Origin of the sequence: Spirilliplanes yamanashiensis (assembly GCF_016863475.1) — a bacterium.
Taxonomy (GTDB): domain Bacteria; phylum Actinomycetota; class Actinomycetes; order Mycobacteriales; family Micromonosporaceae; genus Spirilliplanes; species Spirilliplanes yamanashiensis.
This window is the reverse complement of the sequence record NZ_BOOY01000025.1, coordinates 54015-167307: the sequence shown is the minus strand read 5'-3', so window position 1 is coordinate 167307 and position 113293 is coordinate 54015. Positions and strand designations below refer to the sequence as shown.

Here is a 113293-nt window from a genome sequence, read left to right as displayed (position 1 = left end):
CGCGGTGCGCAACTCGCGGGACCCGGAGGGGCCCGCGCTGGTCTACACCCGGGCCGAGATCGAGGCGTTCATCCTGGGCGCGCGCGACGGGGACTTCGACAACCTGCTCGCCTGACTCCACAGCGGACCGCCCCGGCCGGACGCGACCGGCCGGGGCGGCCTGCCGTCAGAAGTGTTCCTGCAGGATCTTGCCGAGGATCGCGGCGGTCTGGTTCGGCGGCTCGGCGTCGACGCAGACGCGTTCCATGGCGATGGCGTAGTGGTCGACGTCCTCGCGCTTGTCGAGGTAGATGGCGCTGGTCAGCTGCTCGACGTAGACGACGTCGGGCAGCTCGCGGTCCGGGAAGCGCAGGATGGCGAAGGGGCCGCCCGCGGCGGCGTGGCCGCCGGTCTGGAACGGCATGATCTGCAGCTGCACGTGCGGGCGCTTGCTGACCTCGATGAGGGCCTCGAGCTGGGCCCGCATGACCTCGGGGCCGCCGATGGGGCGGCGCAGCACGGCCTCGTCGAGCACGGCCCACACCTGCGGCGGGTTGGGCTTGTCGAGGATCTTCTGCTGGCGCTCGATGCGCAGGTCGGTGCGGCGCTCGATGTCGGCGGTGGACGCGCCGACGTGGCCGAGCGAGATGACGGCGCGGGCGTAGTCGCGGGTCTGGAGCAGGCCGGGCACGAACTGGATCTCGTAGGTGCGGATGAGCGACGCCGCGGCCTCCAGGCCCAGGTACGCCTGGAACCAGGAGGGCAGCACGTCGCCGAAGCGCTGCCACCAGCCGGGCGCGTTGGCCTGGCGGGCGAGCGACACCAGCTGTTCGCGCTCCTGCTCGTCGGTGACGCCGTACAGCGTGAGCAGGTCCTTGATGTCGCGCTCTTTGAAGCTGACCCGGCCGAGCTCCATGCGGCTGATCTTCGAGCCGGAGCCGCGGATCTCCCAGCCGGCGTCCTCGCGGGTGAAGCCGCGGGCCTCGCGCAGCCGGCGCAGCTGGGCGCCGAGCAGGATGCGCAGGACGGTGGGTCCGCTGCCGGGCCCGTCCTCCTGCTGCTGCGCCGCCGTCACGTCGTCCCCTCAGCCGTCCGTCGCGCCGACCGCCCGATGGGGACGGTCGTCCGTTGACCACTTCGCATCCTAGGCCCTGCACGATGAGTGCCAAAACCGTGCGTGGTGCTTGCCACCACGCGCTGTCCCTGCCCATTCTGCGCGATGGCGCCGACTTTCGCATGGGGCGGATGCACGTGCATCCGGCCTTGCGACCGCACGGCGACGCGAGCATGATGGCGGGAAGCACGTACCCGGTCGCTGACGCTAGGTGTCGGCGGGTCCCGTGATCGGCCCGGCGGCTACGCACAGCGATGTGGGCGCCCCGACGACCGCCGCCCGATGACCGAACCGCGATCGGGACTCCAGGAGGCACTGCGATGCCCGCACCGACCGTCCCACCCCCTCGGCGAGATCCGGCCGAGGTCGCCCCGGCGGACAGCTACCGGCCGGCCGACCCGGTGTGGGTCTACCGCGACGGCTGGCGCGCCGGCGTCATCGAGGCGGCGTCGGCGCGGGCGGTCACCGCCACCTACCGGCCGGGGCCGCACCGGGGCACGGGCGTCGACACGTTCACGCCCGACTGCGTCGTGCGCCGGGGCGAGGCCGACCCGGTGCTCGACCGCGAGCTGGCCGGCCTGGAACAGCCGAGGGAGCAGCCGTGAACGCCTCGATCGTCGTCGCCGTCGGCCTGGCGATCCTCAACCTGCTGATCGGCGTCGCGCTGGGGTGGTACCTGCGGCGCATCAACTCGTGGTGCCGCCAGTGCGGCGACCGGCTCACCTGCCAGGGGTGCGGCACGGACGCGTCGTGGGCGCTGCGCCCGGACCCGGAGCGGTCAGTCCGCTGACAGCACCTTCTCCAGCGCGGTCGCGACGACGGCCGCCTCGCGGGCGGTCATGCGCGCGGTGAAGTGCCGCTGGATGCCCGCGAGGTAGGTGGGGGCGGCGGCGCGCAGCCGCTTGCGGCCGGCCTCGGTGATGGCCGCGTACGCGGAGCGCCGGTCGTCCGGGTTGGCCTCGCGGGCGACGAGGCCGGCGGCGGCGAGCTGGTCGACGACGCGGCTGACCCGGGTGCGGCTGACGACGGCGGCGGCGCCCAGCTCCCCCATGCTGAGCCGGCGCCCGGGCGCCGCGTTGAGTTCGAGCAGCACGTCGTACCAGGTCAGCGGCAGGCCGTGGGCGGCCTGCAGCTCGCGGTCGAGCACGGGCACGAGGGCCGCGTGCACCCGCAGCAGTGCCGCCCAGGCGGCGACGTCGGGAGTGTCCTGCACCACGGCAGCGTACCCAACTCTTGTGCGTGCGCACGCATCGGCGTAGGAATGTGCGTGCGCACACACTTCTATCGCAGGGAGAACCGCCGTGAGCACGCTGCTGCACATCTCCGCCTCGCCCCGCGGCGAGCGGTCCGAGTCCCTCGCCGTCGCCGCCACCTACCTCGACGCGTTCCGGGCCGAGCACCCGGACGTCGCCGTCGAGAGCTGGGACCTCTGGGACGGCACGCTGCCCGCGTTCGGGCCCGACGCGGCCGCCGCCAAGATGGCCGTCTTCGCCGGCCAGGAACCCACCGGCGCCGCCGCCGCGGCGTGGGCCGCCGCCCGGGCCGCGTTCGCCCGGTTCGACGCCGCCGACCGGTACCTGTTCAGCGTGCCCATGTGGAACGCCGGCGTGCCGTACATCCTCAAGCAGTTCATCGACGTCGTCAGCCAACCCGGCCTGGTGTTCGGGTTCGACCCGGCCACCGGCTACACCGGGCTGCTGCGCGGCAAGCGGGCCGCCGTCATCTACACCAGCGCCGTGTACGGCGACGGGCGCGGCCCCGCCTTCGGCGCCGACTTCCAGCAGCCCTTCTTCGACGACTGGCTGCGCTGGGCCGGCATCACCGACGTCACGTCCGTGCAGCTGCGGCCCAACCTGGCGACCGCCGACGCCGCGGCCGCGCGCGAGCGGGCGCACGCCGCCGCCCGCGACGCCGCCAAGCTCTGACGCGCGGTGGCATGCTGGGACGTGACGCCGATCACGTCGCCAGGAGGCCACCGCCATGCTCAACCTCTCCGTGCTCCTCGAGGACAGCGCTCGCAGCCACCCCGACCGCGACGCCGTGGTGCTGGGCGACCGGCGGCTCACCTACGCCCAGGTCGACGCCGCCGCCGCCCAGGTCGCCGGCCTGCTGGTGCAGCGCGGCATCCGGCCCGGCGACAAGGTCGCGCTGACCTGCCCCAACCTGCCGTTCTTCCCGATCGCCTACTACGGCATCCTCAAGGCCGGCGCGGTGGTGGTGCCGCTGAACGTGCTGCTCAAGGGCCGCGAGGTGGCGTACCACCTGCGGGACTCCGACGCGAAGGCGTACCTCTGCTTCCAGGGCACGGCGGAGCTGCCGATGGGCGAGGCCGGCTGGGCCGGGTTCCAGGAGGCCGACGCCTGCGAGCACTTCTTCGTGATCACCGCCGACCCGGCCGCCGCGTCGCCGATCGAGGGCGCCGAGACGCTCGGCTCGGCGATGCACGGCCAGCCGCCCGCGTTCGCCTCCGTGCAGACCTCGGCCGACGACCCGGCCGTCATCCTCTACACCAGCGGGACCACCGGCCAGGCCAAGGGCGCCGAGCTGAGCCACGCCAACCTGGTGCTCAACGCGCTGACCTGCCTGCGGCTGTTCAACACCCAGATCGGCGCCGACCGGCACCTGCTCGTGCTGCCGCTGTTCCACTCGTTCGGCTCGACCGTCAACATGAACGCCGGGTTCGCCAGCGCCGCCACCCTCGTGCTGCTGCCCCGCTTCGAGCCGCAGGCGGCCGTCCGGCTGCTCCAGGAGGAGGAGATCACCTTCTTCGCGGGCGTCCCGACCATGTACTGGGGGCTGCTGCGGGCGCTCGGCGAGGGCGTCGACGTCGACCGGATCGCCGCCAACATGCGGCTCGCCGTCAGCGGCGGGTCCAGCCTCCCGGTCGAGATCATCCGCGAGGTGCAGGAGCGGCTGCACGTCCAGATCCTCGAGGGGTACGGGCTGTCGGAGACCTCGCCCGTGGCCACGTTCTCCGACCCGGCGCGCGACCTGCGCCCGGGCTCGATCGGCGTGCCGATCTGGGGCGTCGAGGTCAAGCTCATCGAACCCGGCTGGGAGACGGTTGAGGGCGCCGACGCCATCGGCGAGATCGCGATCCGCGGGCACTGCGTCATGCGCGGCTACTACAACCGCCCCGACGCCACGGCCGAGGTGATGCGCGACGGCTGGTTCCGCACCGGCGACCTGGCCCGGCGCGACAAGGACGGCTTCTACTACATCGTCGACCGCGCCAAGGACATGATCATCCGCGGCGGCTTCAACGTGTACCCGCGTGAGGTCGAGGAGGTGCTGATGACCCACGAGGCCGTGTCGCTGGCGGCCGTGGTCGGGGTGCCGCACGACAGCCTCGGCGAGGAGGTCAAGGCGTTCGTGATCCGCACAGAGGGCGCGACGATCACCGAGGACGAGCTGATCGGGTGGTGCCGGGAGCAGATGGCCGCCTACAAGTACCCGCGGGTGGTGCGGTTCGTCGAGTCGCTGCCGATGACGGCCACCGGCAAGCTGCTCAAGCGGGAGCTGAAGGCGGACTGACCGGCGGCTGGAAGCCCGCCCGGGTCAGCACGTCCAGCGCCGGGGCGCCGCGGGCCCACGCCACGAACGCGGCCGCGCCCGTGGGGTTGGGCGCGTCCGCCAGCGCGGCGATCGGGTAGTCGTTGGTCGCCGCCGCCGACGCCGCGAACTCGATCGCCTCGACGTCGGCGGCCGCGGCGCGGGCGTCGGTGCGGTAGACCAGCGCGGCGTCGACCTCCCCGAGGCGCACCTTGGACAGTGCCGCCTTGACGTCCTGCTCCAGGGTCACCGGGGTCAGCGGCACCCCGGTGAGGACCTGCTTCGCGGCGGCGCCGCACGGCACCTGCTCGGCGCACAGGGCCACCGTCACGCCCGGGCGGGCCAGGTCGGCCAGGGTGCGGACGCGCGCCGGGTTGCCCTTCGGCACGGCGATGACCAGCTGGTTGCGGACCAGGATGACGGGCTCGCCGACGGCGGCTCCCGCGTCCACGACGGTGCGCATGGTGGCCGGCGAGGCGGCGGCGAACACGTCGGCCGGGGCGCCGGCGACGATCTGGGCGGCGAGCTGCGAGCTGCCGGCGAACGAGAACCGGACGGTGGTGCCCGGGTGCGCCGCCTCGAACTGCCGCCCGATCTCGGTGAACGACTCGGTCAGCGAGGCCGCCGCCAGCACCGTGACGTCGCCGGCCGGCCCACCGTCGCCGGGCGCGGGGGCGCCGCCGGGCGCGCCGCAGCCCGCGAGGACGACCGGCAGGACGGCGGCGGCGAGGACCCGGAGACGCATGCCGCCAGCCTAGAGCCGCAGAAGCCAGGCGCACAGCCCGTCCGCCCTCGCACGGGCGAGGGCGCTGCGTCGTTCGGCATGAGCGGCCGCGATCCGGGGCAATGGAAGGTCTGTGACGAGCCAGGATCCATCCGCCGACCGCGTCGACCACCTCGCCGGGGTGGGACCCGTCGGCGCGGACGGCGACGCCCCCGCCGTACGCGAGGGCATCGGGCCGGTCACCCAGCACCCGGAGCACGTCGAGACGGTGCGGCCGCGGCCGGGCACCCGGACCTGGGTCGTGGGGCTGCTGACGGCGCTCGTGCTGGTAGCGCTGATCGTCTTCATCGCGCAGAACACGGCCCGCGCGGAGATCTCGTTCCTGGGCTTCAGCGGCAGCCTGCCGCTGGCGGCCGCGTTGCTGGCCGCCGCCCTGGCGGGCGGGCTGCTGACCGTGACGGTCTCCGCCACCCGCGCGACGGTGCGCCGCCGGGCGGCCCGCCGCGGCCGGTGACCGCGGCGAACCCCCGAACGATCAGAGGAAGCTGCTCCTGGCGGCCGGCGTGAGCACCTGCTCGCGCCAACCGGTACCGTTGCCCCGCCACGCGCCGGCGAGGATGCTCGCCGAGCCGAGACTGGGACATTCCTGGATCTTGAAGCGACCGGCCTCGCCGCCGATCTGGGCCTTGACGTCCCAGCGCTGTCCGTCGGTGAGGATGTAGACGTCGCGGCGACCGCGCGGCGACGTGATGCCGTTCCACCAATGACGCTCGATCTTCACTCACTCAGAGTAAGTGAAGTCGGGGCCGAAAAACCACCTCCCGGGGGACACAACAACCGTTCGGCTTGACCTTCAAGCCGGTCGATCCCCCAGGGTTCCGGGCATGGAGAGCGAGATGCGCAGCATCGGGGAGATGGCCCGGGCGACCGGGCTGACGGCCTCCGCGCTGCGGTTCTACGACAGCGCGGGGGTGCTCGTGCCGGCCCGGGTCGACCCGGTCACCGGCTACCGGCATTACGCCGATGAGCAGCTCAAACCCGCCCGTGTGCTGGCGTCGCTGCGGCGGGTCGGGATGCCCCTGGCGGAGGTCGTGCGGGTGCTCGGCGCCCTGGGCGACCCGGCCGCCGCGGAGGCCGTGCTGGCCGCGCACCTGGGCCGCCTGGAGGCCGGTCTGGCCGACGCGCGCACCGAGCTCTCCCGTGTCAGCGCCCTGCTGCGACCGGAGGAACCGCTCATGCCCACCATCACTTGCAGTAACCGTGATCTCACTGTCGCGATCGATGCCGTCCGGTTCGCGGTCGGCCGCGACCCTGCCCTGCCCGCCCTCGCGGGGGTGCTCGTCGAGGTCGAGGACGGGCTCGTCCGGCTCGTCGCCACCGACCGGTTCCGCCTCGCCACGGCCACCGCCACGGGCGTCGCGGACGGCGCCGGGTCCGCCCTGGCGCCGGCCACGTTCCTCGACGAGGCCCGCGCGCTGGCCGCCGGCGACGGCTCCGCCCGGCTGACGGTCGGACCGGAGATCGTGCTGGAGACCGCCGCCGGGCGGGCCGCCGCCCCCGCCCTCGACCTGCCGTTCCCCGACTACCGGCGGCTCACCGGCGGCGGCTCGGGGCGGCGGGTCGCCGTCGACCCGGCGGCCGTGCGGGCCACCCTGGCGGCCGCGCCGACCGTGGCGCGCACCTGGGAGGGCGTCGACTACGAGGCCACCGTGCTGACCGTCGACGACGCGGGCCGGCTGGCCGCCGCCGCGCCGGACGCGTGGACCGAGGACGGCGCGGCCGTGGCCGTCAACCGCGAGTTCCTGCTCCAGGCGCTCGACGCCGGCGGCCCCGGCCAGCTGGAGCTGGAACTCGACGGGCCGATCCGGCCGCTCGCCGTCCGCTCGGCCGGCGGGTTCTCGATCCTGATGCCCGTGCGCCTGTAGCCGGGATGGGCCGGCGCCGCCCGCAGTACCCTGATCACGCCATGCGGATCCTGGTCACCGGCGGCGCCGGCTTCATCGGCTCGGCGCTCGTCCGGGTGCTGCTGCGCGACGACGACGCCCACGTCACCGTGCTGGACGCGCTCACCTACGCCGGCGACCGGGCCAACCTGCCGGACGACCCGCGGCTGGCGTTCGTGCACGGCGACATCACCGACGGCCGCACGGTGGACCGGCTCGTCGCCGGGGCCGACGCCGTGGTCAACGCCGCCGCCGAGACGCACGTCGACCGGTCCATCGCGCACGCCGCCCCGTTCGTCACCACCAATGTGCTCGGCACCCAGGTGCTGCTCGACGCGGCGCTGCGGCACGGCACCGCGCGGTTCCTGCAGGTCTCGACCGACGAGGTGTACGGCAGCATCGAGCGCGGCTCGTGGGACGAGTCCGCCCCCGTGGCGCCCCGGTCGCCGTACTCCGCCAGCAAGGCCGCGGGCGACCTGCTGGCGCTGGCCTACCACCGCACCCACGGGCTGCCCGTGGTCGTCACCCGCGGCGCGAACACGTTCGGGCCGCGGCAGCACCCCGAGAAGCTCATCCCCCGGTTCGTCACGCGGCTGCTCGCGGGCCGCACGGTGCCGGTGTACGGCGACGGCGGCCAGGTGCGCGAGTGGGTGCACGCCGACGACCACGCCCGGGCGATCGCCCTGGTGCTGGCGGGCGGGCGCCCCGGCGAGGTCTACCACGTCGGCGCGGGCGTCGAGCTGACCAACCTGGAGCTGACCCACCGGCTGCTGGAGCTGTGCGGCGCCGGGCCGGACCGCATCGAGCACGTCGCCGACCGCAAGGGCCACGACCGGCGGTACTCGCTGGACACCACGAGGATCCGCACCGAGCTGGGCTTCCGCCCGGCGGTCGACTTCGCCGCCGGGCTGGCCGCCACCGTCGAGCACTACCGCCGGAAGGGCCCCGTCACGCAGTAGGTGATGCCGCCCGACGACGAGCCGGACGTGCCCCGCTGCGACGAGAAGTAGAGCCGGTCGCCCGCCGGCGTGAACGCCGGGCCGGTCAGCTCGCTGGCCGACTGGCCGGTGACGCGCAGGAACGCGTACACCTTGTCGTCCGGGGTGATCACGCAGATCTCCATGGTGCCGCCGTCCTCGGCGACGAACAGCTCGCCGCCCGGCCCGCCGGTGATGTTGTCGACGCCGGTCAGCGGCGCCGGGCCCGGGTTGACCAGGTTGTCGTCGTAGGCCAGCTCGAACCGCTGGTTGACCACGTCGAGCTGCCACACCCGGTTGTCGCCCTTGGTGGTGAACCAGACGGTGCCGTTGGCGTAGTGGCAGCCCTCGCCGCCGTTGAACACCTTCGCGCCGGCCACCTGGCGGCGGGTCGGGGTGGGCGAGCCGTCCGGGTCGGGCACGGCCTGCCAGGTGAACGAGCCGCTGGTGCCGGAGCCCGCCACGAGCACCTGCAGCGCCCCGGCCGACAGGTCGCCCCAGCGGTACGGCAGGAACCGGTAGAACCGCCCGTCGGGCTGGTCCTCGGTCAGGTAGATGACGCGGCGGCCGTCGTCGGCGGCCGCGGCCTCGTGCTTGAACCGGCCCATCGCCGGGCGCACCTGGGCGGCGGCGCCGGTCAGCGGGTACGTCTCCCACACCCGCCCGAGGTCGATCTCCTCGCAGGACAGCCAGGTGTTCCACGGGGTGCGGCCGCCCGCGCAGTTGGTCGAGGTGCCGCCCAGGATGCGCCCGGCCGCGCGCACCGTGCCGTCGGCGTTGAAGTCGATCTTCGACGCGCCGCCGCCGCTCGCGGCCGGCACCTCGGAGTTCGACACGTACGTCCAGCCGGTGCCGTTGGCGAACACCGCGCCGCCGTCGGGCGCCTGGTGCCAGACGTAGCTCGTGCCGGGCACCGCGCGGCCCGACCGGGCGATCACCCGGCTGGTGAACCCGGCGGGCAGCTGGATGCCGTTCGCGTCGGCGGCGCGCAGCGCGCCGTAGGGGCCGGGAGCGTTCTGCGCCGGGGCGCCGTACGCGGCCGACCAGGTGGTGAAGGGGAGCGCCATCGCGCCCGCGCCCATGACGGTGGTCCGGAGCATCGTCCGCCTGTCCATGTCGGACATTCAACCCGGCGCGGGTGACGCGGGACCCAATTACAGGAAAAGACAGAACGGATGGCCGGCCGGGTCCAGGTAGACCCGGACGTCGTCCTGCGGCTGGAACGGCGCGAGCGTGGCACCGGCCGCGACCGCGTGCGCCCCGGCCTCGGCCAGGTCGTCGACCTTGATGTCGAGGTGCATCTGCATGGGGGTGTCGCCGGGTCCGGCGGGCCAGGCCGGGGGCACGTACGCGGCCTCGGTCTGGAACGACAGCGCCGGCCCGCCGCCCGGGTTGACCAGCGTGACCCAGTCGGGCTCGTCCTGCACGCGGCGCCAGCCGAGCAGCCGCTCGTAGAAGGCGGCGAGCTTGTCGGCGCTCGGTGCGTCCAGGACGGTGGCCTTGAGTTCCAGTCGCACGGTGGGCTCCTCCCTAGCTGTGGTGCCCGGTGTAGTACCCACCGTGGCGCTCGGCGAGCGCGGCCAGTTCCTCCTCGCGGTCCCGGAACGCCGGGTCGGGCGGCAGCTCGGTGAACGTGACGGCGACCAGCCAGGTGTCGGCGGGCCCGGCGGGCGCCGGCGCGCCGTCCGGCCCGACGGTGAACGCGTCGCGGCCCGGCCGGGCCCGCCCGTCGCGCCCGCCCAGGGTCGTGGCCTCGGCGAGGAACGCGCGGGCCGCCCCCTCGCCGGGCAGGACGGCGTCGTGCACCACCGCCCGGGGGCCGGGGTCGGGGTAGGCGTCGCCGAGGCCCATCGCCCAGTGCATGCGCCGGGCCAGGTCGGCGAGCAGGGCGTTCACCTCGCCCTTCGAGGCGCCCGGCGGCAGCAGCTGGTCGGTGGCGAGCCGCCGGGCGAGGAAGGCGTGCATCCGGTCGGGCAGCTGGTCGCGCTGGAGCGCGCCCGAGACGCACTGGAGCACCGCGAACAGGGCGGACAGGTCCGGTTCGGGCAGGGCGCGGCGGCGGCGATCCACGAGATCACCGTAACCGCACGACAACGCCCGAAAAGGGGCACTTCGTGGATCCCGCCCGCCCGGCCGACTTCGGGGCGACCCGCGACCGCCCGCGGGCCCGGGCGTCGTACGGTGACCGCCGGAGAACGAGGAGGCGGCATGGCGCGTCGGGGTCTGCTGGTGTCGGTGGTGTCGCGGCTGCTGCCGCGGGAGCGTCCGGAGCCGCCCGCCGGGCCGCCGCGCCCGCAGCCGGCCGCGGTGGTCGACTGCGCCGTGTACGCCGACGGGCGGCGGCTGCCCGGCCGCCCGCACTGGGCCGACGCGATCCGGCAGGCCCGCCGCCGCCGGGGCGCGTTCGTGTGGCTCGGGCTGCACGAGCCCGACGCGGCCCTGATGCGCGCCGTCGGCGCCGCGTACGGGCTGCACGAGCTGACCGTGGGCCAGGCGGTCGCCGCCGGGCACCGGCCCGCCGCCGAGCGGCACGGCGAGGCCACCCTGCTGGTGCTGCGCACCGCCGCGTACGTGGCGCAGGGCGAGCTGACCGCCACCAGCGAGGTGGTGGACACCGGCGACGTCATGGTCCTGCTCGGCGACGACTTCGCGATCACCGTCCGGCACGGGGCCCCGGGCGCCCTGTCCGAGGTGCGTGCCGGCCTGGAGGCGCAGCCCGCGGTGCTGGCCGCCGGCCCCTGGTCGGTGGCGTACGCCGTCCTGGACCGGATGGTCGGCTCCTACCTGGAGGTCGCCGAGCACCTCCAGGGCGACCTGGAGGACGTCGAGGAGGCCGTGTTCGGCGACCAGCGCGGCGCCGAGATCGCGCACATGTACCAGTTCAAGCGGGAGCTGGTGGAGTTCAAGCGGGCGGTGCTGCCGCTGCACCCGCACATGCAGTCGCTGCTGGACGACCACGGCGCGGACATCCCGCCCGCGCTGCACCGCTACGTCGGCCACGTCGCCGGGCGGCTGGGCAAGGCGGTGGACCGGCTGACCGGCCTCGACGAGCTGCTCAACTCGATCCTGCAGGCCCGGCTGGCGCAGGTGTCGATCGACCAGAACAACGACATGCGCAAGATCGCCTCGTGGGCCGCCATCGCCGCCGCGCAGACCGCCATCGCGGGGGTGTACGGCATGAACTTCGCCGACATGCCGGAGCTGACCTGGCGGTACGGCTACTACGGGGTGCTGCTGCTGATGGCGTTGGTGGCGGTGGCCCTGCACCGCTCGTTCCGCCGGTCCGGCTGGCTCTGACGGGGTCGTCCGCCGCACGCCGGGCACATGCCGCACGGCCTGCTCGGCATGGTGGTCCTGCCGCAGGTCGGCATCGTTTTCCTCGTCGTCGCGTTCTTCGCCCGCATCCCGGGCGGCGTGAGTTCGCCGCCATCACGTTCGGGCCGATCGTGCTCCAGGTCGCGCCGGTCTTCGTGGCGTTCGGCGCCTCGATCGTCGGCGCCCTGCACGGGCTCAACGCGCTGGCCCTGCCGGCCGCCGCCGTGCCGGCCGCGAGCCGGGTCGCCCGGATGGACCGCGCCGCCGCCGCCGGCCCGGCCGAGGCCCCGCGCCGGTGGGCTCGTCGCCGACAACCCCCGCATCCGGGCCGACCACTGCCGCAACCTGCCGCACGCGGCCGAGGGGCTGCTCGCGCACCTCGCGTACGCCGGGGTCGGCTCGTCGTTCCAGGTGGGCGGGCGGCACGGCAACCGGCCCGAATGACGGGCCCGGCCGCCGCGTCTACTACCATCCGTAGTCGTCGGCCGGGGAGGTGAGCGTGCGGGAGACACCGGCGTTGAGCGTCGCCGGGGTCGTGGTGCGCTACGGCGAGACCACCGCCCTCGACGGCGTCGACCTGCGGCTGGAACGCGGCACCGTGCTGTCCCTGCTCGGCCCGAACGGCGCCGGCAAGACCAGCCTGCTGCAGGTGTGCGAGGGCTACCGGCGGCCCGACGGCGGCACCGTCGAGGTGCTGGGCGCCGACCCGCACACCGCCCGCGGCTGGCTGATGCCCCGCGTCGGCATCATGCTCCAGGGCGGCGGGCTGCACCCGTCCGCGCGCGCCGGTGAGCTGCTGAAACTGTTCGCGTCGTACGCGGCCAACCCGCTCGACCTCGACATGCTGGTCGAGCGCCTGGAGCTGGGCCGGTTCCTCGGCACCCGGTACCGGCGGCTGTCCGGCGGCGAGCAGCAGCGGCTGGCGCTCGCGCTGGCCGTCGTGGGCCGGCCCGAGCTGGTGTTCCTCGACGAGCCCACGGCCGGCATGGACGCCCAGGCCCGCCGCGCCACCTGGGACATCATCCGGGCGCTGCGCCACGACGGCGTGTCCGTGCTGCTCACCACCCACCTGCTCGACGAGGCCGAGAAGCTCGCCGACGACGTGGTCATCATCCGCCGCGGCGAGGTCATCGCCACCGGCACGCCGCAGCAGCTCACCGCGGCCGCCGGCATCGAGAGCCTGCACGTGGACGCCGACCCGGGCCTGGCCGTGGCCACCGCCGCGCTGCCCGGCGACGCGGCGATCACCGAGGAGATCCCCGGCCGGTACACGGTCACCGGGCGGGTCGACGCCGCCGTCGCCGCCGCGGTGCTGGGCTGGTTCGCGGCGCAGGGCGCCCACGTCACCGCCGTGCAGAGCCGGCGGCGCACCCTGGAGGACGTGTTCCTCGAGGTCACCCTGGAGGGCGCCCGATGAGCTCCGGCACGTTCACCCCGGCCCCCGGGCGCGCGCCCACGGCCACGCTGCTGGCGAAGCACACCCGCTTCGAGATCATGCTGACCGCCCGCCGCGGCGAGGCGCTGGTGCTGAGCATGGCGGTGCCGGTGGTGGCGATGCTGGCGGCCGGGCTCACCGACGTCATCCGCATCCCCGGCGACGACCGGCTCGGCTGGGTGGTGCCCGGGGCGCTCGCGCTCACCGTCATGTCGACGGCGCTCACCGGCCAGGCCATCACCGTCGGCTACGAGCGCTTCTACGGCGTCCTGAAGCGGCTGGGCGCGTCCCCGCTGAGCCGCAGCGGCCTGCTCGTCAGCAAGACCGCGGCCATCTTCGCGCTGGTGCTCGTGCAGGCCCTGGTGGTGGCGGCGGTGGGCGTGGCGGTCGGCTGGCGCCCGCACCTCGGCGGGCTCGCCGGGGCGGTCGGCGTCACCCTGCTGGCGACGATCGCGTACAGCGGCATCGCCCTGGTGCTGGCCAGCGTGCTGCGGCCGGAGACCACGACGGCGGCCGCCACCCTGCTGTACGCGGTGATGCTGGCCGGCGGCGGCGCGATCTTCCCGATCCCCGGGCTGAGCGGCGCGGGCCTGCTGGTGCCGGTGGCCGCGCACGCCGAGGGGCTGCGCGCCGCCCTGCTCGACAACGCGGCGGTCCCGGCGGGCTGCTGGTACGCGCTGGGCCTGTGGTCGGTGGTCAGCGTGTACCTGGCGGCGCGGACGTTCCGCTGGGAGTAGGGCCGAGCCGCTCGCCGGCCGCCGCGACGATCGCGTTGAGGGCGGCGACGTGGGCCGTGAACGCCGCGCGCCCGGCCGGGGTCAGCGCCAGCCAGGTGCGCGGCCGGCGTCCCGCGTAGCCCTTGCGGACTTGCACGTAGCCGACCGCCTCCAGGGCGGCGGCCTGCTTGGACAGGTGCGAGTCGGTGAGCCCGACGGCGTCGCGGACGGCGCCGAACTCGGCCTCCTCGGCGCCGGCCAGGAACGCCACGATCGACAGCCGGGTGGTGGTGGCGAGGTGCGGGTCGGGCTGGGGGGCGGGCCCGGTCACCGGCGGGGCCACCGGTTGGCGACGAGGGCGAACAGGACGAGGTAGGCCGACGCGACCACCGACGGGATGAGGTTCGGCATCGACGTGTGCTCCTCCGCCAGATCGAAGGCGTAGAGGGTCACGACGACGCCGAGCGCGAGGCCGACCACCAGCCGCACCCACCAGCCCGCGCCGAGGGCGGCGAGCCGCGGCCTGATCGGCCGGAAGTGGTTCGCGACGAACATGCCGACGGGGTACAGCACGCAGACGACGAGGTACGCCGCCCGGCTGACCGGGGTGGTGGGCAGCTCGCGCAGCAGGCCGGTGGCCAGCAGCCAGCCCACGGTCACGGCGAGCGGCCAGAACGGCAGCGGGCGCACGGCGCCGGTGAGCTGGCGGCGGCGCAGCGCGACGTCGTCGAGCGCGGCCCGGGCCTGCTCGGGCGTGTACTCCACACTTCTGCTTTCCATGTGGAAAGCATATGCCGACTGTCAAGAGCAACGCGGCCGTGCCATAGTTGCCGCCGTGCGCAGGTGGTGGGTGTGGCTCGTCGTGGCCGCCCTCCTCGGCGGGATGGCCGCCGCGATGGTCACCACCGCCGTCCGGCAGACCCCCACCATCGACGAGCCCGTGTACGTGGCGACCGCCGTCGTCTACACCGAGCAGCACAGCCTGCGCTACAACCCCGAACACCCGCCGCTCGGCAAGCTGATCGTCGCGGCCGGGCTGGCGTTCACCGGCGCGCACCTCGACCCGGACTTCCGCGGCAACCAGACGGCGCTCGGGCGCCGCCTGCTCTACGAGTCCGGCCACGACCCGCACCGGCTCATGCTCGCCGCCCGGCTGCCGGTCATCGCGCTGACGCTGCTGTTCGGCCTGGTGGTGTTCCTGTTCGCCCGCGACCTGACGAACCCGGTCGGCGGGCTGCTGGCGTGCGCGCTGTACGCGTTCTCCCCCGACGTCGTCGCCCACGGCTCCCTCGCCACCCTCGACGTGCCCGCCGCCGGCTTCCTGCTCACCTCGGTGTGGCTGCTGTGGCGGGCCACCGAGCGCCCCGCCCTGCACCTGGCCCTCGCCGGGGCGGCGCTCGGCGCGGCCTGCGCCACGAAGGCGAGCATGCTCGTCGCCGTGCCGGTGCTGCTGGCCCTCGCGGCGTGGCGCGGCGGGCGGCGCCGCTGGTGGCTGGCCGGGGTGTTCGCCGCGGCCGCCGTCGCCGTCGTGTGGGCGAGCTACCTGGCCGTCGACCCGCAGCTGCGCTGGACCCCGCCGCCGAACCTGCCGGCGGTGCCCGGCCTGCGCGGCCTCGCCCTCGACCTGCTGCCGTTCCCCCGGGCGTACGCCGACGGCATGCGCATCCAGCTCGGCTTCGAGGACCGCACCTACGGCGGCTTCCTGTTCGGCCGCGAGTACCGCGGCTCGCTCTGGTACTACCTGCCCGCGGCCGTGCTGGTGAAGACCCCGCTCGGCGCGCTGGCCCTGTGGGCGGCGGGCGCGGTCACCCTGCTCGCCGTGCGCCGGCTGCGCCCGGCGGCGCCGTTCGTGCTGGCCCCCGCCGCGGTCCTCAGCGTCGCCGCCGTCTTCGGCGCCCGCGACTACGGCACCCGCTACGTCATCGTCCTGCCGATGTTCCTCGCCGTCGCCGCGGCCGCCGTGGTGCTGCTGCGGTGGCGGTGGGCGCCCGCCGCGGCGGCCGCGCTCGCCGGGTTCGTGGCGGTCAGCTCGGCGCTCACCTTCCCGCACTACCTGCCGTACGCCAACGAGGCCTTCGGCGGCCCGGCCCGCACCTCCCGGCACCTGCACGACTCCAACGTCGACTGGGGCCAGGACCTCGGGCTGCTCGCCGCCCACCTGCGCGAGCACTACCCGGGCGAACCGGTGTGGCTCGTCTACAAGGGCGCCGGCTCCCCCGCCTGGTACGGCCTGCCGACCGACGACCCGACCCGGGTCCCGCCCGGCCGGGTCCGCGGCCTGCTCGTCGTCTCGGACAGCCGGGTGGCCCGGCCGGGCGCGAAGCTGGCGGCGCTGCTGCGCGACGCCGACGAGATCGACGACGTCGGCCACTCGATCACGATCTTCCGCCGCTGACGCCCGTCCGGGCCGCGTTGAACCGGCGGCATGGCCCGGGCGGACGATCGCTTGATCGGCGCGCCCCGGCACCCGATGGTCCCTTTCTCGGCCCGGCGCGGCGCCCGGGCCAGCGACGATGCCGGCGGCACCGCGACCGGCGCCGTCGGGCGCCTACCGGGCGCCCGGCGCGCGCCATACGCTCCGCCCGTGACGAACCGCCCGATCCACGATCAGCGCGCGCCCGTGTACCGCGGCACCATCCCGGTGCAGTACCCCGGACCCCGGCCCACCCGGCACGGCGGGCCGCCCACCGAAGAGGACACCCGGTCGAGGAAGGCGCTGTTCTGGACGGTGGTCGGCTCCGTGGCCGGGGCGGCCAGCCTGGCGGTGGCGATCTTCGTCTACGTCGTCCCGCCGGCCGGGGGCGGCGGGGGTGGCGGGGGTGGCGGGGGTGGCGGGGTCGTCGGCGGCAGCGCGGACCCCGGCACCGGCGGTGCGGCCCGGCAGCAGTACATCGCCGCCGCCGACCGGATCTGCCAGGGCGCCGCGGCCGAGATCGCGAAGCTGGAGGGCGAGACCGACCCGCTGGAGAAGACGCGCAAGCAGCTCCGGGTGGTCGAGTCCATGATGTTCCAGTGGGAGGCGCTGCCCCCGCCCGCCGCCGACGCGCGCGAGGTCGGCTCGATCCAGGAGAACGCCCGCCGGTCCATCTCGCTGCAGCGCGACGCGTTCGACGCGCTGCGGCGCGGGGACACCGCGAACGCCGACCGGATCCTGGAGCGCAGCCAGGGCCTGATCGACGTCCAGCTGTCCCGCGCCCGGGACTACGGCTTCCGGATCTGCTGATCAGCGGTACGTGCGCTCGCCCGCCCGGATCGGCGCCGTGACGCGGTTCTCCGGCGGGGCCAGCGGGCAGAGCCAGCGGTCGTCGTACGCGCAGGACGGGTTGTAGGCGTAGTTGACGTCGAGCCGCACCGTCGAGCCGCGCAGTTCCACCCCGCGGCCGTGGGTGCCCTTCACCGTGTCGGTCAGGTAGCGGCCGCCGCCGTAGGTCTCGGCGCCGCTGGTGCCGTCGCGCAGCGGCAGGAACAGCCCGCCGCCGTACGCGGCGTACCACCACAGGCTCAGCTCGCCCCACGGGGTGTCGAGCACGCCGACGCGGTCGTAGCGGACCACGCCGTCCGGGCCGGCGGTGTCGATCTCCAGCCGGCCCGGCTCGTCGCGCAGCGGCGCCTCGCACACGCCGTCGTCGGTGGGCGGGAAGTAGCGCAGGCCCGTGAAGCCGGCGCCCACCGGCGACTGCGGGTGCGTCGCGAACAGCTCGTCGCGGCGGCGGCGGAACTCGGGCAGGTCCGCGTCGGACAGGTACAGCCGGGCCACGGCGGCCCGCCAGTCGGCGAGCTCGAAGGCGGTCACGCCCCCGACGTTAGCCGCAGATAGTCCAGGTTGAAGCCGCCCGTCTCGCACCACACCGTCAGTTCCTGGTCGCCGGCCGGCAGCTCGACGGTCGTGGTGACGGTCCGCCAGGCGCCCCAGCCGCCGGTGTCGGGCACGTCGGCGGTGGCCAGCACTGTGTCGCCGGAGCGCAGGCTGATCGCGCCGGGCGCGGGCGCGCCGGTGCCGTTGGCGACGCGCAGCTCGACGGCGTACGTGCCGGCCTCGGCGACGTCGATCCGGTAGCGCAGCCAGTTGCCGGGGGCGGTCCAGCCGACGTTCTTCCCGCCGCTGGCGGCCGGGTTGGTCTCGACGAAGTTGACGCCCTCGGTCCAGCCGTTCTGCGCCGTGTACGACTCGGCCTCGACCCGCACGCCGACCGGTGCGCCGCGCGGCGCCACGGTGAGCTGGACGGCGACCTCGTCGTGGGCGGCGCCGTCGGCGACCCGGAAGCGCAGGGTGCTGGTGCCGGCGACCGTCGGCCGGATGGTGACGAGCCCGGTGCCGCCGTCGACGGTCACGCCCGGCGGCAGGTCGACCGCGTAGTAGCCGAGCCGGTCGCGGTCGCGGTCGGTGGCGGTCAGCCGCAGGGTGGCCGTGCCGAACTGGTCGGCCGTGACGGCGGCCGGGGCGCGCAGCACAGGGGCGTGGTTGCGGTGCCCGGACGGTGCGTCCGCCCGCCAGCGGAAGGTGGCGTACGCCCCGGCGGGGACGGTGGCGACGAACGAGCGCCCGGCGAGGGCGACGCGCACCCGCCGCGGGGCGTCGTTCGTGTTGCCGACGACGGCCACCCAGTCGCGGCCCTTGCGGAACACCGCGTTGCCGATGCCGGCCGCGGTGGCGCTGGACGCGACCCGCACGTGCCCCGGGTCGAGGTACCGGGCGAACTGGCCCAGCGCGTACAGCTCGTCGCGGACGGTGAAGTCGCGGGCGGTGGTGTCCACGGTGACCAGCCGGTTCGGCCACTTGCTGGTGCGGCCGACCTCGGCCCAGTCGACGTCGTTGTCGCGGGAGTTCGTCCAGTGCAGCGTGCCGCCGTCCTGGTCGGTGGTCTGCGCCCACATGACGTACGAGCTGACGTCGAGGCGCAGGTAGTCGAGCACCGTGGCGGGCGAGCGGTCGCTGGTCTCGGTCATGTGGACCGGCTTGCCGAACTCCTCGTACGCCTCGCGCATGACCGCCGGGTCGCCCCAGTACGGGTGGAATGCGATGCCGTCGCTCGCCGCCCGCACCCGCGGGTCGCCGAAGATCCGGTGGTAGTTCTTCGTCTCGGTGCTGTTCGGGTCGCGCCAGTCCCAGAAGTTGAAGTCGTGCACGTACAGGCCGGTGCGCAGGCCGGCGCGGCGGAACTCGCGCTTCATGGCGAGCGCGAGCCGCTGCTGCTGCTCGATCGAGATGTCCATGGCCGGGTAGACGACGTCCATGCCGGGCTCGTTGAGCAGCGTCAGCGCGTCGACGTGGATGCCGAGCCGGGCGTACGCCTGGACGAACTTGACGTAGTAGCGGGCGAACACGTCGATGCAGTCGTCGCGCAGCTTGCCGACCTGGTAGTACGCGGTCGTGCTGCCGGGCAGCAGCGCCACCTCGCCGGTGAACCGGTTGTTGGTCTTCATCCAGGCGGGCGCGCTCCACGCGGACGCGAAGAACGTGGCCCGCGGGTTGTACTTCTGGATCAGCTTGATCGTGTCGACGATGTGGGTGTCGATGTCGCGCTGGATCGAGAAGTGCTGCAGTCCGAAGTCCTCGGTCACGCCGGGCGGCAGGTCGTCGTAGGACCAGAACGGCAGGTGCTCGATGAGGTCGGGGCTGCCGATGGTGAGCCGGAACCGGTCGAACCCGGCCCCGTGCCGCGGGTCGACCAGCAGGCGGACGGCCTCCTCCCGCTTGGCGGGCGTGAGCTTCCACAGGTTGGACACGCTGGTCTCGTCGAGGGAGAAGCCGATGCCGCTGTAGCGCTGGCGGGTCTCGCTGGGGTCGACGACGACGGTGGCGTCGGCGTCGCCGCGCGCCGACACGGGCAGCGGCTGCCAGGCCCGGCCGGCGCCCGCCGAGTACGTGGCGGCGACCGCCGGTCCGCCCGCCTCGGCCGGTGAGCCCGCCGCCAGCATCGTGGCCGTCATCGTGGCGGCGGTGAGCGCCGCGGTCATCGTTCGCCTCATCGGAGCACCGTTCCACAGCGGTTAATTCACGGTCCAGATCATCGCGGTTCCGGAACTGCGCATACTGGGTCCCATGAGGGTGGTCGTCTTCGGCGCGACGGGCATGGTCGGTCAGGGTGTGCTGCGCGAGTCGCTGCTCGCGGCCGACGTGGAACGGGTGACGGTGGTCGGGCGCACCGCGACGGGAGTGCGGCACCCGAAGCTGCACGAGATCCGGCACACCGACTTCACCGATTTCACGCCGATCGCCGGCGAGCTGGCCGGTCACGACGCGGTGTTCTGGTGCCTCGGCGTCAGCTCGGTCGGCATGAGCGAGGCCGACTACACCCGGGTGACCTACGACTACACGGTCGCGGCGGCGCGGGTGTTCGACCCCGGGACCACGACGTTCGTGTACGTCAGCGGGGCGGGCACGAACGAGCACGGGCGGCAGATGTGGGCCCGGGTCAAGGGCCGCACCGAGCGGTACGTGCTGGACCGGTTCCCGCGCGGCTACGCGCTGCGCCCCGGCTTCGTCCAGCCGGTGCACGGCGTCCGCTCGAAGACGCGGCTGTACCAGTCGCACCTGACGATGACGGCGCCGCTGCACCCGCTGATCCGCCGCCTGGCGCCGAACGCGACGACGAGCACCGCCGACGTCGGCCGGACGATGGTGCGGCTGGCCCGGGTGGGCTCGCCGGACCGGGTGCTCGGCAACCGGCAGCTAGTGGGCTGAGGTGTCGGCCTCGTAGAGCCGGCGCAGTTCCTCGGGCGGCAGCGGCAGGTCCTGGAGGCTGAGCTTCACGGCGGTGCGCCGGCCGTGGTCGGCGGGGTCGAACCGGACCAGCCGGCCGGCGCCGGGCACGTACTCGACGTGGACGGTGTCGCCCGCCCCGACCTCGGCGACGACGGCGCCGTCGGCCTCCAGCGCCATCCGGGCGCCCTGCACGGTGAACTCGAGCGGTTCGCGCGGCGTGACGACGAGCGCCCGGTCGGGCCCGGCGATGGGCGCGACGGGCGTGACGCACATGACCTCGGCCTGCGGCGACACCAGCGGCCCGCCGGCGGCGTAGTTGTAGGCGGTGGAGCCCATCGCGGTGGCCACCACGAGGGCGTCGCACCGGTACGCGGCGAACGTCTGCCCCTGCACGCCGAGCCTCAGGGTGCCGAAGCCCTGCCCGGGCAGCCGCACCAGCGCGACGTCGTTGAAGGCCAGGTTCTCGGCGGTGGGCTCGCCGCCGTCCTTCACCACCCGCAGCGCGGGCCGGCTGTCGACGCTGAAGTCGCCGCGGGCGAGCCGGTCGAGGGCGGCGGTGAGCCGGCCGGGCCCGATCTCGGCGAGGAAGCCGACGGTGCCGCGGTTGACGCCGAGCACGGGGACGTCGCGGCGGGCGACGAGCCGCAGGGCGCCGAGGATGGTGCCGTCGCCGCCGATGGCCACGACGCCGTTCACCTCGGGCAGCTCGGCGGGGCCGACGGTGGTGACCTCGGGCGGCAGGCCGGGCCGGGCGAGCGCGACGACCTCGACGCCGAGGCCGGCCGCCCAGGTCAGGACCTGCCGGACCTCGGGCGTGGTGTCCCTGGTCGGGTGCAGGACGAGGCCGAGCCGATATGTGCCGGTGCCCATGGGATCACACCATAGGGCCGATTCGGCCGGGCGGCCGCGCACGCGCCGCGAGCGGGAAGTTATACGTATTAGAGCCTTGACCCCCTCCGGCGGCCCCGACGACACTCGCCCTCACCGCCGCCGTATGGGAGTCCGTCGATGTCACCTCGCGTCACCCGCCGCGCCCTGATCGCCGCCGCCGGCGCCGCCGCCCTGGCGCCCGCGACGACGTTCGCCGCCCCCGCGCGGGCCGCGGTGCCCGGCACGCCCCTGGCCCCGATCGCCGCGCTGCCGCCGGGCGCCCCCGCCCGCCACCTCTTCAGCCAGGCCGAGCAGCGGTTCGCCCGCTACCTGGCCACCCTGCCCGGCATCGTCAACGACATCGACACCGGCACGAACCCCGACACGTACGGCCACCTCGCCGGCGGCTGGTCGCGCACCCCGGCCGGGCCGACGAACGCCCGCGTGCAGGAGCACGTGTTCACGATGAGCTGGTACCTCGCCAACCCGCGGGCCTGGAACCCGTACCACCGCGACCCGGCGCTGCTGGCCCGCCTCGACGCGGCGCTGTTCCACTACCTGCGGCTGCAGCACGCCGACGGCTCGTTCCCCGAGTACAGCGGCACCGAGCACGGCCTGGCCCCCACCGGCTTCGGCATCGGCTACCTGGCGAGGACGCTGGAGAACCTGCGCCGCGCCGACGTCTTGCCGGAGACCCGCGGGCGCGTCGGGACCGCGCTGCGCAGGGCCGTCGGCTGGCTGCTCGACCGCGACAACCCGATCTGGGACGTCCCGGTCGAGTGGTCCAACCAGGTCTGCGCCGGGCTGGCCGGCACCGCGATCACGCTGCAACTGCTGCCCGATTCCGCGATGCGGGCGGCGTTCACCGAGCGGATGGCCTACTTCGCGCGGTACGCGCAGAGCCCCGCCGGCTTCTTCTACGACCCGACCGGCTCCGACATCAACTACAACTTCGAGGTCATGCTGCCCGAGCTGGCCGAGCTGTACCTGCGCAGCGGCAACGCCGACGCCGTGCGGATGGCCCGGCTGTTCGCCGAGTGGTTCGGCCACCAGATGCTGCGCGAGCCCGACGGCTCCGGCTGGCTCACCTACTACGCCGTCAGCGCGCGCACCGCCTCGGCCGCCTACGACGAGACGATCGGCGACGAGGACCGGCAGACGCTCGGCTCGGCGTTCATCCCGGTGGTGCCGGACCTGGCCGCGTTCTACACCAGCCGCGAGGACAAGGCCGCCGCCCGCGCCGCCTGGGCCGCCGAGCCCGGCCCCGCGCCGGCGCTGCCCAAGGGCGACACGTCGCCGCGGATCGTCGCGCACGCCACCTACCCCGAGCGGCTGCCGTCGCGGGCCGCGAAGCAGGCGGCCGTCGCCCGGCTGCCGTACCTGCGCAGCACCGACTTCGCCGAGGTGCGCGACGACGAGCTGACCGGCCAGCAGTACCTGTACGTGCGCCGCCCCGGCTACTACCTGGGCGCGTTCTTCGGCCCCCGGCCGACCACCACCGTCAAGGCCGGGCCCGGCTTCCTGTGGCACCCGGCGGCGGGCACGCTCGTCCACGCGCAGCAGACCACCACCGGCGCCTGGGGCACCGCGACCGGCGGCGTCCCCGACGCGGCGAGCACCCTGACCGCCGAGTACCTGCACGGCACGGCGCGCTGGACGGGCGCGCGGATCACGCCCGGCGGCACGCCGGTGGTGGTCCGCTACCGCACGACGACGGGCGTCGCGACGACGCTGACCCTGGACCGCACCGGCCTCACCCGGGCGGTGCGGGCGCCGGGCGCGGCCACCGAGCAGGTGCCCCTGGTGCTGCTGCCGACCGACACGGTGACGTTCGCCGACGGCACCCCGGTCGGCTACGACACGAACGCCGGCGCGACCGCCACCGGCCTGGTGCTGCGCCGCGGCGCCACCACGCTGACCGTCTCGTGGGGCACCCCGCTCGCCGCCACCGTCGGCACCTCGTCGCGCACGTACCTGCGCGACGGCCGGCGGCGCGTCCACGTGCTGCGGGTGCCGCACGGCGGGTCGCTCGACGTGCGCTACGCGGTCAGCTGAGCGGCGGCGGGTCGTACGCCCGCGCCGTGGCCTCGGCGCGGGTCGAGACCTGCAACTTCTCGAAGATGTTGTGCACGTGGTTCTTCACGGTGGCGACCGTGATGCTCAGCAGGCCGGCGATCTCCCGGTTGGACAGTCCGTCGGTCACGAACGTGAGGATCTCCAGCTCCCGCGGGGTCAGCCGGGCGCCCAGCACGGTCAGCCGGCGCTCCGCGGCGAGCGTGCCGACGCGCCGGATCAGCGCGCCCGCGATGCGCGGCGGGCAGTGCAGCTCGTCGCGGGCGACGCTCTCGATCGTGGCGACGAGGTCGGCCATCGTGCCGTTGCGGGTCAGGTAGCCGGAGGCGCCCGCCTCCGCGCAGGCCACGATCTCGCCCTCGGTCTCGCTGACGCCGAGCACCACCACGCGCAGCCCGCCGTCCGCCGACGGCGACGCGGTCAGGCCCGTCGCCCCCTCCAGGTTGGGCGCGTCGACGAGCATCACCGCCGGCCGGTACTCCGTCAGGTCGGCGCCGAGGCGGGAGCAGCGCGGGGCGGTGCCGCAGACGCGCATGCCCGGCGCGCCGCCGAGCGCGGTGACCAGCGCCTCCCGGTACACCGCCACCTCGGCGACGACAAAAAGATTGATCATTCGCTCGCCGCCCGGTCGCTCCGCGCCTTCTGACGCTACGCGATCCGTTCTGTCCCGGCATGTCGCCCTTCCGACCACGAAGGTGGCCGTCCGCCGTTGCGCCGCCGCAGCACGCGGACACAGCCCTCCGTCGATCGGCGGACCGAGACGATCGCGCCCCGGGTCCACGGATACCTGGCCCCCGGCGCTCCATTCACCTGCGGGGTTCGCCGGCCGCAGGATCGAGGGACACCACCCGGCCAGCCGAAGGGGAACCGTCATGGCCACCGCAACCCAGGCACCGCGCCGCGCGCCGCGACCCAGCACGACCGCGACCCGCACCACGCGCTCCACCGCGACCACCGCGCCGGCGGCCCCGGCCGCGTCCGAGATGGACGACGACCTCGTCCCGCGCTTCCTGAACTTCCTGCTGCCCGCCGTCACGGCGGCGGCCGGCCACCTCGTGCCCAAGATCGCGCCGCAGGTCGGCGGCGCCATCGGCGGCCTGTTCGGCGGCAACGGCGCGCAGATCGGCTCCGGCGTCGGCGGCGCGATCGGCAACGTCGTGGGCGGCCTGTTCGGCGGCCGCGCCGTCGCCGCCGCGCCGCTCGACGTGATGCTCGCCAACGAGCAGCTCAGCCGCGCCCTCGACGAGCAGCAGACCATGCAGGTCGTCACCACGATCACCCAGCAGTGCGCGCCGGCCGTCCTGGCGGCCGTGCAGCAGACGATGGCCGACCGCAGCGCCCGCGGCGAGACCGGCGACGTCGACGACGAGACGATGGAGCGCGGCTGGGGCTTCCTGACCTCGGTGATCGCCGACGAGGTGATCAAGCTGGCGCCGGCCGCCATCCAGGCCGCCACCAAGGCGCTCGGCAGCGTCGTCGGCAGCCGCGACGTCGACGAGTTCACCCCGCTCGTGGTCGACACCGAGATGACCCAGCGGTTCGTGCTGCCGACGCTGCAGTCGCTCGTGACCGGCGTGCAGCAGGTGCTGCCGCAGCTGTTCACGCTCGTCAGCGGCAGCCGGGCGACGCCGCGCGACACCGGCATCTCCTGGCAGGACCTGCAGGCCACCAAGCGGCTGTGGGACAACGACAACATCGCCGCGCAGGACCTGCAGCCCCTCGACAACCCCGACGAGATCGAGATCGTGCTGGAGCTCGCCCCGCACAAGACGTGGTGGAAGGGCATCCAGCTGCAGGACGACAACGGCGGGTTCATCGCCGAGATCGGCGTGCAGGACCGCACCAAGACGGCGTCCGTCCGGGTCCGCGCCGACCAGCTGCTCTCCCCCGGCGGGTACCTGGTCTTCATGAAGGCCAAGGCGTTCGGCGTGCACACCGGCATGTACCGGCTCGCCACCGGCGGGCTCGACCAGCTGCGCGGCCACCGGGCGCACTTCTTCTGGTACGCGGACTGATGGGCACGCTGTCCTGGGGCTCGACCGGGGACGAGGTGGTCAAGCTCCAGCAGATGCTCGCCGACCTCGGCCACTACGCCGGCCCGCTCGACGGGCGGTTCGGCCCCCTCACCCGGGCCGCGGTGCAGGCGTTCCAGCGCGCCGCGGGCCTGCCCGCCGACGGCATCGTCGGGCCCCGCACCTGGGCCGCGCTGGCGGACGTGCCGCAGGAGCCGGGCGGTGGCGGGCCGGTCGGCGGCGGGGAACCGGCGCAGCCGGTCCCGGCGGGCGACGACCGCGCCGTGTCGCTGCACATCGGCGTCAACCGCGTCGACCCGGCCCGCTACGGCGGCTGGGACGGCGCCCTGAGCGGCTGCGAGAACGACGCCCGCACAATGACGGCGATCGCCACGGCGGAGGGCTTCACCACCCGGCAGCTGTTCACCCGGCAGGCGACGGTCGCCAACGTCCTCGCCGCGATCGCCGACGCGGCGGCGCGGCTCACCGCCGGCGGCACGTTCCTGCTCACCTACGCCGGCCACGGCGGCCAGGTGCAGGACGCCGGCACGGACGAGGACGACCGGCAGGACGAGACGTGGGTGCTGTTCGACCGGCAGCTGCTGGACGACGAGATCAACCTCGCGCTGGCGGACTTCCGGCCGGGCGTGCACGTGGTGACCGTGTCGGACAGCTGCCACAGCGGCACGGTCACCCGCTCCCTGCGCGACCCCGTCCAGCGGGCCGTCGCCGACCTCAAGCGAGCGTTCTACACCGGCCTGGCGGTCGCCCGGCCGGGCCCGGGGGAACCGGCCGTGACGGCGTTCCCGCGCCCGGCCGCCGCGGCCCGGCAGCTCGCCGTGCGGGCGGCGGTCCGCTCGGGCCCGCTGCGCTTCCCCGGTCAGCGGCCGACCGGCGACGGCGGCCGCAACGGCGGGGTGGCGACGCTCGACCGCCCGGCCGGCGTGACGGACGACGTGGTCACCCGGGAGATCCCGCTGCTGACCAACCTGGAGGTCAACGAGCTCCAGGCCGGCGAGCTGGCGGCCGCCCGGGCCCGTTCGCGCGGGGCGCGCGCCCTGGTGCGGGCCAATTGCCTGCACCTGTCCGGCTGCGAGGACAGCCAGCTGTCGCAGGAGACCGGCGGCCGTGGCGTCTTCACGACCGCGCTGGAGCGCACCTGGGCCGGCGGCGCGTTCGCCGGCACCTACCCGGCGTTCCACCGGGCGATCGTGGCGCAGCTGGGCCCGACCCAGACGCCGTGCATCGACACGTTCGGCGGCGACCCCGCCGCGCTGGCCGCACGCACGCCGTTCGACACCTGACCCACCACCGGACGCGGGCCCGCCACCGTCGTGGCGGGCCCGCCCGCGCGCGCCCCGCGCCCGGCTTCGCGCATCCCGCACGCGCCCGTCGTGCCCGCGGCGACCGCGCCGGGGCTGCGGTGTGATGGGTCTTCGCCCCCGATCCGTCCGAGGGAGCCGCCACGTGAAGGCAGCCGTCATCGCCGAGCCCGGCACGATCGAGATCCGGACCGTGCCGGACCCGGCGCCCGGCCCGGCCGAGGTGGTGGTGCGGCCGGCCGCGGTCGGGATCTGCGGCACCGACCTGCACATCAACCGGGGCGAGTTCGCGCCGGCGTTCCCGATCGTCCCGGGGCACGAGTTCGCCGGGGAGATCGTCGCGGTGGGCGCCGCCGTCGACGGCCTGCGCGTCGGCGACCGGGTGGCGGTCGACCCGTCGCTGTACTGCGGCTACTGCTACTACTGCAAACGCAACCGCGGCAACCAGTGCGACAACTGGGGCGCGATCGGCGTCACGGTGAGCGGCGGGGCGGCGCAGTACGTGGCCGCGCCGATGGCGAACTGCTTCAAGCTGCCGCCGCACCTGTCCAGCTCGGACGCCGCGCTGATCGAGCCGCTGTCGTGCGCGGTGCGCGGCTTCGACGTGCTGCCGCGCGCCATGGCCGACAGTTACCTGATCTACGGCTCGGGCACGATGGGCCTCATGATGCTGGAGCTGGCCAAGCGGGCGGGCGCCGCCACGGTGTCGGTGGTGGACCTCAACCCGCAGCGGCTGGAGACGGCCCGCCTGCTCGGCTGCACGGCCGCGGTGACCAGCGCCGACGAGCTGGACGCCCCGCGCGGCTGGGACGTGGTCATCGACTGCACCGGCGCCGAGGCGGCGATCCGGGACGCGTTCAGGCGGGTCGGCAAGGGCGGCACTTTCCTGCAGTTCGGCGTGGCGGACTACGACGCCCGGCTGGAGATCGAGCCGTACGAGATCTACCGCCGGGAGATCACCGTGACGGGGTCGATGGCGGTGCTGAACAGCTTCGACCGGGCGGGCGAGCTGATGGCCGCCGGGGTGCTGCGTCCCGACGTGTTCATCAGCCACCGCTTCCCGCTCGACTCGTACGCCGAGGCCCTCGGGCAGTTCGAGGCCGGCGTCGGCCGCAAGATCCTGGTCGAGCCCGGGGGCTGAGGGGCGCCGGGGTGCGGCGCGTCGCGGGCTAGTTGCCCGCGCTCTCGTAGCGCGTCAGGCCGCGGCGGAACACCCAGGCCGCCAGCACCACGCAGTACACCCCGACCAGCGGCGTGAGCAGCCCCAGCCACCCGGTGCCGCCCTCGCCGGTGAGCCAGCTGACCGGGAAGAAGCTGACGAACGCGAACGGCAGCACCACGCCCAGCAGCCCCTTCAGCACCACCGGGTAGATGGCCAGCGGGTAGCGGGCCAGGTCGCCGACCTGGTGCACGGCGAACGCGAACATCGACGTGGGCCCCTCCAGCCAGAAGGTGGTCGCGTTGCAGGCCAGCATGATGCCGACCCGGGCGGCCATGGCGCCGAGGAACAGCAGCACCGCCACCACCGCGGTGGCCGGCGACCAGTCGATGTCGGTGTTGACCAGGCCCGCCACGATCAGCGCGCCGCCGGTGAGCAGGTTGCCGAGGCCGTTGAGGCCGACCTGGCTGCTGAGCGCCTGCAGGGCCACCGGGTACGGCCGCACCAGCAGGTAGTCGAGTTCGCCGTTGTGCTTGAGGTCGGCCAGCCACCACATGCCCTCGAAGAACAGGTTGATGACGCCCTCGGAGAACCCGACCATGCCGAACAGCAGCGCGACGGTCCAGAACGTCCAGCCGTTGATGTCGGGCACCCGCAGGAACACCGCCGCGATGAACACGAAGCCCGCGACCTGGGTCATGGCGGCGCCGAGCGCCATCAGCCAGAAGTCGGCCTCGTACTCCAGCGACGCGCGCAGGTGGGTGCCGAGCAGGCGCAGGTAGAGCCGGATGGTGCGCAGCATCGTCGTCACCCCCCGTGCACCGTGAGCTGCTTGACCGCGCCGCGGAAGGCGAGCCGGGCGCCGAGCCACAGCACGACGATCCAGAACGCCTGCACCGCCACGAGCCGGGCCGCCTCGGCCGCGTCGACCCGGCCGATGAAGATCAGGCCCGGGGTGGACGCGACGCCCGCGAACGGCAGCCACGCCGCGGTCGTGGCCAGCCACGACGGCAGCAGCGCCAGCGGGATCATCATGCCGGACAGCACGGCGACGACGGCCTGCTGCGTCCAGCGGATGCCGTTGTAGTGGTGGGTCCAGAAGCAGCCCAGCCCGGCCACGTACGAGAACAGGAACTTCAGCGGCACGACCAGCAGCATGCTGAGCGCGAACAGCGCGAGCAGCTCCGGCGGCGGCAGCGCGATCGGGCCGGTGAACACCAGCACGCCGGCCCACAGCACCACGGCCACCCCGACCTCGGCGGCGATGCCGCCGACGATCTCGGCGAACCGCGCGAACTGGTAGTCGACCGGCTTGACCAGGTCGAGCGACACCGTGCCCTCGACGATCCGGTACGCCATCCGCCAGTCGGTGAAGCTGGACACGATCATGCCGCAGGTGAAGCCGATCAGCAGGTACGGCCGCATCTCCGCCCAGCCGAAGCCGCCGATCTCCCGCTCGTCGAGCAGCACCCGCCACACCGCGAACAGCGCGATGAGCTGGAAGAACATGCCGAACATGCCCATCAGGAACGTGATCCGGTAGCGCAGCGCCGAGCGCAGCATCGCCCGGGTCAGCGCGAGGTACGGCCTCACCGGGCCATCAGCTCCCCGGAGTAGACCCGCCGCACCACGTCCTCGATGCTCGGCTCGTCGACGTGGAAGTCGACCAGCTCGGCGTGCCCGGCGAGCGCGGCGACCACCTGCCCGGCGGTCATCGCGAACCGGTTGAACCGCACCGAGAACCGCCGCGGCGAGTCGCCCGCCGTGACCGTGGCGCCGGCCAGCGACGCCTGCACGGCGGCGAGCGGCACGTCGGCCGCGGTCTCGACGTGCAGGATGCGCTCGCGGGCGAACTCGTCCTTCAGCGCCGTCAGCGCCCCGTCGAAGATGATCCGCCCGCCGTCGATGATGACCAGCCGCCGGCACACGTCCTCGATGTCGCGCAGGTCGTGGCTGGTCAGCATGATCGTGGTGCCCTCGTCGCGCAGGCTGCGCAGGAACCCGCGGACCCGGTCCTTCACGGCGATGTCGAGGCCGATGGTGGGCTCGTCGAGGTAGACCACCTCGGGGCCGTGGATGAGGGCGGCGGCCAGGTCGGCGCGCATGCGCTGACCCAGCGACAGCCGCCGGCCCAGCGACGGCAGGATCTCGCCCAGCTCCAGCACCTCGTCGAAGCGCTTCAGCCGGCGGGTGTAGGTGGCGCGGTCGATGCCGTACATGTCGCGCAGCACGTCCAGCGAGTCGGCCACCGGCAGGTCCCACCAGAGCTGGGTGCGCTGCCCGAACAGGACGCCGATGCGGTGCGCGTTGGCGATCCGGTCGCGGTGCGGCTCGACGCCGCCGACGCGCACCTCGCCCGCGGTGGGCACGAGGATGCCGCTGAGCAGCTTGACGGTGGTGGACTTACCGGCGCCGTTGGGGCCGACGTACGCCACCGCCTCACCCGCGTCGATCGCCAGGTCGACGTGGTCGACGGCCACCTTCTCGGTGAACCGCCGCACGACCAGCTGGCGCAGCGCGCCCTTGAGGCCGGGTGCCTTGTCCGGCCGGCGGAACACCTTCGTCAGCCCGCGCGCCTCGACCAGCGCCATGCCGCCTCCCCCGTGGTTCGTCGACGTCCGGGGCAGACCCTCTCACGGGGGTGCGACGAATGGCGCGCGGTTTACCGCCGGTGGAGACGCGGGGTCTCGGGCACCACGAGCGGGGTGCCGGTCTGCGGGTCGGCGATGATCTGGCACGGCACCCCGAACACGTCGCGGACCAGCTCGGCGGTGATGATGTCGGCCGGGCGGCCCTCCGCGACGATCGCGCCCGCCTTCATCGCGATGAGGTGGGTGGCGTACCGGCAGGCCTGGTTGAGGTCGTGCAGCACGGCCACGAGGGTGCGCCCGCGGTTGACGTTCAGGTCCGTGCACAGGTCGAGCACCTCGATCTGGTGCTGAATGTCCAGATAGGTGGTCGGCTCGTCGAGCAGCAGCAGGTCGGTCTGCTGGGCGAGCGCCATCGCGATCCACACCCGCTGACGCTGGCCGCCGGACAGCTCGTCGACGGCCCGGTCGGCGAAGCCGTCGACGTGGGTGGCCGCCATGGCCGCGTTCACCTGCCGCTCGTCCTCGGCGGACCACTGCCGCAGCAGCGTCTGGTGCGGGTAGCGGCCGCGCGACACCAGGTCGGCGACGGTGATGCCGTCGGGCGCCGTGGCCGTCTGCGGCAGCAGGCCGAGCCGCCGGGCCACCTCCTTGGTCCGGTACGAGCTGATGGCGGCCCCGTCGAGCTGCACCGCGCCGCGGGCGGGCGACAGCAGCCCGGCCAGCGCGCGCAGCAGGGTGGACTTGCCGCACGCGTTCGGGCCGACGATGACCGTGAACGAGCCGTCGGGGATGCTGACGTCGAGCCCCTCGGCGACGACGCGCCGCTCGTACGCCAGGGTGAGCTCCGTGCCGGACAAACGGCTCATGCCGTCCTCCCCTTTCTCCATTCGCGGCTGAGCAGCCAGGCGAGGTACCCGCCGCCCACGGCCCCCGTCACGACGCCCACGGGCAGCTGCGCGGGGGCGAACAGCCACTGGGCGGCGAAGTCGCCCGCGAGCACCAGCACGGCGCCGGTCAGCGCGGACGGCAGCAGCTGCAGCGGCGCCGACCCGGTGAGCCGGCGCGCGATCTGCGGCGCGGCGAGCGAGATGAACGCGACCGGTCCGGCCGCGGCGGTGGCGACGGCGACGGCCGCCACGGCGAGCAGCACGAGCCGGAGCCGCACGGCGCCGACCCGCACGCCGACGCCGCGGGCCACCTCGTCGCCGAGTTCGAGCAGCTGCAGGCGGCGGCCGTACGACAGCAGGACCGGCCCCACGACGACCAGGACGGCCACGACCAGCAGGACCTGGTCCCAGCCGCGGCCGTTGAGGGTGCCGGTGAGCCAGGCGGCCGCGGCGACGGCGGCGTCGAGGCGGGCCCGGCTGATCAGGAAGTTGTTGACGGCCAGCAGCATGGCGCTCACGCCGATGCCGATGAGGATGATCCGGGTCATGCCGCCGCCGCGCAGCGACGCCAGCCCGTAGACGACGCCGGCCGCGGCGAGGCCGCCGGCGATCGCGCCGGCGGCGATGCCGGTCGGGCCGGCGCCGAACAGCAGGATGGCGGCCAGCGCGCCGCTGGACGCGCCGGTGGTGAAGCCGATGATGTCGGGGCTGCCGAGCGGGTTGCGCGACAGGCTCTGGAAGACGGCGCCGCCCAGCGCGAACGCCGCGCCGACGAGCGCGCCGAGCACCAGCCGGGGCAGCCGCAGCTCGGTGAGCACGAACCGTTCCCGCAGGGTGCCGCCCCCGCCGGCCGCCTCGATCGCGCCCGCGACGGTGAGCCGCGCCCCGACGGAGGTGATGGTGAGCAGCGCGATGGCGGCGAGCGCGACCAGCAGGCCGGCGCAGACGGCGACGGTGCGGGTGTCGACCTTGACGGCCACGCCCCGGGCGCGCACGACGACGGTCCTCACAGGTGACCGATCCGGCGGCGCAGCACGATGGCCAGAAAGACGGGGGCGCCGATCAGCGCGGTGACCAGCCCGGCCTCCAGCTCGCCCGGGCGCACGACGAGCCGGCCGACGACGTCGGCGACGAGCAGCACGACGGGCGCCAGCACCGCGCAGTACGGCAGCAGCCAGCGCTGGTCCGGGCCGACGAAGGCGCGGGCGGCGTGCGGCACGGCCAGGCCGAGGAACGCGACGGGCCCGATGGCGGCGGTGGCCGCCCCGCACAGCACGGTGATGGCGACGGCGGTCAGCAGCCGGGTCCGGCCCACGTGGGCGCCGAGGGCCTGGGCGCTGTCGGCGCCGAGCGCCAGCGCGTTGAGCGGGCGGCCCAGCGCCAGCGCGAGCAGCGCGCCGGCCGCGACGAACCAGCCCGCGGAGGCGGCGACGTCGAGGTCGCCGCCGGCCAGGCTGCCGACGACCCACAACCGGTACCGGTCGAACGTGCTGACGTCGAGCAGCGCCACCGCGTTGGTGACCGACAGCAGCGCGGCGCCGACGGCCGCACCGGCCAGGGCGAGGCGCTGCGGCGACGCGCCGGAGCGCCCCCGGGTGCCGAGGAAGTACACGACGGTGAAGGCGGCGGCCGCCCCGCCGAACGCGAACCAGATGTAGCCCGTCACCGAGCCGACGCCGAGGAACCGGATGGCCAGCACGACCGCGGCGGCCGCCCCGGCGTTGATGCCGAGGATGCCGGGGTCGGCGAGCGGGTTGCGGGTCAGGGCCTGCATGACGCCGCCGGCCAGGCCCAGGGCGAGGCCCGCGACGAGGCCGAGCACGGTGCGCGGGACCCGCAGGTCCCGGACGATCTGGAAGTCCTCCGCCTGCCCCGGCCCGGGCAGGGCGCCCGGCCGCAGCGCGTCGAGGATGGTGCCCGCCGGGATGCTCTTCGTCCCCAGGGCGAGGCTGAGCATCGCGGCCGCCGCGAGAGCGACGACCGCGATGATCAGACCGATGGTTCTTCTAGAGGTCACGCAAGGGCTTTCTGCACCAGCGGCACGAAGCGCTCGATGGTGTAGGGGGTGCTGAGCACGCTGTTGGTGCTGAACGCGTTCGCCAGGTCGGCGTCGTCGATGACGAGCAGCCGGCCGGCCTTCGCCGACGGGATGCTGTTGAGGACGGTGTCCTTGCTGAGCGCCTCGGCCTGGCCGATGCCGAAGACGACGGTCAGGTCGGCGTCGAGCAGCGACACCTGCTCCTTGGAGACGTTGGCGTAGAACGTCTCCGGCTTGAGCGCCTCGATCTCCGGCTTGTTGGTGAAGCCGAGCGCCTCCATGAACTGGACCCGGCCGTCGCCGCGCACGTAGGCGCCGTACTGGCCGTTGAACGCGGCCGCGACGGCGACCGTCTTGCCGGCGAAGCCGGGGTTGGCGGTCTTGGCGGCGGCGAGCGCGGCGTCGGTGTCGGCGACCAGCTTCTCGCCCTCCGCCCGGCGCCCGAGCGCCTCGGCGACAAGCAGGGTCTGGTCCTTCAGGCTGGTGCCGTACGGCGGCTGCCCGGCCGGGCCGGAGATGGTCGGCACCAGCTTCGACAGCAGGTCGTAGGTGGCCTTGACGTTGTCGCTCTTGGTGAACGTGACCAGGTCCGGGTTGAGGTTGGCGACCGCGTCGACGTTGATCTCCGGGCCCTTGAGCACCGTCGGCTTCGCGCCGCCGAGCCGGTCCTGCGCCCACGGGCCGACGCCGACCGGCCACGCCTGGAACCAGTCGAGGATGCCGACCGGCACGACGCCGAGGGCGAGCAGCACGTCGGCGTCGGCCCAGCCGAGCGACACCACGCGCTGCGGGGCGGCGGGCACCTCGGTGGACCCGAACTGGTGCTGCACGGTGACCGGGAACCCCCCGCCGGGCGCGGCGCCGCTGCTGCCGGTCGAGGGGGTGGCGGCGTCGTCGCTGCCGCACGCGGCGAGCGCCGCGGTCGCGGCGGCACCGAGTCCGCCGAACAGCAGGGTACGGCGGGACAGGTGGGCGTCGCGCACGTCAGGCTCCTTCAAAGTTAGGTTGTGCTTACCTAACATCGCCCGCCCCGCGGTGGTCAAGCGGTGTGATGCCTCTGATACATCGGTGACCTGCGATGACGCGCCGTCAGGCGGCCTGCGCGTCCGCCCGGCCCCGCCGCCAGTAACCCATGAACGTCACCGCCGCGCGGTCGAAACCGCGCTCCGCCACCAGATGGCGGCGCAGCGCCGTGACGACGCCGGCCTCGCCCGCCAGCCACGTGTACGCCGGGGCGTCCGGGCCCGCGGCGGCCCGCTGCACCGCCGGGACCAGCTCGCAGCCCGGGGCCCGCCCGTGGCGCGGCAGCCACCGCACGACGACCCCCGACGGCGCGCCGATCTCCAGCACGTCCTCCGGGTACGGCACCTCCAGCAGCGCCAGCCCCCGTGCGTCGGACGGCAGCCGCTCCAGGATCGCCCCGATCGCCGGGGCCGCCGTCTCGTCGCCCGCCAGCAGCAGCGGCCCGCCGTCCGCGGGCGGCCGGAACCCGATGCCGCCGTGGTCGCCGTCGTACCCGGCCACCGGCCCCAGCACCGCGACCCGGTCGCCCGGCCGCGCCCGGCGCGCCCAGCGGCAGGCCGGACCGCCCTGGTCGACGCCGTCGTGCAGGACGATGTCGACGTCCAGCTCGCGCTCCTGCGGCCGTACCGCGCGCACCGTGTAGGTGCGGATCGGGCTGCGGTGGTCCTCGGGCAGCTCGCGCCACCGCCGGTACCAGTCCGTGCCGCTGGGCAGGTGCGCCTCGGCCACCGGCGACTCGGGGAACGCCAGCTTGATGCGCTGGTCGAAGCCGTTGTCGGCGAAGTCGTGCAGCTCGTCGCCGGTGAACGTGACCCGGAGGAACGACGGCCCGAGCCGGCGCGCCGCGACGACCTCCACGACGAAGAAGCGCCAGGGCGCGAGCACGGTGTCGGTCACCCCTCCAAGTTAGGTTAGCCTTCCTACCCCTGCAAAGCGGGCCTGGGGGAATTCGCCTGACACGGGCCCCGCGGATGGGCTTCACTCGGCTCATGCCGCACCCGACCTCGGAGGACGACCAGACCCTCCAGCTGCACCGCGCCGTCGCCGCCCGCCTCGTCGCCGACCCGTCCGGCGTCCTCGCCTCGGCCGCCGACAACCTGGCCGCGCTGCGCACCGGCGCCGACCCGGCCGCGTCCGCCCGCCTCGACCGCTGGGCGGCCGCGCTGTCCGCCGGGCCCGAGGCCGTCCTCGACGCGCTGATCTCCCGCGACCCGTCGGCCGCCGACCTGCGCCGCACGTCGCCGTTCGCGGCGGTGCTGCCGGACGCCGAGCGCCGCGCCGCCCTCGCCACCCTCGCGAGCACCTCCGCCTGACGCGCCTGAGGCGCTTGAAACGGCGCGTCAGCGGCGGACCGGCACCGGCGCCGTCGCCGGGGCCGCGTCCGGCAGGTCGATGCTGGTGCGCAGGTTGATCGGGCGGAACAGCACGCACGCCAGGACACCGACGACCGCGATCGCCGCCGAGATCAGGAAGATGTGCCCGGTGGCGTCGCCGTAGGCGGCCCGCACGATCTCCTGGACGCCGGCCGGCAGGGCCGCCAGGTCGAGGCTGCCCGCCGCGTCGCCGGAGGCCGACGCCGGGACGCCCGCCGCGGCCAGGCCGGTGGTGATGCCGTCCGCGACGTGCCGGGCGAGCACCGCGCCGAGCACGGAGACGCCGATCGTGCCGCCGAGGCTGCGGAAGAACGCGACCGAGGAGCTGGCCGCGCCGATGTCGCGCAGCGAGACGGTGTTCTGCACGGCGAGCACGAGGTTCTGCATGGTCATGCCGACGCCGGCGCCGACCAGCAGCATCGCCGCGCCGATGAACCACAGCGACGTCAGGTGGTCGATGGTGCCCAGCAGCGCGAACCCGGCGACCAGCACGACCGAGCCCGCCACCAGGTACGGCTTGACCCGGCCGGTCCGGGTGATGAGCCGCCCGGAGACGATGGACGAGCCGAGCACGCCGGCCATCATCGGGATGGTGAGCAGGCCGGCCTCGGTGGGGCTGTAGCCGCGGCCGATCTGGAAGTACTGGCCGAGGAAGACGGCGCCGCCGAACATGGCCATGCCGACCGCCAGGCTGCCGAGGATGGCCAGCGCGGTGGTGCGCTGCCGGACGATCGCCAGGGGCACGACGGGCTCGGCGGCCCGGGACTCCACCCACCCGGCGAGGGCGAGCAGCAGCAGCGAGCCGCCGACCATCGCGCCGCTCTGCCAGGAGACCCAGGCGAACGCGTCGTCGACGAACGAGATCCAGACGAGCAGCACGCTGACGCCGGCGGCGATGAGCGAGGCGCCCAGGTAGTCGATTTTCACGTCGTCGCGGCGGGCGGCGGGCAGGCGCAGGGTGGCCTGCAGCAGGACCAGCGCGACGGCGGCCACGGGGACGCCGACGAAGAAGCACCAGCGCCAGCCCAGCCACGACGTGTCGACGATGAGGCCGCCGAGCAGCGGGCCGCCGACGGTGGCGACGGCCATGACGCCGCCGAGGTAGCCGTTGTAGCGGCCGCGCTCGCGGGGCGGGATCATCGCGGCGATGGCGACCTGGACCAGGGCCTGGAGGCCGCCGACGCCGATGCCCTGGAAGGCACGGGCGGCGATGAGCTGCCCGGCGGTCTGGGCGAAGCCGGAGATCACCGAGCCCACCAGGAACACGACGATCGCGACCTGGATCAGGTTCTTCTTGTCGTAGAGGTCGGCCAGCTTGCCCCAGACGGGCGTGGTGGCGGTGGCCGTGAGCAGGGTCGCGGTGACGACCCACGTGTACTGGGTCTGCGAGCCGTCGAGCGCGCCGATGATCTGCGGCAGCGCGGTGGACACGACGGTGCCGCTGAGCATGGCGACGAAGAGCACGAGCAGCAGCCCGCTGAGCGCCTCCAGCGTCTGCCGGTGCGTCATGGGCCCGGCGCCGGTGCCGGCGGCGGGTGCGGTCGTGGATGCGCTCATCGCGCGGCCTCCAGCGCCATGGACGAGGGCCCCGGGCTGCGCGAACGCAAGAAGGCGGCCACCCGCCAGGCGCTGCACGAGGCGGCGCTGCGGCTGGCCGCCGAGCACGGGTTCGAGCGGGTGACGGTCGAGGCCATCGCCGACGCCGCCGACGTGTCCCGGCGCACGTTCTCGAACTACTTCTCCAGCAAGGAGGAGGCGTTCTTCCACGGCGACTCCGCCCGGCTGCGGCGCATGCTCGAACTGCTGCGCGAGCGCCCGGCCGGGGAGGACCCGTGGACGGCGCTCGGCGCGGCCGCCGAGCAGCTCACCGCGGAGGTGCGGGGCGAGCCGGACCCCGGGTGGCTGGCGCTGCGCCGGCGGGTGCGCGCCCACCCGGTGCTGCTCGCCCACCAGGTCGCCGCGTACACCGTGGTCGAGCGCGAGCTGGCCGCCGAGATCGCGCGGCGGGGGCCCGGCAGCACGGCGCTGCGCGCCCGGGTCCTCGCGGCGACGTTCCTGACCACGCTGCGCGTGGCGACCCAGCACTGGATCGAGCACCCCGAGGGGACGCTGCTCGCCGTGCTGCGGGAGGCGCTCACGGCAGCGGCCCCCGCGCCGGAGCACGGGGGCCGCTGAGCGGTCGGGCCGGGATCAGCCGCGGCGCCACTTCTGGTTCGCGCCGCCGACGCACGTCCACAGGTGCAGGGGCGCGCCGTTGTTGCCGTTCCACGCCGCGATGTCGACGCACTTGTTGGCCTGCGGGTTCACCAGGTCACCCGCCGCGCTGAGCACGAACTGCTGCGCCGGGTTGCCGGAGCACGTGGCGATCTGGATCGCGGTGCCGTCGGCGGTGCCGCCCCAGGCCACGTCCATGCACTTGTTGTTCTGGGTGCGCAGGGTGCCGTTGACGAACTCCCAGCGCTGGTTCGTGCCGTCGTGGCAGTCGTACACCTCGAGGCGCTGGCCGTCGTTGAACTGCCAGCCCGGAACGTCGATGCACTTGTTGTTCCAGTTGCTGACCAGCCGGCTCGTGCTGCCGCTGCCGCCGCCCGACGTGGTGAGCGACAGGCCGTACGCGCCGAGGATCTCGTTGACCGGCTGGTAGTACATGGTGCCGCCGGTCGAGCAGTTGCCGGAGCCGCCGGACGTGACGCCCTGCGCCTGGTTGCCGGAGATCCACGCGCCGCCCGAGTCGCCGCCCTCGGCGCAGGCGTTGCTGCGGGTCAGGCCGTACACGACGCCCTGCGGGTAGCTGACGGCGACGTCGCGGGCCTGGATGACGCCGCAGCGCCAGCCGGTGGTGCGGCCGGACCGGCAGACGGACGAGCCGATCGCCGCGTCCTGCGAACCGGCCACGGTGACGTTGCCGCCGGCGTAGTTGTTCACCCAGGGCTGCGGCGTCCAGTTGCCGTTGGTGCGCACCCAGCCGTAGTCGTTGCCGGGGAACGACGAGCCGGCGAACGTGCCCTGGGCGACGTTGTTGTACCCGAGCGTCGGGCTGCCGGTGCCGCCGCAGTGACCGGCGGTGACGAAGCCGCCGGCGACGGAGAACCCGACGGAGCACAGCGTGTTGCCGTTGATGACGTACTGGTCGCCGCCGCGCAGGTCGTACATGGGCCGCGGCGCCTCCTCGGCGCCCGCCTCGACCGTGACGACCGCGGCGTCGGCGCCGCTGCCCTTGACGAAGGCCGCGCCGGCCGAGGCGGTGGCGGCGGACACGACGACGGCGTTGCTCGCCGGGTCGACGTACCAGCTGTGCACGGCCCTGCCGGCCGTCGCGGCCCGCTTGTCCAGTCTGGCCTTCGCCGCGGCGAGCTGCCGCTCGGAGCGCGCGACGACCTTCGGCACGGCGCCCGCGGCGCGCACGGCCGCGGCGTCCGCGGCGCGCGTGACGCCGACGGTGAGCCGGTCGCCGGACACCCAGGCGCCGGCGAACCGGTCGCCGAGCCGGGCCCGCAGGTTCTTCTCGACGACGGGCGCGCCGGCCTCGCTGCGCAGGCGGCCGGCGATCTGGGCGTCGGTGAGCTGGAGGTCGCGCTTCATGGCGGCGACCATGCCGGGCGCGAGGTCGAGCGCCGCGGCGGCGCGGGCGGGAGTGGGTTCTTCGGCGGCGAAGCTGCTCGTGACGGGGACGGCGAGCAGAGCGCCGGTGGTGGCCGTGACGGCTGCGGCCACCCAGAAACTGCGGACCATGGGCGTCCTTCCGGATCCACTGGTGGGGGGTGTGGAGGGAAAGGAGAGCGCTCTCCGCATCGGAGTCTTTCGATATTACGTAACAAAGTCAACTGTTAACTTGTTTAAGTGCCGGAGCGGGGCCGCCGGGCCGCCTAGGGTCGGATCGTGGCCGTCCTGCACGAGACGTACCTGCCGTTCCCCGCCGAGATCCTGCGCCGGCACTTCGCGCCGGTCCGGGCCCCGGGCGATCACCTGGCGTACTACCGCGCGTCCGTGGCGAACGCGGCGGCGCACGACGACCGCGTCGCCACCGGCCACCTCGTCACCGACGCCGAGGTGCGCCGCGGGCGGCAGCTGGAGAAGGACGAGCGGTTCTGGGTCGCCGCGGCGCTGCTCGGGCTCTACTACGGCGACGACGACGGCGCCGGTCGCTCCGAGCGCTTCGCCGAGCTGCTGGCCCGCGCGGGCGTCGCCCCGCCGCCCGGCGCGGAGTCGTGGGCCGGCCTGCTCGCGGGCGAGCTGCACCTGTACCTGGAGGTCGCGCTGCCCTCGCCGCCGTCGTACCGGCGCTGGCTGGCCGACCACCTCGACGAGCGCACCCCCATCCCGTACCTGCGCACGGCCGCCGCCCGCCGGGCCATCGCGCTGGAGGGCGCCACCCGGGCCGACGCGATGCTCGTCGCCCCCGCCACCGGGGCCGCCGTGCTGTTCGAGGCGAAGGTGCTGTCGGACGTGTCCACGACCGTCACGTACGACGTGCTGCGCAACCAGCTGGCCCGCTGCATCGACGTGCTGCTCGACCCCAACCCCGGGATGCCGGCGCCGCTCGGCGCCCGCGACCCGGACCGCAGCTGCGTGGTCCTGCTGACGCCCGAGCTGTACACCGCCACCGGCGGGCGGCTCTACAACTGGCTGCTGCCCGCCTACCGCGACCCGCGCGACCACCTGCTCCAGCAGCACCTGCCGCACCGCACCCCCGAGGAGCTGCGCGGCGCGGCCGCCCGGCTCGGCTGGGCCACCTGGGAGGACTGCGACCGGATCGCGCCCGGCGCCTGCCCGTGGCTGAGTTCGGCGGGCCGGGCCTGAGCCCGGCCCGCCGGACGGGCGTCAGTTGCGGACGATGGTGAAGGTCGACGTGGTGTTGCGGATGTCGACCGCGTTGTTCGACAGCGTCAGGTTGTTGAAGACGGCGCTGCCGACGGCCGGGCCCTGACCCGGCTCGGGCAGCTCGTTGACCCAGATGCCGAAGCCGGACTTGGCGTCCCAGGCGTCGCCGCTCTTGCGGGCCCCCGAGATGGACACGTTGGTGAAGACCGTGTCCGTGACCGGGTTCTGCGGCCGGCCCGCCCCGTCGTAGTTGGTCTGGAACATGATGCCGCTGTACGTCGGGTCGACGATGTCGACGTTGCTGACGCGGATGCCCTGGAACACCTTCGACGCGCTGAACACCCAGATGGCAGGGAACGTCTGGTTGCCCCAGAAGTGGCCGCCGGCCCGGACGATCGAGATGTTGTCGAAGGTGGTCGGCGGGTTGGCGCCGAAGCCGTTCATCGGGTAGCCGAAGTCGAGCGAGCTGATCGTGATGCCCGAGTACACCAGCGTGTCCGCGATGTAGATGTTGCGGAACACGTTGTTCAGGCCGCCGTACACGGCCACGCCCGCGGCCCGCCACGTCAGGATCGACGTGAGGTTCTCGTACACGTTGTCACGCACGTCGCCGCCGCCCGCGTCGATCGCCGAGAACAGGGCGAACGAGTCGTCGCCGGACGCCCGCGACTCCACGTTGGACACCCGGTTGCCGGTGCTGCCGTTGGTCATGTTGATGGCGTCGGCGAACAGGTTCCGCGCCCGGGAGTTGCGGATGACCATGTTGTCGGTGTTGGTGCCCCAGTACAGGCAGACCTGGTGCTCGGCCCACACGTTCTCGATCGTCATGTTCGCGACGTTCTGCAGGTCGAAGACCTTGCCGGGGCCGTCGATGCGGGTCGTGTAGTTGCCGAAGTAGGCGAAGCCCGAGAACACGGTGCCGTTGGCGGTGGCGTCGGCGCGGAAGCCGACGTCGGTGTTCTCCTGGCTCTGCGGCGCCTGGAAGCGCGTGTACCAGGGGCCGGCGCCGACGATGCGCAGCGAACGCCCGTACACCTGGAACTTGGTGTTCGTCTCGTAGGTGCCGGCGGGCAGGTAGACGCCGAGCTTGCCGGTGTCCTGCCGGGCGGTGTCCAGGGCGTTCTGCACGGCCTGGTGGGTGAAGCCGTCCGGGACGACGTAGCGGGCGGCGTCGGGGTTGCCGATCGGCGCCACCTGCTCCAGCGAGGCGAAGTCGACGGCGATCGGGCCGGGGTTGCCGGCGTCCTTCTGCAGGCGGATGGTGCTGCCCGCGGGCACGGACGAGTTGAGCATGATGTTCGCCTCGTCGTAGATGTGCCGCGGCGCGCCCGAGCCCGGCGAGTTGGTCGGCGACGACTCCGCGCCGTACAGCCAGGCGAACTTCGACGTCAGCGGGATCGACTTGTGGAAGGCGCCGTTGACGTAGATCGACAGCGAGCTGGTGGTGCCGTCGGGGATGGAGAAGCGGGTCACCAGGGTGTTGGTGGCGGCCCGGGTGGTCCACTGCACGTACGCGCCGGTGCTGTTCAGGGTGACGGCGCGGCGGCCGGACGCCTCGCCGGCCAGGTCGCCGACGGTGCGGTTGGGGCCGACGACGCCCGCGCCGCCGCCGGTCGCGCCGTCCTCGGCCTCGTACATGTCGAACGGCATGTCGGCGCCGCGGCCCGCGAAGAACGGGATCTCGGCGGTGTTGTCGCCGCGCCGCGACGCGAGCTCGTTGGCGGCGGCCGCGACGGTGACCCGCACGGTGTACCGGCCGTTGGCGACGGCCCAGGTGCCGACCGACGCCTGCGCGGACGCGCCGGCGGCGATGCCCGGCACGGTGCCGGTGAGGGTGCGCACGACGCCGCCGGTGCCGTTGAGGACGGTGACGGTGACGGCGTGCGGGCCGCCGGTGGAGGCGACGGTGCCCTGGTTGCGGACGGTCACGGTGAAGGTGGCGGTCTGGCCGGCGGACGGCGTGCCCGGCGACCAGCTGACGGTGGGCACCAGGTCGGCGGTGTCCGACGGGCGGACCACCAGCGGGGCGGCCGCGGTGAACGCGTTGTTCGTCTCGTTCTGCTCGGCGACGGCGTTCGCCTCGTCCACGCGGGCGATCAGCTGGTACGACCCGGCCGCGCGGGTGCCCGCGCCCGCGGACACGGTGGCGGAGGCGCCCGCCGCGAGCGCGCCCACGGCGGCGGTGCCGACGCGGGTCGTGCCCAGGTAGAAGGTCACGCTGCTGGCGGGCGCGGACTGGGTGCCCGCGTTGCGCACGGTGGCGGAGAGCGTGATCGGGTCCGTCTCCACCGGCGCGGACGGCGCGGCGGTGGCGGCGGTGACGGTCAGGTCGGGGCCGGGCGCGGCCGCGCCGAGCACCTCCAGCTCGGCCACCTGGCCGCCGGGCGCGCCGGTGTTGCCGGTGAAGCGCAGCTGGACGTCCGCGGCGGTGGCGCCGACCGGCACGGTGACGGTGTTGCCCGAAGACGGACTGAACGAGTAGGACGCCGACGCCTTGATCGTCGTCCACGCGGTGGCGCCCTGGGCGCGGCCGGCGATCTCGAACGTCTGCACCCGCGCGCCCCACGCCGGGTCGGGGTTCAGCCGGACGCGCACGCCGGTCAGCGCCGCGTTCGCGCCGAGCTGCACCGTGAGCGTGCTCGGGTTCGGGCCCTCCCAGTAGGTGGCCACGTTGCCGTCGACGGCGTTGGCGGCGACGAACGTGTGGGTCACGCCCGAGGCGGTGATCGGCTTGTTCAGCGCCAGGTTGCCGCCGGACGGGTCGGGGCCGGGACCGGGGTCGCCGCCGGTGCCGTAGACCTCGAACTCGCTGATCTGGGCGGCGGGCCAGCCGGTGTTGGCGGTGACGGTGACGCGGACGTACCGGACGGTGGCGGCCGCGAACGCGATGGTGACCGACGGCGCGAACTGCCGCCCGGCGGAGGCGGCCAGGGTGCTGAACTGCGCGCCGTCGGCCGACCCGGTGACGGTCAGCGTCTGGGTGCGCGCGCCCCACGAGGCGGGCAGCCTGAGGGTCACCTCGTTGACCGGCGCCGCCGCGCCGAGGTCGACCTGCACCCACTGCGGGAACGCGTTGTTGGCGCTCTCCCAGTAGGTGTTCTGGTTGCCGTCGGTGACGTTCCCGGCGACGTAGACGTCGTTGTGGCTGGAGGCGGCCGCGGGTCTGCCCGCGGCGAGGTTGGGCCCGGCCGCGGCGGCGGGCGGCGCCGGCGCGAGGGCCACGAGGACGGCGGCGGCGACGGTCGCCGCGAGCCATCGGGAGCGGATTCTGGACACGTGACACACCTTCCAATGGGGTTGGGAGGGCGGCGGGAGGGCGCCGTCGGTGGGCGGCGCCCTCCCACCCGGTGAGCGCGGGCCCCCAACCGCACGCAGGGGGCCCGCACCCGGTCAGGTGGTCCGCAGCCAGACGGCGGTGTCCGGTGGCAGGACGCCGTCGTCGAGCGGGCCACTGGCGAGCAGGCAGGTGTCGTGGTCCGGCAGTGGGACCGGCGCGCCGGACATGTTGACCACCACGGCGACGTCGCCGCGGGCGTACGCGAGGGCGCCGGGCGGCGAGGGCAGCCAGCGCATGGGCCCGGACAGGGCGCGGCGGGCGGCGATGGCCCGCCGGTACAGCTCCAGCATCGAGTGCGGGTCGCCGGTCTGGGCGGCGACCGTGAGGTCCTTCCAGCCCTCCGGCTGCGGCAGCCACGGTTCGGCCGCGCCGTCGGGGCTGAACCCGAACGGCGGGCGCTCCGACGACCACGGGATCGGCACCCGGCAGCCGTCGCGGCCGTGGCCGGAGCGCTGCCACATCGGGTCCTGGCGGGCCTCGACGGGCAGGTTCTCCACCTCCCACAGCCCCAGCTCCTCGCCCTGGTACACGTACGCGGCGCCGGGCAGCGACAGCGACAGCAGCGCGGCGGCGCGCGCCCGGCGGGTGCCCAGCTCCAGGTCGGTGGGGGTGCCCTCGCGCTTGGTGGCGAAGCTGAACGCGGTGTCCTGCCGGCCGTACCGGGTGACGTGCCGGGTGACGTCGTGGTTGGACAGCACCCAGGTGGCGGGGGCGCCGACGCCGGCGTGCGCGTCGAGGGTGCGGTCGATGCAGGCGCGCATGGCGCCGGCGTCCCAGGCGCAGCCGAGGAAGTCGAAGTTGAACGCCGCGTGCAGCTCGTCCGGGCGCAGGTACGCGGCGAACCGGTCGACCTCGGGCAGCCACACCTCGCCGATCAGGGCGCGGTCGGCGTACTCGTCGGCGATGCGCCGCCACGACCGGTACACGTCGTGCACGGCGTCGAGGTCGTGGAACGGGTGCTTCGCGGACGGGTCGACCTCGGGCAGGTCGGGGTCCTTCATCAGCAGGGCGGCGGAGTCGATGCGGATGCCGTCGACGCCCCGGTCGAGCCAGAACCGCAGGACGCTCTCGAACTCGGCGCGCACCCGCGGGTGGTCCCAGTTGAAGTCGGGCTGCTCGGGGGTGAACAGGTGCAGGTACCAGGCGCCGTCGGGGGTCCGGGTCCAGGTGGTGCCGCCGAACTCGCCGCGCCAGGCGGTGGGCATCTCGTCACCGTCGCGGAACCAGAACAGCTCCCGTTCGGGCGCGGCCGGGTCGGCGAGGGCCTTCTGGAACCAGGGGTGCTCGATGGAGCAGTGGTTCGGCACCACGTCCACGATCACCCGGATGCCGGCCCGGTGCGCCTCCGCGATCAGCGCCTCCACCTCGCCGAGCGTGCCGAACACCGGGTCGATGTCGCGGTAGTCGGAGACGTCGTAGCCCGCGTCGGCCATCGGCGACGGGTACCACGGGCTGAACCAGATGGCGTCGACACCGAGGGCCGACAGGTGGTCCAGGCGGGCCCGGATGCCGGCGATGTCGCCGACGCCGTCGCCGTTCCCGTCGGCGTAGCTGCGCGGGTAGACCTGGTAGATCACCGCGTCGCGCCACCACGTGTTCGTCACGTTGCACCTCTTCATTCCCGTGTGAGGGCGTGTTCGTCCCGGCGGCCGGGGTCGGCCACCCGTCGTGCGGTCGGTTGGTGCGGTTCAGCCCTTCATGGATCCGGCCGAGAGGCCGCTGATGATGCTGCGCTGGAAGATCAGGAAGATGACGACCATCGGCACCGACGCGATGACGAGGCCGGCGAGGAACTCGGTCTGCGGCACCTGGCTGGTGTTGGCCAGGCGGCTCAGCGCGACGGACAGGGTCTGCTTCTCCGGGTCCTGCAGCACCAGCAGCGGCCACAGGAAGTCCTTCCACATCGCGATGATCGCGAAGATGGACACCACGCCGAGGACGGGCCGCGACAGCGGCAGCACGATCGACCACAGGATGCGCAGCCGGCCGGCGCCGTCGATCGCGGCCGAGTCGAGCAGGTCGTTCGGGATCTGGTCGAAGAAGCGCTTGAGCACGTAGACGTTGAAGGCGTTCGCGGCGGCGGGCAGCCACAGCGCCCACGGTGTGTCGATGAGGTTCCAGCCGAAGATCGGCACGTCCGCCACCGTCAGGTACGCGGGCACCAGCAGCGCCGCCGCCGGCAGCATCAGGCTCGCCAGCATCATGCCGAGCACCACCTTGCCGAGCGCCGGCCGCAGCTTGCTGAGCGCGTACGCCGCCGCCACGTCGACGACGAGCTGGATCAGCCAGCCGCCCAGGGCGTAGAAGACGGTGTTGGCGAAGAACCGGGCGATGTTCATCTGCTCCCACGCCGTCGCGAAGTTCTGCGGCTGCGGGTCCTGCGGCACCACCGTCGGCGTCGCCTGCGCCAGCTCCGCGGGCGTCTTCAGCGCGCCGGCCACCATCCAGTACAGCGGCAGCACGAACGCGACCACGAACACCGCGGTCACCACGGCGAGCAGCGCCCAGTAGACGACCCGGTTGCGGCCGCGGCGCAGCTCCGTCTCCGAGACCAGGGTGCGGGTGGCGGCGCCGCCGTCGCCGCGGCGCCGGCGCGTCGGGACGGGCGTGGGGGCGATGGCGGTCACTGGGCCTCCCGGGTCAGGCGGAGGTAGATCGCGGAGAAGACGCCCAGGACCACGAACAGCAGCACGCTCATCGCGGCGGCCAGGCCGAAGTCCTGGTTGACGGTGAACGCGTACCGGTAGATCAGCACCATCACCGTGATCGTGTCGGGGTTGCTGGTGCCGGTGAGCTGGAACGGCTCGATGAACACCTGCATCGTGGCGATGACCTGCAGCAGCAGCAGGACCAGCATGATGAACCGCAGCTGCGGCAGCGTGACGTGGCGCAGCCGCTGCCAGACGCTCGCGCCGTCCAGCTCCGCCGCCTCGTACAGCTCACCCGGGATGCCCTGCAGCGCGGCCAGGTACATCAGCGTGGCGCCGCCCAGGTTGGCCCACGTCGACACCAGGACCAGCGAGATCATCGCGCTGCCGCTGCCCTGCGTCCACTGCGACTCGGGCAGGCCCACGCCGCGCAGCACCGCGTTGAACAGGCCGTTGCCCGGGTCGTAGAAGTACTTCCACAGCAGCACCACCACGATCGGCGGCAGCATCACCGGCAGGTAGACGGCGATGCGGAAGAACGCCTTGAAGTGCCGCAGCTCGTTGAGCAGGATCGCCAGCACCAGCGGGGCCGCATACCCGAGCACCAGCGCCAGCCCGGTGAACACGACCGTGTTCTTCCAGGCCGTCCAGAACAGCGGGTCGTCGAACAGCACCTCGAAGTTCTCCGCCCCCACCCAGTACGGGTCGGTGACGAAGTTGACCTGCTGGAAGCTGAGGATGACGCCGCGCACCAGCGGGTACCACGAGAACAGGGCGAAGCAGAGGATGCCGCCGGCGAGGAACGCGTACGCCAGCAGGTTGTCCTGGATCCTGCGCCGCAGCCGACCCTGGGTGCCGGGCCCGTCGCCGGGCTCCGTCGTCCGCGTGGTCCTGGGCTTGTCCGCCGTCAGCAAGGCCATCGACTCACTCCCGGTGTGGAGGGTGGGTGGGGGCCCGCCCGCGGGCCCCCACCCGGTTCCGATCTAGCGAACGCCCGCGAGGATGCTGTTGACCTGCGTCTCCGCGTCGGCCAGCAGCTTGGCGGGGTCGGCGTTGCGGTCGGTCAGCACCTTCTGCATCGCCACGTCGAGCACCGCGTAGATCGCCTGCGCGTTCGGCGGCTCCAGCTTCACCGGGATCGTGCCCATCGCCGCGATGAACGGCGCGTAGTTCTCCTGCGGCACGTTCGCGTACTGCTTGTCGGACGCGGCCTGCTTGGCGGCGGCCTCACCGGTCCAGATGGCCGGCTCGGGCAGGCCCACCGGCTGCTTGCTCTCCGAGGCCCACTTGTTCTCCTCGGCGATCCGGTCCGGCGAGGCGAACCAGAACGTCAGCCACTTCAGGCCCGCCCGGATCTTCGCCGGGTCCGCCTTGGCGTTGAACATGTAGCCCTCGCCGCCGCCGAGGGTGCCCTTGCCCTCCGGGATCGGCCCCAGGCCGTACGACGTGTAGTCGCCCTTGAACTCGTTGACGATCGTCGGGATGTTGTCGGCCGTCGCCACGTACATGCCGAGCTTGCCGGAGCCCATCATGTTGAGCAGGTCGGCCCACTCCAGCAGCTGACGGCTGCCCATGCTGTCGTCCGTCCAGCGCATGTCCTTGAGGTTCTGCAGGACCTGCCGGCCGAGGTCGTTGTTGAACGCGGCCTTCCACGTGCCGTTCTCGTTGACGGCCATGTCGCCGCCCAGCGAGTACAGCTCGGCCGTGAAGTGCCAGCCGCCCGTGTTCGACTTCGAGTAGTCGCCGTAGCCGACGTAGTCCTTGCCGAGCCCCGCGATCGCCTTCGCCGCCGAGCGCACCTCGGCCCACGTCTTCGGCGGGCTGTTCGGGTCCAGCCCCGCCTTCGTGAACAGCTCGCGGTTGTAGAGCAGGCCGAGCGAGTAGTTCTTGTACGGCAGCCCGTACGTGCCGCCCTTGTCGTCCTGGAAGACGCGCAGCACCTCCGGCTTGATCTGGCCGGTGACCGGGAACTCCTTCAGGTACTTCGAGATGTCGGCGACCTGCCGCTTCGCGATCAGCGCGGCCGGGTCGGTGAAGTAGACGTAGAAGACGTCCTCGAGCTGCCCGCCGGCCAGCTTCGCCTGGAACGTCTGCGGGTCCATCTTGCCCTCGCGGGGGTCGATGTCGATGTTCGGGTTCGCGGCCTCGAACGCGGCCACGTTCGCCAGGAACCGCTCGTGGTTCACCTTCTCCGTCGCCGGCGGCAGGCCGTTGACGACGAGGGTCACCTTCTCGTTGCCGGTGGCCGGCGGGGCGTCGTCGTCACCGCCGCACGCGGCGGCCGAGAGGATCAGGCCGGCGGCCAGGACGAGGCCGACGGCGCTGCGCAGTCGGGTTCTGCTCATGGGGGAACGCCCTTTCTCGAAGGGGGTGCGCGCGGTGGGGCCGGGACGAGACTGTGACGTGGCTCTCGTCTCATGTTTCGTGGCGATGACGATACAAAGACGCACGGGGTTCAGCAAGAAGTCGACCGCAGAAAGAAAAAACAAGACTGCTCGGCGAGCCGTCGGCCCGGGGCATCGACGCCCGTGGTTGCCGTCGGACCCCGGGCACGCGAAAGGGCGGGCCGATCGGCCCGCCCTCGTCGTTGTCGCTGGTCAGCGCTTCGGCGCCGGCCCCGTCGACCCTCTGACCACCAGCTCCGGCTCGAACAGCAGCTCGTCGCCCAGCACCTCGGCCCCCTCGATCTGCCGCACCAGCAGATCGACCGCCGCCTGCCCCATCGTCTCGATCGGCTGCCGCACCGTCGTCAGTGGCGGGTCGGTGCACGTCATCAGCGCCGAGTCGTCGAACCCGATCACCGACACGTCCCCCGGCACGTCCAGCCCCAGCCGCCGCGCCGCCCGGATCGACCCCAGCGCCATCACGTCACTCGCGCAGATCATGCCCGTCACCCCGGCCTGGATCAGCCGGGCCGCGGCCACCCGCGCACCCTCCATCGAGAAGTTCGTGCGCTGCACCTCCGGCGAGCCGTCGGCACTGATCAGCGCCGCGAGCTTGCGCTCCGACGGCACGTGCCCCTCCGGCCCCAGCACGATGCCGATGCGCTCGTGCCCGAGCGCCCGCAGGTGCCCGTACGCCTGCTCCACCGCCACCGCGTCGTCCGTGGACACGTGCGGGAACCCCAGCTCGTCGACCCCGCCGTTCACCATCACCACGGGCAGCCGCCGGTTGGCCAGCTGCCGGTAGTGATCGTGCTCGGCGTCCGCCTGCGCGTACGACCCGCCGGCGAACACCACCCCACTGACCTGGTGGTCCAGCAGCATCTCGACGTAGTCCCGCTCGGGCACGCCGCCGATGGTGCGCGCGCACAGCGCCGGCGTGAACCCGCGCTGGGCCAGACTGGCCGTGACCACCTCGGCGAGCGCCGGGAAGATCGGGTTCTGCAACTCCGGCAGCACCAGCCCGACCAGCCGCCCGCGCTCGCCACGCAGCTTGGTGGGCCGCTCGTAACCGAGCACGTCGAGCGCCGTGAGCACCGCGGCGCGGGTGGTCTCGCTGACCCCGTTGCGGCCGTTGAGCACCCGGCTGACGGTGGCCTCGCTGACCCCGGCCTTCTTCGCCACCTCGGCGAGACGTTTCGTCACGGCGGTAATCATACGGCGAAATCTTGCAAGAAGGTAACAGGGTTTTGTCGGACTACGGCAGATCTTGCGACGTGGCCCGCTTGGGGAGGCCGGTGAGGTACGCGGCGACGACCGCGCCGGCGTCGATCCTCGCCTCGGGGTGGGCGCCACTGCCCGCCAGGCGGTCGTAGATCAGGCCGTCGACGAGGGCCACCAGCTCGGGGGCTCGGGTGGGGTCGGCGCCGCAGGCGGTCAGGAGGGTCGCGGCGGCGTGCAGCATCTTGGTGCGGACCGGGGCCTGGGCGGTGACCAGGGGGTGCAGGTCGGGGTCGGTGGTCAGGTCCACGGCCAAGGCGTAGCGGGCGAGGTTGTCGTCGCGGCGGGCGGCGATGGTGTCGATGACGGCGGTGATGGCGGCGGCGGCCTGGGCGGGGGTGAGGGTGACTGCGCCGGCTGGTCCGGTGCCGGCTGATCCGGTGCCGGCTGACCCCGGGTCGGCTGTCGCCGCCCCTCCCGCTGTCGCCGCCCCTCCCGCTGTCGCCGCCCCTCCCGCTGTCGCCGCCTTGCCGGCTGTCGCCACCCCACCAGCTGTCGCCACCCCACCAGCTGTCGCCACCCCACCGGCTGTCGCCGCCTTGGCGGAGGCCCGCGCGGAGGCGAGGCCGTCGGGGTCGGTCGGCGCTGTTCCAGAGGCGGCCTCGGCGCGGGCGTCGGGCCTCGCCGGGCCGGGGGCGGCCGCGTCGAGGTCCTGGCCGGTGCGGTGGGCGAGCCGGTTGACCGCCGCTTCGAGCAGCTGGCGCCGGGTGCGCACGTAGTACGACGTCGACCCGGGCGGCAGCGCCAGCTCCCGGTCGACCGCCCGATGCGTCAGGGCGCGCAGACCCTCCCTCGCGATGATCGCGATGGCCGCCTCGCCGATGGCCGTGCGCCGCTCCCCGATGCCCTCTTCCATCCGGCCACTCTACAGGAGTAAAGTCCTCTACATCCGTAGAGGGAGGTCGTCGTGAGAGTCGGAATCATCGGCGCGGGCATCGGCGGACTCGTCGCCGCCGTCGGGCTGCAGCGGGCGGGTCACGAGGTCGCGGTGTTCGAGCGCGCGCCGGAGCCCCGCCGGGAGGGCTCGGGCCTGTCGCTGTTCGGCAACGCGTTCACCGCGCTGGACGCGGTCGGCCTCGGCGACGCGATGCGCGCCGTCACCGCCCCGGCCGGCCTGCTGCGCGCCGGCCAGCGCCGCCCGGACGGCCGGTGGCTCGCCACCACCCCCGCGGCCTCGCTGGCCGCGTTGCGCATCGCGCACCGGTCCGACGTCCACCGGGTGCTGCTGTCCGCGCTCGACCCCGACACCGTCCGATATGGATCAGACGTCCTGGGCGTGCCCGCGTCCGGCGACACCGTGACCCTGACGACCGGCGCGGAGAGCTTCGACGTGGTCGTCGCGGCGGACGGCATCCGCAGCCGCGTCCGCTCGACCTGGCCGGGCGACCCGGGCGTGCGGTACTCCGGCTACAGCACGTGGCGCGGCGTCACCGCGACCCCGGTCGACCTGGGCGGCGCGGCGGGCGAGACGTGGGGCGACGGCCTGCGCTTCGGCATGGCACCGCTCGGCGACGGCCGCGTGTACTGGTTCGGGGTGGCGTCCATGCCGCCCGGCGTCGCGCTGGACGACGAGTGGGCGGCGGTGAACCGGCACTTCGCCGGCTGGCACTCCCCCATCGCCGAGATGCTGGCCGCGACCGACCCGGCGACCGTCGCCCGCCTCGACATCCACGACCTCGCCGGCCCGCTGCCCACGTTCCGCCGCGGCCGGTGCGTCCTGCTCGGCGACGCCGCGCACGCCATGACCCCGGACCTCGGCCAGGGCGCCGGCCAGGCCATGGAGGACGCCGCCACCCTCGCCGCCCTGCTCGCCCCACTGTCCGATTCGGACCATGGCGGGATCGACGCCGCCCTCGACCGGTACGACGCCCTGCGCCGCCCCCGCACCCAGTCCATCGCCCGCCGGGCCCGCTCGGTCGGGGCGGTGGCGCAGGCGCGCGGACGCACGCGGGTGTTCCTGCGCGACACGGCCGTCCGGCTGATCCCCGCGTCGCTCACCGCCCGGCAGCTCACCGCCCTGCAGAGCTGGCAACCACCCAGCCCCGCCCGGTCCCGCACCGAAGGAGCCCTCCGATGAGGTCCACCGCCACACCGGCCGCGGCCGGACGGCTGCCCCTGCTGTACCCGCTGCGCACCCTCGACGAGAGCCGCGTCGCCGTGCACGAGCTGCCGCACCACCGGCTGCGCCTCACCATCGACCACGAACCCCTGACCGGCCTGACGCCCGACATGCTGCTGTGGTGGTTCCGCAACATCGGCGGCACCATGCCGTACGCCGGGCGCGACGTCCCCCGCTACCGCGTGTGGCACCCGCGCGACCACATCGCCTGGGCGCTGGCCCGGCCCGCACCGGGCGGCGGCGCGGGCGAGGGCGCCCGGTTCCACATCGTCGAGAACTTCGGCGGCGACCCGGCCATGCACGTCGACACCGTCGACCGCGTCGAGAAGCTCGACCGCACCGGCATCCGCCTCGTGCTGCGCATCGCCGGCGTGCCGCTCTTCCAGCTCGAACACACCTGGTCGGCCGGCCGCGGCCGGGTGCACTACGTCAGCGTCCTCGACCTCGGCGGCCGGTCGGCGCTGTCCGCGCCCGTCAACCGGTACCTGCGGGCGCGGGTGTTCACCCCCGGCATGGAACGCGCCTGGCTGCGGCACAACGTCGAGGAGGTGGGCCTGCTCGAACACTTCCTGCCCGACCTGTACGCCGCCCACCACCCCGGCGCCGTCACCGCAGCGCCCTGACCGCCGGCGCCTTCCCGTCGTTCGTCTGCGGCATCACCAGCAGCGTGCCGTCGCGCTCCTCGAAGTCGCCGAACAGCGGGAAGTCGACGAACCCGAGGGACGCGTCGCGCACCACCGTCCGCTGCCCCGTGGCGGCGTCCAGCCGCACCAGCCACGACGGCCCGTCGAAGCCACCGCGTTCCAGCCCGAGCAGCCCCTGCTCGTCGGCGCGGATCAGCGAGATCGCCCCCCGGTGCCCCGACGACAACCAGCGCCGCTTGCCCGTCGCCACGTCGAACGCCGCGACCTGCCCCTCGCCGCCGCCCGCCCGTGACTCGTCCGTCGCCGCGTACACCGTCGACGCGTCCGCGAACATCGCGTACCGCTCGATGCCGTGCCGGATCGCGTTGCCCGTCGGCAGCGTCGACAGCGACACCTGGCCGTCCTTCGCCGGGATCTCCGCGGTCACCGCCCCCTTGTCCGAGTACGCCCGGACCAGCTGGTCGCTGATCGACGACACCAGCACGACCGCCGGCGTCGCCGACACCACGTGCCGCACCATCTCGCGCCCCTGCAGGTCCTTCTGCCACATCGGCCGCCCGGACGCCAGCTGCAGCGACACCACCCGGTACGGCGAGCACCCCACCCCGGCCACGACCGCCGTCGCCGACACCGCGAGGCTCGCGACCTGGCAGTACTGGTGGGTGCGCCGCTCCCACAGCTTCGTGCCGTCCTGGGCCCGGAACGCCAGCAGGTCCGTCGCCGCGTTCACCACCACCGTCCCGCCGCCGACCGCCACGAGCAGCCCGCGCCGCATGGTGCCGGGCACGTCCCGCTTCGCGATCGGCAGTTGCTGCTGGAACGACAGCTTCCCCGTGCCCAGGTCCACGCCGGCCACCCGGTCGCACAGCGTGTCGGTGCCGTACGAGATCGCCCCGAACGAACCGTCAGCCTCCGGGCTCGCCGAACACGTCGACATGCCCTCCGGCAGCGGCACCCCCCACGCCTGCGACCCGTCGCTCAGCCGGTACGCGAGGACGCCGTCCGCCTCCACCCGCACCAGCAGGTCCGCGGTCACCCAGCTCGCGAACAGACGCTGGCTGTCCTCGTCGCGCGCGTTGCGCTCCCCCGGGTACGGCAGTGTCCACGCCGTGGTCATGGCCCCCGACGAGCCGGCCTCGTTCCCGGCGTCGCCGATCAGCCGCGCCACCGTCACGGCCGTCCCGAAGCCGGCCATCGCCAGCACCAGCACGACCACGGCGACGATCACCGCGATCCGCTTGCCGTTGCCCGACGGCCGCGGCGGCGGCGGGTAGCCCGGCTGGCCCGGATATCCCTGCGCGGGGTGGCCTGGCGGGGGCGGCCAGGGGCTGTTGTGCGGCTGGCCCGGGACGGCCGAGCCCGGCGGCCCCCAGGCCCCCGGCTGGCTCTGAGTCTGCGGACCCGGCGGGCCCCAGGCGCCGGGCTGGCCCAGGGCCGGGGCGCCTGGCTGGCCCAAGGCCGACGCACCCGGTGGCGCCCAGCCTCCTGGGTGCTGTGGGCCCGAGCCGACGCTGCCCGGCAGCCAAGGCCCCGGCTGCGGCGGGATCGCGGGACCCGACGCGGGCCAGTTCCCTGGCTCACCGTGACCGGTCGTCGCGGGGCCCGGTGGCGCCGGGGTCCCCGGCTCAGCTTGGCCGGCCGTCGCAGGGCCCGGCACCGACCAGCTCCCCGGCTCAGCTTGGCCGGTCGCCGCGGGGCCCGGCGACGCCCAGGTCCCCGGCTGCGACGAGCCCGGAGGGTCTTCGATGGGCGGGGCCGACCGCTGTCCTGTGTGGTCGGTGGCTGACGCGCCGTACCCCTGCCCCGGCGGCACCGATGGGCCCCACGGCCCGGAGGCGGGCGGAACGGACGGCCTCGGAGTCGCCCCTTGGCCCGACGCTCCCTGGCCCGGCACTCCCTGACCCGGCGTCGATCGAGCCGGCGGCACCACCGGGCCGGGCGACGGCTGAGCGGCCACTGTCCCATCTGGACGTGCGGTCGGCGGGCCGGATTCCGGCCGCTGCCATTGGGCGTCGTCCGGGGTGGGCTGGGGCGGGTGCATGGGGTGTGTCCTCAGGTCAGTTCGGATTTGGCGTAGGCGAGGGCGGCGCGCCGTAACGCGTCGGCGTCCGCGCCCAGCGTCGTGCGGGCGGCGTCGGCGACCGAGGCGCCGCCGTAGTAGGCGGCCACGAAGGCGAACATCTTCAGTTCGCCGTACCGGGCGACGATGTGCCGGATGGCCTGGTGCGCTATGTAGTAGTGCAGGTTCGTGACGCGCGCGTCGCCGCCGAAGGCGAGTGCGTTCGGCATGCGGGCCGGGAACTCCCCCGCGCGCAGGGCTGACCGTGCCCCGCCGTCGCGGTTGGCGGGGCCGCCGTGGTCGCGGTTGGCGACGTACTCGGCGATGCCCTCGGTGATCCACGGCTCCTGGCCCCAGATGGCGGCGTCGTCGTTGTCGTGCCGGTTTATGCCCTCGAGCATCGCGTGCGTGAACTCGTGCCGGAGGATCTCGCCGGCGCCCGCGTCGTCGGCGAAGAAGCCGCTGCTGGTGTCCATGACGACCCGCGCCCCGCCGGACACCTCGCCGCCCTTGCCGTCGTACGCGACCATCGGCATCGAGTGCCCCGCCTCGGTGACCTTGTCGGTGGCGATCTGGTACAGCGAGCCGAGTTCCTTCTTGTTCGGCACCAGCGACGCCACGAACCGTTGCAGCACCGGGCCGTCCTGGCCGCCGCGACGCCACGCGCCGAGCACGTCGGTGGCCGCCTTCTCGGCGACGTTCGCGTACCGGCGGGCCTTGGCCTCCATCGCGCGGTCGGTGAGCAGGAGGACGTGCGGGGTGCGGGTGACCCGCATGTCGTCGTACTTGTCCCAGGGCGCCGGGTAGTAGTAGGTCTTCGAGTCGGCGAGGGAGCCGCCGGGCGCGCCGGACACGTCCGTGATGACGGCCGGGGCGGCGGCGTCCTTCTTGGTGATGGTCCACCGGTACCACTCGGCCACCGGCCGGTTGTCGAAGTCCTTGATCTGATGCACGAACGCCACGTCGAGGTGGACCGTCACGCCGCGCCCGAACCGGTCGATGGACCGGCCGGCCTGGTCGACGAACCCGAACCGCTGCTCCGTGAACGTCACCTTCTGCAGGTTGTGGAACAGCCGCGTCTGCCCGTCGATCAGTGCGCGGTTGCCCTGGTCGAGCGGGGCGAGGAATCCTTTGAGGTCGCGCCGTTGCAGCGCGGCCTGACGTGTGGTGGTGATGCGCTCCAGGTCGGCGCGGCTGATCTGCACCGCGCCGGGGGCGGCGGACACGGGGGCCGCGGACGGCGACGCGACCGGCTCGGACCGCGCGCCGAGCACGACCCCGAGGACGGCGCCGACCAGCACGACGAGGACGAGTGCCCCGGCGCCGAGCCCGATCCACAGGCCGCGCGACGACCGCTGCGGGCGCGGGCCGGACGGGAGGTAGGGATGCGGCCCGGCCGCGCCGGGGAAGGCGTACGGGCTGCCCGGGGGCGGCGGTGGCCACGCCGGCCCGGCGGGAGGGGTCGGGCCGGGACGGCCTTGTGCCGGCTGGGTCCGGCGCGGGTCCGCTGGGGCTGCCGCGCCGGGCGCCGGCGCCTGGGGGCGGGCGGCCCCCGGGTGCGGCGACCAGGGATCGTGCGGCTGCGCCATTACCGGCCTTTCTGCAGGTGGAGGCCCGCGAACCGGTCCCCGGCCGCGGTGCGACGGCCATCCAATCACGGCTTCGACGCCCGCAACGTCCCCTGTGGATAAGGACGGACAAACCGGTTATCCACAGGGCTCCCACAGCCGTTACGCGCGGCGGTAACGTCGCCGCCGGATCGACTCGACGGGGAGGGACGGGACGGATGCGCAGCAGTGACGCCGCGCTGTTCGAGCCGAGCGCGCACATGACGGAGATGCTCCGGCTGGCCGAGACGATCCGGTCGGAGGTGCGCTTCACGCTGGGCTCAGCCACCCGCACGGCGCCGGCGGTGCGGCGCTCGACCGTGGTGGGGCCGTGGCCGATCCGGGCGCTGCGGGCGGCGGGGCGCTCGTGGCCACTCGACGGCGACGACGTTCACCCTTGCGGTGCCGGGCGGCACGGCCGTTCTCGCACCCGGGCTGCGCGGGCTGGGCACTCCCGTGAAGGGCGCCGTGGCCGTCACGGTGACGGCGCTGTGGTGGGTGCACGTCCCGGCCGGGGGCAGGGGTTCGACGGTCACGATCCTGGGCTCCGGTCACCAGAAGACCGCGGTGAGCTGACGATGGCTCCGGCGCAGAAGGTGACGGGCCGGCCCGTATCGGACCAGCCCGTCATCCCTCGGCAAGCGCGCCGCCCCCCGGTGGCGCGCCCGTCCGGCGCGGTGTCAGATCATGCCGGCTCGCAGGGCGTACGCGACCGCGTGCGATCGGTTACGCAGCTTGAGCCGGTGGGTCACGCCGTAGATGACGTTCTTGACGGTGCGCTCCGAGTAGCAGAGCTTGCCGGCGATCTCGGCCGTGTCCAGGCCCTCGGCCATGAGGCGCAGGACGTCGATCTCGCGCGGGTTCAGCCCGGCCGAGTTGAGGCCGTGCGGGGTGAGGACCTCACGCTGGAGGCGCTCGACGTGCTTGAGCAGCTCGCCGACCAGGTGCGGGGGCATGACGCCGCCGCCGGAAGCCGCCGCGTGCACGCTGTGGGCCAGCCGCTCGGCCGTGGCGCTCGCGCGGGGCAGCACGGCCACCACCCGGCACTCGACGGCCGTCAGCAGCTCCGCCTCGGTGATCTCGCGGACGACGAGGACGACGGGGCGGCCGGCCTCGCTGGCGGCGCGACGCAGGCCGCCGACGACCTCCGACGTGAGCCGATCGGCCGCGATGACCGTGACCTGGGCGTCGGCGCGGTTCTCCGCGTCCAACAGCGTCACGTCGGGACGCGAGTCCAGCGCGCGGCTCAGGCCCGCCAGACTCAGCGGGTCCGTCGCGTGCAGGGCTACCCGTACCTTCTCCACCAGCCACCTCCGAGGACGAGCCATTCGCCGTACTCGCAAGAGTCTTTAAATTGCGACTTCACGAAGTCTCCATGCCGTGAAGACGGGGCAACGGGAGGCGGCCTGACCTGCTATGCAGGGCGGCGGGTGGCGCGGCGCAGAGCCTCGACGTACTTGGGCAGTTCGCGGATCGCCTCGTCCGTGCGGCCGGGCGCGAGCTGCTCGGCGAAGACGGCGTCGATGACGGGCTGCGGCATGCCGTACGCGTCGGCCAGGCCGCTGCGCCAGGCGTCGAGCAGGCGGACCCGGGCGGCGAGGGCCTCGAGGGTGCGTTCCAGACCCGCGATGATCTCCTCCGCCTCGTCGGCGTCCAGCACGAGACGCCCCTGGTCGGCAAGGGCGAGGAAGAGGTCCCCGGCGTACATGCGCGCACCTCGCTCCCCGGTCCCGGCGGCCGTCAGAGCTGAGTCAACCCGGCCCGTGGTGCGCCACCAAGGGCGCGCCCGCAGGGGTGCCCCCACGCGCGCGTGGGCTGCCCCCGTATCCCGGTTCGCGTGAGGCTTAAATGATTCTTTGGTGCGCCTAAGCGCAGTCTTACGGTCCGTTAGTGTGCGGTGATGATCGGGACGGGCGGTTGACGGACCGACCTAAAGTTCCGACTGCGCGGCGTACCGTGCAGGTCACGCCATGACATGGAGAGGCAGCGGTCGATGCGAGCAGAGGACGCGGAACCCGTGCGCGTCAGCCTGCTCGGGCGGGTCCGTGCGTGGCGGGGCGACACCGAGCTGGAACTCGGCTCGGCGCACCGGCGGGCGCTGTTCGCCGTGCTGGCGATGCGTGCCGGCTGGACCGTTCCCCGCGAGGAGATCGTCAACGCCGTGTGGGGTGAGGCGGCGCCCGCGAGCGCCGCCGGCAACGTCTACACATACGTGTCGGACCTGCGCCAAGCCCTCGAACCGGGACACCGGCGCGGCCGCGACCGCATCCTGGCGTCGGGTGGCGGCGGCTACCGGCTCCAGATCGACCCCGCCGACGTGGACGCCCTTCGCTTCGAGGTCCTGCGCGACACGGCCCGCCGCCACCGGGCCGCCGGTGATGCCCGCGCGGAGCGGGCCGCGCTCGCGGAAGCCCTGCGCCTGTGGGACCAAACCCCCGAACGGCGCGCGAACGGCCAGGGGGACATCGGCCCGGCACCGGAGAGAAGCCCGGCGGCGCAAGACAATACGGACCCCACCGCCAACGCAACCCTGGACGACGGCGCGCGCCGGGAGGGCAACGCGGGCCGAGACGGCAACGCGAACCCGGACGGCAACGCCAGCCGAGACGGCGACGCGAGCCGGGACAGCAGCGCGAGCCGGGACAGCAGCGCGAGCCGAGACAGCAGCGCGAGCCGAGACAGCAGCGCGAGGGTGGACAGCAGCGCGAGGGTGGGAAACGGCGCAAGCCACAGCGGCCCGGCCGCCGTCGCCTTCGACGGGATCCCCGGCCCGTTCGCCGAGACGCAGCGGCTGCGGCTCGGCGAGCTGCACCTCGCCACCCTCGAACGGCACGCCGCCCTCGCCCTGGCCGACGGCGAGCCCGAGACCGTCATCGCCGACCTGAGCGGGCCGGCCGCCGAGCATCCCGTCCGGGAGCAGATGGCGGCGCTGCTCATGACGGCGTTCGAGCGCACGGGGCGGCGGGCCGAGGCGCTCGCGCTGTACCGGCGGGTGCACGACACGCTCGTGGAGCAGACCGGGACGGAGCCGGGGGCGGCGCTGCGGGAGACGTACGAGCGGATCGCCGGGGCTCAGTCGCGGCCGCCCGTACCCCAGCAGCGGCGCAAGCGGGGCGACGAGCCGGCGCTGGTCGGGCGTGAAGCGGAACTGGCGGTGCTGCGCCGCGCCGTCGCGGACCTCGCCGGGGGGCGTGGTGGGCTGGTCTGGCTGGAGGGCGAGGCCGGGATCGGCAAGACGGCGCTGCTGGAGCAGGCGTTGCGGGACGCGGCCGGGTCCGGGTGCCAGGTGGGGCGCGGGCTGGGCGACGAGCTGGCGCAGCGGGTGCCGTTGAGCGTGCTGGCCGAGTGCCTGGAGACCGAGCAGGGGGCGGACCCGGAGTTGCGGGCCGCGGTGGAGACGTTCCGGGCCGGTGACGACGTCGGGGCGGTGCTGGAGCGGGCGGCGGCGCTGGTGCGGCGGTTGTGTGCCGCCGGGCCGCTGGTGCTGGCCGTCGACGACATGCAGTGGGCGGACGACGCCAGCGTGCTGGGGTGGCATCACCTGCACCGGCTCGTCGGGTCGTTGCCGTTGCTGCTGGTCGTGGCGACGCGGCCGGCGCCGACGCGGCCGCGGGTGGGCCTATTGCGGACCGTGCTGGGTGAGGCCGGGGCGACGGTCCTGGCGGTGGGGCCGTTGGACGTGCAGCGGTCCGCGGAGCTGGTGCGCTCGGTGGCGGGGGCGCGGTGCGGGCCGGAGCTGCCGGTGCTCGCCGCGGAGCTGGCCGCCGGGAACCCGCGGCACGTGCGGGCCGTCGTGGCGGCCGCCGCACGCGGTGAGATGTTGCCGATCGGGGACCAGGCCGCGCCGGGGGTGGCGGCCGAGCTGACCGCCGCCGCCACCGCGCACCTCGAGCCGCTCACCGAGGAGGCGCGGGAGGTGATGCGGGCGGCGGCGTTCCTGGGCGACGGGACGACCGCGGCGGAGCTGTCCGCGGTGACCGGGCGGACGCCCGCCGCCCTGGTGTACGCGCTGACCGAGGTCCTCGCGGCCGGGCTGCTGCTGGACTCGCCCGACGACACGTTGAGTTTCCGGCACCCGCTGGTGCGCCGGGTGCTGCACGACGGCACGCCCACGGCGATCCGGGAGATGCTGCACCGGCGGTACGCGGAGCAGCTGGCCGGATCGGCGCCCGTGGAGCGGGTCGGCGCGCAGCTGCTGGCGGGACCGTCCGAACTGGACGGGTGGTCGACGCGGTGGCTGGCCGAGCACCTCGACGAGCTGCACGAGCGGGCGCCGGAGCTGGCCGTGGCGCTGCTGCGGCGCGCCACCCGCGACGACGCCACCGGCGCGGAGCTGCGCCTGGACCTGGCCGCCCGGCTGGCCCGGCTGCTGCTGCGCACCGGCGGCGACCCGCAGGCGGAGGCGGGATGGGTGGCCGCCCGCGCCGACTCGGCCGACCTGCGGGCCGAGATGCGCTGGATCGTGGCCGTGGCCGAGCACCGCCGCGGCGACGACGAGGCGGCCGCCGGGGTGCTGGGCCGCGCGATGCGGGAGCCGGGGGTGCCGGCGCGCTGGCAGGTCCGGTACGCGCACCTGCTGGGCCGCATCGCGGCGGGCCGCCAGCCGGTCCGCGCGAACGCCGCCGTGACCCGCCGCGTCTCCCCGGTGTCGCCGGCATGACCGGACCGGCGCCGCGAACGGACCCGGCATGACCGGCCAGACCCCGCGGGTGAACCAGGAGACCACCGGCCACGCCGCGCAGGCAGGCCGGGCAGCGCCCGGCCACTCCCCCGGGCCGGGAGCCACCGGCCCGGGCGTGCAGGTGGAGAAGGCGGCCCGCAGGGCACGGAAGCCGGCCGGGACGACCGCGGCCGGCGGCGGCACCCAGGAGCGCGAGGAGACCACGGTGACCGGCGGCAGCACCCAGCAGGAGCGCGAGAACTCCCCCGCCACCGGCGGGACCCGGCGGAGCAGGGAGCAGAAGCCCGCCGGCGAGCTGCGCGTCACCGTGCTGGGCACGTTGCGGGCGCGGCTGGACGACGCCGAGATCGACCTGGGTCCGGCCCGGCAGCGGGCGCTGTTCGCGGTGCTCGCGGCGAACGCGGGGCGCACGGTCGGGCGCGACGAGCTGATCGCCGCCGTGTGGGGGCCGGCGGCGCCGGCGACCGCGACGGGGTCGGTGTACACGTACATCTCGGGGTTGCGGCGGGCGTTGGAGCCGCAGCGGTCGCTGTGGTCGGCGGCGGGGCTGCTGACGTCCGGGCCGGCCGGGTACGCGTTGCAGGTCGGTGAGGACGCGCTCGACGCGGCGGTGTTCGCGCGGTTGCGGGCGGAGGCGCAGCAGCGGGTCGCCGCCGGTGATCCGGCCGGGGCGCTGACGGCGCTGGACGCGGCGCTGGCGCTGTGGCACGGGGAGGCGTACGCGGGGGTGGCCGCGCCGGCGATCGAGGTGGAGCGGCAGCGGCTGGCGGGGCTGCACCTGGCCACGGTGGAGCAGCGGGCCCGGCTGTTGCTGGCCCACGGCGGGCACGACGACCTGGTGGCGGAGCTGACGGAGCTGGTGCGCGAGCACCCGTTGCACGAGCCGCTGCGCGAGTTGCTGATGCTGGCGCTGGACCGGGCGGGACGCACGGCGGAGGCGCTGGCCGCGTACCGGGAGGCGCGCCGGACGCTGGTCGCGGAGCTGGGGGTGGAGCCGGGGCAGGCGCTGCAGGATCTGCACCAGCGGCTGCTGGCCGCCCCGGCGGAGCCGGTGGGGACGGCGGCGATCCGGGTGCCGGACGTGCTGCCCACGCATGTGGCGCAGGCGTTGCAGGAGGGCCTGACGACCCGGCCGTACGTGGGGCGGGCCCGGGAGGCGGGGCTGCTGCGCGGGCTGGTCGGCGATCTGCACGACGGCCGGGGCCGCAGCGTGTGGATCGAGGGTGAGCCCGGCATCGGCAAGTCGGAGCTGCTGACGGTGGCGTTCGCCGACGCGGGGGCGCGCGGCTGCCGGATCGCGTGGGGCGCCGCGGACCGGCTGGGCCGGCGGATCCCGTTGCGGGCGATCGCGGAGGCGCTGGGCGCGGAGCCGGAGGGGCCGGAGCAGCTGATCGGCCTGGTCCGCGACGCGTGCGCGCAGCAGCCGCTGGTGCTGATCGCGGACGACCTGCAGTGGGCGGACGAGGCGTCGGTGCTGCTGTGGGGGCGGCTCGCCGCGGCCACCCGGCAGCTGCCGCTGCTGCTGGTCGCGGCGGCCCGGCCGGAGCCGGGGCGGCGCGAGCTGGCGCAGCTGCGGCGTGGGGTGCAGGCGCGCGGCGGGCTGGTGCTGATGCTGGAGCCGCTGAGCGAGCCGGACGTGGAGCACCTGTTCGGCGAGCTGGTGGGGGCCCGGCCGGGGGTGAGCCTGCGGGCGCTGGCGCCGCGCACGGCGGGCAACCCGCTGTACGCGCGGGAGCTGGCGGGGGCGCTGCTGCGGCGGTCGGCGGTCCGCTACGAGGACGGCACCGCCGAGGTGGACCTGGCGGTGGCGGACGTGGAGCCGCCCGCGTCGCTGCTGGCGGCGGTCCGGGGCACGCTGAGCCTGCTGACGCCGGGCACCCGGGACGTGCTGCGGTCGGCGGCCATGCTGGGGGTGCAGTTCTCCCCCGGTGACGTCGCCGCGGTGGCGGGGCGCCCGGCGCACGAGCTGGTGCCGGCGTTCGAGGAGGCGGTGGCGGGCAACGTGCTGGTGGACGCGGAGCGGCAGCTCGCGTTCCGGCACCCGTACCTGTGCCAGGCCGTGTACGACGGCATCCCGCCGGAGGAGCGGGCGGCGCTGCGGCGGGACGTCGCGGCGGCGCTGGCGGGGGCGGGCGCGCCGGTGACCCGGGTGGCGGAGCAGCTGACCGCGGAGGGCGGCGGGGTCGACGCGTGGGTGGTCGGCTGGCTGGAGGCGCACCACGCGGAGCTGGCGCACCGGGCGCCGCTGGTGGCGGCGGACCTGCTGCGCCAGGCGGTGGACACGGGCACGCTGACCCGGCAGCAGCGGGAGCCGCTGCTGGTGGCGCTGGTGAAGCTGCTGTTCCGGCTGGACCAGTCGCCGCAGGCGGAGGCGCGGGAGGCGGCGGAGCTGGCGCGCGACCCGTACGACCGGGCCGAGATGCGGCAGCTGCTGGCCGCGATGCGGTACCGGGCGGGCGCGGCGGAGGAGGCGATCGCGCTGCTACGCGGGTCGCTGGCCGACCCGACGGTGCCGGAGATCTGGCGGGTGCGGCACCGCGCGCTGCTGGCGAACTTCCGCCGCGGCGACCTGTCCGACCTGGACGCCGCGGACCGCCGCGCGGTGGCGACGCACGCGGCCGCCGTGGCCGAGGGCGACCGGTACGCGATCGCGCACGCGCTGCAGACCCGGTGGCTGATCGGTTACCTGCGGCGGCGGCACGGCGAGGCCCTGGCGTTCCTGGACGAGGCGCTGGCCGTGGTCGCCGACCTGGAGTCGCTGCCGCTGGAGACGGTCGGCCTGCACCTGGACCTGCTCGACAACCGGGTGTTCACGCTGCAGAACCTGGACCGGCTGGACGAGGCGCAGCGCACGCTGGACTCGGTGGCCGCCATCGCGGCCCGGCACCGCCCGCCCGCGGGGTTGCAGGTGGCCGCGGCGGTGCACCACTACTGGACGGCGCGGTGGGACGCGGCGCTGGCGGAGCTGGGCACGGTCACCGGGGACGCGCCGGGCATCACGTTCCACGGGATGCGCGAACCGGGCGCGGCGGACCTGCTGCGCCACGGCGTCGCCGCGCTGATCGCGGCCCGCCGCGACGACCAGGCGTCCGCGGCGGTGCACCTGGACGCGGCCGAGGCGCACCCGGCGAGCAGCGCCGAGCGGGAGAGCGTCGACTTCCTGCTGGTGGCGCGGGCCCTGGTGGCGGAGCAGGACGGCCGCACCGGCGACGCGCTGAACCTGCTGACGCCGGTGCTGCGCCCCGAGTTCGCGGAGATGCTGCGCCACCAGTGGCTGCCGGACCTGGCCCGGCTCGCCCTCGACCTGGGCGAGACGGACATCGCCCGGCAGGCGGCGGACATCTGCGCGTCGGAGGCGGCACGGGAGGCCACCCCCGCCCGCGCGTGGGCGGCCGACCAGCGCTGCCGGGCGCTGCTCACCGGCGACCCGGGTCCGGCGCTGGCCGCCGCGGCGCACTACCGGGCGGTGGGCCGGCGGCTGGAGTGCGCGGCCGCCGAGGAGGACGCGGCGGTGCTGCTGGCCACGGCCGGGCGGCACGAGGAGGCGGCGGGGGCGTTCGCGGCGGCGGTGAACACGTACCGGCGGCTGGGGGCGCGCTGGGACCTGCGGCGCATCCAGGCCCGGTTCATGCCCGTCGGCGACGCGGCCCCGATCGGCTGACCAGCACGATCACGCCGGTGCCGGCCGCGACCAGCACGGCCGCGAGCAGCAGGTACGCGGACAGGCCCGCCCCGGTGATCGGCAGGCTGCCGCCCCCGCCGCCGGGGCGCGGCGTGCCGTAGGCCAGCTCGCTGAAGGTCACCCCGGCCGCGTTGCCGACGCCGACCGTGACGGCGTACCGGCGGCCGCCGGTCAGGTCGCGGACGGTGCACGAGTTCGCCGCGGTGGGGGCGGCGCTGGCGAACGGGTCGCACGAGGCGGTCAGCCCGTCGGGGGCGATGGCGACGGCGAGCTGGGTGGCGAGGGACGCCGCGCCCGTCTCGGACGGCCGCTCCCAGCCGACGTCGAGGGCGCCGGCGGCGGGGCGGGCGGTGACGCCGGTGGCCGGGCCGGGCAGCAGCCGGGTCAGCACCGGCACGTCCGAGTCGGCGGTGCCGCCGGTGCCGAGCCGGCCGTCGGCGCCGGAACCCCAGCAGTAGGCGCCGCTGGTCGCGTCGACGGCGCAGGCGTGGTCGTCGCCGACGGCGACGCCGGACAGCAGCGGTCCGGTCCAGCCGAACACGGCCTCGACGAACGGGGAGCCGCGCAGCTCGCCGAGGGCGCCGACGGTGGGCACGTCCCGGTCGGTGCGGTCGCCGGTGCCGAGCTGCCCGGAGCTGTTGTCGCCCCAGCACGTCACCGGCGCAGACGTCGTGCAGGTGCTGTCGCCGCCGGCGTCGACGCCGATGCCGAGGTCGCCGATGCGCTGCGGGGCGGTGGCCGGCCCGGCGGGGCCGTTGCCGAGCTGGCCGCTGCCGTCCGCGCCCCAGCACCACACGTCGGGGGTGTCGGTGTGGGCGCAGGCGTGCGCCCGGCCGATCGTGACCCGCTGGAAGACGCCCGTCCCGGCCGGGAGGGTGACCGGCACCGGGGCGGGCACGGTCGCGGGGGTGCCGCCGCCGTCGCCGAGCTGGCCGTCGGCGTCGGAGCCCCAGCACCACACCCGCCGCGCCGCCTCGGCGACGGCGCAGGTGCTGCGGTCGCCCGCGGCGACGTCGGTGACGCCGGTCAGGCCGGGGACCCGGCGCGGGGTGGTCTGGACGCCGCCCGCCACGCCGGTGCCGACCTGACCCCAGGTGTTGTCGCCCCAGCACCACACGGTGCCGTTGACCCGGGCGGCGCAGGTGTGGTCGCCGCCGGCGGCGATCTTCCCCAGGGCCGGGCGGGTGCGTACGCAGGACAAACGCCGCACCCGCCCGGGTGGGTACCGCCGGTGGTCAGGAAACCGTGAACGTGCGGCTGGTGCCGGTCAGCGGGGCGACCCGGCCCAGCAGGCTCTTGGCGTCGCCGTGGTGCACGATCCGGTACGTGCCGGGGGCCGCGTCCGCCGGCACCGCCCACTCGATGGTCGCGGTGGAGGCGGCGAGCCCGTTGCGTGCCCACCGGTACTTCGTGGACCAGTCGTCGTCGGTGGCGACCGTCCGCCAGGCGCCGGCGACCTGCCGCTGCACCTCCAGGAACGTGCCCTCGTTGCGGAAGTTGTTGCCGGGGTGGCCGGTGGCGAAGGCGACGGTGACGGTCTGGCCGCGCCGGTAGGAGGCCGCGGGCTGGGTCAGGACCTGCCCGAACGCCTTGCCGACGGGCGGGGCGTCGAACACGATGCCGGGGCGCACGCTGATCTGGCGGTCGCCGAGCCACGGCGGCTGCACCGCGCTGGGGGTGGCCGCCCCGGTGCGCAGGGCGGCGGCGAGGGCGGCCAGCTCCTGGGCGTACGCCGCCTGGGTGTACCGGCCGAAGTGGGTGGCGGCGCCCTCGTAGTGCTGGGCGTCGTACTCCTCGGCGGTGGTGACGTAGCCGGCGTACGCGTTGGCGTACCCGGCGAGGATCTGGTGCCGGGTGATGCCGCCGAGCGCGGCGGCGACGGCGTCCTGGGTCTTCTGGCCGGCGACGATGGTGAACTCGCCGGGGGCGACGGTGACGGCGAGCTGGCCGATGCGCACCACCTGCAGCGGCATGACCTGCGGCGTCCACGGCGGGTTCTGCAGGCCGGTGGCGAGGAAGACCTGCTTGGGCGCGTGGCAGGCGCGCACGGCGGGGGTGGCCGGGTTGACGACGATCCCGGCGGCGAGCAGCAGCGGGTTGGTGGTGAGGTCGCCCTCGTCGACGATGTCGGGGCCGGGGCCGTCCTCGGCGCCGGCGGTGAAGTTCTGCCCGAGCGCGCCGGGGCAGGTGCTCTTGACGGACCCGTCGGGCAGCCGCACCTGGACGCCGGAGAAGTCGACGTAGCGCTGCCGCACGTCGAGCGGGCCGGTGAGCTCCTCGGTCGCGGCGTCGAACAGCCGCTGCGCGGCGGTGGCCTGCAGGTCGCCGATGATGCGGGTGTTCTCGAACTGGTCGTCGGTGGGCCCGGCGGCGCCGCCGTCGCGCAGGTTGGGCGACATGTCGCCGGCGGCGGTCTGGGCGAACGCGGCGACGAACGCGCCGCGGGTGCTCCACGTGACGCCGTGGGAGTGCTCGGTGTGCTGGGCGGCGTAGCCCTTGTTGTCGCCGCTGATGAGCCGGTTGTCAGGGCGCATCGACGTGCCGTGGGTCGGGAACCAGCTCATCATGCCGACGGGCGTGCCGGCCTGCTCGAAGCGGAGCACGGTCATCCGGTTGTCGACGGCGCCGGGGAAGCGGGCCCGGTCGGCGGCGCTGTTGCGCTGGAACGCGGGCAGCGAGCGGTTCACATTCGCGCCGGCGAGCGTGCCGGCCGCGATCTTCACGGCGCCGGGGGCGAGGTCGGCGTCGGCGGCGCGCACGGACCGGACGATCCCGGCGACGATGGCCTCGAAGGTGCGCTTCTCGAAGCCGAGCGTCGTGAGGTTGTACAGGGTGGAGTGGGTGTACCCGGCGGGTGCCGAGTGGGTGTGGGTGGCGGTCAGCACGAGGTTCGTGGCGGTGTAGCCGGTGCCGGCGAGGCGGCGGACGACCTCGGTGTGCACGCTCTGGCTGACGAAGTCGAGGTCGGTGCTGACCAGGGCGACCTTGGCGGGTCCGGCGGCGATGGCGAACGCCCGGGACCACTGCCGGGTGTGGATGCCGGCGGTGGTCTGGGCGGGGTCGGCGTACCCGAGCATGCCCAGCTCGGCGGCCTCGCCGGTGATGTCGGCGATGCCGACGCCCACCCGGTACGGCGACGGGGCGGCCGCGGCGGGGGACGCCACCGCCGCCGGGACGGCGGCCAGCGCGGCCGCCAGGAGTAGGGAGGAGAGCGGGCGGAAGCGGACGGACATCCTCACGGCGACCCCCTGGGCGCACCAGATTATGAACATCGTTGATCGCTGATGTTACGGCGGTCACATCAGCCGGGCCAGGGGAACGCGAGAATTCATCATGTCGGGGATGGACGGCAGCCCCCGGCGGTGACCGCCGGGGGCTGCGCGGGAGGGACGTCACGCGGCGGCGAGCGCCGGCTCGCCCTCGGCGGCCGTCACGTCGGCCGCCGTGCGGCGCAGCAGCCGCAGCCCCGCCACCACCAGCGGGGCGCAGCACAGGGCGCCGACGACCGAGCCGGCCACGCCGCCCGCCGCGCCGCCCACGACGCCGCCCACCACCGGGCCGAGCACCATCGGCAGCAGCACCACCGGCGCCGCCCACCAGCCGAGCACGCCGTTGCGCGCCAGGCCCGCCATGACCAGCACCGGCGCGCCGACGCCGAGGACGATGGCGGACAGCAGCCAGACACTCATCGAGGCGGAGGAGTTGACCTTCTCGAAGATCGCCACCGACTGCTCCAGCGTGACGACGGTCGGCATGGCCGCGTTCATCCAGTCGGCGAACAGCATGCCGGACATCTGCACCGCGCCGATCATCGTCGCGACGACGCCCACCTGGGTGAGCGTCCGGCCGCGGCGGCCGCGCAGCAGGGTCAGCAGCGCCGGCACGGCCAGCGCCAGGACCACCCAGTAGTAGTGGAAGAGGTTCGCCGACAGGATCGTGCGGTCCCAGTCCGCGGCGAGCGAGGTGATGTAGGCGGCGTTCGAGTCGTCGGCCTGCGGGGGCGTCGTGACCATCGCGCCGAACATCAGCGCCGGGGTGGCGAGCAGGGCGGCGCCGGCGAGCCGGCGGACGAGGGTGTTGTTGCTGGTCAGGTCGTTGTTCGTCATGCCGAGAAAGCTATGGCCGGCACCCCGGGCGGCGGATCGGCGCGCAAGCCCGACCCGGGTGCGATCCGCGGGCGGCCCGCCGGGCGGTGGGGTCGTCCCCGGGGAGGACGCCGCGTCCTCCCCGGATCTGATCCGCGCCGGCCCCCGCGCTGGCTACGGTCGCGGGGAACAGAAGGAGGCGCCCGTGCGCGCACCGCGGACCCGCAGGCAGTGGCTCGTCGCCGGCTGCGCGGCGGGACTCGTCTGGGCCGTGGTCGCGGTCGCCGAGATGAACGGCAGCAAGGTGCCGGACGGGCCCGGGCCGCACGAGATCGGCGTCGCCCTGCTGCTGTTCGCCTGCTTCCCGCTGGCGGCGGTGTACCCGGTCGCCGCGATGGTGCTGTCCGTGCTCACCGTCCCGTACATCGCGGCGGTGGGGCTGCCCGGCGTCGGCGGCTCGCAGCTTATCGCGGAGCTGATCCTCGTCGCGTACGCCGGGTACCGCGGCCCGGCCCGGCGGGTGGCGATCGCCTGCGTCGCGGCCGCCGTCGTGCCCGCCGCCGCGCTCATGGCGACCGGCGAGACGTCGTGGGAGTTCGTCTTCTTCGGGGTGCTCGTCGCGTTCGGCTGGGCCCTCGGCACGCTGCTGCGCCGCGAGGAGCGCCGGTCGGGGCAGCTCGCCGCGCTGGCCGCCGAGCTGGCCGCGGAGCGCGAGGCCCGGGCCCGCGCCGCCGTCGACGAGGAGCGGGCCCGGATCTCCCGCGAGCTGCACGACGCCGTCGCGCACACCGTCAGCGTCATGACCATGCAGGCCGGGGTGCTGCGGCGCCGGCTGTCCGACCGGCCCGTCGAACGCGACGCGCTCGCCCAGGTCGAGGAGCTGGGCCGGCAGAGCGTCGACGAGATCCGCCGGGTGGTGGGCCTGCTGCGTCCCGACGCCGCCGACGGGCTGGGCCCGGCGCCGTCGCTGCGGCGCGTCGGCGAGCTGGTCGACAACGTGCGGTCCGCCGGGCTGGACGTGACGCTGACCGTCGACGGCGAGCCGGCCGCGCTGCCGCCGGGGCTGGACATGTCGGCGTACCGGGTCACCCAGGAGGCGCTGACGAACGTGCTGAAGCACGCCGCCGCGCGCACCGCGACGGTGGCCGTCACGTACGCGCCGAAGGAGGTGGCGGTGCGGGTGACCGACGACGGCCGCGGCGCCGCCCCGGGCGGCCGGCCGGGCCACGGCCTGGTCGGCATGCGCGAGCGGGTCGGCCTGTTCGGCGGCACCCTGCGCACGGGCGCGCCCGCCGGCGGCGGCTTCGAGGTGTACGCGACGTTCCCGCTGCAGGAGGCGCGATGATCCGGGTGGTGCTCGCCGACGACGAGGCGATCATGCGGGCCGGGCTGCGGATGCTGCTGTCCGACGAGCCCGACATGGAGGTCGTCGGGGAGGCGTCAGACGGCCGCGAGGCCGTGCGCCTCGCCGCGGAGCTGACGCCGGACGTGGTGCTGATGGACGCCCGCATGCCCGGCCTCGACGGCATCGGCGCGGCCCGCGAGATCGCCGCCGCCACCCCGGGGGTCCGGGTCCTGGTGCTCACCACCTTCGACGAGGAGGTGCTGGTCGACGGGGCGCTGCGCGCGGGCGTCGCCGGCTTCCTGCTCAAGGTGTCGCCGCCGGAGCAACTGCTGGAGGCGCTGCGCGAGGTGGCCGCCGGGCGCGGCATGCTCGACCCGGCGGTGGTGGGCCGGGTCATCGGCCGGTACGCGGGCGCCCCGCAGGCCGTCCCCCGCGACCCCGCCCTCGACCGGCTCACCGCCCGCGAGGCGGAGGTGCTGGCCCTGGTCGGCCGGGGACTGTCCAATGCGGAGATCGCCGCCCGGCTGTTCCTCGGCGAGACCACCGTCAAGACGCACCTCGGGCGGGCGCTGGACAAGCTCGGCCTGCGGGACCGGGCGCGGGCCATCGCGTACGCGTACGCCAGCGGCCTGATCGCCCCCGGCGACGACGGCTAGCGGTCCGCCGGCCGCAGCCGGCGGGCCTCGTCCTCGACCGCCGCCAGGAACGCGGCGAGCGCGGGCGCGGGCGGCGCGGCGCGCAGCACCACGACGAGCCGCCGGCCGAGCGGGGCCTCGGCGACGGCGCGGATCGCCAGGGCCGGGTCGGCCGCGGGCAGCGCCAGCGCGGGCAGCAGCGCCACCGCCCCGGTGGCGCGCACCAGGTCGAGCTGCACGTCGGAGTCGTTGGAGCGGTGCCGCACGTCGGGCTCGTAGCCGCCGATGGACCGGCAGCTGCCGACGACCATGTCGTGGTGGCCGGTGCCGACGGCGGACGCGGCCCAGACCTCGTGGCGCAGGTCCGCCAGGGCGACCGGCCCGGGCGTGCGGGCCAGCGGGTGCGCGGCCGGCAGGACCAGGTGCAGCGGCTCGGCGTGCAGCGGCCGGAACCGCAGCCCGGCCGGGCGGGGGCGCGGATGGTCGCCCCACTCGTCGCTGATGACCAGGTCCATCGCGCCGAGGCGCAGGCCCGGCAGCGCCTCCTCGAGTTCCAGCTCGGTGACCTCGGCGCGCACCACCGGGTGCTCGGCCCGCAGGCGCGCCACGGCCGGGACGAGCAGGCGGCGGGTCGCCGACTGCAGGCCGCCGGCGCGCACCGTGCCGCGCACCTCGCCGGCCAGCGCGGCCAGGTCGGCCGACGCCGCCTCGGCCGCGGCCAGCAGCACGTCGGCGTGCTCGGCGAGCAGCCGCCCGGCGTCGGTGAGCCGCACCCCGCGGCCCGCCTTCTCCAGCAGCCGGGCGCCGGCCTCGCGCTCCAGGGCGCTGAGTTGCTGGGACACCGCGGACGGGCTGTAGCCCAGGGCGGTGGCGACTGCGCCCAGCGTGCCGCGCTCGGCCAGCTCGCGCAGCAGCCGCAGGCGGCGCAGATCCCAGACGACCATGCAGGAATGCTAACCGGTCAGCTCCACGAATCGTCACTGGATCTGACGGGTCGCGGCCGCGATGCTGGGTCCATGGGAATCCTGCTGTGCCTGCTGTCCGCCGCCTGCTTCGGCGCCATGGCGATCTTCGGCAAGTACGCGTACGCGGCGGGCGTCGACACCTCGACGCTGCTGCTGGTGCGCTTCGCCGTCGCCGCCGCGCTGCTGGCCGCGGTGCTGCGGGTGCGCCGCGCCCCCGCGCCCGGGCCGCTCACCGCCCGGCTCGTGCTGACCGCGCTCGGCCTCGGCGCGATCGGGTACGCCCTGCAGGCCACCCTGTACTTCTCGGCGCTGGAGCTGATGGACGCGTCCATGCTGGCGCTCGTCTTCTACACGTACCCGCTGATGGTGACCCTCGCGGCCGTCCTCATCGGGCGCGAGCGGCTGACCCGCGGGCGCGCCCTGGCGCTCGCGGCGGCGAGCTGCGGCACCCTGCTGGTGCTGCTCGGCACCGGCGGGGTGGCTTTCCATCCGCTCGGGGCGGCGCTGGCGGTCGGCGGCGCGGTCACCTACACCGTGTACATCCTGGTGGCCGACACCGTCGTGCACCGCATGCCGCCGGTGCTGCTGTCCGCGCTGGTGATGGGCGGGGCGGCGGTGACGCTGGCCGGGCGGGCCGCCCTGACCGGCGGCGCCGACCTGTCGTTCGGGCCGGCCGGCTGGTTCTGGCTGGCGTGCATCGCGGTCGTCTCCACGGTGGTGGCGATGCTGGCGTTCTTCGCCGGGCTGCGCCGCACCGGCCCGTCCACGGCGGCGATCCTGTCGACGTTCGAGCCGGTCGTCACCGCGGCGCTGGCCACCCTGCTGCTCGGCGAGATCCTCACCCCGCTGCAGGTCGCGGGCGGCGCGCTCGTGCTCGGCTCGATCGCGGTGATGCAGCTGCGGCCGGTGCAAGCGCCGTGCAAGACGAACGCAGGCGCCGCGGCGCACCGTGAGGTCATCACCCCAGCGACGACAAGGATGCGTTCCGATGACCACCCAGCACTACGGTGACCTCGTCGACACCCGCGAGATGCCGGCCGTCCACACCTTCTTCCGGCGCGAGTTCCGGCTCGCCGGCGGCCTGGTCCGCGCGGTGCGCGACGGCGACACCGCCCGCGCCCAGGAGATCGCCGACCACCTCGAGTACCTCACCCGCATGCTGCACCACCACCACACCGCCGAGGACGAGCTGGCCTGGCCGCTGCTGCTGGCGCGCGTGCCCGGCGAGCTGGCGCCGCTGGTGCGGCTGATGGAGTCCCAGCACGAGCGGGTGGACACCCTGCTGGCCGAGGTGGACGAGCTGCGCCCGCGCTGGGCCGCGACGGCGGGTGCCGCGGACCGCGACCGGCTCGCCGACCTGCTCGACGCCACCTACGTCAACCTCGCCGAGCACCTCGACGCCGAGGAGGAGCGGCTGCTGCCCATCGTGGCCCGCACGCTGACCCAGGCCGAGTGGTCCGCCCTCGGCGAGCACGCCCGCCGGCACAACCGGAAGTCGGAGGAGCTGCGCACGCTCGGCATGATCCAGCACGACGCCGACCCGGCGGGCGTGACCCGCATGCTGTCGAGCGCCCCCGCCCCGGTGCGGTGGGTGCTGCAGCGGCTGGCCAGGCGCGCGTTCCGGCAGTACGCGGTCCGCATCCACGGCACCGCGAACCCGTGAGTCAGCCCAGCCGGTCGAGGGCCGCGTCGGTGCGCGCCAGCCACACCGGCAGGCCCAGCTCGGCGTGGGTGCGGCGGGCCGCGGACAGGTGCGCGCGGGCGGCGGCCGGGTCGCCGTCCGCCGCGGCCAGCTCGCCGAGCGTCAGGTCGACGGCGCCGGCCACGCCGACCGGCAGCGTCCCGGCGAACCGGCCCGAGTACGGCGCCAGCTGCGCCCGCAGGTCCGCCACGGCCGCGGCGTCGCCCAGCCCCATCCAGGTGTACGACCGGAACACGACGAACGTGGACCACAGGTAGTTCCACGGCAGCGGCGGCTGGTCCGGCCACGGGCCGAGCACCCGGCGGGCCTCGTCCGCGCGCCCCGCCTCGACGAGCGCGAGCCCGAGCAGCTCGCGGAACAGCGGGAAGTGCCGCGCGGCGCCCTCCAGCGTCGCCACCAGCTCGCCGAGCCGCCCCTGCACCCAGCGCAGCAGCGACAGCTGGACCAGGGCGATGCCCATCCCCGCCATGGCGAGCGTCGCCTGGAACGCCTCCAGGTCGGCGATGTCGGCCTCCGCACCGGCGAGGTCGCCGGTCAGCTGCCGCCACGTCGCCCGGCACCAGCCCGCCACCATGAGGTCGCCGGGCAGCTGGTGACGCCGGGCGTGCTCCTCGGCCCGGACCAGGTCGGCGTCGGCCTCGGCGAGCCGCCCCAGCTCGGTGCGGTCGGACGCCCGGGTGGTGAGCGCCCCGGCCAGGCCGGACACGTCACCGAGGTCCACCGCCAGGGTGAGCAGCTCGTCGAGGATCGGCGTCCGGTGGTGCAGCAGGTCGGGCCGGATCAGGGCCTGCACGGCGAGGCGCAGCACCTGGAAGCGGACCGTGTCCCGCGCCCCCGACCGGCGGACCGCCTGCACCGCCTCGTCGGCGAGCGCGGTGGTGCGCCCGGCCGAGCCCGGCCGGTACAGCAGCTCCACCGCCAGCGACACCCGCACGAGCGCGCGCAGGTCCGCCCGGTCCTCGGGCAGCCGCGCCAGCACGTCCTCCCACAGCGCGACGGCCGCGTCGTCCCAGTCGCCGGCGTTGCGCCAGCCCCAGGTGCCGGTGGTGATCGTCAGCATCGCCCGGGCCGCCCCGACCGCGTCGCCGCGATCGAGCGCCGCCCGCGCCGCGCGGGCCACCGGCTGCCAGGCCTCGATCGGGCGGCCCAGCCGGATCAGCGCCGCCGCCTGCCCGAGCAGCACCGGCTCGCGCTCGGCGGCGGTGACGTGCGGGTCCAGGTCCTGCAGCTCCGCCGCCTCGGCGAGCAGCCGGTACGCCTCGTCGTGGGCGGACCCGGCGGCCGCGGCCAGCCCCGCGCGCCGGGCGAACACCCACGCCGACCGCGCGTGCAGGGGCCCGGCCAGCCGGTAGTGCTCGGCGAGCTCCGCGACGTGCGCGCCGACCTCGCCCGCGTACCGCTGCTCCAGCGCCACCGCGACCTCGGCGTGCGCCCGGGCCCGGGTCGGCGCGGGCAGCCCGTGGTAGATCGCGTCGCGGACCAGCGCGTGGCTGAACCGGAACCGGCCCGGCTCCAGCTCGTCGACCAGCCCGAGCATCAGCGCCGACTCCACCGCCTCGGCGACCTGCTCGCGCTCCGCCCCGGCGGCGTGCGCCACGACCAGCAGGTCGAACGAGCGCCCGGCGACGGCGGCCGTGCCGAGCACCAGGGCCGAGGACTCCGGCAGCCGGGCGAGGCGCTCCCGGACGACGTCGCGGACGCCGTCGGGCACCACCCGCCACGCGCCCGCGTCCAGGGACGTCAGGCCGCCGTCGCGGACCAGCAGCCGGACCAGCTCGGTGACGTAGAACGGGTTGCCGTCGGTGCGGGCGGCCAGCTCCGCCGCCACCTCCGGCGGCACCCGCAGGTCGGCGTACGCCTCGACCCACGCGGTGATGGCGGCGGCGTCCAGCCCGGCCAGGTCGACGCGCACCGGCCCGGTGCGGGCAAGGGCGGCGAGCGCGTCCACGACCGCCGGCCCGATCTCGGCGGGCGCCGAGCGCAGCGCGACCACCAGCACCACCGGCAGCGCCGGCAGCTGGGCGGCGACCCGGCGCAACAGGCGCAGGCTCTCGGTGTCGGCCCAGTGCACGTCGTCGAGGACGAGCATCGTGGGCGGGCCGTCGCGCAGCGCGTCGGCCAGCGCCGCGGCCTGGCGGAAGCTGGCGGCCGAGGCGTCGACCACGTCGGCGGACGGCGGGTCGAGCAGGCCGGGCCGCCCGAGCACCTGCCGGGTCGCCTCCGACCAGCCCCACAGCGCCGGGCAGGCCTCCGCCTCCCAGCCGCCGCGTCCACACCGGAAGCCGAGCGCCCCGGCCCGGGCGGCGAGCGCCTCGGTGAGCCGGGTCTTGCCGATGCCGGCCTCGCCGGTGACGAGCACGATCCCGCCCCGGCCGCCGGCCGCGTCGCGCAGCACGTGGTCGGCGGCGGCGAGGGCGTCGTCCCGGCCGAACAGCCGCGGCCCGGGCGCGCCCGCGGCGGGCGAGGGGGTGGGCGCGGGAGCAGGCGCGGCGGCGGGCTCGGCGGCGGGGACGGGCGGCGGCGCCGAACCGCCGCGCACCGGGGCCGCGTCCAGGGCCGGGGCCGCCGCGTCCAGAGCCGGGTCCTGGCGCAGGATCAGCTCCTCCAGCCGGCGCAGCTCCGGGCCCGGGTCGACGCCCAGCTCCTCGGCGAGGTGCTCGCGGGCCCGGCGCAGCGCGGCGAGGGCGTCGCCCTGCCGCGCCGACCGGTACAGCGCCCGGCCCAGCAGCGCCCACATGCCCTCGCGCAACGGGTGCAGCCGCACCAGCTGCTCCAGCTCCGGCACCGCCTCGGCGTGCCGGCCCTGCCCGATCCGGGCCTCCCAGAGCTGCTCGGTGGCCGCCATCCGCAGCTCCTCGAGCCGGGTCGCCTCCGCCGCCAGGGCCGGGCCGCCGACCCCCGCGTACGCCGCGCCCTTCCACAGCCCGAGCGCCTCGGTGAGCAGCGGTTCGGCGTTGCCGTTGCCGCGGGCCCGGCGCACCAGGTCGGTGAACCGCCGGGCGTCGACCTCGGCCGCCGTCACGTCCAGGGAGTAGCCGCCGGCGTGCGTACGCAACCGCTCCGCCGAGCGCCCGGGGTCGAGCGCCCGGCGGAGCCGCGCGACGTACGACTGCAGTGAGGTCTCGACCCGGGCCGGCGGGGCGTCCCCCCAGATCTGGTTGATCAGGTACTCCACCGACACGGCCCGGCCGTCGGCGGCCACCAGCAGGGCCAGCAGGGTGCGGGGCTTGAGCCCGCCCAGGTCGGCCGCCTGGTCACCGACGGCCACCTCGAGGTCGCCGAGCACCTGCACACGCATGGCGCGATCGTAGGGGCAGCCCGGCGCCGGGCACCTCGGTCAGACGGGCACCGGCTCGCGCGGCGTGGCCACCGCGGCGGGGCGCGGCGCACCGGCCAGCCCGGTGGCGAGCGCCCACACCGCGAAGAGGATCGACGCACCGGCGAAGGCGGGCGTCAGCTCGGTGTCGGGCAGCGCCATGGTCAGCGGCACGGACACGGCGTGCAGCAGCCCGCCGACGACGCCGGGCAGCCCGGCGAACCGGCGCGGCCCGCTCCAGTCGGCCAGCTGCCGGGCGGCCAGGTAGGCGACGGCGAGCCCGGTGACCGGGTACAGCAGCAGGCTCAGCCCGAGGTGAGTGAACGCGACCGGCGCGGCCCCGCCGTGGTGCAGCGCGTGGCTGTCGACGACGGCGGCGAGGTGGAACGCGGTCTCGACCACGTACACGGTCACGGCGACGGCCGCGAAGCCGAGCGCCCGCTGCACCCCCGGCCACGCCTGGCGCCGGTGCGCGATGACGAGCCCGGCGGCGAGCAGCACGGTGCTGATCATGATGAGGACGTGCGCCGGCACCCAGTCGGGGTGCGCGGTCATGATGGCGAGTTCCTCGCGCAGCGGGTGCTCGGCGTCGGACGCGGGGTGCATCGGGCCGCCGGCCAGCATGACGACGCCGGAGGCCACCAGGGCGAGCCGCCAGCCGTGGTTGCGCAGCAGGTTCACGGGAGGTTCCTTTCGTTCGAAGAGGTGCCTCACCGTGGCGCCCGGCGCCTGCATCCGGCTTGCGTTTGACCGGCAGGCCGCATGCACGCGGGCAGGGGCCGCGCGGCTGCCCGCGCGGCCCCTGCCCGGGGTGCGATGTGTGGTGGTGCGTCAGGCGGCCGCGGTGACCTCGACGCGGCGCGGCCGGTGCTCCTCGGCGACCGGGATGGTCAGCGTGAGCACGCCCTTGTCGTAGCGCGCCTCCAGCCGGTCGGTGTCGAGCGACTCGGACAGGACGAGGCGGCGGCCGACGGTGCCGGTGGGCCGCTCGCTGACCAGGCGCCGCACGTCGTCGCCGGCGGTCGGGGTCCGCTCGGCCCGGACGGTGAGCACGCGGCGGTCGACGGTGACGTCGATGCCGGCCGGGTCGACGCCGGGCAGGTCGATGTCGATGTGGAAGGCGTCGCCGTCCCGGTAGGCGTCCAGGCGGGCGCCCGAGGTGCGGGCGGACGACTCGAGGACGCGGGCGGTGAGGCGGTCGAAGTCGGAGCGGATCATGGGTGGTTCCCTCCCGGTGAGAGGCCTTGGTTGAGTGTTGGTGACTCAACCTCCTCAACGGCACCGGGGGCCGCGGCAATCCGGCCGGGGCTGTGAGCCCGGCTACAGGTCGCCGGGCAGGGTGAAGCGGAAGGTCGCGCCGCCGCCCGGCGTCTCGTCCACCCAGATCCGGCCGCCGTGGCGGTGCACGATGCGCTCGCAGGTGGCCAGCCCGATGCCGTGGCCCGAGCGATCGCCGGGGAGCCGGGTGAACATGCCGAAGACCTCCGTCCGCCGGTCGGCCGGGATGCCCGGGCCGTCGTCGGCGACGGCGATCTCCCAGCCGCCGTCGACCGGGTGCGCGGAGCAGACGACGTGCGGCCCGCGGCCCGGCGCCGCGAACTTCACCGCGTTCGCGACGAGGTTCTGCAGCACCTGCCGGATCGCCACCGGGTCGCAGACCACCGTGGGCAGGTCGCCGTCGACGGTCACCCGGGCGCCGGCCGCCGCCACCGCCCGGTGCAGGTCGACGGCGACCTGGTCGACGAGCCCGCCCAGGTCGGTGGGCTCGGCGCGCAGGCGGTCGCCGCCCGCCTTGGCGTGGCCGAGCAGCGAGTCGATGAGCTGGCACATCCGGTCGGACGCCGCCAGCATCGTCGTCAGCCAGCGGCGGCCGGCGTCGTCCAGCCGGTCGGCGTACGTGTCCTCGAACTGCTCCAGGTAGCCGCGCACGACGGTCAGCGGCGCCTTGAGGTCGTGGCTGGCGACCGCGGCCAGGCCCTGCAGCTCCGCGTTCGAGCGGCGCAGCTCGGCGACCGTCGCGTCGAGCTGGGCGGTGCGTTCGGTCAGCTCGGCGTTGACCAGGTGCAGCACGCGCTGGGCGGCGCGGGCGGCGGTCACGTCGGTCATGGCGACCACCGCGCCGGCCGGGCGGCCGTCCGGGCCGGTCAGGACGCGGCCGGTGCACAGCACCTCGACGGGGGGCCGGCCGTGCGGCGCGATGACCATCTCGGCGTCCACCACGGCGCCCTCGGTCAGCGCGCGGATCACCGGGATGCGGTCGGCCGCGAGCCGGGTGATGCCGTCGGCCTCGAACAGGTCGTAGTAGCGCGCCAGCTCGGCCGGGCCGACGGCGGCGACCGCGTCGACGCCGTGCCAGCCGCGGGTGGCCCGGTTGAACAGGGTCGGGTGGCCGCCGGCGTCGACCGCGACGATGCCGACGTCGACGCTGTCCAGCACGGCGTCCAGGAAGGCGGTGCGGGCCTCCTCGCGCGCGGCGAGCTGCTCCTGCACCCGGGCCTGCCGGCGGCGCTCGAACAGGCCGACCACCACCTCGGCCAGGTCGGCCAGGCGCGCGCGCTGCACCGCGTCGAGGTCGCCGGGCTCGGTGTCGAAGACGCAGACGGTGCCGAGGGTGTACCCATCGGCGGTGACCAGCGGCACCGCCGCGTAGAAGCGGACGTCCGCGCGCAGCCCGGTCACCCACGGGTTCGCGGCGAAGCGCGGGTCCGCGCGGGCGTCCGGCACCACGACCAGGCCGCCGATGGTGAGGCTGACCGCGCACATCGACTCGTCGCGGTCCGAGTCGCCGCCGGCGAAGCCGACGGTGGTGATCTGGCACTGGCGGCGGTCATCGATCAGGTTGACGACGGCGGTGGGCACCCGCGCCACGTGCGCGGCGACGCGCAGCACCGCCTCCAGCTCGGGGCCGGCGGGGGCGTCGAGCAGGCCGTAGGAGTTCAGCGCGGCGAGCCGGCCGGGGTCGTCGAGGTCGACCGGAACAGCTCCCACACCGGCCCCTTCGGCACCGGTCGCGGGTTACTGAGCCGGGGTCACCGGGCGTGCCGCCGCAGCTGCACCACCACGATGTCGCCGGCCGCGACGACGGCCAGCACGACGAGCACCCACGCCATGCCGTCGAGGTCGGCCCGCCACGACAGCACCGCCAGCACCGCGCAGGCGACCAGGCCGAACACGGCCAGCCACAGGCGCAGCGTCAGCGCGGAGTACGGCCGGTCGAAGTCGCCGCGCCGGCCGCGCGGCTGCCGCCCCAGGTTCATGGCCCTCGATTACCCGGCCCGCGCCCGGGTAACGCCTGATCATGACATTGAAGGCACTGGTGCTGTGCTGCACGCTCAAGCCGTCCCCCGCCGAGTCGAGCGCCGAGCTGCTCGGCCGGGAGGTCCTGACCGCCCTGGCCGACCACGACGTCACCGGCGAGGTGATCCGGGTCGTCGACCACGACGTGAAGTTCGGCGTGACGACCGACGAGGGCGGTGGCGACGAGTGGCCGGCCATCCGGGCCAAGCTGCTCGACGCCCAGATCCTGGTCGTCGCCAGCCCGATCTGGCTGGGCCAGCCGTCGAGCGTCTGCAAAATGGTGCTGGAACGGCTCGACGCCGAGCTGTCGGAGACCGACGACCAGGGCCGCCTGCTGACGTTCGGCAAGGTCGCGGCCGTGGCCGTCGTCGGCAACGAGGACGGCGCGCACCAGGTCACCGCCTCGGTGCTGCAGGCGCTCAACGACGTCGGGTTCACCGCCGCCGCCAACGCCAGCACCTACTGGGTCGGCGAGGCGATGAAGGGCCAGGACTACAAGGACGCCGGGCCCAAGCCGGACACCACGGGCGCGGCCACGAAGACCCTGGCCGCGAACGCGGCGCACCTCGCGCACCTGCTCGCGGGCAGCCCGTACCCCGCCAGCTGACCCGCACCTCAGCGCGACCACAGGCGGACCTCAGGGCTCTTTGGCAGCCTCCCGCCGGTGAAGCATCGGCAGCGCACCCCCGGACGGCACCGGCCGGTCGAGACCGGCCGGCACCGGGCCGACGAACCGTTGTTCGGCCGCGGCCGGCACCGGGCCCCGTTCGACGCCGCCGAGCGCGGCCGGCAGGTGGCCGCCACGGCGGCGCTGCTGGCCGGCGTCGGCATCGCCGGCGGCAGCGCCGCCGGCGCCGGACAGGACGCCCCGCCGACGGCCGACACGGTCATCGCGCTGGAGGCGCGCGCCGCCGAACCGCCCGCCTCGCGCTCCGCCGCCCGCGCCCCCGCCGCGCCCACGGTGCCGCTGGCCGCGCCCGGCACCCCGGTGGCGCAGCCGGCGAAGAAGAAGGCGAAGCCCGCCCCGAAGAAGGCGGCGGCGCCGGCCTGGGTGGACCCGATGCCGTCCGGGCGCACCACGTCCTGCTTCGGCCAGCGCTGGGGCCGCCTGCACGCGGGCGTCGACCTGGCCGCGCCGGCCGGCACCCCGGTCCGGGCCGCGGGCGCCGGCCGGGTCGTGCAGGCCGGCAACTGGGCCGGCGGGTACGGCATCAGCGTCCTGGTCGAGCACCCCAACGGCTTCCTCACCCACTATGCCCACCTGCGCGAGCGGCACGTCTCGGTCGGCGACAGGGTGAGCGCCGGCGAGCAGCTCGGCGAGGAGGGCTCGACCGGCAACTCCACCGGCCCGCACCTGCACTTCGAGGTGCACCGGGGCGCGTGGCGCAACCCCGTCGAGCCGACCCGCTGGCTGGCCGACCGGGGCGTGTCGATCCCCGGCTGCCGCTGAGCGCCGCGCCCCGGGCGGCAGCCCGCTGTGGCACTGTGGAGATCATGAGTTACGACCTCGCCTTCGTGCCCAAGGCGCCCGGCCAGGACTGGGAGGACGCCCTAGCCGCGGGGCGCGCCGCCGCCGCGGCGGCTCCGGACCCCGCCGTGTTCGACCGGCTCGTGACGGCCGCCCGCGAGATCCTCGGCGCGGTGCAGGTGTCGCCGCCGGAGCTGGGCGACGAGGAGTCCGGCGTCCGGCTCGGCCTGGCGGCGGGCCGCGCCGTCATCACGGTGCCGTTCGGGCACACCGGCGCGGCGGCGCGCGAGGCGCTCGCCAAGGCGTACCGGCTGGGGGCGGTGGTGGAGCGCGAGACCGGCCTGGCCGGTTACGACCCGCAGCTCGACCGCGGCCTGGACGACCCGACCACGGCGGTCGCCGTCTACGAGCGGGTGTCGGCCGGCCTCTGAGTCACTCCGGGTAGACGACGCCCGACCGGCCGCTGCGCGGGCGCGGCGTGCCGTCGAGCTGGTAGCCGGACTCGGGCGCGTCGACCCAGACGATGTACGGCCGCCCGGGCCGCAGCCCGGTGATGGTGCCGCTGGCCGAGCAGCCCGACGTCACGGTGACCGTCTGCCACTCCAGCTCGGGCTGGACGCCGCTGACGTTGTCCTGCGGCACGGCGGTGATGCGGAAGGAGTCCGGCGGCGGCTCGCCGACCCGCGGCCAGCTCGCCCGGATCGAGCCCGCGCCGACCTCGGTGTTCACCGGCAGCAGCACCTGCCCGGCGAGCCAGTCGAAGGCGCAGACGGTGTCCTCGGGCAGCGGGCTGAACGACGGCGTCGGGGTGGGCGACGGCTTGGCGGTGGCGGACGGCTTCGGCGTGGCCGCGGCCCGGCCCTTCTCGAACAGGATCCAGCTGTCCTCGGGTGACGCGCTCCCCTCGGCGACGACCGTGTCGGCGGCGCCGTCCTTGCCGGTGATCATGGACGTGTCGCATCCGCTCAGCAGCAGCGGCAGGGCCGCGAGCGCACCGAGCAGCGCCGTCCGGGTCGATCGCACGAAGGTCCCGTTCGGCGGCGGGGCGGCCGACCTGAGGAATGTGCCCCTCGGGGCGGAGTCCGGCGCCGCCATCGACAGCGCGCGATACGGTCACTCCCGAACCGGTCCCCCACCCACCCCTCGGAAGGACCCTCATGCACCTGACGTACCGCCCGCTGCTCGCGGGCGCCGCCGCCGGCACGCTGCTGGCCGGCCTCGCCGCCGCCGGGCCGGTCGCCGCCGCCCCCGCCGGCGACCCGGCCGCGACCTCGGCCGCGACCTCGGCCGCGGCCCCGGCCGCCGCCCCCGCCGCCGCCACGGCGGGCTCGCCGTACGGCGACCGCACCAGCGCCGAGGAGCGCCGCCGGGTGGACCGTGTGGCCGCGCCCCGGTTCACCTGGGAGAGCTGCTTCGAGGTCGCCGAGTGCGACACCGTGCAGCTTCCGCTCGACTACGACCGGCCGGGCGGCGCGAAGGTCGACATCGCCGTCGCCCGGGTGAAGGCGGCCGACCCGGCCCGCCGCATCGGCACGCTGTTCGTCAACCCCGGCGGTCCGGGCGGCAGCGGCGTGGCGATCGCCGTGGCCGCGCCCCGCTTCCTCAGCCCCGAGGTGCTGGCCCGCTTCGACGTGGTCGGCTTCGACCCGCGCGGCATCGAGGGCAACGGCACCGACGGCGTGCGCTGCTTCCCGTCCGCCGCCGCCCAGGCGGAGGCCATGGCGGGCATGAACGTGCCGTTCCCCGTCGGCGCCGCCGAGGAGAAGGCGTTCATCGCCTCGGCCAAGAAGCTGGGCCGCGGCTGTTCCACCACGGGCCGCCCGCTGTCCGGCGCCATGTCGACCGCCGAGGCGGCCCGCGACATGGACGTGCTGCGCCGCGCCGTCGGCGACAGCAAGCTCACCTACCTGGGCTTCAGCTACGGCACCGCGCTCGGGCAGTACTACGCCAACATGTTCCCGGACCGGGTGCGGGCCGTGGCCATCGACGGCGTCATCAACCCGGTGTCCTGGGTCGGCACCCGGCGCACCGCCGAGATCATCCAGGACGACCGGCTGCGCAGCGCCGACGGCGCGTACCGGGCGCTGCGCGAGCTGCTGACCCGTTGCGGCCGGGCGGGCGCCGAGGTGTGCGCGCTGGCCGCCGAGGGCGACCCGCGCAAGCTGTACGACCTGGTGGCGCAGCGGCTGCGCAAGCAGCCCCTGGTGATCGAGGTGCCGGGCGGCGAGCCGTTGACCATCACCTACGCCGACTTCGTCAGCTACACGCTGGGCGCGCTGTACGACCCCAACGGCGCGGAGTTCATCGTGGCCGAGACGCTCGCCATCCACCTCGAGCAGGAGGGGCGGGCGGGAGCCGACCCGGCCGCGCTGGCCCGGCTGCGGGCAGCCGCCGAGGAGCCCGAGGAGGAGTTCTACGACAACGGCTACGAGGCGTACTCCGGGGTGGCGTGCACCGACGCTCTGCACCCGAGCCGCGCCGAGCAGTGGCCGGCCCAGACGGCGGCCGCCGACCGGCGCGCCCCGTACTTCGGCCGGGCCTGGGACTGGGGCACCGTGCAGTGCGCCCGCAACGCGTGGTCGGTCCGGGACGAGGACGCGTACTTCGGCCCGTGGAACAAGCGGACGTCGGCGCCGGTGCTGGTCGTGGGCAACTACTACGACCCGGCGACCAATTACGACGACGCGGTGAGCTCGGCGCGCCTGCTGCCGAACTCGCGCCTGCTGTCGAGCGACAGCTGGGGCCACACCGCGTACGGCACGTCGGCGTGTGTGACGTCCGCGATGGACGCCTACCTGCTGTCGGTGGCGCTGCCGCAGCGCGGCACGGTGTGCACGGGCGACGCGCAGCCGTTCCAGCCGGCCCCGGCGGCGCGCGCCGCGGTGGCCCGCGAGCTGCCGCCGGTCGCGCCGCGCGTCCCGCGGCGGTGACCTGACGGTGCGGGCGCTGGTTCCCGTCTCGGGGACCGGCGCCAGTACCTGACAGCACGTGTCAGTCTTGCCGCGCAGGATGGACCCGCACACGTTCGACGGAAGGCGGCCCATCATGCCCGGCTTTGCCCAGCTCATCATGGTCAGCATCGACTGCGCCGACCCGGCGCGGCTGGCCTCGTTCTACGCCGCGATCACCGGCTGGGACGTCACCCACAGCCAGGACGAGTACGCGATGATCTCGGACGGCACCAGCTCCATCGGCTTCGGCCGGATCGAGGCGCACGCCCCGGTCGGCTGGCCAGACGAGTCCTCGCCCAAGCGGTTCCACCTCGACTTCTACGTCGACGACCTGGACGCCGCCGAGGCGCGCTGCGTGGAGCTGGGCGCCACCCGGCCCGCGCAGCAGCCGAACCCGGAGCGGTGGCGGGTCCTGCTCGACCCGTCCGGCCACCCGTTCGACATCTGCCTGCGCAGCTAGCCGGCGCGGCGGGTGAACGCCTGCCGGTAGCTCGACGGCGCGGTGCCCAGCTCCCGCACGAAGTGCTGACGCAGCAGGGCGGCCGACCCGAACCCGACGAGCCCGGCCACGTCCTCCATGGACAGATCCGCCCGCTCCTCGATGAGCCGCTGCGCCGCGAGCACCCGCTGGCGCAGCACCCAGGCGTACGGGGTGGTGCCGGCGACGGCACGGAACCGGCGCGCGAAGGTGCGCCGCCTCGACGTACTGGGCCTGGCCGCCGTCGCGGCACGGCGGCACGACCATGCGCCGGGCGACGGCGTTGGCGACGGCGGCGCCCTGTTCCTTACGCCCCAGGTGCAGGCACAGGTCGATGCCGGCGGCGGCGCCGGCCGAGGTGTAGACGGGCTCGTCGTCGACGTACAGCACGCCGGCGTGTCGATGCTGCCGGACGGCGCGACGGCCACCACGTCGGCGGACTGGAGCCGGTCGAAGCCGTGGACGGCGACGTCGTCGAGGCTCATCCGGGCCGCCGGGTGTGCTCGGCGGGCCCGAAGATCACCAGCACGGTGAGGTCCTCGGTGATGTCGGTGAACCGGTGCTCCTCCCCCGCGGGCACGAACGCGACCGTGCCGGGCCCCACGGGCGCGCTGCCGCCGGGCGTCCACAGCACGGCCCGCCCGGCGGTGACCACGTAGACCTCGTCCTCGGTGTGCGGCTGCTGACCGTCGGCGGCCCCGGCGGGCAGCGAGTAGGTGCCGACGCTGAGGTCGGCGGTGCGCAGGTGCTCGGCGTACCCGGCGCCGGGTCGCCCGGCCTCGGCGAGGATCTTCATGCGAGGACCACCTTCCTGCGGTGCGGGACCTCCGGCACGGCGTGCGCCGGCTGGGGGACGGGGACGAACGGGCGGACGTGCGCGGCGCCGAACAGCCGGTCGGTCATCGGATCACCGCCGGCAGGCCGTCGAGCCAGGGGGCGGGGGCCGGGCCGCGGCCGGTGGCCCACTCGGCGTACCCGGCGACGGTGGTGGTGACGGCGCGGCCGGCGTAGCCGACGACGACGGGGGCGGTGCGCACGTCGGCGGTGATGCCGTGGGCGGCGCCGAGCCGGGCGAGCAGCCGCAGGCACACGTCGGTGGCGGCGGGGTGCAGCCAGTCGCCGGGTGGGGCGTCGAGGGCGCGGGCCAGGTCGAAGCCGTGCACGGTGCCCTCGACGCACCGGGTGACGAGGAAGTCTTCGAGCGTCAGGTCGCCCATCCGGGCGGTGACGAGCCGGTCGGCGCCGGGCAGGGCGGCGGTGACCCGGGCGGCGACGGCGCCGATCTCGTCCTGCCAGCGGATGCCGGTGGCGGCCTCGCCGGCGGCCCGCTCGCGGATGCCGTCGGCGGCCGCGGCGGCCAGCCCGTAGTAGTCGTCGAGGGTGACGGTGGCCGCCTCGGGGGCGGGCGCGGCGAGCGCGCCGGCGAGCGCGTCGATGTTGCGGGTGACGTGGGCGACCAGTTCGCGCACGGTCCACGGCGGCAGGCGGGTGGGCAGCGCCAGGTCGGCGTCGGTGAGCTGCCCGACGCGCTCGGCGAGCAGCGCGAACTGCCCGGTCGCGGCGGACCGGATCTCCAGGTACGACATGGGTCGAGCCTAGGATCCGGACGGCCGCCGGCGTCATGCCGGCGGCCGTCAGGATCCTGCCAAATGATCAGTAGCGGTAGGCGTTCGCGATGGTCTGCTCGACCGTGTTGCCGGCGGCGTCCGTCGCCGTGCTGCGGATCGTCACCGTGCCGGTGCCCTCCGGCCGCTCGACCAGCGCGACGCCGGTGCCGCCGACCCGGACCATCACCGGCTTGACCCAGGTGCGGCCGCCGTCGTGGGACAGCTCCAGGGTCAGCGCCGTGATCGCCCCGGCGGCCGACCCGGCCTGCTTCTGGGTGGTGAACACCAGCACGTAGCGGTCGGTGCCGATCACGGTGTTCCGCTCGTCGACGTTCGGCAGGAACCGCACGAGCGACAGCGGCAGCGGGCGCGCCGCCGCGGCGCTGCCCGAGCGGAACGTCCAGGCCACCATGTTCTGCGTGCCGAGCCCCACGAGCGGGCGCCGGCCGGTGTTGACGAGCAGCCGGTACGTCGCCTCGCCCGGCGGCACGTCGACGTCCAGGCCCGGGTACGTCTGGGTGTGCACGGTCTGCCCGTCGCGGTCGAGCCGGACGAACGAGCCGACCGTGATCGCGCTGGCGTACCGGCCCTGGTCGTCGCTGTACAGGTTGGGCACGCCGGTGATCCGGTCGCCGTCGCGGACGTACCCGTCGGCGAACAGCCCGTAGCCGGGGAACGACGGGCCGAACGCGCCCCGGTTCCACGACTCGCGGTAGGTCCGCCCCGCCCGGTACGTCTTCGGCTTGGCGGTGACGCTGTTGGCGTACGACGGCACCTCCGGCAGGAAGTCGAGCATCCCCTTGACGTTGTGCCAGAACTGCGTCTCCCAGGTGACGCCGCCCTCGCTGACGAAGTGGTCGGTGCGGGTGCCCGGCAGCGCGTGCTCGGTGGCGGCGGCGAAGTCGTCCGGGCCGTACCCGGGCCAGACCGGGATGTTGAACAGCGTGGCGGTGGAGCCGTCCACGGCGGCGGCGAGGTCCTGGCGCACGGTGGCCATCTCCGCCGACGTGACGGTGCGCTCGTAGCCGTCGAGGATCGTGCCGGGCTCGTCCAGGGCGACCGCGACCGTCCACGGGCTGTTCGTGCCGGAGCCGTCGGTGCCGGCCTCGGCGAAGTTCGCGCTGACCCGCGACTCGACGTGCGCGGCGCTGCCGCCGCCGCCGACCCGGGCGCTGAACACGTCGCGGAACGGGCCGCCGATGCCGTAGCCGAGCAGCTGCCCGTCGCCGACGGTGGCGGCGACGTTGAGGTAGCCGCCGGTCTGCACGGCGCCCGGCCGGTCGACGGCGAGCGCGACCGGCTTGCCGAGCCGCGCGTCCATCCCCACGACGGTGTCGGCGGTGAGGTCCAGCTCGGGGTCGGTCAGCATGGTGACGGTCCGGCCGGTGCCGGTGAGCGTCATGACGGTGGACGACACCAGGTAGCGCCCGGCGGGCAGCCGCAGCTCCAGGCTGCCCTGCGGCCCGACGTTGTCGGTGCGCATGACGTACCGGCTGTCGAGCCCGGCTACCACGGTGCGGGCGATGGAGGTGGCCCGGCCGGTGCGGTCGAGGTGGTTCAGGGTGAGCTTCACGGTGGGCTGCCGGTCGAGGCCGACCGGGGTGCGCACGGACACGCCGTCGCCGGTGGCGGTGAGCACGCCGCCGAACGCGCCGGGCCGCGCCGCGGTGCGGGCGTCGACGACGACGTCCACCGTGGACTCGCCGCCGGCGGGCACCGTGACGGTGTCGGCGCCGAGGGCGAACATGCCGGCGGGCGCCGCCTTGCCGAGCGTGGTGCGCCCGGTCAGGCCCAGCTTCAGCGTCACGTCGGCCGGGCCGGCGTTGCGGTAGGTGACGGTGCGGGTGACGGCCGCGCCGCCGGCGCTGAGGTCGTCGACCTGCACGCTCGCCGGTTCGGTGGTGACGGACTGGGTGACGGCGCGGGCGGCGTCGAGCCGGCCGGCGCCCTGCTCGTACGGCGACAGCTCCTCGGCCAGCGGCCGGGTGGACGCCATCAGCGCGGCCTTGAGCTGCGTGGCCGTCCACTGTGGGTGCCGCTGGGCGAGCAGCGCGGCCGCGCCGGCGACGTGCGGCGCCGCCATCGACGTGCCGCTCATCGTCGTGTAGCCGGTGGCGCTGCCGACGCTCGCGGCGGCGGCCGCGGTGATGTCGGTGCCGGGCGCGGCGATCTCCGGCTTGAGCGTGCCCGCGTCGGCCCTAGGCCCCACGCTGGAGTAGTCGGCGAGGGTGTCGTCCTTGCCGGTGGCGGCGACGGCGAGCGCGGCGTCCGCGCTGGCCGGCGAGCCCACCGGCACGTTGGCGCCGCTGTTGCCGGCGGAGACGACGAACAGCGTGCCGTGCGCGCGGCTCAGCGTGTCGACGGCCTCCTCCAGCTGGTCGACGCCGGGTGAGTCCGGCGAGCCGATGCTGATGTTGACCACCCGGAGCCGCAGGTCGGCGGCCATCCAGCGCATCGCGTCGAGCATCGCGGACTCGGCGCACCGGCGGTCCGGGCACGCCTTGCCGCTGTAGATGGACGCGCCGGGCGCGACGCCGCTGCGGCCGCCCTTGCCGGCGATCGTGGACGCGACGTGCGTGCCGTGCCCGGTGACGTCGGTCAGGCCGGTGCCGGTGAAGTCGCGGGCGACCACCCGGCCCGCCAGGTCGGGGTGGCTGTCGTCGACGCCGCCGTCGATGACGCCGACGGACACGCCCTCGCCGGTGTACCCGGCCCGCCACGCCTCGGGCGCCCCGATCAGCGGCACGCTCTCGTCGAGCTGCAGCTCGCGGAGGCCGTCGAGCCACACCTTGGCGACCTCGCCGCGCAGGCCGCGCGTCCCGGCCCCGGCGGGCGTGGTGAGCGCGTCCCACAGGTCGGCGGCGCGGTCCCGCTCCTGCTCGACGGCGAGCCCGCCGACGGCGCCCAGGTCCTTCACGACGTCGGCGTCGGCCGCCGCGGCACCGGCCCGCACCTTCTTCGCGCCGGCCGCGCCGCCCGCGTACTCGACGATCAGCGGCAGCTCGGCGCGGCTGTCGTCGTAGCCGAACTCGAGCAGTGTGGTGACGTCGAACAGGCGCGGGTCCAGCCTGCCCGCGGCGAGCAGCGGCTGGGCGTCGGCGGGCACGACCTCCAGCCGCCCGCCGATGCGCTGGGTCAGGTAGTGGACGTGCTCGCGGCCGGGCGACGGCAGCTTGACGACGCTGCGTCCGCCGTTCGCGACGGCGAACCGGTCCCCGGTGACGAGGGTGACGGTGCGCGCGTCGCCGGACGGCGCGGGCGCCGGGTCCGGCGGCGCGGCGGCCGCCGTCGCGGGCGGGACCATCGCGAGGGCGGCGGCGAGGGAGAGCAGGCAGAAGCCTGCCCGGGTACGTGACGGCACGGGCGTTCACTTTCTCGAAGGTGGTGGGGACCTTCTCAGGCGACGTGACTATGGCCCGGCGCGATTTGCCTGGTCAAGAGATTGTTAGAGGCTTTAACAGATTGGTACGCACACATACCCGCGCCACTACGCGGCGTTAAGCTCCGGCGTCATGCGGACACCACCGGAATCCCCCGCCGCCCTCCTCGACGCCGGCGCCGGCCCCACCTGCGCCGACCCGCGCGAGCTGCTCCTCGGCTACCTCGACTTCTTCCGCGCGGCCGCCCTGCGCAAGCTCGACGGCCTCACCGAGGCCCAGCTGCGCACCCCGCTGGAGCCGATGGGCTGGGCGCCGCTCGGCGTGCTGCGCCACCTGGGCTGGGTCGAGCACCGCTGGATCCGCTGGGGCTTCCGCGCCGAGGACGTCGACAGCCGCCCCGACGGCGACGACGAGTGGACCGTCCCGGCCGGGGTGCCCGCGGCCGACGTCGTGGCCGAGTACCGGCGGCGGGTGGCGGAGACCCGCGAGATCATGGCGGCCGCCGCGCTCACCGACCTGGCGGGCACGGGCGGCCGCTTCCGCGCCGACGAGCCGCCGCCGCCCCTGGTCCGCATCCTGTTCCACCTGCTCCAGGAGTACGCCCGCCACGTCGGCCAGCTCGACGTCGCCCGCGAGCTCATCGACGGAGCCACGGGCGAGTGAGCCTCTACCGAAAGGTGTAGGCGGGCGGGGGCGCAAATCCGTCCCGACGCGGATCCGCAGGTCGCGAGCGGTCCGTAGCGTTCCGGACATGACCATCACCGAACTCGCCACCGTCGCCCGCCGCCGGCGCCGCGCCGCCGCGGTGCGGCGCACGCGCGCCGCGTTCGCCACCTTCGTCCCCGCCGACCCGGCCGCCATGGCCCGGGCGAACGCCGCCGCGGCGGCCCGCACGCGCCGTCCCGGGTGAGCCGGACGCGGCGCTCGCCCGGCGCGCCTGGGCGGGTGCCCGCCGGATCGCGGACGCGATGACCACGAACGCCCGTTTCAACCTGAACGGGGTGTTCCGCGATCAGTGCGAACCGACCCGCACGGGCGACGCCGGCGGCGCCTCGTTCACGGGGGCGCCGGTGCGCGGCCTGATGCGGCGGCCGGACCGGCAGGCGGACCCGGCGCACGCGCGGGCCGGCAACCGTGCCGACCAGTACGGATCCCCCCGGGGCGGCCGCCGGCCCCCCGCGGTCGGCCTGGTGAATGCCGCACCGCTGTAGCGGACCGCCGCCGGGGGCACGAATCGGGCGTACGGACAGCCTCGGGCCCCAGCCGATCATTTTCGGCGGCCGGGGTATGGATTCGGGCCGGAGCCCCTGGAATCCTCAGGCGGGCGAACGGCCCACCGAACGGTGGGCTGTTCACCATCCGCAGACAGGAAGGCCCCGCCCGCCATGACAGCCCCCACCTCCCGGCCCGGCCGCGCGCCGGTCTGGAGCGGGGCGGCCGTGTGGGTGAGCGGCGCCGTGTCGGGGTTCGCCGGCCTGTGGTGGCTGGTGCAGGTGTTCGCCGGGCCGCTGGGCCCGACCATGATCGGCTGGCTGCTGGCGCCGGTGAGCTGCCTCGCCGCGTCGGTGCTGTGCTGGCAGACCGGGCGTGACCCGGGCGTGCCGGACGCCGCCCGGCTGTTCTGGCGGCGCGCCGGCACCGCGCTGGCCGTGTTCTCGCTGTCGATGGTGTCGCGCTTCGCCGACTCGGTGAACCCCGACCTGTCCATGACGGCCCGGATGAGCATGATCAGCGCGCTCGCCCACGGCGTCGGCGTCATCCTGCTCGTCTACCCGCTGCTGCGGCTGCCGCTGGGCACCCGCAGCCGGGCGTCGCGCTACGCGCTGTGGCTCGACCTGGGCACCGTCATGCTGGCCAGCGCCGTGTTCCTGTGGTTCTTCGTGATGCGCAACATCGTCGGTGTCGCGGGCGGGCCGGGCGGCGGCTCGGCGACCATGGCGGCGAGCGTCGCGCTGATGGTCTCCGGGCTCACGGGCGTCTTCATCGTGGTGAAGGTCGCGCTGACCGGCGCCAACTCGCTCGACCGGCGGGCGCTGGGGCTGCTGGCGGGCGCGCTCGCGTTCGGCGGGCTGGGCTCGGCGTTCACGCCGTTGCTGGTCGCCGAGGGCATCGTGCACGTCGACACCGGGCTCATCGTCGTACCCGTGTCGGTCCTGCTCATCGGCCTCGGGGCGCGCTACCAGGCGGCCGGGCGCGCGGTGACCGCGAAGGCGGAGCGCCCGCGGCGCCGGTTCAGCCCGCTGCCGTACCTCGCCGTGGCCGCCACCGACGGGCTGCTGCTGCTGACCGTGGGGCAGGGCGACCCGACCGACCGCGTCGTGGTGGCGTTCGGCGCCGTCGCCCTCACCGGGCTGGTCGTGGTGCGCCAGCTCAGCGCGTTCCGCGAGAACGACCGCCTGCTCACCCGCCTGGACGCGGGCCTGCTGGAGCTGCGCCGGCACGAGCAGCGGTTCCGCTCGCTGGTGCAGAACTCCACCGACGTGGTGTCGATCGTGTCGGCCGACAACGTGCTCACCTACATCAGCCCCGGCGTGCGGGCCGTGCTCGGCTACGACCCCGCCGAGATGATCGGCTCGTCCAACGGCGACCTGGTGCACCCGGACGACCAGCCGGTGGTCGCGGGCAAGATGGCCGAGATCTGCGGCACGCCGGGCGCCACCACCACCGTGCACCTGCGGCTGCGGCACGCCGACGGCTCGTGGCGGTGGTTCGAGATGACCAGCGCCAACCTGCTCGACGACCCGGCCGTGTGCGGCGTGGTCAACAACGGCCGCGACATCACCGAGTCGCGCGACATCCAGGAGCGGCTGAGCTACGAGGCCAGCCACGACGTGCTGACCGGCCTGGCCAACCGGGCCCTGTTCGGCGAGCGCATCGGGCTGAGCGTCGGCAACCCGCGCCCCGGGCACCGGCTCAGCGTCGTGCTCGTCGACCTCGACGACTTCAAGACCGTCAACGACACGCTCGGGCACACCGTCGGCGACGCCCTGCTGGTGGCGGTCGCCCACCGGATGCAGGACAACGTCCGCGAGGGCGACGTGGTGGCCCGCCTCGGCGGCGACGAGTTCGCGCTGCTGCTGGAAGGCGTGTCCGCGGGCGCCGTGGACGAGGTCGTGGACCGCATCCGCAACGCGCTCGCCGAGCCGGTGCTGGCCGACGGCCACGTCATCACGGTCCGCGCCAGCTTCGGCATCGTGGACGGCGTGGCCGGCGACGACGCCGTCGACCTGCTGCGGCAGGCCGACATCGCCATGTACGAGGCGAAGGGGCGCGGCGAGGGCGGCTCGCAGCGCTACCGCCCCGGCATGGAGGCGCGCGGCGCCGAGCGCAACCGGGTCGCGGCCGAGCTGCGCACCGCGCTCGCCGAGGGGCAGCTGCGCCTGCACTACCAGCCGGTGGTGACCCTGCCGGAGGGCACGCTGAGCGGCGTCGAGGCGCTGATCCGCTGGCAGCACCCGGAGCGCGGGCTGATCGCGCCCGGCGACTTCGTCCCGCACGCCGAGGCGACCGGCCTGATCGTGCCGGTGGGTCGCTGGGTGCTGCGCGAGGCGTGCCGCCAGACGGCCGCCTGGCACGCCGAGTACGGCGCCGCCGCCCCGGCCACGGTCAGCGTGAACGTGTCGGCGCGCCAGCTGCAGGACAGCCGGTTCGCCGCCGAGGTGGCCGCCGCGCTGCGCGACAGCGGCCTGCCGGCGCACCGCCTGACGGTGGAGATCACCGAGAGCACGGCGGTCGGCGGCGGCTCCACGGCCGAGACCCTCGGCAAGCTGCGCGACCTGGGCGTGCGCATCTCGCTGGACGACTTCGGCACCGGCCAGTCCACGCTGACGCTGCTGGCCGAGTGCCCGGTCGACCAGATCAAGCTCGACCGCTCGTTCGCCCCGGTGCCCGGGCCGGACGTCATCGCGACCGCCGTCGTGCAGCTCGCCCGGGTGCTGGGCGTGGAGGCCGTCGCGGAGGGCGTGGAGACGCCGGAGCAGGCCGAGCACCTGCGGGCGCTGGGCTACGAGCAGGCCCAGGGCTTCCACTTCGCCCGGCCGATGGCGGCCGGGGACATCGCCGCGGCGATCGAGGCGCGCGCGCCGCGGTCGCGGGTCGCCGCGGCCTGACCGGTCAGCGGGTCGGCCCCCACACCAGCAGCGAGGCGGTGGCGTCGTCGCGCAGCTCGCCGTTCTCGTAGGACACGATGGTCTGGATGAGCCGGCGCATGACCTCGGCGGGCGTCGCCCGGTTGGCGAACTGGTCGACGACGAACTCGCTGAGCCGGTCGAGCCCGAACAGCACCCCGTCGGCGGACCGCGCCTCGGTGATGCCGTCGGTGTAGAGCAGCAGCGCGTCCCCGGGCTCCAGCCGCTGCTCGGTGACGCCGGGGCCGCGGCGGCGCATGTGCCCGAGGCCCAGCGGCAGGGCGCTCGGCGTGGGCACCGGGGTGAGCACGGCGCCGTCGCGGATGATCAGCTCGGCCGGGTGCCCGGCGGAGATCCGGCGGTAGTGGCCGGTCGTGGTGTCCAGTTCGGCCATGACGGCGGTGACGAACGAGCCGGGGTGCCGGGCCCGGATCCACTTGTCGATGCTGCGGTAGGTGTCGATCAGGTTCATGCCGCAGCGCCGGGCGTTGCGGTAGGTGTTCAGCGTCAGGGTGGTCAGGGCGCTGGCGCCGATGCCGTGCCCGACGGTGTCGAACAGCGCCACGTGCAGCACGTTGCCGTTGGCGGCGTAGTCGAAGGCGTCGCCGCCGACGTCGTAGCAGGGTTCGAGGACGGCCGCGACGACGACCTCGCCGGTGGCGAACGTCAGCGGCGGCAGCTGGTTCCAGACGATCTCGGCGGCGAGCTGCATGGGCAGGCGGCGCCGGGTCTGCTCGACGGAGTCGCCGTAGGCGCGCCGGCTGGCGATCAGCTCGGCGACCAGCGCGGCGACGACGGTGAGGTCGCGGCGCAGGTCGTCGCCGGGGTCGGCCTTGAGCCGGACGTCGAGCACGCCCAGCCGCTCGGCGCCGTGCAGCAGCGGCAGCCACAGCCGGATACCGTCGGGTTCGTCCTCGGTGACCGTCCGGGCGGTGCAGAAGGCCTGGCCGGCGGGCGTGCCGTCGACGGGCATCGCCGAGGTGGCGCGGACGGTGCCGTCGCTGAGCGGCCAGAACGCGAGCTGCTCGTAGTCGACCAGCAGGACCGACACCCCGGTGGCGTCGATGAAGGGCGCCGCCTCCATGAGCGCGGCGGGCAGGTGCTCCAGCACGCCGCGGTGCCGGAGTCCCAGCAGCCGGCGCACGGCCTCCATCGGGTCAGCCACTGCCCCCACCTCCGGCACGGCACGGACGCCGCCCCATCATCATTGCCGCCGGGGCGCTGAGCGCAAACCCGAGGACGGCCTCAGGCGGCACCCGGCACGACGGCGGGCACGACCGCGGATGCCGCCGAGGCGTGCAGCCCGGCGACGACGGCGTCGGCCATGTGCTCCAGGTACGCGTCGTCGACCGGCCCGCGGGCGACGGCGAGCCGCCAGTACAGCGGGCCGAGCACGACGTCGACGCCGGTGTCCGGGTCGGTGCCGGGGGGCAGCTCGCCGCGCTCGACGGCCCGGCCGACGAGGCTGGTGCCCAGCTCGGCGGAGTAGCCGCGGAGGGTGGCGTGCAGGGTCTCGGCGATCTGCGGGTTGCGGGCGGCCTCGGCGAGCAGGTCGGGGATGATCTGCGACGCGAGCCGGTGCTGCAGGGCGGTGGCCAGGATGCGCAGCAGGATCTCGACGTCGCCGCGCAGCGTGCCGGTGTCGGGCATGGGCATCTTGCGGCCGGCGACCTTGGTGACGATCTCGAGGACCATCTCCAGCTTGTTGCTCCACCGCCGGTAGATGGCCGTCTTGCCGACGCCGGCCCGCCGGGCCACGGCCTCGATGGAGAGGCGGCCGTAGCCGACCGCGGCGAGCTCGTGCATCACCGCGTCGCGGATGGCGGCGGTGATCTCCCGGCGGAGCACGGCCGCGCCGGCCGGGGTGCGTCGCGTAGTGGTGGCCACGGACGCACTATAACGCGACGACGTTACGGTTGCGTCCCGCCGTACTCTCGGCTAGGTTCGGCCCCATCGTCGATACGACGCCGTTTCATCGGTGACAGGGCCTTACCCTTGTCGCGCACCACCGTCCGCCCGCACGAGATCGGAGCGCCACCCATGCCCGAGACGGCAGTGGCCGAGTCCTCCGCCGGGGTCCCCCTGCGGGAACTGGCCCGGCGGCACGGCCTGCACGCGGCGGGCGCCCGGCCCAGCGTGCCGGCGTACGTGCGCGAGCTGTGGGCCTACCGGCACTTCATCGCCACGTACGCGGACGCGAAGGTGTCGTCGTCGCTCAGCAAGACCCGGCTCGGCCGGCTGTGGCAGGTGTTCACCCCGCTCACCAACGCGGCGGTCTACTTCCTGATCTTCGGCTACATCCTCAACACCCGCGACGACGTGAAGAACTTCCCGGCGTACCTGTGCATCGGGGTCTTCGTCTTCGGCTTCACCCAGTCGACCGTGCAGGCCGGCATCTCGTCGATCACCGGCAACCTGGGCCTGATCCGCGCCCTGCAGTTCCCCCGGGCCAGCCTGCCGGTCTCGGTGACGCTGGTCGAGCTGCAGAACATGATCCCGGCGATGGCCGTGCTCGGCATCATCGTGCTGGCCACCGGCGAGCCGCTGACGTTCCAGTGGCTGCTCATCGTGCCGATCCTGATCCTGCAGAGCCTGTTCAACGCCGGCCTGGCGCTGTTCGCCGCCCGGCTCGGCTCGAAGATGATCGACCTGAAGCAGATCATGCCGTTCGCGCTGCGGGTCTGGATGTACGGCTCCGCGGTGCTCTACACCGTGCAGATGTTCGAGCGCCTGGACCAGAAGTGGCTCACCGTGCTGCTGGAGTCGAACCCGGCCGTCGTCTTCATCGAGCTCATGCGCCACTCCATGATGGAAGGCGTCGAGCTGGCCAGCCCGGCCGGGCACCTCTGGCTGCTCGCGGCCGCCTGGTCCGTGGTCATCGGCGTGACCGGTTTCCTCTACTTCTGGCGCGGTGAGAAGGAGTACGGCCGTGGCTGACGAGCGCATCCCCACCGTCATCGTCGACGACGTCCACGTCGTCTACCGGGTGCACGGCGCCACGGCGCCGACCAGCCCCGTGTCGAGCCTCAAGCGCATCGTCACCGGCAGCAAGCTCGCCTCGATCCGCGAGGTGCACGCCATCAAGGGCGTCAGCTTCGTGGCGTACCGGGGCGAGGCGATCGGCCTGATCGGCAGCAACGGCTCCGGGAAGTCGACCCTGCTGCGGGCCATCGCCGGCCTGCTGCCGACCGAGCGCGGCGGGCTCTACACGCAGGGCCAGCCGTCGCTGCTCGGCGTGAACGCCGCCCTGATGAACGACCTGTCCGGCGAGCGCAACGTGGTGCTCGGCTGCCTCGCGATGGGCATGACGCCCGCGCAGGTCAAGGAGCGGTCGGCGGACATCATCGAGTTCTCGGGCATCAACGAGCGTGGCGACTTCAGCTCGCTGCCGATGCGCACCTACTCGTCCGGCATGGCGGCCCGCCTGCGCTTCTCCATCGCCGCGGCGAAGAAGCACGACGTGCTGCTGATCGACGAGGCCCTCGCCACCGGCGACGCGAAGTTCCGCCGCCGCAGCGAGCAGCGGGTCCGCGACCTGCGCGCCGAGGCCGGCACGGTGTTCCTGGTCAGCCACACCAACCAGTCGATCCGCGACACCTGCGAGCGCAGCATCTGGCTGGAGTCGGGCGTCATCCGCGCCGACGGCCCCACCGAGGACGTGCTCAAGGAGTACGAGCGCTTCATGGGCGGGAAGTAGTCGCTCCCCGCCCATGACACCCGCGCGTCAGCGCATCGACAGGTGCACGTGGTTGGTGTGGTCACTCGACGGGTCGCCGTTGCCCCGCGAGTACGCCCGCCAGCCACTGCTCGGCAGCCAGATGCGCTTGAACCAGATGACGTACAGCACGCCCAGGCGGCTCGCGTTGTTGATGTAGTAGTTCGCCAGGTTGGTGCCGTACGTCTTGTCGCCGCCGCTGGCGACCCCGCCGAAGCCGTTCTTCTGGGCCGCGAAGTCGCAGGCCCGGCCCTTCGGGTGCTCGCCGCCGCCGCCGGAGCGGAAGCAGGAGACGAAGCGCTTGAAGCCGGCGTTCTGGGCCTGCTTGAGCGCGTGCAGCGTGCGCGGCGTGATGCAGCCCGACGTGGTCGGGTCGTTCGCCGAGCAGGAGCCGCTGGAGCCGCTGAACGAGGCGGCCCGCGAGGAGCCGCCGCTGCTGCCGCCGCTCGGGGCGTCGGCGGCGTCGCCGCCGACCTGGGCGGCCTTGAGGGCGTTCTCGGCCTGCTTCTTGCGGGCGGCCATCGTGTCGACCTGCTTCTGCTGGTTGCGGATCTCCAGCTCGATGGCGGTCTTGGCCTGCTGCTCGGCGGTGCGGGTCTGCTGCAGGGCGCGGATCGTGCGGTCCTCGCGGACGGCGACGGCCTGCAGGGTCGACGCCTTGTCGAGGAAGCCGGACGGCGAGCCGGCGTTGAGGATGACCTGCAGCGGGCCGACGCGGCCCACGCGGTACGCCTGGTCGGCGATCTCGCCGACGGAGGCGGACCGGGTGGCCAGCTCGGCCTCGACGGTCTTCAGGTGGGCGGCGAGCTCGGCCTGCTTCTTCTTCGAGGCGGCCAGGGCCTCCTGGGCTTCCAGGAAGCCGCGCGAGGCGGCGTCGAGCTGCTTGCGCAGGTTGTCGGTGCCACCCTCGTCGTCGCGCTCGTCGCCCGGCGCGCGCAGCACCGGGGCCTGCGGGACGGGCGCGGCCACGGCCGGGGCGGGCGCCAACACGGTCGCGCCCGTGGCCGCCATGGCCAGGGCCAGGACGGCGGTCAGCCGTCGGCGGACATGGTCGGTCGACCTCACGTTTCTTCCTTCCGTCGGCCGCCGACCGAGTTAGCTGACGGGTTCGGGACGGAAGCGATCCCTACCGCGCGGACGCGGATTCACCCCATGGGACGGTGGTTCCCCGGCTCGCCCGGAGGCGATTAGGCGGCGGCCGCCGCGGGGGATGCGGAGGCCGTGTCGAAGACTAGCGGGTAATCCGGGAATTGCCAGGTTCGCTGCTGAGCGCAATCAATTGACTACACGTTGTCATAGTGACGAACGTAACGATTCACGTGGATGCGGGGTTACGGCCCGCCTGCGACGGAGTTCACCGACAGTCGTTGCGCGGTAACGGTTTCGCCCGCTGATTCGGCATGCGTCATCGGGTAAGCTAGCGCGCGGCCATGGCCCGAACAGGCACCCACCGGTGCCGCCAGGCCGCCGCCTAATCGCCCCTCGGGGCGAGTCGGGGAACCACCGTTCCTGGGGTGAATCCGCACGTTGCGGTAGGGATCGCTTCCGTCCCGAACCCGTCAGCTAACCCGGTCGGCGGCCACAGGAAGGAACATGAATGACGGCACGTTTCCGCCGGTGGACAGCACTGGCATTGGCGCCGCTCGTCGTCACGGGCGCGCTCGTCCTCGCGCCCGTGGGCCCCGCCACCGCCGCGCCCCCGCAGGCGCCGGTGCTGACCGCCCCCGGCGACGAGGAGGGCCCCGACGAGGGCGGCGACAAGCTCCTCAGCGACGTCCTGGAGTCCACCGGCCGCCGCTACGTCGAGGCGCGCAACAACCTCGCCAAGGCCAAGAAGCGCCAGCTCCAGCTCACGCTCGAACTGCAGAAGGCCGAGGCCGCACGCGACGCGCTGCTCCCCCAGGTGGCCGCCGTGGCCAAGCAGTCGTACCGCAACGGGCCGCTGACCGGCACCGCGTTCATGCTCAAGAGCCACGACTCCGACAACTTCATCCAGCGCGCCATGTCGCTCGGTGAGCTCGGCGAGCTGAACGGCCACAAGATGGCCGAGTACGTCGCCGCCGCCGACAACGCCGAGCGCAACAAGGTCGCCCTCGACCAGGCCGTCAAGCAGGCCGAGAAAGAGGCGCAGACCATGGCGAAGAACAAGAAGGAGGCGGAGAGCGCCCTGGCCCTGGTCGGCGGCAACCGGCTCACCAGCGGCTTCGTCGACGCCACCTCCCGCAAGGCCGCGTCCGCCCCGCGCAACTCCGACGGCGGCTTCAGCGCCGAGTCGTGCAGCCGGCCCGACCCCACCACCAGCGGCTGCATCACGCCGCGCACGCTGCACATGCTCAAGGAGACGAAGAAGGCCGGCTTCAACCGGTTCGTCGGCTGCCACCGCAACGGCGGCCCGTTCGAGCACCCGAAGGGCCGCGCCTGCGACTGGTCGCTGCAGAACCAGGGCTTCGCCAACGCGCACAACTCCGACATGCGCCGCTACGGCAACGACCTGATGGCGTTCCTCGTCCGCAACGCCGACGAGCTGGGCATCCTCTACGTCATCTGGTACCGGCAGATCTGGTTCCCCGCCACCGGCTGGAAGTCGTACTCCGGGCCGAGCGCCCACACCGACCACGTCCACGTGTCGATGCTCTGACCACGGGCGACCGGGGTCACGGCCGGCGCTGGTAGAGCGCCACCGTGGCCCCGTGCACCCGCCACACCCCGGCGGGCGCGTACCGCTGCCGCAGCACCGCCCGCGCGCTCGGCTTGTGGTCCACCGGGTCGCCGTCGGCGCTCGCCACCACCAGCCACACCCGCGGCGCTGCCGCCAGCCGACCCGCCACGTCCGGGTCCTCCTCGGCGTTCAGCGCCGCCGCCCGGGCCGCCGACCGCCGCACCAGCACGTCGGGCGGCCGCTGCCGCGCCCCCCGCAGGTAGTACTCGACGCCGGCCCGCAGCGCCCGCTGCCCGCCCTGGTAGAGCAGCACGTCGCCCGGCCGGGCGCCCCGCTCGACGACCGCCGCCAGCGTCGCGTAGTCGGCGCCCGCCTTCGCCGTCCGGGTGCGCACGGCCCGCTGCCCGGGGTACGCGGCCACCGCGGCGACCACCAGCACCAGCAGCACCCGCGCGGCGCCCTCGGCGCGGCCGGCGGCGCCCGCCGCCCCGGCCACCGTCACCCCGGCCAGCAGCGCCAGCGGCACCAGCACCACCAGCAGGTAGCGCGGCACCCAGTACGGCTCCACCAGCAGCGACACCGCGGCCACCACGGCGACCGGCGCCAGCCCCAGCACGGTCAGCACCACCAGCGGCTCGCGGCGGCGCCAGACCGCGGCCAGCGCCAGCCCGATCAGCAGCCACGCCGCCTCCGCCGACCCGGCGACGTCGCGCGGGCCGGCCCGCAGCCGGTGCGCGGTCAGCGGATCGAGCCAGTGCAGCTGGGTGTCCCGCTGGCCGAGGCCCAGCACGATCAGCGGCGCGGCCGCCAGGACGGCGAGCCCGGCCGCCGCCGCCCACGTCAGCACCGGCCGCCACGACCGCTCGCGCCGGGCGACGGCGCCCGCGGCCACCGCGTGCGCCGCCAGCGTCGTCAGGGCCACCACGTGGCTGAGGCCGAGCGCCAGCACCGCCAGCGCGTACCCGCCCCAGCGCAGCGGGCCGGGCCGGCGCAGCGCGGCGTGCAGCAGCACCAGGCCGAGCACGGCGAACAGGACGGCGAACGCGTACGGGCGCGCCTCGGCGGCGTACCGGGACGTGTTCGGCAGCAGGCACAGCAGCAGCCCGCCGGTGAGCCCGGCGAGCGGCGAGAACAGCCGCCGCCCCAGCTCGCCCGCCAGCCCCACCGCCGCCGCCATCGCCACCACCGACGGCGCCCGCAGGTCCGCCGCCGACGCCCCGGCGACGCCCGTCCAGGCGTGCATGAGCAGGTAATACGGCGCCAGGACGGCGTCCACGTTGTGCAGCAGCGCCCAGATCTCCCCGGGCGACCGGGCGGCGACCTCGGCGGTCGACACCTCGTCCCAGCTCAGCACCGGCCGGGTGGCGCCGACCGACGCGACGCCCAGCATGACCAGGCCGGGCACCACGCCCGGCCCCAGCACGGCCGCCCACTCGCCCCGGTCCATGACGGGCCCAGCGTGCCCATCCGCACCCCGTCACGACGATGCGACCGTCATCGATCCGACACGCGGGGGCGGGCCACCGGCCCGCCCCCGCGTTCGTCGTGCGTCGTGCGCCGTCAGACCGCCCGGCGCACCGGGGCGCGGCCGTCCGGCTGCTGCGGCGCCGGGCCCTTCGGCGGCGCCGGCGGGATCTTCAGCGTGACGGGCTTGACCTGCGTGATCGTCACCGGCTCGCCGTGGTGGATGATGTCCAGCCGGGCCGAGCCGCCGCCGTTGCGCAGCGTGTACGTGACCTCCTCGGCCGACACGTCCACGCGCACCCGCAGGCCGCGCCACAGCAGCGCGAAGTCCAGCCGGTTGATCTTGCTGGGCAGGCGCGGCGCGAACGTCAGCACGCCGTCGAAGTCGCGCATGCCGCCCAGGCCCGCCACCAGCGCGATCCACGACCCGGCCAGCGACGCCATGTGCACGCCGTCGCGGGCGTTGCGGTGCAGGTCGTGCAGGTCCATCAGGGCGGCCTCGCCGAGGTAGTCGTGGGCCAGCTCCAGGTGGCCCACCTCGGCGGCCATGACGGCCTGGATGCACGCCGACAGCGACGAGTCCCGCACCGTGCGGGCGTCGTAGTAGGCGAAGTTGCGGGCCTTCTCCTCCGGCGTGAACGCGTCGCCGCGCACGTACATCGCCATCACCAGGTCGGCCTGCTTGACCACCTGCTTGCGGTACAGGTCGAAGTACGGGTAGTTCAGCAGCAGCGGGTACGCCTCCGGCGGCGTGTTCTCGAAGTCCCACTCCTGCAGCCGGGTGAAGCCCTCCGACTGCTGGTGCACCTGCAGCTCCCGGTCGTACGGGATGTGCACGGCGGCGGCCGCGTCCCGCCAGGACGCGGTCTCCTCCTCGTCCACGCCGAGCTTGCGGGCCAGGTCCGGGTGGCGCTGCGCCGCGTCGGCGGCCGCGTACAGGTTCGTCTGCGCCATCAGGTTGGTGTAGATGTTGTCGTCGACGACCGCGGTGTACTCGTCCGGGCCGGTGACGCCGTCGATGTGGAAGCGGCCGTGCCGGTCGTGGTGGCCCAGCGAGCGCCACAGCCGGGCCGTCTCCACCAGCAGCTCCAGGCCGACCTCGCGCTCGAACTGGACGTCGCCGGTGACCTTCACGTAGCGGCGCACCGCATCGGCGATGTCCGCGCCGATGTGGAAGCCCGCGGTGCCGGCCGGCCAGTACGCGGAGCACTCGTGGCCGCGGATGGTGCGCCACGGGAACGCCGCGCCCTTGAGGCCGAGCGTCTGCGCGCGCTCCCGCGCCAGCGGCAGGGTGGCGTGCCGCCAGCGCAACACGTCGGCGGCCGCGCTGGGCTGCGTGTACGTCAGCACCGGCAGCACGAACGTCTCGGCGTCCCAGAAGGTGTGGCCGTCGTAGCCGGGGCCGGTGAGGCCCTTGGAGCCGATCGGCCTCTTCTCGGCGCGGGCGCCGGCTTGCAGCACGTGGAACAGGCCGAAGCGGACGGCCTGCTGCACCTCGGGGTCGCCCTCGACGCGCACGTCGGAGTGGTCCCAGAACGCGTCCAGGAACTCGCGCTGGGCGTCGACGAGGCCGTCCCAGCCGGTGAGGCGGGCGCTGGCCAGCGCGGCGCCGACCTGGTCGCGCAGGGCGGGCAGCGACCGCTTGCTGGACCAGCCGTACGCGGCCAGCTTGATGACCCGCAGCTTCTGGCCCGGCTGCAGCTGCGCCGCGACGGTGGTGCGCAGCCAGTCCGGGTGGCCCTCGGTGGTGACGGCGTGCTTGCCCGGCGTCTCGACGAGGTGCTCCATCGCCGCGGCCATGCGCAGGTTGCTGGCCTTGGTGCGGTGCACCAGCAGGCCGCCGGCGGCCTGGTCCAGCAGCTCCTCCGCCTGCAGCGGGTGGTCGAGCACGGCGGCGACGCGCGGGTCCTTGCTGGTGGGCGGCAGCGACTCGTTGGCCACCAGCTCCGACTGCACGATGAGCCGGGCCGGGCCCTCCAGCGGCTCCACCTCGTAGCAGATCGCCACGACGGCGCGCTGGGTGAACGACACGAGCCGGGTCGACTTCACCCGGACGGCCTGGCCGGCCGGGGACACCCACTCGACGGTCCGCTCCAGCGTGCCGGCGCGCAGGTCGAGCACCCGCTCGTGGCTGCGCAGGTCGCCGTACCGCACGTCGAACGGCTCGTCGTCGACGAGCAGCCGGATCGGCTTGGCGTTGGTGACGTTCACGACGGTCTGGCCCGACTCGGGGAAGCCGTAGCCGGCCTCGGCGTACGGCAGCGGGCGCAGCTCGTAGAACGAGTTCAGGTAGGTACCCGGAAGGCCGTGCGGTTCGCCCTCGTCGAGGTTGCCCCGCAGGCCGATGTGGCCGTTGGAGAGCGCGAAGACGGACTCCGACTGGGCCAGCACGTCGAGATCCAGCCGGGTCTCGCGGATGTGCCACGGATCGACGGGATAGGCCCGTTCACGGATCACGGTGGTGCCTCTCGGTATCAGGATGTGCGGAACACCGGGAGCGGCCGCCGTTCTGCCCACGGCGAGGCCCTCGGCGGCGGGGTCGGTCGAGGCCGGCACCGCTCATCTGTGAGGAAGGGGTGTGGTGTTGTTGTGATACGCCGGTGCGGGACCGGCGGGGCTGGAACCGGCCCCGTGTCAGCCGGTGGGGGTATCCAGCAGCTCCGCGAGGTCCTTGACGACGATGTCGGCCCCGTGCGCCTTCAGCTCGTCGGCCTGACCCACCCGGTCGACGCCGACGACGTACCCGAAGTTCCCCGCCCGGCCCGCCGCGACTCCTGCCAACGCGTCCTCGAAGACGACACACGCGGCCGGATCGACGCCGAGCCGGCGGGCGCCCTCGAGGAACGTGTCCGGCATCGGCTTGCCGGGCAGCCCGAGCTCGCGGGCGACGACGCCGTCGACCCGCACCTCCAGCATGTCCTCGATGCGCGCCGCGCGCAGAACATCCCGGCAGTTGGCACTGGCCGACACCACGGCGCGGCGCAGCCCGGCCGCCCGCGCAGCCTCCAGGTAGGCCACCGAACCCGGGTAGACCTGCACCGCACCGGCGGCGATGCGCTCCAGGACCAGGACGTTCTTGCGGTTGCCGATGCCGTTGACCGTCTCGGCGGTGCCCGGGTCGCCGGGGCTGCCCTCGGGCAGCGTGATGCCGCGGGAGGCCAGGAAGGTGCGGACGCCGTCGGCGCGCTGCCGGCCGTCGACGAAGCGGTGGTAGTCGGCACCGCTGTCGAACGGCACGAACGGCACGCCGCGCTCCTGCGACCAGACACGCAGGAAGGCGTCGAACGTTTCTTTCCATGCCGCGTTGTGCACCAGGGCGGTCTGCGTCAGCACACCGTCGAGGTCGAACAGGCAGGCGGTCACGTGGGGAGGTAGACCGAGCACCGGGCCACAGTAGCCTCCCGGCGTGCCGAAGTCGCTACGAGAGGGCCGGACGTTTTCCGGGCGATTCGCGGGTGCCGGTGCCGGGCTCGCGCGGACCGGCGTTCGGAGAACGCGGCGTGTCGTGCCCAGCGCGCCGCGTGTCGCCGTGATTCCTGCGTGAATCACGCGGCGGCAGGTCGGCGCGCATGGCCACGGTGGTGCCGGCCGGGCCGGTGTCGATGGTGACGGCGTCGCACAGCTGGTGCGCCAGCCAGATGCCCCGCCCGCCGACCTCGAACGCGTCGGGCAGGTCCGGCATGCCGAGGTGCGAGTCGGGGATGCCGGCGCCCGCGTCGGCCACCACGCACACCACGGCGGCGGCGTCGACGTCCAGCCGGATCCAGCCCTGGCCGCCCGCGTGCAGCACCACGTTGGTGATGACCTCGTTGACGGCGAGGACGAAGCCGTCGAGGCGGTCGCCGTGCAGGCCGGCGGCCGACGCGCGGGCTGAGATCTCGTGCCGCACGAGCGTGATCTCCGTGCTGACGAAGGCACGGTCGACCACGGTTACCGGCTCCGCCATGCCGCTCCCGTCGGGTCGTCGTCCGCGGGCAAGCCTACGCGGGTCGGCGGCCCCGGGGGAACGCGTGCGGGAAACTCAGCGCCAACCGACGTCGATGCGGTCGCCGCGCTCGTCGAAGAAGTGCAGCGCGTCCATGCGCACGGAGATCGCCAGCGGGTGCCCTGGCGACACGGCCGGGTACGGCGCCAGCCGCACGGCCAGCTCGGCGGGCCGCCGGTGGTGTCGGCCCGGGTCGCTGAGGACGCTGGTCTGCTCCGGGTCGCGGGTCTCGGTGCGGGCGCGGCCGTTGGCCGGCTCGCGCTCGGGCGCCCGGCCGGTGAGGCGCTGGAGCGCCCCGCCGAAGCGGCGCAGGGCGCTGCCGCCGCCGGTCTGCTCGGGCACGGCCTGGCCGAGCTCGTCGACGAGGATGGCGGTGGCGCCGATGTCGAGGAACGCCAGCGACTCGTGGCCGTGGTGCTCGAGGTAGCGGATGCGGCCCTGCAGGACGTCGCCGGGGGTGTCGGGGGCGACCGGGGTCAGCGCCTCGGCCCGCATGCCGACGACGATGCGCTCGCCGTGGTAGTGCGCGACGGCGCGGGCGCGGATGTCGTTCCACGGCAGGTAGAGGGCCTGCTCGCCGAGGTTGAGGGCGACGTAGCGGTCGAGGTGCACGTAGACGCTGGCCTCGAGCAGGTTCATCCGGGGCGCGCCGAGGAACGCGGCCACGTACAGCGTGGCGGGGCGGCCGTACACCTCGGTGGGGGTGCCGACGTCCTGCAGGACGCCCTTGCGCATGATGGCGACCCGGTCGGCCATGGTGAGGGCCTCGGCCTGGTCGTGCGTGACGTAGATGGTGGTGACGCCCAGCTCGCGGGTGAGCCCGGTGATCTCGGCGCGCAGCTCGGCGCGCAGGCCGCTGTCGAGGTTGGACAGCGGCTCGTCCATGAGGAACAGGCCGGGGCGACGGACGATGGCCCGGCCCATGGCGACGCGCTGGCGCTGGCCGCCGGACAGCTGGCTGGGCTTGCGGCCGAGCACGTCGCCGATGCCCAGGGCGCTGGCGACGTCGCCGACGCGTTCGCCGCGGGAGCCCTCCTCGACGCCCGACAGCCTCAGCGGGAAGCCGATGTTCTCGCCGACGCTCATGTGCGGGTAGAGCGCGAAGTCCTGGAAGACCATGGCGATGCTGCGCTCGCGGGGCGCGAGGTCCATCACCGGTTCGCCGTTGAGCAGGATGGCGCCGGAGGACGGGTCCTCCAGGCCGGCGATCATGCGCAGCACGGTGGACTTGCCGCAGCCGGAGGGGCCGAGCAGGACCATGAACTCGCCGTCGTCGACGTCGAGATTCACCCGGTCGACCGCGACCGTTCCGTCGGGCCACACCTTGGTGACGTCCTTGAGTGCGACGGTCGACACCGTCTACCTCCCCGCACAGCTACCTTTGCCCTGGCCCCCAGCGCAGTAACTGTGTCGACAGACGTCACTGGTTAGCTATCGGGTGAACGTGCCATTTGCCCAGCGTGACGGCCTGATCACCCGGGAGCTACGCGCGATCACCCTCCGTGAGGCCCAGCATGACCCGGCGGACGACGCGCTCCGCCGCTCCCCCGTCGTCGAGGTAGCAGAACCGGCTGCGGAAGTGCGCCCGCGCCTTGGCCGCGGTGTCGCCGGCGTAGGCCCCGCTGGTGTACGCGTCCACCAGGTCGGCGTAGGTCGTCGCGACGATGCCCGGCGGCTCCGCCGTCAGGTCGAAGTAGACGCCGCGCAGCGCCCGGTACGCGTCCCAGTCCGGCGCGAAGATCACGATCGGCCGGTCCAGCACGCCGTAGTCGAACATCAGCGACGAGTAGTCGGTGACCAGGGAGTCCGCCGCCAGGTAGAGGTCCTCGACCACCGGGTACGCCGACACGTCGATGACGTTGCCGGCCCGCGGGAACTCGCCGCCGCCGCCCGGCGGGACGTGGAAGTAGTGCGCGCGCACCAGCAGCACGTGGCCGGGGCCCAGCTTGGCGGCGAAGTCCTCGACGTCCATCAGCGGGGTGCCCGGCGGCAGCCACTCGCGGTGCGTCGGGGCGTACAGCACCACCGTCTCGCCCGGGGCGATGCCGAGCCGCTCGCGCACGGCCGCACCCTCCTCGGGCCCGGCCAGGGCGAGCCGGTCGTTGCGCGGGTAGCCGACCTCCAGGGTCTCGTACCGGCACGGGTACGCGCCGTCCCACGCGATGGTGGTGTGCGCGTTGGAGGTGACGCTGAAGTCCCACCGGTCGGCCCGGCGCATCTGCGCCTCGAAGCCCTTGTCGGTGGCGCCCGCCGGGTGGTCGGCCTGGTGCAGGCCCATCTTCTTCAGCGGGGTGCCGTGGTGGGTCATGACGTGCGTGGTGCCGGGCCGCTTGACGGCGTCGTTCGGCCAGTTGACGTTGTTGATCAGGTAGCGGGCGCGGGCCAGCGCCCGGAAGTACGCCGGCGTGCCCGCCACCACGTACGGCACGCCCTTCGGCATGGCGGCGGCCCGGGCCCGGTTGACCACCCACACGCCGCGCACGCCCGGCGCCAGCTCCTTGGCCCGGGCGTAGATCGCGCCCGGGTTGCAGGTGACCCCGCGGAACCAGTACGCCGAGTACAGCGCGAGGTTCTGGTCGATCGGCCGGGTGAGCTGCCAGCGGTAGTAGCCGCGCAGCAGCAGCGCCCGCGCGTTCAGGGCGCCCCGCTTGGCCAGCCGTTTGCCGCCGCGCAGCTGCCGCTTGCCCCACTTGGCGGTCTTCACGAACGTGTTGAACGCCTGGAAGGTGCGGTACGCGCCGCGGCCGACGAGCCGGTGCCGCACGCCCTGCGCACCGCCGGGCACCGGGTACCCGCCCGGCGGGACGTGCCGGCGGTACTGCTCGGTCATCGAGGTGAAGAACCGCTTGCGCGACTTCGGCGGCACCCGCTCGCCGTGGCGCAGCACGGTCAGGTGGTGCCACACCATGCGCCGGAACAGGTGCGGGCGCAGCGCGTCGGCGTGCGGGGTGTGCTCGGCGACGATCTCGTACGTGCGGTCCCAGTGGCCGAAGATCTCGAAGTGCTTGTCGCCGACGGTGCGGGTGGCCGCGCCGCTGCGCCGCTGGCGGTACTTCACGCAGTCGCGCGCCAGCGTGCTGATCTTGTCCGCGGCGGCGAACACGCCGTAGGTGAAGCCCAGGTCCTCGTACCAGCCGGACTCGAACCGGTAGCCCATCCGCAGCAGCAGCTCGCGGCGCACGATCTTGTTCCAGCACACGTGCAGCACGTCGACGATGCGCGGCCACTCGTCCAGCCGGAACGACTCGGGCGCCTCGGCCAGCAGCTTCGCCGCGGTGCCCGGGGTGACCTCGCCCGTCCAGTAGCTGCGGTCCCAGCCGACCACGAGCACGTCGGCGCCGGTGCCGGCGAGCCGCTCGGCGACCGCCCGCAGCGAGCCGGGCGTCAGCCAGTCGTCGGCGTCGACGAACCAGACGAACTCGCCGGTGGCGTGGTCCAGCCCCAGGTTGCGGGCCTCGCCGACGCCGACGTTCGCCGGCGGGCGCACCACCTTCACCCGCGGGTCGCGGGCGGCGTACTCGTCGAGGATCGCGCCGCTGTGGTCGGGCGACGCGTCGTCGACGGCGACGATCTCGAAGTCGGTGAACGACTGGTCGAGGACCGAGTCGAGGCACTGCCGCAGGTACCCCTGGACCTTGTGCACGGGCATGACGACGCTGAGCAGGGTCACGCGGGAACACCTTCCGCCTGGGCAGACCGGCGCCCCGCCAGGGCGCCGATGACGAACGCGCCGCCGCCGAGGCAGGCCAGCACGATGGTTCCCCCCGTCGCCCAGCCCGCCGCCGCGGCGAGCGTGAGCAGCACGACCACGACGTCCCAGCCCGGGCGGAGCCGGACCACCCGGTCGGGCGCGCCCTTCTCCATCAGGGCGGTCACGTCGTAGTGGTGCAGCGCCAGCGTGAACACCAGCGCGAAGACCAGCGGCGCGGGCACGGCGCACGCGACGCCCACCCCCGCCACGAACAGGTACTGCCCGGCGCGCAGCGCCGCCGGCACCAGCCAGTCGAGCGCGCCGTCGTGCGCGGCCCGCGACGGCAGCCCGGCCGCGAGCACCCCGAGCGCCGCGAAGGCGACCGCCAGGCGCGGGTCGTCGCCGAGCCGGCCGGCGGCGGCCAGCCCGAGCAGCACGGCCCCCGCCGCGACGCCCAGCAGCGCGAACGCCAGCGGCCCCGGCAGGCCGGACCCGCCGAGCAACCGGGCCACCGGCCCGTCGTCGCGGTGCCGCGCGACGTCCGTCGTGGCCAGCACGCCGACGCGCATCCCGCGGGCGCGCAGCGTGCGCAACCCCAGGGTGTACGCGGCCGCGAGCAGCCCCCACCCGAGCACGCCGAGCAGCGCCACCCGCCCGTCCGCGACGGCGGCCAGCACGGCGATCAGCGCCCACCGCTCGCCGATCGGGAAGACCACGATGCGCTTCAGCCAGTACGCGGGCGAGCCGGTGTCGGCCTGCACCCGCTCGGAGGCGCGCGACAGCCGCCCGCTCACCCCGCCCGCGGCCTGCCCGCCGGCCTGCCGCCGGGCGGCCTCGTCGTGCAGCGCGCCGTACCAGGCGTCGGTCATGTGCCGCACGGTCTGCAGGATCATCGCCGCGATCGCGAGCGGCCAGGCGTGCTCCAGGCCCAGCCGGTCGGCCCCGGCGGCGAGCCCGGCGTACGCGGCGTACTCCTTGGCCCGGTCGGCCATGGTGTCGAGCCAGCCGCCGAACGGGGAGAACCGGCGCGTGTAGCGGGCCAGCTGGCCGTCCACGCAGTCGAGCACGAAGCCCAGGTACAGCAGCACCGCGCCGGCCACCATGGCGGGCCGCGACGCCTGCCAGAACGCCAGCGCGGCGGCCACCGCGAACAGCACCGAGACCGCCGTGACGCCGGTCGGGGTGAGCCGCAGCCGGGCCGCCCACTTCGTGACCACCGGCGACCACGTCGAGACGGCGTACGTGGTGAAGAAGTCGTCCCTCTCCTTGACGGCCAGCCGCAGCAGCGCGGCGTCCTCGTCGATGGCGGCGGCCCGCGCCCGGGCGGCCGCGAACCCGGCGGCGTCGCCGACCCGCTCGGCGTGCAGCAGCCGCACCCGCACCGCCTGCGGGGCGACGCCGGCGCGCAGCAGCTCGGGCAGCAGCAGGTCGACGGCGGACGCGACGCGCACCCCGACGGCGGCCCCGCCCGCCGAGCCGAGCCGCTCGGCGGCGGCGGCCAGGGCGGGCAGGTCGCGCGGGGCGACGCAGAGCGCGCCGAGGAACCGCACGTTGGACGGCCCGGCGACGATGCGGCCGCGCTCCTCGCGGGCGTCGCCGTCGGCGTGCGGGCCGCCCGGCGCGGCGACCAGGGCGGCGGTGCGCCCGGCCGGCTCGGTGGCCAGCAGCCGCAGCAGGCCGCCGTGCGCGACCAGGTCGCCGGCGACGAGCAGCAGCGGGCCGGTGGCGGCGCGGGCGAGCGTGGCGATGGCGGCCAGGTCGGCGGCGGGATCGCGCTCGGCGATGAGGTGGATGTCGTGGGCGCCCGCCGCGGACACGCCACGGGTCAGCGCCGCCCACGTCTCGTCGAGCAGCGCCGGATCGAGGTCGGCGGCCCCGACCAGCACCGCGACCGTCACCTGCAGCCTCCCACCAGGCACCCGCCGGGGCCTCTCCGCCACACGGGCGACAACCCGCGTCACCTTAACAGCGGGAGACGGCCGGGCCAGGGTTGCCCCTACGGGAGGTGAAGACCCCGGATCGGCCTGCCGGTTGAGGGCGGCGGTGCGCGGGCACCCTACCGTCGAATGCAGGTGGCGGCACCGCGCCGGCACCGACCGAAGGAGTGAGGACCATGAGTCGCCTGTCGAGGCCCCGCAACGATCGATGGATCGCCGGCGTGTGCTCCGGCCTGGCCCGCCGGTTCGGAATGTCCGCCAACACCATGCGCCTGATCTTCGTGATCTCCTGCCTGCTGCCCGGTCCCCAGTTCCTTCTCTACCTGGCCCTGTGGATCGTGCTGCCGAACGAGGAGCGCTACGCGGCCTGACGTTGCCCGCCGCCTCCGCTCGGCGTACAGTTTCGTGTACGTACACGATGCTGTACAGAACGGGGGCGGCATGCGCACCATGACGGCCACGGAGTCGCGGGCCAACTACGCCAAGATGCTGGACGACGTGGTGAACGACCGCGAGGAGGTCGTCATCACCCGGGCCAACAAGGAACCGGTCGTCGTGGTGGCGCTCGACGAGTACCAGTCACTCAAGGAGACCGTGCATCTCCTGCGCAGCCCGGCCAACGCCCGGCGGCTGCTCTCCTCCATCGACCGGCTCGAAGCCGGCGAGGGCGACGTGCACGAGCCCGTCGAGTGAAGTACGTCTGGGACCAGCACGCCTGGGACGACTACCTCTGGTGGCAGACCCAGGACCGGAAGCTCCTCAGGCGGATCAACACGCTGATCAAGGACATCGAACGCAACGGCAACGAGGGCATGGGCAAGCCCGAGCCGCTCAAGCACGGGCTGCACGGGTACTGGTCGCGGCGCATCACCGACGAGCACCGGCTCGTCTACAAGGTCGTCGGCGACGAGATCCGCATCGCCCAGTGCCGGTACCACTACGAGTAGCCCGTCACACGGCGGCGAACTCGACCGTCACCGTCGTGTAGCCGAGCGAGCGCAGCAGGCCCTCCAGCATCTTGCGGGTGTTGTCCTGGGCCTTCTGCGCGAGCCCGCTCTGCGTGGCCGCCTCGGTGATCCGCTGCTCGCCGAGGCGATACACCTCCTGCTGCTGATTCGGGTCGCGGGCGATCGCGTCGCCGATGCCGGTGAGCAGCCCGCGCTCCTCGGAGAAGACGTAGCTCTTGTCCGTGTCCAGCGCGGCCTTGCCGAGCTGCGGCGGGGGCAGCTTGACGACCGCGGTCTTCCCGTCGTCGGACACCGTGACGGCGCCGTCGCCGATCTGCGAGAAGTCCACGTACGCCTCGACGGTGCCGGCCGCGACGAACAGGGTGCGGCGGCCGAGCAGGAAGTCGGGGATGTTCTCCCGGCCGTCCTCGATGTCGACGATCACCTGGAAGGTGCCGTCGGCGCCGACG

At 74.6% G+C, this 113293-nt stretch carries 102 protein-coding genes, 1 pseudogene and 2 riboswitches (2 of these 105 only partly in view); of the genes and pseudogenes, 44 read left to right on the top strand and 59 right to left on the bottom strand.

The genetic code is table 11. The features are described from left to right. Nucleotides 1-115, top strand: the 3' portion of a protein-coding gene (locus Sya03_RS16360; protein ID WP_203939161.1) for a DUF397 domain-containing protein. The gene continues 125 nt to the left of window position 1, outside the view; only the last 115 of its 240 coding nucleotides appear in the window; the start codon falls outside the window, past its left edge; its stop codon occupies nt 113-115. A gap of 51 nt (nt 116-166) precedes the next feature. Here the strand turns inward: Sya03_RS16360 and Sya03_RS16355 are convergent, their stop codons facing one another. Further along, nucleotides 167-1054, bottom strand: a complete 888-nt coding sequence (locus tag Sya03_RS16355) for a Sco1979 family transcriptional regulator (protein WP_203939160.1) — start codon at nt 1052-1054, stop codon at nt 167-169. Between the two features lie 359 nt (nt 1055-1413). Between Sya03_RS16355 and Sya03_RS16350 the strand changes: the two genes are divergently transcribed. Both Sya03_RS16350 and Sya03_RS16345 read left to right on the top strand, forming a co-directional pair. Then, complete coding sequence (locus Sya03_RS16350) at nt 1414-1698, top strand: hypothetical protein (RefSeq protein ID WP_203939159.1); 285 nt, start codon at nt 1414-1416, stop codon at nt 1696-1698. Beyond that, nucleotides 1695-1883 (top strand): hypothetical protein, encoded by a 189-nt coding sequence (locus Sya03_RS16345; RefSeq protein ID WP_203939158.1) that lies wholly within the window; start codon nt 1695-1697, stop codon nt 1881-1883. Before Sya03_RS16350 ends, Sya03_RS16345 begins: the two co-directional genes overlap by 4 nt. On the opposite strand, the gene Sya03_RS16340 is transcribed toward Sya03_RS16345, so the two are convergent. Further along, a complete protein-coding gene (locus Sya03_RS16340; protein WP_203939157.1) occupies nt 1872-2306 on the bottom strand; it encodes a MarR family winged helix-turn-helix transcriptional regulator in 435 nt (144 codons plus the stop codon). The genes Sya03_RS16345 and Sya03_RS16340 overlap by 12 nt on opposite strands. Before the next feature lie 88 nt (nt 2307-2394). Between Sya03_RS16340 and Sya03_RS16335 the strand changes: the two genes are divergently transcribed. Together Sya03_RS16335 and Sya03_RS16330 are read left to right on the top strand one after the other, a co-directional pair. Continuing rightward, nucleotides 2395-3018, top strand: coding sequence for an FMN-dependent NADH-azoreductase (locus Sya03_RS16335; protein WP_239107582.1), 624 nt, complete (start codon nt 2395-2397; stop codon nt 3016-3018). A 55-nt stretch (nt 3019-3073) separates the two neighbouring features. Continuing rightward, the gene (locus Sya03_RS16330; RefSeq protein ID WP_203939156.1) at nt 3074-4627 is read left to right on the top strand and encodes a long-chain-fatty-acid--CoA ligase; all 1554 of its coding nucleotides are present in this window, start codon (nt 3074-3076) and stop codon (nt 4625-4627) included. Here the strand turns inward: Sya03_RS16330 and modA are convergent. Beyond that, the gene (modA, locus tag Sya03_RS16325; RefSeq protein WP_203939155.1) at nt 4602-5390 is read right to left on the bottom strand and encodes a molybdate ABC transporter substrate-binding protein; all 789 of its coding nucleotides are present in this window, start codon (nt 5388-5390) and stop codon (nt 4602-4604) included. The genes Sya03_RS16330 and modA overlap by 26 nt on opposite strands. A 112-nt stretch (nt 5391-5502) precedes the next feature. Between modA and Sya03_RS16320 the strand changes: the two genes are divergently transcribed. Then, nucleotides 5503-5883: a lipopolysaccharide assembly protein LapA domain-containing protein gene (locus tag Sya03_RS16320; RefSeq protein WP_203939154.1), complete on the top strand. Its 381-nt coding sequence runs from the start codon at nt 5503-5505 to the stop codon at nt 5881-5883. Nucleotides 5884-5904: 21 nt separating this feature from the next. Here Sya03_RS16320 and Sya03_RS16315 read toward each other — a convergent pair whose 3' ends face one another. Continuing rightward, on the bottom strand, nt 5905-6150 hold the full coding sequence (locus Sya03_RS16315; RefSeq protein ID WP_203939153.1) for a hypothetical protein: 246 nt from the start codon (nt 6148-6150) through the stop codon (nt 5905-5907). 103 nt (nt 6151-6253) lie between these two features. Here Sya03_RS16315 and Sya03_RS16310 point away from each other — a divergent pair, with 103 nt between their 5' ends. Together Sya03_RS16310 and rfbB are read left to right on the top strand one after the other, a co-directional pair. Beyond that, entirely contained in the window at nt 6254-7294 is a 1041-nt protein-coding gene (locus Sya03_RS16310) for a DNA polymerase III subunit beta family protein (protein ID WP_203939152.1), read from the top strand. Between the two features lie 41 nt (nt 7295-7335). Then, nucleotides 7336-8271: a dTDP-glucose 4,6-dehydratase gene (gene rfbB, locus Sya03_RS16305; RefSeq protein ID WP_203939151.1), complete on the top strand. Its 936-nt coding sequence runs from the start codon at nt 7336-7338 to the stop codon at nt 8269-8271. On the opposite strand, the gene Sya03_RS16300 is transcribed toward rfbB, so the two are convergent. From Sya03_RS16300 to Sya03_RS16290, 3 genes are read right to left on the bottom strand one after another with little or no spacing between them, the layout of a single operon-like run. Beyond that, nucleotides 8241-9404, bottom strand: coding sequence for an alkaline phosphatase PhoX (locus tag Sya03_RS16300; protein ID WP_203939150.1), 1164 nt, complete (start codon nt 9402-9404; stop codon nt 8241-8243). The two genes, rfbB and Sya03_RS16300, sit on opposite strands and share 31 nt — an antisense overlap. Nucleotides 9405-9443: 39 nt before the next feature. After that, entirely contained in the window at nt 9444-9806 is a 363-nt protein-coding gene (locus Sya03_RS16295) for a VOC family protein (protein WP_239107581.1), read from the bottom strand. Nucleotides 9807-9819: 13 nt separating this feature from the next. Continuing rightward, complete coding sequence (locus Sya03_RS16290) at nt 9820-10359, bottom strand: hypothetical protein (RefSeq protein WP_203939149.1); 540 nt, start codon at nt 10357-10359, stop codon at nt 9820-9822. 138 nt (nt 10360-10497) lie between these two features. Between Sya03_RS16290 and Sya03_RS16285 the strand changes: the two genes are divergently transcribed. The 3 genes from Sya03_RS16285 (at nt 10498) to Sya03_RS16275 (ending at nt 13776) form a co-directional block, all read left to right on the top strand. Next, nucleotides 10498-11586: a magnesium and cobalt transport protein CorA gene (locus Sya03_RS16285; protein ID WP_203939148.1), complete on the top strand. Its 1089-nt coding sequence runs from the start codon at nt 10498-10500 to the stop codon at nt 11584-11586. A gap of 517 nt (nt 11587-12103) precedes the next feature. Further along, nucleotides 12104-13021, top strand: coding sequence for an ABC transporter ATP-binding protein (locus tag Sya03_RS16280; protein ID WP_203939147.1), 918 nt, complete (start codon nt 12104-12106; stop codon nt 13019-13021). Further along, entirely contained in the window at nt 13018-13776 is a 759-nt protein-coding gene (locus Sya03_RS16275) for an ABC transporter permease (protein WP_203939146.1), read from the top strand. The genes Sya03_RS16280 and Sya03_RS16275 overlap by 4 nt, the downstream gene beginning before the upstream one ends. Here Sya03_RS16275 and Sya03_RS16270 read toward each other — a convergent pair. Together Sya03_RS16270 and Sya03_RS16265 are read right to left on the bottom strand one after the other, a co-directional pair. Next, entirely contained in the window at nt 13736-14086 is a 351-nt protein-coding gene (locus Sya03_RS16270; protein ID WP_203939145.1) for a winged helix-turn-helix domain-containing protein, read from the bottom strand. The two genes, Sya03_RS16275 and Sya03_RS16270, sit on opposite strands and share 41 nt — an antisense overlap. Continuing rightward, on the bottom strand, nt 14083-14535 hold the full coding sequence (locus tag Sya03_RS16265) for a hypothetical protein (RefSeq protein WP_203939144.1): 453 nt from the start codon (nt 14533-14535) through the stop codon (nt 14083-14085). Before Sya03_RS16265 ends, Sya03_RS16270 begins: the two co-directional genes overlap by 4 nt. A gap of 55 nt (nt 14536-14590) precedes the next feature. On the opposite strand from Sya03_RS16265, the gene Sya03_RS16260 reads away from it, so the two are divergent. Together Sya03_RS16260 and Sya03_RS16255 are read left to right on the top strand one after the other, a co-directional pair. Beyond that, nucleotides 14591-16150, top strand: a complete 1560-nt coding sequence (locus tag Sya03_RS16260) for a glycosyltransferase family 39 protein (protein ID WP_239107580.1) — start codon at nt 14591-14593, stop codon at nt 16148-16150. Nucleotides 16151-16339: 189 nt separating this feature from the next. Continuing rightward, complete coding sequence (locus Sya03_RS16255; RefSeq protein ID WP_203939143.1) at nt 16340-16978, top strand: hypothetical protein; 639 nt, start codon at nt 16340-16342, stop codon at nt 16976-16978. Here Sya03_RS16255 and Sya03_RS16250 read toward each other — a convergent pair whose 3' ends face one another. Continuing rightward, complete coding sequence (locus tag Sya03_RS16250; protein ID WP_203939142.1) at nt 16979-17548, bottom strand: DUF1684 domain-containing protein; 570 nt, start codon at nt 17546-17548, stop codon at nt 16979-16981. Further along, nucleotides 17545-19725, bottom strand: coding sequence for a carbohydrate-binding protein (locus tag Sya03_RS16245; protein WP_203939141.1), 2181 nt, complete (start codon nt 19723-19725; stop codon nt 17545-17547). Before Sya03_RS16245 ends, Sya03_RS16250 begins: the two co-directional genes overlap by 4 nt. Nucleotides 19726-19798: 73 nt before the next feature. Between Sya03_RS16245 and Sya03_RS16240 the strand changes: the two genes are divergently transcribed. Then, the gene (locus Sya03_RS16240; RefSeq protein WP_203939140.1) at nt 19799-20440 is read left to right on the top strand and encodes an NAD(P)H-binding protein; all 642 of its coding nucleotides are present in this window, start codon (nt 19799-19801) and stop codon (nt 20438-20440) included. On the opposite strand, the gene Sya03_RS16235 is transcribed toward Sya03_RS16240, so the two are convergent. Next, the gene (locus Sya03_RS16235; protein ID WP_203939139.1) at nt 20429-21331 is read right to left on the bottom strand and encodes an NAD(+)/NADH kinase; all 903 of its coding nucleotides are present in this window, start codon (nt 21329-21331) and stop codon (nt 20429-20431) included. The two genes, Sya03_RS16240 and Sya03_RS16235, sit on opposite strands and share 12 nt — an antisense overlap. A 138-nt stretch (nt 21332-21469) precedes the next feature. On the opposite strand from Sya03_RS16235, the gene Sya03_RS16230 reads away from it, so the two are divergent. Further along, nucleotides 21470-23386, top strand: a complete 1917-nt coding sequence (locus Sya03_RS16230; protein ID WP_203939138.1) for a hypothetical protein — start codon at nt 21470-21472, stop codon at nt 23384-23386. Here the strand turns inward: Sya03_RS16230 and Sya03_RS16225 are convergent. After that, nucleotides 23379-24017, bottom strand: a complete 639-nt coding sequence (locus tag Sya03_RS16225) for a LuxR C-terminal-related transcriptional regulator (protein ID WP_203939137.1) — start codon at nt 24015-24017, stop codon at nt 23379-23381. The genes Sya03_RS16230 and Sya03_RS16225 overlap by 8 nt on opposite strands. Nucleotides 24018-24276: 259 nt before the next feature. Here Sya03_RS16225 and Sya03_RS16220 point away from each other — a divergent pair, with 259 nt between their 5' ends. The 3 genes from Sya03_RS16220 (at nt 24277) to Sya03_RS16210 (ending at nt 27879) form a co-directional block, all read left to right on the top strand. After that, nucleotides 24277-25419 (top strand): hypothetical protein, encoded by a 1143-nt coding sequence (locus Sya03_RS16220; protein WP_203939136.1) that lies wholly within the window; start codon nt 24277-24279, stop codon nt 25417-25419. Next, nucleotides 25419-26720: a peptidoglycan-binding protein gene (locus Sya03_RS16215; RefSeq protein ID WP_203939135.1), complete on the top strand. Its 1302-nt coding sequence runs from the start codon at nt 25419-25421 to the stop codon at nt 26718-26720. The genes Sya03_RS16220 and Sya03_RS16215 overlap by 1 nt, the downstream gene beginning before the upstream one ends. A 163-nt stretch (nt 26721-26883) precedes the next feature. Further along, nucleotides 26884-27879, top strand: a complete 996-nt coding sequence (locus Sya03_RS16210; RefSeq protein WP_203939134.1) for a zinc-dependent alcohol dehydrogenase family protein — start codon at nt 26884-26886, stop codon at nt 27877-27879. Nucleotides 27880-27907: 28 nt separating this feature from the next. On the opposite strand, the gene Sya03_RS16205 is transcribed toward Sya03_RS16210, so the two are convergent. The 8 genes from Sya03_RS16205 to Sya03_RS16170 all read right to left on the bottom strand — a co-directional run bounded on the left by Sya03_RS16205 (nt 27908) and on the right by Sya03_RS16170 (nt 35333). Further along, complete coding sequence (locus Sya03_RS16205; RefSeq protein ID WP_239107597.1) at nt 27908-28699, bottom strand: ABC transporter permease; 792 nt, start codon at nt 28697-28699, stop codon at nt 27908-27910. Between the two features lie 5 nt (nt 28700-28704). Next, nucleotides 28705-29490 (bottom strand): ABC transporter permease, encoded by a 786-nt coding sequence (locus Sya03_RS16200; RefSeq protein WP_203939133.1) that lies wholly within the window; start codon nt 29488-29490, stop codon nt 28705-28707. Beyond that, nucleotides 29487-30488, bottom strand: coding sequence for an ABC transporter ATP-binding protein (locus Sya03_RS16195; protein ID WP_203939132.1), 1002 nt, complete (start codon nt 30486-30488; stop codon nt 29487-29489). Before Sya03_RS16195 ends, Sya03_RS16200 begins: the two co-directional genes overlap by 4 nt. Before the next feature lie 71 nt (nt 30489-30559). After that, nucleotides 30560-31354: an ABC transporter ATP-binding protein gene (locus Sya03_RS16190; protein ID WP_203939131.1), complete on the bottom strand. Its 795-nt coding sequence runs from the start codon at nt 31352-31354 to the stop codon at nt 30560-30562. Further along, nucleotides 31351-32385 carry a FecCD family ABC transporter permease gene (locus Sya03_RS16185; protein WP_239107579.1) on the bottom strand — a complete coding sequence of 345 codons (1035 nt, stop codon included), beginning with the start codon at nt 32383-32385 and terminating at the stop codon, nt 31351-31353. Before Sya03_RS16185 ends, Sya03_RS16190 begins: the two co-directional genes overlap by 4 nt. After that, nucleotides 32382-33392 carry an iron chelate uptake ABC transporter family permease subunit gene (locus Sya03_RS16180; protein ID WP_239107578.1) on the bottom strand — a complete coding sequence of 337 codons (1011 nt, stop codon included), beginning with the start codon at nt 33390-33392 and terminating at the stop codon, nt 32382-32384. Before Sya03_RS16180 ends, Sya03_RS16185 begins: the two co-directional genes overlap by 4 nt. Next, nucleotides 33389-34396: an ABC transporter substrate-binding protein gene (locus tag Sya03_RS16175; RefSeq protein ID WP_203939130.1), complete on the bottom strand. Its 1008-nt coding sequence runs from the start codon at nt 34394-34396 to the stop codon at nt 33389-33391. The genes Sya03_RS16180 and Sya03_RS16175 overlap by 4 nt, the downstream gene beginning before the upstream one ends. A 106-nt stretch (nt 34397-34502) precedes the next feature. Then, nucleotides 34503-35333 carry a siderophore-interacting protein gene (locus tag Sya03_RS16170; protein ID WP_203939129.1) on the bottom strand — a complete coding sequence of 277 codons (831 nt, stop codon included), beginning with the start codon at nt 35331-35333 and terminating at the stop codon, nt 34503-34505. A 92-nt stretch (nt 35334-35425) separates the two neighbouring features. Between Sya03_RS16170 and Sya03_RS16165 the strand changes: the two genes are divergently transcribed. Continuing rightward, nucleotides 35426-35749: a hypothetical protein gene (locus Sya03_RS16165; RefSeq protein WP_203939128.1), complete on the top strand. Its 324-nt coding sequence runs from the start codon at nt 35426-35428 to the stop codon at nt 35747-35749. A gap of 27 nt (nt 35750-35776) precedes the next feature. Here the strand turns inward: Sya03_RS16165 and Sya03_RS16160 are convergent, their stop codons facing one another. Continuing rightward, the gene (locus tag Sya03_RS16160) at nt 35777-37366 is read right to left on the bottom strand and encodes an MDR family MFS transporter (RefSeq protein WP_203939127.1); all 1590 of its coding nucleotides are present in this window, start codon (nt 37364-37366) and stop codon (nt 35777-35779) included. A gap of 18 nt (nt 37367-37384) precedes the next feature. On the opposite strand from Sya03_RS16160, the gene Sya03_RS16155 reads away from it, so the two are divergent. After that, nucleotides 37385-37984, top strand: coding sequence for a TetR/AcrR family transcriptional regulator (locus Sya03_RS16155; RefSeq protein ID WP_203939126.1), 600 nt, complete (start codon nt 37385-37387; stop codon nt 37982-37984). A 15-nt stretch (nt 37985-37999) separates the two neighbouring features. Here Sya03_RS16155 and Sya03_RS16150 read toward each other — a convergent pair whose 3' ends face one another. Further along, nucleotides 38000-39541 carry a ricin-type beta-trefoil lectin domain protein gene (locus Sya03_RS16150; RefSeq protein WP_239107577.1) on the bottom strand — a complete coding sequence of 514 codons (1542 nt, stop codon included), beginning with the start codon at nt 39539-39541 and terminating at the stop codon, nt 38000-38002. A 147-nt stretch (nt 39542-39688) separates the two neighbouring features. On the opposite strand from Sya03_RS16150, the gene Sya03_RS16145 reads away from it, so the two are divergent. After that, nucleotides 39689-40609 carry a hypothetical protein gene (locus Sya03_RS16145; protein WP_203939125.1) on the top strand — a complete coding sequence of 307 codons (921 nt, stop codon included), beginning with the start codon at nt 39689-39691 and terminating at the stop codon, nt 40607-40609. Nucleotides 40610-40630: 21 nt separating this feature from the next. Here Sya03_RS16145 and Sya03_RS16140 read toward each other — a convergent pair whose 3' ends face one another. The 7 genes from Sya03_RS16140 to Sya03_RS16110 form a co-directional block, all read right to left on the bottom strand. Then, entirely contained in the window at nt 40631-43906 is a 3276-nt protein-coding gene (locus tag Sya03_RS16140; RefSeq protein ID WP_239107576.1) for a discoidin domain-containing protein, read from the bottom strand. Between the two features lie 114 nt (nt 43907-44020). Further along, entirely contained in the window at nt 44021-45586 is a 1566-nt protein-coding gene (locus tag Sya03_RS16135; RefSeq protein WP_203939123.1) for a glycoside hydrolase family 13 protein, read from the bottom strand. 69 nt (nt 45587-45655) lie between these two features. Then, nucleotides 45656-46594, bottom strand: coding sequence for a carbohydrate ABC transporter permease (locus Sya03_RS16130; RefSeq protein ID WP_425543764.1), 939 nt, complete (start codon nt 46592-46594; stop codon nt 45656-45658). Further along, a complete protein-coding gene (locus tag Sya03_RS16125; protein ID WP_203939122.1) occupies nt 46591-47535 on the bottom strand; it encodes a carbohydrate ABC transporter permease in 945 nt (314 codons plus the stop codon). The genes Sya03_RS16130 and Sya03_RS16125 overlap by 4 nt, the downstream gene beginning before the upstream one ends. 63 nt (nt 47536-47598) lie before the next feature. Next, complete coding sequence (locus tag Sya03_RS16120; protein WP_203939121.1) at nt 47599-48960, bottom strand: ABC transporter substrate-binding protein; 1362 nt, start codon at nt 48958-48960, stop codon at nt 47599-47601. A gap of 252 nt (nt 48961-49212) precedes the next feature. Beyond that, nucleotides 49213-50214: a LacI family DNA-binding transcriptional regulator gene (locus tag Sya03_RS16115; protein ID WP_203939120.1), complete on the bottom strand. Its 1002-nt coding sequence runs from the start codon at nt 50212-50214 to the stop codon at nt 49213-49215. Nucleotides 50215-50254: 40 nt separating this feature from the next. Further along, nucleotides 50255-51133 carry a TetR/AcrR family transcriptional regulator gene (locus Sya03_RS16110; RefSeq protein ID WP_203939119.1) on the bottom strand — a complete coding sequence of 293 codons (879 nt, stop codon included), beginning with the start codon at nt 51131-51133 and terminating at the stop codon, nt 50255-50257. 51 nt (nt 51134-51184) lie between these two features. On the opposite strand from Sya03_RS16110, the gene Sya03_RS16105 reads away from it, so the two are divergent. Both Sya03_RS16105 and Sya03_RS16100 read left to right on the top strand, forming a co-directional pair. After that, entirely contained in the window at nt 51185-52354 is a 1170-nt protein-coding gene (locus Sya03_RS16105) for an FAD-dependent monooxygenase (RefSeq protein WP_203939118.1), read from the top strand. Then, nucleotides 52351-53019 carry a hypothetical protein gene (locus Sya03_RS16100; protein ID WP_203939117.1) on the top strand — a complete coding sequence of 223 codons (669 nt, stop codon included), beginning with the start codon at nt 52351-52353 and terminating at the stop codon, nt 53017-53019. The genes Sya03_RS16105 and Sya03_RS16100 overlap by 4 nt, the downstream gene beginning before the upstream one ends. On the opposite strand, the gene Sya03_RS16095 is transcribed toward Sya03_RS16100, so the two are convergent. Both Sya03_RS16095 and Sya03_RS16090 read right to left on the bottom strand, forming a co-directional pair. After that, nucleotides 53003-54268, bottom strand: a complete 1266-nt coding sequence (locus Sya03_RS16095) for an outer membrane protein assembly factor BamB family protein (RefSeq protein WP_203939116.1) — start codon at nt 54266-54268, stop codon at nt 53003-53005. The genes Sya03_RS16100 and Sya03_RS16095 overlap by 17 nt on opposite strands. An 824-nt stretch (nt 54269-55092) precedes the next feature. Next, nucleotides 55093-56400 (bottom strand): hypothetical protein, encoded by a 1308-nt coding sequence (locus Sya03_RS16090; protein ID WP_203939115.1) that lies wholly within the window; start codon nt 56398-56400, stop codon nt 55093-55095. Nucleotides 56401-57108: 708 nt separating this feature from the next. Here Sya03_RS16090 and Sya03_RS16085 point away from each other — a divergent pair. Further along, a complete protein-coding gene (locus Sya03_RS16085) occupies nt 57109-57282 on the top strand; it encodes a hypothetical protein (RefSeq protein WP_203939114.1) in 174 nt (57 codons plus the stop codon). A 104-nt stretch (nt 57283-57386) separates the two neighbouring features. Here Sya03_RS16085 and Sya03_RS16080 read toward each other — a convergent pair whose 3' ends face one another. After that, the gene (locus tag Sya03_RS16080; protein WP_203939113.1) at nt 57387-58010 is read right to left on the bottom strand and encodes a helix-turn-helix transcriptional regulator; all 624 of its coding nucleotides are present in this window, start codon (nt 58008-58010) and stop codon (nt 57387-57389) included. A gap of 110 nt (nt 58011-58120) precedes the next feature. Next, nucleotides 58121-58414, bottom strand: coding sequence for a hypothetical protein (locus Sya03_RS16075; RefSeq protein ID WP_203939112.1), 294 nt, complete (start codon nt 58412-58414; stop codon nt 58121-58123). A gap of 285 nt (nt 58415-58699) precedes the next feature. On the opposite strand from Sya03_RS16075, the gene Sya03_RS16070 reads away from it, so the two are divergent. Together Sya03_RS16070 and Sya03_RS16065 are read left to right on the top strand one after the other, a co-directional pair. Then, a complete protein-coding gene (locus tag Sya03_RS16070; protein ID WP_203939111.1) occupies nt 58700-61366 on the top strand; it encodes an ATP-binding protein in 2667 nt (888 codons plus the stop codon). Nucleotides 61367-61394: 28 nt separating this feature from the next. Continuing rightward, nucleotides 61395-65048 (top strand): ATP-binding protein, encoded by a 3654-nt coding sequence (locus Sya03_RS16065; protein WP_203939110.1) that lies wholly within the window; start codon nt 61395-61397, stop codon nt 65046-65048. Here the strand turns inward: Sya03_RS16065 and Sya03_RS16060 are convergent. The 3 genes from Sya03_RS16060 to Sya03_RS16050 all read right to left on the bottom strand — a co-directional run bounded on the left by Sya03_RS16060 (nt 65014) and on the right by Sya03_RS16050 (nt 69175). Beyond that, entirely contained in the window at nt 65014-66270 is a 1257-nt protein-coding gene (locus tag Sya03_RS16060; RefSeq protein WP_203939109.1) for an RCC1 domain-containing protein, read from the bottom strand. The genes Sya03_RS16065 and Sya03_RS16060 overlap by 35 nt on opposite strands. 34 nt (nt 66271-66304) lie before the next feature. Further along, nucleotides 66305-68302, bottom strand: a complete 1998-nt coding sequence (locus Sya03_RS16055) for a neutral/alkaline ceramidase (protein ID WP_239107596.1) — start codon at nt 68300-68302, stop codon at nt 66305-66307. 159 nt (nt 68303-68461) lie between these two features. Beyond that, nucleotides 68462-69175 (bottom strand): hypothetical protein, encoded by a 714-nt coding sequence (locus tag Sya03_RS16050; RefSeq protein WP_203939107.1) that lies wholly within the window; start codon nt 69173-69175, stop codon nt 68462-68464. 184 nt (nt 69176-69359) lie between these two features. Between Sya03_RS16050 and Sya03_RS16045 the strand changes: the two genes are divergently transcribed. Beyond that, nucleotides 69360-70499: a sensor histidine kinase gene (locus Sya03_RS16045; RefSeq protein WP_203939106.1), complete on the top strand. Its 1140-nt coding sequence runs from the start codon at nt 69360-69362 to the stop codon at nt 70497-70499. Continuing rightward, nucleotides 70496-71155, top strand: coding sequence for a response regulator (locus Sya03_RS16040; RefSeq protein ID WP_203939105.1), 660 nt, complete (start codon nt 70496-70498; stop codon nt 71153-71155). The genes Sya03_RS16045 and Sya03_RS16040 overlap by 4 nt, the downstream gene beginning before the upstream one ends. On the opposite strand, the gene Sya03_RS16035 is transcribed toward Sya03_RS16040, so the two are convergent. Next, on the bottom strand, nt 71152-72078 hold the full coding sequence (locus Sya03_RS16035; protein ID WP_203939104.1) for a LysR family transcriptional regulator: 927 nt from the start codon (nt 72076-72078) through the stop codon (nt 71152-71154). The genes Sya03_RS16040 and Sya03_RS16035 overlap by 4 nt on opposite strands. Before the next feature lie 72 nt (nt 72079-72150). Here Sya03_RS16035 and Sya03_RS16030 point away from each other — a divergent pair, with 72 nt between their 5' ends. Both Sya03_RS16030 and Sya03_RS16025 read left to right on the top strand, forming a co-directional pair. Then, entirely contained in the window at nt 72151-73110 is a 960-nt protein-coding gene (locus Sya03_RS16030) for a DMT family transporter (protein ID WP_203939103.1), read from the top strand. Then, entirely contained in the window at nt 73088-73762 is a 675-nt protein-coding gene (locus tag Sya03_RS16025; protein ID WP_203939102.1) for a hemerythrin domain-containing protein, read from the top strand. The genes Sya03_RS16030 and Sya03_RS16025 overlap by 23 nt, the downstream gene beginning before the upstream one ends. Before the next feature lies 1 nt (nt 73763). Here the strand turns inward: Sya03_RS16025 and Sya03_RS16020 are convergent, their stop codons facing one another. The 5 genes from Sya03_RS16020 to Sya03_RS16000 form a co-directional block, all read right to left on the bottom strand. Next, a complete protein-coding gene (locus tag Sya03_RS16020) occupies nt 73764-77099 on the bottom strand; it encodes an ATP-binding protein (RefSeq protein WP_203939101.1) in 3336 nt (1111 codons plus the stop codon). A gap of 39 nt (nt 77100-77138) precedes the next feature. Then, complete coding sequence (locus Sya03_RS16015) at nt 77139-77798, bottom strand: hypothetical protein (protein ID WP_203939100.1); 660 nt, start codon at nt 77796-77798, stop codon at nt 77139-77141. A 150-nt stretch (nt 77799-77948) separates the two neighbouring features. After that, the gene (locus Sya03_RS16010) at nt 77949-78335 is read right to left on the bottom strand and encodes an Hsp20/alpha crystallin family protein (protein WP_203939099.1); all 387 of its coding nucleotides are present in this window, start codon (nt 78333-78335) and stop codon (nt 77949-77951) included. A 102-nt stretch (nt 78336-78437) separates the two neighbouring features. Then, nucleotides 78438-80105, bottom strand: a complete 1668-nt coding sequence (locus tag Sya03_RS16005) for a GAF domain-containing sensor histidine kinase (protein ID WP_203939098.1) — start codon at nt 80103-80105, stop codon at nt 78438-78440. Nucleotides 80106-80146: 41 nt separating this feature from the next. Further along, entirely contained in the window at nt 80147-80374 is a 228-nt protein-coding gene (locus Sya03_RS16000) for a hypothetical protein (RefSeq protein ID WP_203939097.1), read from the bottom strand. 41 nt (nt 80375-80415) lie between these two features. Between Sya03_RS16000 and Sya03_RS15995 the strand changes: the two genes are divergently transcribed. The 3 genes from Sya03_RS15995 to Sya03_RS15985 are packed head-to-tail and all read left to right on the top strand — an operon-like array spanning nt 80416 to nt 82313. Further along, nucleotides 80416-81021 (top strand): flavodoxin family protein, encoded by a 606-nt coding sequence (locus tag Sya03_RS15995; RefSeq protein ID WP_239107573.1) that lies wholly within the window; start codon nt 80416-80418, stop codon nt 81019-81021. 57 nt (nt 81022-81078) lie between these two features. Continuing rightward, entirely contained in the window at nt 81079-81864 is a 786-nt protein-coding gene (locus tag Sya03_RS15990; protein ID WP_239107572.1) for a M23 family metallopeptidase, read from the top strand. A gap of 44 nt (nt 81865-81908) precedes the next feature. Further along, on the top strand, nt 81909-82313 hold the full coding sequence (locus Sya03_RS15985; RefSeq protein ID WP_203939096.1) for a hypothetical protein: 405 nt from the start codon (nt 81909-81911) through the stop codon (nt 82311-82313). Nucleotide 82314: 1 nt separating this feature from the next. On the opposite strand, the gene Sya03_RS15980 is transcribed toward Sya03_RS15985, so the two are convergent. Next, nucleotides 82315-82905, bottom strand: a complete 591-nt coding sequence (locus tag Sya03_RS15980; RefSeq protein ID WP_239107571.1) for a fibronectin type III domain-containing protein — start codon at nt 82903-82905, stop codon at nt 82315-82317. 134 nt (nt 82906-83039) lie between these two features. Between Sya03_RS15980 and Sya03_RS15975 the strand changes: the two genes are divergently transcribed. After that, nucleotides 83040-84812, top strand: coding sequence for an alpha/beta hydrolase (locus Sya03_RS15975; RefSeq protein ID WP_203939094.1), 1773 nt, complete (start codon nt 83040-83042; stop codon nt 84810-84812). Nucleotides 84813-84927: 115 nt separating this feature from the next. After that, nucleotides 84928-85293, top strand: coding sequence for a VOC family protein (locus Sya03_RS15970; protein WP_203939093.1), 366 nt, complete (start codon nt 84928-84930; stop codon nt 85291-85293). Here the strand turns inward: Sya03_RS15970 and Sya03_RS15965 are convergent. The 4 genes and pseudogenes from Sya03_RS15965 to Sya03_RS31570 form a co-directional block, all read right to left on the bottom strand. Then, nucleotides 85290-85698 (bottom strand): annotated as a pseudogene (locus tag Sya03_RS15965) (helix-turn-helix domain-containing protein); the annotation flags it as partial. The gene Sya03_RS15970 and the pseudogene Sya03_RS15965 overlap by 4 nt on opposite strands. Before the next feature lie 94 nt (nt 85699-85792). Next, nucleotides 85793-86107: a cupin domain-containing protein gene (locus tag Sya03_RS15960; RefSeq protein WP_203939092.1), complete on the bottom strand. Its 315-nt coding sequence runs from the start codon at nt 86105-86107 to the stop codon at nt 85793-85795. Between the two features lie 103 nt (nt 86108-86210). Beyond that, on the bottom strand, nt 86211-86897 hold the full coding sequence (locus Sya03_RS15955) for a maleylpyruvate isomerase N-terminal domain-containing protein (RefSeq protein WP_203939091.1): 687 nt from the start codon (nt 86895-86897) through the stop codon (nt 86211-86213). Between the two features lie 67 nt (nt 86898-86964). Then, a complete protein-coding gene (locus tag Sya03_RS31570) occupies nt 86965-90279 on the bottom strand; it encodes a S8 family peptidase (protein ID WP_203939090.1) in 3315 nt (1104 codons plus the stop codon). A gap of 151 nt (nt 90280-90430) precedes the next feature. Between Sya03_RS31570 and Sya03_RS15945 the strand changes: the two genes are divergently transcribed. The 3 genes from Sya03_RS15945 (at nt 90431) to Sya03_RS15935 (ending at nt 94407) form a co-directional block, all read left to right on the top strand. After that, nucleotides 90431-90961 carry a DinB family protein gene (locus tag Sya03_RS15945; protein WP_203939089.1) on the top strand — a complete coding sequence of 177 codons (531 nt, stop codon included), beginning with the start codon at nt 90431-90433 and terminating at the stop codon, nt 90959-90961. An 88-nt stretch (nt 90962-91049) separates the two neighbouring features. Continuing rightward, on the top strand, nt 91050-91208 hold the full coding sequence (locus Sya03_RS15940) for a hypothetical protein (protein ID WP_203939088.1): 159 nt from the start codon (nt 91050-91052) through the stop codon (nt 91206-91208). A gap of 475 nt (nt 91209-91683) precedes the next feature. After that, nucleotides 91684-94407, top strand: a complete 2724-nt coding sequence (locus Sya03_RS15935) for a putative bifunctional diguanylate cyclase/phosphodiesterase (protein WP_203939087.1) — start codon at nt 91684-91686, stop codon at nt 94405-94407. Nucleotides 94408-94411: 4 nt separating this feature from the next. Here Sya03_RS15935 and Sya03_RS15930 read toward each other — a convergent pair whose 3' ends face one another. Next, entirely contained in the window at nt 94412-95590 is a 1179-nt protein-coding gene (locus Sya03_RS15930) for a PP2C family protein-serine/threonine phosphatase (protein ID WP_203939086.1), read from the bottom strand. Nucleotides 95591-95670: 80 nt separating this feature from the next. Beyond that, nucleotides 95671-96312 carry a TetR/AcrR family transcriptional regulator gene (locus Sya03_RS15925; protein WP_203939085.1) on the bottom strand — a complete coding sequence of 214 codons (642 nt, stop codon included), beginning with the start codon at nt 96310-96312 and terminating at the stop codon, nt 95671-95673. Between the two features lie 153 nt (nt 96313-96465). Between Sya03_RS15925 and Sya03_RS15920 the strand changes: the two genes are divergently transcribed. Beyond that, entirely contained in the window at nt 96466-97362 is an 897-nt protein-coding gene (locus tag Sya03_RS15920) for an ABC transporter permease (RefSeq protein WP_203939084.1), read from the top strand. Then, nucleotides 97355-98122, top strand: a complete 768-nt coding sequence (locus Sya03_RS15915) for an ABC transporter ATP-binding protein (protein WP_203939083.1) — start codon at nt 97355-97357, stop codon at nt 98120-98122. Before Sya03_RS15920 ends, Sya03_RS15915 begins: the two co-directional genes overlap by 8 nt. Nucleotides 98123-98149: 27 nt before the next feature. Here the strand turns inward: Sya03_RS15915 and Sya03_RS15910 are convergent, their stop codons facing one another. Beyond that, nucleotides 98150-99151: a coiled-coil domain-containing protein gene (locus Sya03_RS15910; RefSeq protein ID WP_203939247.1), complete on the bottom strand. Its 1002-nt coding sequence runs from the start codon at nt 99149-99151 to the stop codon at nt 98150-98152. A gap of 57 nt (nt 99152-99208) precedes the next feature. Further along, nucleotides 99209-99344: riboswitch (cyclic di-AMP (ydaO/yuaA leader) on the bottom strand. Between the two features lie 254 nt (nt 99345-99598). Then, nucleotides 99599-99734: riboswitch (cyclic di-AMP (ydaO/yuaA leader) on the top strand. Between the two features lie 3 nt (nt 99735-99737). Here Sya03_RS15910 and Sya03_RS15905 point away from each other — a divergent pair. Further along, nucleotides 99738-100778 carry a coiled-coil domain-containing protein gene (locus Sya03_RS15905; protein WP_203939082.1) on the top strand — a complete coding sequence of 347 codons (1041 nt, stop codon included), beginning with the start codon at nt 99738-99740 and terminating at the stop codon, nt 100776-100778. Nucleotides 100779-100794: 16 nt separating this feature from the next. On the opposite strand, the gene Sya03_RS15900 is transcribed toward Sya03_RS15905, so the two are convergent. From Sya03_RS15900 to Sya03_RS15870, 7 genes are all read right to left on the bottom strand, one after another. Further along, on the bottom strand, nt 100795-102246 hold the full coding sequence (locus Sya03_RS15900) for a glycosyltransferase family 39 protein (RefSeq protein WP_203939081.1): 1452 nt from the start codon (nt 102244-102246) through the stop codon (nt 100795-100797). 113 nt (nt 102247-102359) lie between these two features. Then, nucleotides 102360-104720: a glycoside hydrolase family 65 protein gene (locus Sya03_RS15895; RefSeq protein ID WP_203939080.1), complete on the bottom strand. Its 2361-nt coding sequence runs from the start codon at nt 104718-104720 to the stop codon at nt 102360-102362. A 177-nt stretch (nt 104721-104897) separates the two neighbouring features. Further along, complete coding sequence (locus Sya03_RS15890; protein ID WP_203939079.1) at nt 104898-105647, bottom strand: HAD family hydrolase; 750 nt, start codon at nt 105645-105647, stop codon at nt 104898-104900. A 34-nt stretch (nt 105648-105681) separates the two neighbouring features. After that, nucleotides 105682-106209 (bottom strand): ATP-binding protein, encoded by a 528-nt coding sequence (locus tag Sya03_RS15885; protein WP_203939078.1) that lies wholly within the window; start codon nt 106207-106209, stop codon nt 105682-105684. A gap of 75 nt (nt 106210-106284) precedes the next feature. Next, nucleotides 106285-107604, bottom strand: a complete 1320-nt coding sequence (locus Sya03_RS15880; protein ID WP_203939077.1) for an ABC transporter ATP-binding protein — start codon at nt 107602-107604, stop codon at nt 106285-106287. Nucleotides 107605-107731: 127 nt separating this feature from the next. Further along, a complete protein-coding gene (locus Sya03_RS15875) occupies nt 107732-109918 on the bottom strand; it encodes a bifunctional glycosyltransferase/CDP-glycerol:glycerophosphate glycerophosphotransferase (RefSeq protein ID WP_203939076.1) in 2187 nt (728 codons plus the stop codon). Then, complete coding sequence (locus Sya03_RS15870; RefSeq protein ID WP_203939075.1) at nt 109915-111837, bottom strand: DUF5941 domain-containing protein; 1923 nt, start codon at nt 111835-111837, stop codon at nt 109915-109917. Before Sya03_RS15870 ends, Sya03_RS15875 begins: the two co-directional genes overlap by 4 nt. Before the next feature lie 215 nt (nt 111838-112052). On the opposite strand from Sya03_RS15870, the gene Sya03_RS15865 reads away from it, so the two are divergent. The 3 genes from Sya03_RS15865 (at nt 112053) to Sya03_RS15855 (ending at nt 112823) form a co-directional block, all read left to right on the top strand. Continuing rightward, nucleotides 112053-112247: a PspC domain-containing protein gene (locus tag Sya03_RS15865; RefSeq protein WP_203939074.1), complete on the top strand. Its 195-nt coding sequence runs from the start codon at nt 112053-112055 to the stop codon at nt 112245-112247. Nucleotides 112248-112317: 70 nt separating this feature from the next. Further along, nucleotides 112318-112569: a type II toxin-antitoxin system Phd/YefM family antitoxin gene (locus Sya03_RS15860; RefSeq protein ID WP_203939073.1), complete on the top strand. Its 252-nt coding sequence runs from the start codon at nt 112318-112320 to the stop codon at nt 112567-112569. Continuing rightward, nucleotides 112566-112823, top strand: coding sequence for a Txe/YoeB family addiction module toxin (locus Sya03_RS15855; protein WP_203939072.1), 258 nt, complete (start codon nt 112566-112568; stop codon nt 112821-112823). Before Sya03_RS15860 ends, Sya03_RS15855 begins: the two co-directional genes overlap by 4 nt. A gap of 4 nt (nt 112824-112827) precedes the next feature. On the opposite strand, the gene Sya03_RS15850 is transcribed toward Sya03_RS15855, so the two are convergent. After that, a protein-coding gene (locus Sya03_RS15850; RefSeq protein WP_203939071.1) for a DUF4230 domain-containing protein crosses the window boundary here: on the bottom strand, nt 112828-113293 show its 3' portion. 302 nt of this gene lie beyond the right edge of the window; the window shows 466 of its 768 coding nt (coding positions 303-768); the start codon falls outside the window, past its right edge; its stop codon occupies nt 112828-112830.

Excerpts from the sequence above, each read along its gene's own strand:
- Sya03_RS16350 (WP_203939159.1), top strand. The coding sequence starts at position 1,414 with ATGCCCGCACCGACCGTCCCACCCCCTCGGCGAGATCCGGCCGAGGTC.
- Sya03_RS16330 (WP_203939156.1), top strand. The coding sequence starts at position 3,074 with ATGCTCAACCTCTCCGTGCTCCTCGAGGACAGCGCTCGCAGCCACCCC.
- modA (WP_203939155.1), bottom strand. The coding sequence starts at position 5,390 with ATGCGTCTCCGGGTCCTCGCCGCCGCCGTCCTGCCGGTCGTCCTCGCG.
- Sya03_RS16310 (WP_203939152.1), top strand. The coding sequence starts at position 6,254 with ATGGAGAGCGAGATGCGCAGCATCGGGGAGATGGCCCGGGCGACCGGG.
- rfbB (WP_203939151.1), top strand. The coding sequence starts at position 7,336 with ATGCGGATCCTGGTCACCGGCGGCGCCGGCTTCATCGGCTCGGCGCTC.
- Sya03_RS16300 (WP_203939150.1), bottom strand. The coding sequence starts at position 9,404 with ATGGACAGGCGGACGATGCTCCGGACCACCGTCATGGGCGCGGGCGCG.
- Sya03_RS16285 (WP_203939148.1), top strand. The coding sequence starts at position 10,498 with ATGGCGCGTCGGGGTCTGCTGGTGTCGGTGGTGTCGCGGCTGCTGCCG.
- Sya03_RS16275 (WP_203939146.1), top strand. The coding sequence starts at position 13,018 with ATGAGCTCCGGCACGTTCACCCCGGCCCCCGGGCGCGCGCCCACGGCC.
- Sya03_RS16265 (WP_203939144.1), bottom strand. The coding sequence starts at position 14,535 with ATGGAAAGCAGAAGTGTGGAGTACACGCCCGAGCAGGCCCGGGCCGCG.
- Sya03_RS16245 (WP_203939141.1), bottom strand. The coding sequence starts at position 19,725 with ATGAGGCGAACGATGACCGCGGCGCTCACCGCCGCCACGATGACGGCC.
- Sya03_RS16240 (WP_203939140.1), top strand. The coding sequence starts at position 19,799 with ATGAGGGTGGTCGTCTTCGGCGCGACGGGCATGGTCGGTCAGGGTGTG.
- Sya03_RS16235 (WP_203939139.1), bottom strand. The coding sequence starts at position 21,331 with ATGGGCACCGGCACATATCGGCTCGGCCTCGTCCTGCACCCGACCAGG.
- Sya03_RS16230 (WP_203939138.1), top strand. The coding sequence starts at position 21,470 with ATGTCACCTCGCGTCACCCGCCGCGCCCTGATCGCCGCCGCCGGCGCC.
- Sya03_RS16225 (WP_203939137.1), bottom strand. The coding sequence starts at position 24,017 with ATGATCAATCTTTTTGTCGTCGCCGAGGTGGCGGTGTACCGGGAGGCG.
- Sya03_RS16220 (WP_203939136.1), top strand. The coding sequence starts at position 24,277 with ATGGCCACCGCAACCCAGGCACCGCGCCGCGCGCCGCGACCCAGCACG.
- Sya03_RS16215 (WP_203939135.1), top strand. The coding sequence starts at position 25,419 with ATGGGCACGCTGTCCTGGGGCTCGACCGGGGACGAGGTGGTCAAGCTC.
- Sya03_RS16205 (WP_239107597.1), bottom strand. The coding sequence starts at position 28,699 with ATGCTGCGCACCATCCGGCTCTACCTGCGCCTGCTCGGCACCCACCTG.
- Sya03_RS16195 (WP_203939132.1), bottom strand. The coding sequence starts at position 30,488 with ATGGCGCTGGTCGAGGCGCGCGGGCTGACGAAGGTGTTCCGCCGGCCG.
- Sya03_RS16190 (WP_203939131.1), bottom strand. The coding sequence starts at position 31,354 with ATGAGCCGTTTGTCCGGCACGGAGCTCACCCTGGCGTACGAGCGGCGC.
- Sya03_RS16165 (WP_203939128.1), top strand. The coding sequence starts at position 35,426 with ATGCCGCACCCGACCTCGGAGGACGACCAGACCCTCCAGCTGCACCGC.
- Sya03_RS16160 (WP_203939127.1), bottom strand. The coding sequence starts at position 37,366 with ATGAGCGCATCCACGACCGCACCCGCCGCCGGCACCGGCGCCGGGCCC.
- Sya03_RS16155 (WP_203939126.1), top strand. The coding sequence starts at position 37,385 with ATGGACGAGGGCCCCGGGCTGCGCGAACGCAAGAAGGCGGCCACCCGC.
- Sya03_RS16150 (WP_239107577.1), bottom strand. The coding sequence starts at position 39,541 with ATGGTCCGCAGTTTCTGGGTGGCCGCAGCCGTCACGGCCACCACCGGC.
- Sya03_RS16135 (WP_203939123.1), bottom strand. The coding sequence starts at position 45,586 with ATGAAGAGGTGCAACGTGACGAACACGTGGTGGCGCGACGCGGTGATC.
- Sya03_RS16125 (WP_203939122.1), bottom strand. The coding sequence starts at position 47,535 with ATGGCCTTGCTGACGGCGGACAAGCCCAGGACCACGCGGACGACGGAG.
- Sya03_RS16120 (WP_203939121.1), bottom strand. The coding sequence starts at position 48,960 with ATGAGCAGAACCCGACTGCGCAGCGCCGTCGGCCTCGTCCTGGCCGCC.
- Sya03_RS16115 (WP_203939120.1), bottom strand. The coding sequence starts at position 50,214 with ATGATTACCGCCGTGACGAAACGTCTCGCCGAGGTGGCGAAGAAGGCC.
- Sya03_RS16110 (WP_203939119.1), bottom strand. The coding sequence starts at position 51,133 with ATGGAAGAGGGCATCGGGGAGCGGCGCACGGCCATCGGCGAGGCGGCC.
- Sya03_RS16100 (WP_203939117.1), top strand. The coding sequence starts at position 52,351 with ATGAGGTCCACCGCCACACCGGCCGCGGCCGGACGGCTGCCCCTGCTG.
- Sya03_RS16075 (WP_203939112.1), bottom strand. The coding sequence starts at position 58,414 with ATGTACGCCGGGGACCTCTTCCTCGCCCTTGCCGACCAGGGGCGTCTC.
- Sya03_RS16070 (WP_203939111.1), top strand. The coding sequence starts at position 58,700 with ATGCGAGCAGAGGACGCGGAACCCGTGCGCGTCAGCCTGCTCGGGCGG.
- Sya03_RS16065 (WP_203939110.1), top strand. The coding sequence starts at position 61,395 with ATGACCGGCCAGACCCCGCGGGTGAACCAGGAGACCACCGGCCACGCC.
- Sya03_RS16055 (WP_239107596.1), bottom strand. The coding sequence starts at position 68,302 with ATGTCCGTCCGCTTCCGCCCGCTCTCCTCCCTACTCCTGGCGGCCGCG.
- Sya03_RS16050 (WP_203939107.1), bottom strand. The coding sequence starts at position 69,175 with ATGACGAACAACGACCTGACCAGCAACAACACCCTCGTCCGCCGGCTC.
- Sya03_RS16040 (WP_203939105.1), top strand. The coding sequence starts at position 70,496 with ATGATCCGGGTGGTGCTCGCCGACGACGAGGCGATCATGCGGGCCGGG.
- Sya03_RS16035 (WP_203939104.1), bottom strand. The coding sequence starts at position 72,078 with ATGGTCGTCTGGGATCTGCGCCGCCTGCGGCTGCTGCGCGAGCTGGCC.
- Sya03_RS16030 (WP_203939103.1), top strand. The coding sequence starts at position 72,151 with ATGGGAATCCTGCTGTGCCTGCTGTCCGCCGCCTGCTTCGGCGCCATG.
- Sya03_RS16025 (WP_203939102.1), top strand. The coding sequence starts at position 73,088 with ATGACCACCCAGCACTACGGTGACCTCGTCGACACCCGCGAGATGCCG.
- Sya03_RS16020 (WP_203939101.1), bottom strand. The coding sequence starts at position 77,099 with ATGCGTGTGCAGGTGCTCGGCGACCTCGAGGTGGCCGTCGGTGACCAG.
- Sya03_RS16010 (WP_203939099.1), bottom strand. The coding sequence starts at position 78,335 with ATGATCCGCTCCGACTTCGACCGCCTCACCGCCCGCGTCCTCGAGTCG.
- Sya03_RS16000 (WP_203939097.1), bottom strand. The coding sequence starts at position 80,374 with ATGAACCTGGGGCGGCAGCCGCGCGGCCGGCGCGGCGACTTCGACCGG.
- Sya03_RS15995 (WP_239107573.1), top strand. The coding sequence starts at position 80,416 with ATGACATTGAAGGCACTGGTGCTGTGCTGCACGCTCAAGCCGTCCCCC.
- Sya03_RS15985 (WP_203939096.1), top strand. The coding sequence starts at position 81,909 with ATGAGTTACGACCTCGCCTTCGTGCCCAAGGCGCCCGGCCAGGACTGG.
- Sya03_RS15975 (WP_203939094.1), top strand. The coding sequence starts at position 83,040 with ATGCACCTGACGTACCGCCCGCTGCTCGCGGGCGCCGCCGCCGGCACG.
- Sya03_RS15970 (WP_203939093.1), top strand. The coding sequence starts at position 84,928 with ATGCCCGGCTTTGCCCAGCTCATCATGGTCAGCATCGACTGCGCCGAC.
- Sya03_RS15960 (WP_203939092.1), bottom strand. The coding sequence starts at position 86,107 with ATGAAGATCCTCGCCGAGGCCGGGCGACCCGGCGCCGGGTACGCCGAG.
- Sya03_RS15955 (WP_203939091.1), bottom strand. The coding sequence starts at position 86,897 with ATGTCGTACCTGGAGATCCGGTCCGCCGCGACCGGGCAGTTCGCGCTG.
- Sya03_RS15945 (WP_203939089.1), top strand. The coding sequence starts at position 90,431 with ATGCGGACACCACCGGAATCCCCCGCCGCCCTCCTCGACGCCGGCGCC.
- Sya03_RS15940 (WP_203939088.1), top strand. The coding sequence starts at position 91,050 with ATGACCATCACCGAACTCGCCACCGTCGCCCGCCGCCGGCGCCGCGCC.
- Sya03_RS15935 (WP_203939087.1), top strand. The coding sequence starts at position 91,684 with ATGACAGCCCCCACCTCCCGGCCCGGCCGCGCGCCGGTCTGGAGCGGG.
- Sya03_RS15920 (WP_203939084.1), top strand. The coding sequence starts at position 96,466 with ATGCCCGAGACGGCAGTGGCCGAGTCCTCCGCCGGGGTCCCCCTGCGG.
- Sya03_RS15910 (WP_203939247.1), bottom strand. The coding sequence starts at position 99,151 with ATGGCGGCCACGGGCGCGACCGTGTTGGCGCCCGCCCCGGCCGTGGCC.
- Sya03_RS15905 (WP_203939082.1), top strand. The coding sequence starts at position 99,738 with ATGACGGCACGTTTCCGCCGGTGGACAGCACTGGCATTGGCGCCGCTC.
- Sya03_RS15900 (WP_203939081.1), bottom strand. The coding sequence starts at position 102,246 with ATGGACCGGGGCGAGTGGGCGGCCGTGCTGGGGCCGGGCGTGGTGCCC.
- Sya03_RS15885 (WP_203939078.1), bottom strand. The coding sequence starts at position 106,209 with ATGGCGGAGCCGGTAACCGTGGTCGACCGTGCCTTCGTCAGCACGGAG.
- Sya03_RS15865 (WP_203939074.1), top strand. The coding sequence starts at position 112,053 with ATGAGTCGCCTGTCGAGGCCCCGCAACGATCGATGGATCGCCGGCGTG.
- Sya03_RS15860 (WP_203939073.1), top strand. The coding sequence starts at position 112,318 with ATGCGCACCATGACGGCCACGGAGTCGCGGGCCAACTACGCCAAGATG.